Annotated in this window: 97 protein-coding genes, 1 pseudogene and 2 other annotated features (2 of these 100 cut by a window edge); of the genes and pseudogenes, 71 read left to right on the top strand and 27 right to left on the bottom strand. The window is 58.1% G+C overall.

The genetic code is table 11. The features are described 5' to 3' along the window. Together MJA45_RS24660 and MJA45_RS24655 are read left to right on the top strand one after the other, a co-directional pair. Positions 1-4 carry the final stretch of a phosphotransferase enzyme family protein gene (locus MJA45_RS24660; protein WP_315604549.1) on the top strand. It extends 926 nt beyond the left edge of the window, so the window shows 4 of its 930 coding nt (coding positions 927-930); its start codon lies off the left edge, out of view; its stop codon occupies positions 2-4. A gap of 27 nt (positions 5-31) precedes the next feature. After that, complete coding sequence (locus tag MJA45_RS24655) at positions 32-631, top strand: GNAT family N-acetyltransferase (protein WP_315604548.1); 600 nt, start codon at positions 32-34, stop codon at positions 629-631. Between the two features lie 12 nt (positions 632-643). Here the strand turns inward: MJA45_RS24655 and MJA45_RS24650 are convergent, their stop codons facing one another. Next, the gene (locus tag MJA45_RS24650) at positions 644-1456 is read right to left on the bottom strand and encodes a class I SAM-dependent methyltransferase (protein WP_315604547.1); all 813 of its coding nucleotides are present in this window, start codon (positions 1454-1456) and stop codon (positions 644-646) included. A 224-nt stretch (positions 1457-1680) separates the two neighbouring features. Next, positions 1681-2178, bottom strand: a complete 498-nt coding sequence (locus MJA45_RS24645) for a hypothetical protein (protein ID WP_315604546.1) — start codon at positions 2176-2178, stop codon at positions 1681-1683. Positions 2179-2432: 254 nt separating this feature from the next. On the opposite strand from MJA45_RS24645, the gene MJA45_RS24640 reads away from it, so the two are divergent. The 3 genes from MJA45_RS24640 to MJA45_RS24630 are packed head-to-tail and all read left to right on the top strand — an operon-like array spanning position 2433 to position 5510. Continuing rightward, positions 2433-3167 carry an SIS domain-containing protein gene (locus MJA45_RS24640; protein ID WP_315604545.1) on the top strand — a complete coding sequence of 245 codons (735 nt, stop codon included), beginning with the start codon at positions 2433-2435 and terminating at the stop codon, positions 3165-3167. Then, complete coding sequence (locus MJA45_RS24635; protein WP_315604544.1) at positions 3164-4129, top strand: N-acetylglucosamine kinase; 966 nt, start codon at positions 3164-3166, stop codon at positions 4127-4129. The genes MJA45_RS24640 and MJA45_RS24635 overlap by 4 nt, the downstream gene beginning before the upstream one ends. Further along, positions 4113-5510, top strand: coding sequence for a neutral/alkaline non-lysosomal ceramidase N-terminal domain-containing protein (locus MJA45_RS24630; protein ID WP_315604543.1), 1398 nt, complete (start codon positions 4113-4115; stop codon positions 5508-5510). Before MJA45_RS24635 ends, MJA45_RS24630 begins: the two co-directional genes overlap by 17 nt. Positions 5511-5674: 164 nt before the next feature. On the opposite strand, the gene MJA45_RS24625 is transcribed toward MJA45_RS24630, so the two are convergent. Then, on the bottom strand, positions 5675-6655 hold the full coding sequence (locus tag MJA45_RS24625; protein ID WP_315604542.1) for a zinc-binding dehydrogenase: 981 nt from the start codon (positions 6653-6655) through the stop codon (positions 5675-5677). Between the two features lie 207 nt (positions 6656-6862). On the opposite strand from MJA45_RS24625, the gene MJA45_RS24620 reads away from it, so the two are divergent. Beyond that, the gene (locus MJA45_RS24620) at positions 6863-8089 is read left to right on the top strand and encodes an MFS transporter (protein ID WP_315604541.1); all 1227 of its coding nucleotides are present in this window, start codon (positions 6863-6865) and stop codon (positions 8087-8089) included. Between the two features lie 334 nt (positions 8090-8423). Here the strand turns inward: MJA45_RS24620 and MJA45_RS24615 are convergent, their stop codons facing one another. Further along, positions 8424-9344: a S66 peptidase family protein gene (locus tag MJA45_RS24615; RefSeq protein ID WP_315604540.1), complete on the bottom strand. Its 921-nt coding sequence runs from the start codon at positions 9342-9344 to the stop codon at positions 8424-8426. Between the two features lie 513 nt (positions 9345-9857). Then, positions 9858-10718: an EcsC family protein gene (locus MJA45_RS24610; protein ID WP_315604539.1), complete on the bottom strand. Its 861-nt coding sequence runs from the start codon at positions 10716-10718 to the stop codon at positions 9858-9860. Between the two features lie 224 nt (positions 10719-10942). Between MJA45_RS24610 and MJA45_RS24605 the strand changes: the two genes are divergently transcribed. Together MJA45_RS24605 and MJA45_RS24600 are read left to right on the top strand one after the other, a co-directional pair. Then, entirely contained in the window at positions 10943-12376 is a 1434-nt protein-coding gene (locus tag MJA45_RS24605) for a sensor histidine kinase (protein WP_315604538.1), read from the top strand. Position 12377: 1 nt separating this feature from the next. Further along, positions 12378-13025, top strand: coding sequence for a response regulator transcription factor (locus MJA45_RS24600; protein WP_315604537.1), 648 nt, complete (start codon positions 12378-12380; stop codon positions 13023-13025). A 305-nt stretch (positions 13026-13330) separates the two neighbouring features. Here MJA45_RS24600 and MJA45_RS24595 read toward each other — a convergent pair whose 3' ends face one another. Continuing rightward, a complete protein-coding gene (locus MJA45_RS24595; RefSeq protein ID WP_315608098.1) occupies positions 13331-13753 on the bottom strand; it encodes an NUDIX hydrolase in 423 nt (140 codons plus the stop codon). Positions 13754-14006: 253 nt separating this feature from the next. Here MJA45_RS24595 and MJA45_RS24590 point away from each other — a divergent pair, with 253 nt between their 5' ends. The 14 genes from MJA45_RS24590 (at position 14007) to MJA45_RS24525 (ending at position 38822) form a co-directional block, all read left to right on the top strand. Further along, positions 14007-14948: an ABC transporter permease gene (locus tag MJA45_RS24590; protein WP_315604536.1), complete on the top strand. Its 942-nt coding sequence runs from the start codon at positions 14007-14009 to the stop codon at positions 14946-14948. Beyond that, a complete protein-coding gene (locus tag MJA45_RS24585; RefSeq protein ID WP_315604535.1) occupies positions 14942-15826 on the top strand; it encodes a carbohydrate ABC transporter permease in 885 nt (294 codons plus the stop codon). The genes MJA45_RS24590 and MJA45_RS24585 overlap by 7 nt, the downstream gene beginning before the upstream one ends. 42 nt (positions 15827-15868) lie before the next feature. Beyond that, on the top strand, positions 15869-17479 hold the full coding sequence (locus tag MJA45_RS24580) for a type 2 periplasmic-binding domain-containing protein (protein ID WP_315604534.1): 1611 nt from the start codon (positions 15869-15871) through the stop codon (positions 17477-17479). A 267-nt stretch (positions 17480-17746) separates the two neighbouring features. Continuing rightward, the gene (locus MJA45_RS24575; protein WP_315604533.1) at positions 17747-20188 is read left to right on the top strand and encodes a helix-turn-helix domain-containing protein; all 2442 of its coding nucleotides are present in this window, start codon (positions 17747-17749) and stop codon (positions 20186-20188) included. Positions 20189-20859: 671 nt separating this feature from the next. Continuing rightward, positions 20860-21885 (top strand): Gfo/Idh/MocA family protein, encoded by a 1026-nt coding sequence (locus MJA45_RS24570; RefSeq protein WP_315604532.1) that lies wholly within the window; start codon positions 20860-20862, stop codon positions 21883-21885. Beyond that, positions 21873-22859 carry a Gfo/Idh/MocA family protein gene (locus MJA45_RS24565; protein ID WP_315604531.1) on the top strand — a complete coding sequence of 329 codons (987 nt, stop codon included), beginning with the start codon at positions 21873-21875 and terminating at the stop codon, positions 22857-22859. Before MJA45_RS24570 ends, MJA45_RS24565 begins: the two co-directional genes overlap by 13 nt. A gap of 582 nt (positions 22860-23441) precedes the next feature. Further along, entirely contained in the window at positions 23442-25757 is a 2316-nt protein-coding gene (locus tag MJA45_RS24560; RefSeq protein WP_315604530.1) for a helix-turn-helix domain-containing protein, read from the top strand. Positions 25758-26010: 253 nt separating this feature from the next. Continuing rightward, complete coding sequence (locus MJA45_RS24555; RefSeq protein ID WP_407083173.1) at positions 26011-26886, top strand: ABC transporter permease; 876 nt, start codon at positions 26011-26013, stop codon at positions 26884-26886. 18 nt (positions 26887-26904) lie between these two features. Further along, positions 26905-27780 carry a carbohydrate ABC transporter permease gene (locus MJA45_RS24550; protein ID WP_315604528.1) on the top strand — a complete coding sequence of 292 codons (876 nt, stop codon included), beginning with the start codon at positions 26905-26907 and terminating at the stop codon, positions 27778-27780. A 117-nt stretch (positions 27781-27897) separates the two neighbouring features. Then, on the top strand, positions 27898-29529 hold the full coding sequence (locus MJA45_RS24545; protein WP_315604527.1) for an extracellular solute-binding protein: 1632 nt from the start codon (positions 27898-27900) through the stop codon (positions 29527-29529). Positions 29530-29543: 14 nt separating this feature from the next. Beyond that, a complete protein-coding gene (locus MJA45_RS24540) occupies positions 29544-31352 on the top strand; it encodes a hypothetical protein (protein ID WP_315604526.1) in 1809 nt (602 codons plus the stop codon). 11 nt (positions 31353-31363) lie between these two features. Then, the gene (bglB, locus tag MJA45_RS24535) at positions 31364-32449 is read left to right on the top strand and encodes a beta-galactosidase BglB (RefSeq protein ID WP_315608097.1); all 1086 of its coding nucleotides are present in this window, start codon (positions 31364-31366) and stop codon (positions 32447-32449) included. A gap of 39 nt (positions 32450-32488) precedes the next feature. Further along, positions 32489-33505 (top strand): SGNH/GDSL hydrolase family protein, encoded by a 1017-nt coding sequence (locus tag MJA45_RS24530; protein ID WP_315604525.1) that lies wholly within the window; start codon positions 32489-32491, stop codon positions 33503-33505. Between the two features lie 238 nt (positions 33506-33743). Next, entirely contained in the window at positions 33744-38822 is a 5079-nt protein-coding gene (locus MJA45_RS24525; RefSeq protein WP_315604524.1) for an Ig-like domain-containing protein, read from the top strand. 166 nt (positions 38823-38988) lie between these two features. Here MJA45_RS24525 and MJA45_RS24520 read toward each other — a convergent pair whose 3' ends face one another. Continuing rightward, entirely contained in the window at positions 38989-39600 is a 612-nt protein-coding gene (locus MJA45_RS24520; RefSeq protein WP_315604523.1) for an HD domain-containing protein, read from the bottom strand. Positions 39601-39846: 246 nt separating this feature from the next. Between MJA45_RS24520 and MJA45_RS24515 the strand changes: the two genes are divergently transcribed. Genes MJA45_RS24515 through MJA45_RS24505 form a run of 3 tightly spaced genes read left to right on the top strand, consistent with a single transcriptional unit; the run spans position 39847 to position 42153 of the window. After that, positions 39847-40257, top strand: a complete 411-nt coding sequence (locus tag MJA45_RS24515; RefSeq protein ID WP_315604522.1) for a thiol-disulfide oxidoreductase DCC family protein — start codon at positions 39847-39849, stop codon at positions 40255-40257. A gap of 26 nt (positions 40258-40283) precedes the next feature. Beyond that, positions 40284-41444 (top strand): DoxX-like family protein, encoded by a 1161-nt coding sequence (locus MJA45_RS24510; protein WP_315604521.1) that lies wholly within the window; start codon positions 40284-40286, stop codon positions 41442-41444. A gap of 28 nt (positions 41445-41472) precedes the next feature. Continuing rightward, on the top strand, positions 41473-42153 hold the full coding sequence (locus MJA45_RS24505; protein WP_315604520.1) for a DUF4166 domain-containing protein: 681 nt from the start codon (positions 41473-41475) through the stop codon (positions 42151-42153). Positions 42154-42273: 120 nt separating this feature from the next. On the opposite strand, the gene MJA45_RS24500 is transcribed toward MJA45_RS24505, so the two are convergent. Then, positions 42274-43020 carry a class I SAM-dependent methyltransferase gene (locus MJA45_RS24500; protein WP_315604519.1) on the bottom strand — a complete coding sequence of 249 codons (747 nt, stop codon included), beginning with the start codon at positions 43018-43020 and terminating at the stop codon, positions 42274-42276. A gap of 218 nt (positions 43021-43238) precedes the next feature. Here MJA45_RS24500 and mscL point away from each other — a divergent pair, with 218 nt between their 5' ends. The 8 genes from mscL to MJA45_RS24460 all read left to right on the top strand — a co-directional run bounded on the left by mscL (position 43239) and on the right by MJA45_RS24460 (position 51057). Next, positions 43239-43640: a large conductance mechanosensitive channel protein MscL gene (mscL, locus tag MJA45_RS24495; RefSeq protein WP_315604518.1), complete on the top strand. Its 402-nt coding sequence runs from the start codon at positions 43239-43241 to the stop codon at positions 43638-43640. Between the two features lie 195 nt (positions 43641-43835). Then, complete coding sequence (locus MJA45_RS24490; protein ID WP_315604517.1) at positions 43836-44645, top strand: polysaccharide deacetylase family protein; 810 nt, start codon at positions 43836-43838, stop codon at positions 44643-44645. A gap of 96 nt (positions 44646-44741) precedes the next feature. Further along, positions 44742-45014 (top strand): hypothetical protein, encoded by a 273-nt coding sequence (locus MJA45_RS24485; protein WP_315604516.1) that lies wholly within the window; start codon positions 44742-44744, stop codon positions 45012-45014. A gap of 70 nt (positions 45015-45084) precedes the next feature. Beyond that, positions 45085-45225, top strand: a complete 141-nt coding sequence (locus MJA45_RS24480; RefSeq protein ID WP_315604515.1) for a hypothetical protein — start codon at positions 45085-45087, stop codon at positions 45223-45225. A gap of 26 nt (positions 45226-45251) precedes the next feature. Further along, entirely contained in the window at positions 45252-45587 is a 336-nt protein-coding gene (locus MJA45_RS24475; RefSeq protein ID WP_315604514.1) for an HIT domain-containing protein, read from the top strand. 119 nt (positions 45588-45706) lie between these two features. Then, positions 45707-45959, top strand: a binding site (T-box leader). 200 nt (positions 45960-46159) lie between these two features. Further along, entirely contained in the window at positions 46160-48028 is a 1869-nt protein-coding gene (locus tag MJA45_RS24470; protein ID WP_315604513.1) for an arginine--tRNA ligase, read from the top strand. Between the two features lie 307 nt (positions 48029-48335). Then, positions 48336-48599: a binding site (T-box leader), on the top strand. Between the two features lie 206 nt (positions 48600-48805). Continuing rightward, a complete protein-coding gene (gene asd, locus MJA45_RS24465) occupies positions 48806-49891 on the top strand; it encodes an aspartate-semialdehyde dehydrogenase (protein WP_315604512.1) in 1086 nt (361 codons plus the stop codon). Positions 49892-50148: 257 nt separating this feature from the next. Continuing rightward, positions 50149-51057 carry a putative RNA methyltransferase gene (locus tag MJA45_RS24460; RefSeq protein ID WP_407083075.1) on the top strand — a complete coding sequence of 303 codons (909 nt, stop codon included), beginning with the start codon at positions 50149-50151 and terminating at the stop codon, positions 51055-51057. A gap of 135 nt (positions 51058-51192) precedes the next feature. On the opposite strand, the gene MJA45_RS24455 is transcribed toward MJA45_RS24460, so the two are convergent. Continuing rightward, positions 51193-51759 (bottom strand): diguanylate cyclase domain-containing protein, encoded by a 567-nt coding sequence (locus MJA45_RS24455; protein ID WP_315604510.1) that lies wholly within the window; start codon positions 51757-51759, stop codon positions 51193-51195. A gap of 112 nt (positions 51760-51871) precedes the next feature. On the opposite strand from MJA45_RS24455, the gene pyrE reads away from it, so the two are divergent. From pyrE to MJA45_RS24435, 4 genes are all read left to right on the top strand, one after another. After that, the gene (pyrE, locus tag MJA45_RS24450) at positions 51872-52405 is read left to right on the top strand and encodes an orotate phosphoribosyltransferase (RefSeq protein ID WP_315604509.1); all 534 of its coding nucleotides are present in this window, start codon (positions 51872-51874) and stop codon (positions 52403-52405) included. Further along, a complete protein-coding gene (locus tag MJA45_RS24445) occupies positions 52402-52794 on the top strand; it encodes a reverse transcriptase-like protein (RefSeq protein WP_315604508.1) in 393 nt (130 codons plus the stop codon). Before pyrE ends, MJA45_RS24445 begins: the two co-directional genes overlap by 4 nt. A 6-nt stretch (positions 52795-52800) precedes the next feature. Next, positions 52801-53337, top strand: coding sequence for an NUDIX hydrolase (locus tag MJA45_RS24440; RefSeq protein ID WP_315604507.1), 537 nt, complete (start codon positions 52801-52803; stop codon positions 53335-53337). Positions 53338-53878: 541 nt separating this feature from the next. Beyond that, positions 53879-55234, top strand: a complete 1356-nt coding sequence (locus MJA45_RS24435) for a sulfatase family protein (RefSeq protein ID WP_315604506.1) — start codon at positions 53879-53881, stop codon at positions 55232-55234. 159 nt (positions 55235-55393) lie between these two features. Here MJA45_RS24435 and MJA45_RS24430 read toward each other — a convergent pair whose 3' ends face one another. Then, on the bottom strand, positions 55394-57031 hold the full coding sequence (locus MJA45_RS24430) for a type 2 periplasmic-binding domain-containing protein (protein ID WP_315604505.1): 1638 nt from the start codon (positions 57029-57031) through the stop codon (positions 55394-55396). Positions 57032-57252: 221 nt separating this feature from the next. Here MJA45_RS24430 and MJA45_RS24425 point away from each other — a divergent pair, with 221 nt between their 5' ends. From MJA45_RS24425 to MJA45_RS24390, 8 genes are all read left to right on the top strand, one after another. Continuing rightward, positions 57253-58218 (top strand): ABC transporter permease, encoded by a 966-nt coding sequence (locus tag MJA45_RS24425; protein WP_315604504.1) that lies wholly within the window; start codon positions 57253-57255, stop codon positions 58216-58218. 12 nt (positions 58219-58230) lie between these two features. Then, positions 58231-59094 carry a carbohydrate ABC transporter permease gene (locus MJA45_RS24420; protein ID WP_315604503.1) on the top strand — a complete coding sequence of 288 codons (864 nt, stop codon included), beginning with the start codon at positions 58231-58233 and terminating at the stop codon, positions 59092-59094. A 103-nt stretch (positions 59095-59197) separates the two neighbouring features. After that, positions 59198-60718, top strand: coding sequence for a sulfatase family protein (locus MJA45_RS24415; RefSeq protein WP_315604502.1), 1521 nt, complete (start codon positions 59198-59200; stop codon positions 60716-60718). A gap of 38 nt (positions 60719-60756) precedes the next feature. Then, positions 60757-61224 (top strand): HAD family hydrolase, encoded by a 468-nt coding sequence (locus tag MJA45_RS24410; RefSeq protein WP_315604501.1) that lies wholly within the window; start codon positions 60757-60759, stop codon positions 61222-61224. A gap of 22 nt (positions 61225-61246) precedes the next feature. Beyond that, positions 61247-62662 (top strand): glycoside hydrolase family 27 protein, encoded by a 1416-nt coding sequence (locus MJA45_RS24405; RefSeq protein ID WP_315604500.1) that lies wholly within the window; start codon positions 61247-61249, stop codon positions 62660-62662. Continuing rightward, positions 62659-64020: a sulfatase family protein gene (locus MJA45_RS24400; protein ID WP_315604499.1), complete on the top strand. Its 1362-nt coding sequence runs from the start codon at positions 62659-62661 to the stop codon at positions 64018-64020. Before MJA45_RS24405 ends, MJA45_RS24400 begins: the two co-directional genes overlap by 4 nt. 34 nt (positions 64021-64054) lie before the next feature. After that, on the top strand, positions 64055-65434 hold the full coding sequence (locus tag MJA45_RS24395) for a sulfatase family protein (RefSeq protein WP_315604498.1): 1380 nt from the start codon (positions 64055-64057) through the stop codon (positions 65432-65434). Between the two features lie 57 nt (positions 65435-65491). After that, positions 65492-67003, top strand: a complete 1512-nt coding sequence (locus tag MJA45_RS24390; protein WP_315604497.1) for a sulfatase family protein — start codon at positions 65492-65494, stop codon at positions 67001-67003. Here the strand turns inward: MJA45_RS24390 and MJA45_RS24385 are convergent. Beyond that, on the bottom strand, positions 67000-69339 hold the full coding sequence (locus MJA45_RS24385; protein ID WP_315604496.1) for a helix-turn-helix domain-containing protein: 2340 nt from the start codon (positions 69337-69339) through the stop codon (positions 67000-67002). The two genes, MJA45_RS24390 and MJA45_RS24385, sit on opposite strands and share 4 nt — an antisense overlap. Positions 69340-69656: 317 nt before the next feature. Here MJA45_RS24385 and MJA45_RS24380 point away from each other — a divergent pair, with 317 nt between their 5' ends. Beyond that, on the top strand, positions 69657-72527 hold the full coding sequence (locus MJA45_RS24380; RefSeq protein ID WP_315604495.1) for a WD40/YVTN/BNR-like repeat-containing protein: 2871 nt from the start codon (positions 69657-69659) through the stop codon (positions 72525-72527). 246 nt (positions 72528-72773) lie between these two features. Here the strand turns inward: MJA45_RS24380 and MJA45_RS24375 are convergent, their stop codons facing one another. Beyond that, a complete protein-coding gene (locus MJA45_RS24375) occupies positions 72774-73760 on the bottom strand; it encodes a GNAT family N-acetyltransferase (protein WP_315604494.1) in 987 nt (328 codons plus the stop codon). 212 nt (positions 73761-73972) lie between these two features. On the opposite strand from MJA45_RS24375, the gene MJA45_RS24370 reads away from it, so the two are divergent. From MJA45_RS24370 to MJA45_RS24340, 7 genes are all read left to right on the top strand, one after another. Next, positions 73973-74482, top strand: coding sequence for a GyrI-like domain-containing protein (locus MJA45_RS24370; RefSeq protein WP_315604493.1), 510 nt, complete (start codon positions 73973-73975; stop codon positions 74480-74482). Positions 74483-74629: 147 nt separating this feature from the next. Next, positions 74630-75895, top strand: coding sequence for an FAD-binding protein (locus MJA45_RS24365; protein ID WP_315604492.1), 1266 nt, complete (start codon positions 74630-74632; stop codon positions 75893-75895). A gap of 163 nt (positions 75896-76058) precedes the next feature. After that, on the top strand, positions 76059-77093 hold the full coding sequence (locus MJA45_RS24360; RefSeq protein ID WP_407083172.1) for a DUF2332 domain-containing protein: 1035 nt from the start codon (positions 76059-76061) through the stop codon (positions 77091-77093). A gap of 65 nt (positions 77094-77158) precedes the next feature. Next, a complete protein-coding gene (locus MJA45_RS24355; protein WP_315604491.1) occupies positions 77159-78436 on the top strand; it encodes a GyrI-like domain-containing protein in 1278 nt (425 codons plus the stop codon). Between the two features lie 352 nt (positions 78437-78788). Further along, a complete protein-coding gene (locus tag MJA45_RS24350; protein WP_315604490.1) occupies positions 78789-79559 on the top strand; it encodes an SDR family NAD(P)-dependent oxidoreductase in 771 nt (256 codons plus the stop codon). Between the two features lie 181 nt (positions 79560-79740). Continuing rightward, on the top strand, positions 79741-80112 hold the full coding sequence (locus MJA45_RS24345; RefSeq protein ID WP_315604489.1) for a winged helix-turn-helix transcriptional regulator: 372 nt from the start codon (positions 79741-79743) through the stop codon (positions 80110-80112). Between the two features lie 108 nt (positions 80113-80220). Continuing rightward, positions 80221-80403 (top strand): hypothetical protein, encoded by a 183-nt coding sequence (locus tag MJA45_RS24340; protein WP_315604488.1) that lies wholly within the window; start codon positions 80221-80223, stop codon positions 80401-80403. Here MJA45_RS24340 and MJA45_RS24335 read toward each other — a convergent pair. Further along, a complete protein-coding gene (locus MJA45_RS24335; RefSeq protein WP_315604487.1) occupies positions 80393-81463 on the bottom strand; it encodes an SDR family oxidoreductase in 1071 nt (356 codons plus the stop codon). The genes MJA45_RS24340 and MJA45_RS24335 overlap by 11 nt on opposite strands. Before the next feature lie 202 nt (positions 81464-81665). Here MJA45_RS24335 and MJA45_RS24330 point away from each other — a divergent pair, with 202 nt between their 5' ends. Both MJA45_RS24330 and MJA45_RS24325 read left to right on the top strand, forming a co-directional pair. Beyond that, positions 81666-82742 (top strand): undecaprenyldiphospho-muramoylpentapeptide beta-N-acetylglucosaminyltransferase, encoded by a 1077-nt coding sequence (locus MJA45_RS24330; RefSeq protein WP_315604486.1) that lies wholly within the window; start codon positions 81666-81668, stop codon positions 82740-82742. Positions 82743-82802: 60 nt separating this feature from the next. Further along, positions 82803-84149: a serpin family protein gene (locus tag MJA45_RS24325; RefSeq protein WP_315604485.1), complete on the top strand. Its 1347-nt coding sequence runs from the start codon at positions 82803-82805 to the stop codon at positions 84147-84149. A 91-nt stretch (positions 84150-84240) separates the two neighbouring features. On the opposite strand, the gene MJA45_RS24320 is transcribed toward MJA45_RS24325, so the two are convergent. From MJA45_RS24320 to MJA45_RS24310, 3 genes are read right to left on the bottom strand one after another with little or no spacing between them, the layout of a single operon-like run. Further along, positions 84241-84777, bottom strand: a complete 537-nt coding sequence (locus MJA45_RS24320; RefSeq protein ID WP_315604484.1) for a chromate efflux transporter ChrA — start codon at positions 84775-84777, stop codon at positions 84241-84243. Continuing rightward, entirely contained in the window at positions 84774-85364 is a 591-nt protein-coding gene (locus tag MJA45_RS24315) for a chromate efflux transporter ChrB (protein ID WP_315604483.1), read from the bottom strand. Before MJA45_RS24315 ends, MJA45_RS24320 begins: the two co-directional genes overlap by 4 nt. A 24-nt stretch (positions 85365-85388) precedes the next feature. After that, positions 85389-85871, bottom strand: coding sequence for a chromate efflux transcriptional regulator ChrS (locus MJA45_RS24310; RefSeq protein WP_315604482.1), 483 nt, complete (start codon positions 85869-85871; stop codon positions 85389-85391). A 189-nt stretch (positions 85872-86060) separates the two neighbouring features. On the opposite strand from MJA45_RS24310, the gene MJA45_RS24305 reads away from it, so the two are divergent. The 3 genes from MJA45_RS24305 to aroC all read left to right on the top strand — a co-directional run bounded on the left by MJA45_RS24305 (position 86061) and on the right by aroC (position 88789). Beyond that, entirely contained in the window at positions 86061-86933 is an 873-nt protein-coding gene (locus MJA45_RS24305) for a phosphotransferase (RefSeq protein WP_315604481.1), read from the top strand. 230 nt (positions 86934-87163) lie between these two features. Then, a complete protein-coding gene (locus MJA45_RS24300) occupies positions 87164-87691 on the top strand; it encodes a hypothetical protein (RefSeq protein WP_315604480.1) in 528 nt (175 codons plus the stop codon). A 42-nt stretch (positions 87692-87733) separates the two neighbouring features. Further along, the gene (aroC, locus tag MJA45_RS24295; protein WP_315604479.1) at positions 87734-88789 is read left to right on the top strand and encodes a chorismate synthase; all 1056 of its coding nucleotides are present in this window, start codon (positions 87734-87736) and stop codon (positions 88787-88789) included. A 39-nt stretch (positions 88790-88828) separates the two neighbouring features. Here aroC and MJA45_RS24290 read toward each other — a convergent pair whose 3' ends face one another. From MJA45_RS24290 to MJA45_RS24275, 4 genes are all read right to left on the bottom strand, one after another. Continuing rightward, on the bottom strand, positions 88829-89668 hold the full coding sequence (locus MJA45_RS24290) for an AraC family transcriptional regulator (RefSeq protein ID WP_315604478.1): 840 nt from the start codon (positions 89666-89668) through the stop codon (positions 88829-88831). Positions 89669-89923: 255 nt separating this feature from the next. Beyond that, positions 89924-90703: a phytanoyl-CoA dioxygenase family protein gene (locus tag MJA45_RS24285; protein ID WP_315604477.1), complete on the bottom strand. Its 780-nt coding sequence runs from the start codon at positions 90701-90703 to the stop codon at positions 89924-89926. Positions 90704-90991: 288 nt separating this feature from the next. After that, a complete protein-coding gene (locus tag MJA45_RS24280; protein ID WP_315604476.1) occupies positions 90992-92452 on the bottom strand; it encodes an extracellular solute-binding protein in 1461 nt (486 codons plus the stop codon). 104 nt (positions 92453-92556) lie between these two features. After that, a complete protein-coding gene (locus MJA45_RS24275; protein WP_315604475.1) occupies positions 92557-93921 on the bottom strand; it encodes an aminotransferase-like domain-containing protein in 1365 nt (454 codons plus the stop codon). A 163-nt stretch (positions 93922-94084) separates the two neighbouring features. On the opposite strand from MJA45_RS24275, the gene blaOXA reads away from it, so the two are divergent. The 4 genes from blaOXA to MJA45_RS24255 all read left to right on the top strand — a co-directional run bounded on the left by blaOXA (position 94085) and on the right by MJA45_RS24255 (position 96736). After that, on the top strand, positions 94085-94885 hold the full coding sequence (gene blaOXA / locus MJA45_RS24270) for a class D beta-lactamase (protein ID WP_315604474.1): 801 nt from the start codon (positions 94085-94087) through the stop codon (positions 94883-94885). 121 nt (positions 94886-95006) lie between these two features. Beyond that, a complete protein-coding gene (locus MJA45_RS24265) occupies positions 95007-95441 on the top strand; it encodes a DoxX family protein (RefSeq protein ID WP_315604473.1) in 435 nt (144 codons plus the stop codon). Positions 95442-95623: 182 nt separating this feature from the next. Continuing rightward, entirely contained in the window at positions 95624-96061 is a 438-nt protein-coding gene (locus MJA45_RS24260) for a GNAT family N-acetyltransferase (RefSeq protein ID WP_315604472.1), read from the top strand. A 204-nt stretch (positions 96062-96265) separates the two neighbouring features. After that, positions 96266-96736 (top strand): NUDIX domain-containing protein, encoded by a 471-nt coding sequence (locus MJA45_RS24255; RefSeq protein ID WP_315604471.1) that lies wholly within the window; start codon positions 96266-96268, stop codon positions 96734-96736. Between the two features lie 116 nt (positions 96737-96852). Here MJA45_RS24255 and MJA45_RS24250 read toward each other — a convergent pair whose 3' ends face one another. From MJA45_RS24250 to MJA45_RS24240, 3 genes are all read right to left on the bottom strand, one after another. Next, entirely contained in the window at positions 96853-97350 is a 498-nt protein-coding gene (locus MJA45_RS24250; RefSeq protein ID WP_315604470.1) for a DinB family protein, read from the bottom strand. Positions 97351-97383: 33 nt separating this feature from the next. Next, on the bottom strand, positions 97384-98199 hold the full coding sequence (locus tag MJA45_RS24245) for an alpha/beta fold hydrolase (protein ID WP_315604469.1): 816 nt from the start codon (positions 98197-98199) through the stop codon (positions 97384-97386). 96 nt (positions 98200-98295) lie between these two features. Then, positions 98296-99534: a YbfB/YjiJ family MFS transporter gene (locus MJA45_RS24240; protein WP_315604468.1), complete on the bottom strand. Its 1239-nt coding sequence runs from the start codon at positions 99532-99534 to the stop codon at positions 98296-98298. A gap of 110 nt (positions 99535-99644) precedes the next feature. On the opposite strand from MJA45_RS24240, the gene MJA45_RS24235 reads away from it, so the two are divergent. The 3 genes from MJA45_RS24235 (at position 99645) to MJA45_RS24225 (ending at position 103762) form a co-directional block, all read left to right on the top strand. Next, positions 99645-100541, top strand: coding sequence for a LysR family transcriptional regulator (locus tag MJA45_RS24235; protein WP_315608095.1), 897 nt, complete (start codon positions 99645-99647; stop codon positions 100539-100541). A 404-nt stretch (positions 100542-100945) separates the two neighbouring features. After that, on the top strand, positions 100946-102472 hold the full coding sequence (locus tag MJA45_RS24230; protein ID WP_315604467.1) for a malate:quinone oxidoreductase: 1527 nt from the start codon (positions 100946-100948) through the stop codon (positions 102470-102472). Positions 102473-102739: 267 nt separating this feature from the next. After that, positions 102740-103762, top strand: a complete 1023-nt coding sequence (locus tag MJA45_RS24225; RefSeq protein WP_315604466.1) for an NAD(P)-dependent alcohol dehydrogenase — start codon at positions 102740-102742, stop codon at positions 103760-103762. A gap of 77 nt (positions 103763-103839) precedes the next feature. Here MJA45_RS24225 and MJA45_RS24220 read toward each other — a convergent pair whose 3' ends face one another. Further along, positions 103840-105402 (bottom strand): S8 family serine peptidase, encoded by a 1563-nt coding sequence (locus MJA45_RS24220; protein WP_315604465.1) that lies wholly within the window; start codon positions 105400-105402, stop codon positions 103840-103842. Between the two features lie 369 nt (positions 105403-105771). Between MJA45_RS24220 and MJA45_RS24215 the strand changes: the two genes are divergently transcribed. The 4 genes from MJA45_RS24215 to MJA45_RS24200 all read left to right on the top strand — a co-directional run bounded on the left by MJA45_RS24215 (position 105772) and on the right by MJA45_RS24200 (position 109625). Beyond that, positions 105772-106254: a GNAT family N-acetyltransferase gene (locus tag MJA45_RS24215; protein WP_315604464.1), complete on the top strand. Its 483-nt coding sequence runs from the start codon at positions 105772-105774 to the stop codon at positions 106252-106254. Positions 106255-106322: 68 nt separating this feature from the next. After that, positions 106323-106766, top strand: coding sequence for an NUDIX hydrolase (locus MJA45_RS24210; RefSeq protein WP_315604463.1), 444 nt, complete (start codon positions 106323-106325; stop codon positions 106764-106766). 701 nt (positions 106767-107467) lie between these two features. After that, complete coding sequence (locus MJA45_RS24205) at positions 107468-108412, top strand: phage baseplate protein (protein WP_315604462.1); 945 nt, start codon at positions 107468-107470, stop codon at positions 108410-108412. A 244-nt stretch (positions 108413-108656) separates the two neighbouring features. Beyond that, positions 108657-109625 carry a helveticin J family class III bacteriocin gene (locus tag MJA45_RS24200; protein WP_315604461.1) on the top strand — a complete coding sequence of 323 codons (969 nt, stop codon included), beginning with the start codon at positions 108657-108659 and terminating at the stop codon, positions 109623-109625. A 62-nt stretch (positions 109626-109687) separates the two neighbouring features. Here MJA45_RS24200 and MJA45_RS24195 read toward each other — a convergent pair whose 3' ends face one another. Further along, complete coding sequence (locus MJA45_RS24195; protein WP_315604460.1) at positions 109688-110278, bottom strand: TetR/AcrR family transcriptional regulator; 591 nt, start codon at positions 110276-110278, stop codon at positions 109688-109690. Positions 110279-110314: 36 nt separating this feature from the next. Next, a complete protein-coding gene (locus MJA45_RS24190) occupies positions 110315-111391 on the bottom strand; it encodes an alpha/beta fold hydrolase (RefSeq protein WP_315604459.1) in 1077 nt (358 codons plus the stop codon). Between the two features lie 231 nt (positions 111392-111622). On the opposite strand from MJA45_RS24190, the gene MJA45_RS24185 reads away from it, so the two are divergent. Then, positions 111623-111895, top strand: a complete 273-nt coding sequence (locus MJA45_RS24185; RefSeq protein WP_315604458.1) for an HAD family hydrolase — start codon at positions 111623-111625, stop codon at positions 111893-111895. An 11-nt stretch (positions 111896-111906) separates the two neighbouring features. Then, positions 111907-112302: pseudogene (locus MJA45_RS24180) on the top strand (HAD family hydrolase); the annotation flags it as partial. 141 nt (positions 112303-112443) lie between these two features. Here MJA45_RS24180 and MJA45_RS24175 read toward each other — a convergent pair. Further along, positions 112444-115343, bottom strand: partial view of a hypothetical protein gene (locus MJA45_RS24175; protein ID WP_315604456.1) — the 3' portion only. 271 nt of this gene lie beyond the right edge of the window; only the last 2900 of its 3171 coding nucleotides appear in the window; its start codon lies beyond the right edge, outside the window; its stop codon occupies positions 112444-112446.

Raw genomic sequence — 115343 nt, 5'->3', positions numbered from 1 at the left:
GTAGTTGATGAGAAAGAGGTGGGAGGATCGAGTGACAACGGAAAAACGGATTAGACCGCTTTTTCTTGTGTTTCCGCATAACCGTCTAAAGACACCGCTGCAGGTTCCGAGGCTAAGTGACGAGTATCAATTGAGAACCTATCAGAAGGGTGACGAAGTTAGTCTTGCTAAATTATTAGCGTATGAAGGATGGAAAAATGATGAGGAACATATTAATGAATTCTTAGATCATGTCATACCCGAGGGATTATTTTTCGTAGTTCATAAGGATACAGGCGAAGTTATAAGTACGGCATCGGCTCTTCATCATCCTTCATCACCCCATTGGCATTTTCCATTCGGTGGGGACATGGGTTATGTGATTACTTCACCAGAACACCGTGGCAAAGGAATGGGATACGCTGTTTCCGTTGCTGCTACCGTACGTCTACTTCAAGCTGGGTATAAAAATATCCGTGTAGTTACAAAGGATCACCGTCTATCTGCCATTAAAATTTATTTGAAAATTGGCTTTGTACCATTTCTCTATACAGAGGATAGTGAAGACCGCTGGAGTAAAATTTGCCGTAACCTGAATTGGTCTTTCACCCCGAAGGAATGGATTAAGCCAGATAAGCAGCGAGCTGATTAAGCTAACGAAGACCTACAGCTTTCTGGCTTTGATTACAAAAGTGACAGGAAGCATCTTAGCCTTTTTGGCAAAGTCGCTGTCAGCGTTTCGCGATTGCATAAGTTCCTCATCGGACTCCTCGATCATTTGCACAATCACAAATCCCGCTTTTGCCAACGCATTCACATAGGTGGATAGTTTCCGATCCGATAAGGTCAGCTCCCCTTCATCAAGAGATACCGAATGCCAAGATTCGTCGAAATAATTTTTTTTGAAAGCAAGCCCATTTTTTTCGGCCACAACACATTTGTGGATAGGGTGAGACCAACTGAAAATAAAGACGCCGTCTTTTTTAAGGTAAGAAGCGATCCGGCAAAAGGTCCCCTCCAAATCGGTGGTCCAGCCTATGGCATAAATCGAATAAACAAAGTCAAAATAATCCTCTGGTATGCCGCATTCTTCTTCCATGGGAGAACAGATCAAGTTTGCCGAAAGACCGCACGAGGACAAATGCTGCCTTGCCTTTTCGATTTGGTTTTCGGATAGATCCATGCCCCATAGTTCCGATGCGTGGCGTTCCCCTTGATACTGCAAGGATTGCCCGTTCCCACAGCCTATTTCCAGCAGCTTCTTCCCTGCGACATCGCCAAAAAGCCGGAACTTTTCTTCTGAGACATAGGCTCCGTAAAAAGGAAGCACGATGGCTCCTAAGAAGTCATTTCCTTTTGTGTTCCAATACAAGCTGTTTGTTTTATAGACGGCATCCTTGTCCATGTCGACCGGGCTGGCACAGCCCACCTCCCCAGCGCCTATAATGTTTGGTTTGTATACTGAATTCTTGTCCATGCCACGCCCTCCCCCAATATATATAACATGAGCCCAAGCGGTTATCCCGAGGTTCACGTTATCCCAATCACACATAACCTGCACACTCTGCGCCGAATCGCTAGGCATAGAGAAAAAGCTGGCCCCCTACCCATCGGGATAAGGACCAGCCTTATTTACGTTATAAGGTAATGAGTTCACTGTCCCGTGCTTGTTCCCGCTATCCGTTAGGTGTTAGGTGTTGATCAGCTGCCCCACTCGGCCAGCTGCCAAATGGGCGCTTGGGCGTTCCACGTATAGGTTTTTCCGTTGATGGTAACCCGTCCGTTGTTCACGACAAAGGTGTTGTCGTCCGTATAGGACATGTAGTTCGGGCCGGCATAGTAATAGTAGTAACCGGCGCTTTTATCGACCGTGATGCCGCCGCTTCGGCCGATATCCGACGTCATGTATTTCTTCACGCCGTACCAGCTGCCCGTGGAAGTGACATAGTTGCACACCTTCTTCGTGCTGCGGTTGATGTAGATCCGAAGGGTGGCATTAGCGTACTCTGAACTGCTCCAGTTTCTAAGAGCGTGCGAGTACAAATACGTATAGCCCGATCCGCAAACGGCTCCGGTGTTGTAAGCAGCGCTCGCTTGCGGGGCCCATCCGATTAGCGTGGTCAGACCGAGAGCAATCGCGGCCAGAGACAAAGTGAGCTTTCTTCTTATCCCTCGTAAGCTTGCAGTTGGTTTCGTCATCAATTTTCCTCCAGTCATGTTAGCAATGATAGTATGAGTACTCCAAATAACGGCCAGCCTGGCATGGGTCCTATTATAGCCAATAAGAGGGATATGTCAACTTTTGGCAGCCATTCCTTACCAATTTAACCTGATTGTAATATTCTGAAACAAGCCTGAAAAAAATGTCCGGTCCCGGTCAAGGATCATCCTGTGCCCGGTGCAGCCTGCTTATATAATGGAGGAAGACGTTGAAAAAGAGGAAGGGTGCAGGGATGGAAGCTTACTACCGGGCGGTTACGCAGGTGCTGGAGACGGTTCAGACGACCCAACAGGAAGCGATGGAAAAAGCCGCGGCGGCGTGCGCCAAGGCGATTGCCTCCAAGCGGGCGATTTATTTATTCGGGACGGGGCATTCCCACATGCTGGCGGAGGAGCCGTATTACCGGGCCGGCGGGCTTGTTCCCGTGATCCCGATTCTCGAAACGGGGCTCATGCTTCACGAGGGTGCGGTCAAAAGCACGAAGCTGGAAAGGCTGACCGGCTATGCGGCTATTTTATTGGAGCAGGCAGCAGTCGGAGACGGGGACGTGCTGTTCATCATTTCCAACTCGGGCATTAATGCCCTGCCTGTGGAAATGGCGGAGGAGGCAAGCAGGCGGGGGGCTGCCGTTATCGCCCTTACGTCCCTGGCGCATTCGCGGAATGCCGTCTCCCGTTCGGCGAGCGGTGCGAAGCTGTACGAGCTCGCGGATATCGTGCTGGACAACGGAGGGGTGCCGGGCGACGCGGCGGTGACGCTCGAAGGAATGGACGTGCCGATTGCGCCGACCTCCACCATCGCCGGGGCCTTCATCCTGAACTCCATCGTGGTTCTCACCTGCAAGCGGCTGCTCGAGGCGGGAATCGAGCCTCCCGTCTTCCGGAGCGCCAATGTGGCGGGAGGCAGCAGCCATAACGACCGGCTGATCGAAGAGCTGCGGCAGGCCGGCGCCCGGCTGCGCTTATGAAGCCGGCCCGTTACCTGCTCGGCATCGACGGAGGCGGAAGCCGGTCGGAAGCGGTGCTGCAGAGCCTGGACGCCGGGGAGGCGGTCGTGCTCCGCGGGGGGCCACTGAATGCCCACACCGATGGAGAGGCGAAGGCCCGCGGCCATTTGCTGGCGCTGCTCGAGCAGGCGGAGGAGCGGCTGGCCGAACGGGGCGGCGTGCTGGCAGCGGCTGCGGTAGCCGCCGCGTGCAACACCGGGCCGGATAAGGACGCCCACTGGTCCGTCGAGACGGCCCGCGAACGATTCCCGGATGCCCGGATTGCCGGGATGGAGGACACGGAGGCCGCTCTCGAAGGGGCTTTTGCCGGCGGGCCCGGCATCCTCGTGATCGCCGGCACCGGGTCGGCCGCGGCCGCCCGGACGGAGGAGGGCCGGCTCCTCTCCTGCGGAGGCTGGGGCCCCTGGTTCGGCGACGAGGGAAGCGGCTACTGGCTCGGCTGCGAAGCGCTTCGGGCGGCGGCGCGTGCCGCCGACGGCCGGGGGGAGCGAACCCGGCTGGAGGAGCTGCTGGCAGAGCGCCTGGGCCTGCCTTCCTTCGCCATGGAGGAAGCCGTTCGGCGGCTGTACGGAAGCTGGGGAAGGAAGGAGATCGCCTCGCTCACCCGGCAGGTGGCGGAAGCGGCCGCACAGGGAGACGCGGCGGCCCTCGCCCTGCTGGAGCAGGCGGCGGAGCATTTGGCCGAGCTGGCCCAAGCCCTTCATCGCGCCTCGGAGCGGAGCCTCACCCGCGTCTCTTATGTGGGCGGGGTGTTTGCGATCGGTGAGCCGGTCCTCGGTCCGTGGAGGTTGCGTCTGGAGCAGAGCGGGCTTACGGCGGCCCCGCCTCTTTTAACGCCGCCTCAAGGGGCGGTGGAGTATGCGCGTAAGCAGCTGCGGGGGGATCCGCGGGAAAGGAGAACGAACGATGCCAATACGCCTTAAGCTTGGCACAAGCAAAATAGACATTACCCCGTCGCATCCGGTACCCCTGGCGGGCTTCGCCGTTCGCAGCGGCCTCGGCCCCTATACTGGGGTATCTTATCCGCTGTATGCGCGGATTTATATGCTGGAGACGGAGGAGCAGCCGGAGCCGGTGGCCGGACCGGAAGAAACGCCCGAGCCGGGTGAGCGCATCCCTGAAAATGCGGGGATGCCAGAAAGAGTGGGAAACGCTGCGGAAGCCGGAAGGGCAGGCAGGGCAGCGGCCAGCCGGGCGGTGCTCATCTCCGCGGACTTGATCTGGTGGGGGAGCGACCGCGTCCCGGCTTTCAAAGAAGCGGTCCGCCGGCGCTTCGGCCTCGAGCCGGAGGCCGTTCTGCTTCATGGCACGCATACCCATTCCGGGCCTCAGACCAGCGCCTTGTTTACGTCGTATCTTGGAGTGCCGGACCCGGCTTATTTGGATGATCTTGAGGAACGGGTGCTGAAGGGGATCGGAGAGGCACTCGCCGGGCTGGAGCCCGTCCGGGTCGAGTCCGGAGCCGGGACGTCCTCTCTGGCCGTTAACCGGAGAGGACATCGCGTCCGTCCGCCGGAGCGGAGGGAAACGGACCGGGAGCTGTCCGTGATCCGGTTCGTCCGGGAGGACGGCTCTCCGAAAGGCATTCTGGTCCACTATGCCTGCCATCCCGTCATTACGGACGAGAATAAAGTATCCCCGGACTTTGTGGGAGTAGCAATGGGCGCGGTCGAAGAAAAGTACGGGAAAGACGTTGTATGCGGGTTCCTGCAGGGAACCTGCGGGGATATTAACCCGGGGCATGACATGACGGAGTACAGAGGCGGCCACGAGCTGGTGATGCAGGCTGGGCTATCGTTCGCCCGGGACATCGGGGAAGTGCTCGACGGGCCGATGGAGGTTCGGCGGGCCGTCCCCCTGAGGTGGCGGAGCCGGACGGTGCCGCTCGCTCTGGCCCCCCTGCCCGAAAAGGCCGTCCTGGAAAAAGGGAGATCCCTCCCCGGCGTCCATGGAGAGTGGCACCGTCTTCATTGGGAAAGGGAAGCGGAACGGAAGCCGGAGCTTCCCTTGGAGATGACGCTGCTCACCATAACGGACGGCTTCTCTCTCCTCGCGATGAACGCCGAGGTGGTCGTGGAGTATGGCCTCTACCTCAAGCGGCTCTCGGGAGGACGGGTGCTGCCGCTGCCTTACACGAACGGCATGTTCGGCTATGTCCCGACCGAGGCGATTCTGGCCGAAGGCGGCTACGAGGCGGACGAATCGACGATCTATTTCGCGATGCCGTCCGTCTTCTCTCCATCGGTAGAGGGGCGGCTTAAAGAGGAAATGGCCGGCCTGCTCGACCCATTTAGCGACAGGTGAAATAATTGGGCATGCAAAAGGCCGGTCCCCGTCATAGAAGCGGGAACCGGCCTTCTCGTGCCTGGCCGGCAGCGGGGCTGGGCGAGACGGCTTCCGTTGGCGCACGAAGCATGCTCCCTTAAGTCGGCCCTTAACCAGCGACGGTCCGAATGGCGGCTTATGGTTTATTTCAGCTTCGCCACCATCTTGCCTTTCACGTGCCGCACGGACAGGCGCTCCAGTGCGGCCGGAACCTCCTCAAGGGGAATGACTTCCTTCAGCATGGAGGAGAGGGCCCCCTTCTGGAGCATAGCCAGCATCTCGTCCCCTATAGCGGCCAGATCGGCCTGGTCGGCCCGGTCCCCATACGTGTAGGCCGCCGCAAGAGCGATTTCATGGTACGAGACGACCTTGGTAAAGCCCTTGATCTTCGTAAAATCCGGCGGGCCCGCTATGTACACGATATGGCCCATATAGGCGAGCATGTCCAGGGAATCGGTGGCGCTTTGCCGGCTCACGGCATCCACCACGGCATCGACGCCTCGCCCCTCGGTCAGCTCCAGCACCTTGGCCGCCACGTCTTCTCCGGCGTAGTCGATCACGTGATCGGCCCCGAGCGAGCGGACGTAGTCATGGTTAGCCGGGGAGGCGGTGGAGAAGACCGTTTTGCCGGCGTTCTTCGCCAACTGGACCCCGAAGCCGCCCACGCCTCCCGCACCGCCGTGCAGGAGAATGGTACGGACCCGGTCCATGGGCAGCTTGCGGAACAGGGCCTGGTAGGCCGTATAACCGGCCGTTGGCAGCGCGGCCGCATCTTCGAAGGAGATTCCTTCGGGAATGCGGGAGACCGCGTGGGCGAGAGCTGTCGTATATTCCGCATAGCCTCCCTTGCGGGTCAGGTCGCCGTGAACGACAACCCGATCGCCCTTTTGCCACCCGGTTACGCCCTCCCCGGTTTCGGCCACCACTCCCGCGGTGTCCAGGCCCAGAATATGAGGGTACGTCCAGTTGGGGTTTCCTCCGGTGGCCGTCTTGTAGTCGACGGGATTCAAGCCGACGGCATGCACCTGGATCAGAAGCTCGCCCGGGCCGGGCTCCGGCTTCGGCACTTCCCCTACGCGCATGTCTTTCCATAGGCCTTTGTCCTGCAGCAGCAACGCTTTCATCTTGTTTGCCTCCTTGTAGGGTTCATTAGGTTAGGTTATCCAGCGGGCCCCTGTCTTATCGGTCTCAAGAGCCGCAGCATGGCCGTGTCCAGCTGCAAGGGACGCTTGTCCATCCGCCGGAAAAAGTATTTTCCCCGGCGGGTCCAATTGGTGATACAATGACAGCGAATGCCCGCCATTATATTACCATCAGGAGAGAGATCCCGCTTGAAAATCAACCCCGCCGGCAAGCTTCGCCACATGGGTGCGACCGCATGGACGAATTTTCGCCTCGACGCCTTCAGCGCCGTTCTGTTCAGTGTCTTCAATGTCGTCTTCAACCAGTTTTACATCCCGATCGCTATCCGTCACGGGGCCAGCTCCTTCGAGGTGGGCCTGCTGTCGGCCGCCCCGGCCGTCGGGCTTCTGCTTTCCCCTTTTTGGGCCAGTCTTATGGAAGGAAGGGACCCCAAACCCTTCGTGATTTACCCGAACGTAGCGGGCCGTCTGCTTATTCTCCTGCCTCTTTTGTACGGCGAGCCTTGGGTTTTTGTGGGGACGGCTTTTCTGTTTCACCTTCTTATGGGGATTCAGGCGCCGGCTTATGCGGCTCTGGTGACCCGCATCTATCCCGCCGAGCTGCGGGGAAGGATTATGGGCAATGTCCGCGTGGCCATGGGCGTGCTAATGATTCCGCTGGCCTACGGAGTAGGACGCTGGATTGACCACGCGGGAGAAACCGGTCCTCTGCTGGCTGCCACGGTAACGGGACTGGTGTCGCTCGCCGTCTTCTCCCGGTTGCGGGAGATCGACACGACGCCCCGTGCGCTTCCCGCCTCGAGGGCCAAGTGGGGGGACCAGGTCAAGCTGCTTAAGGGGAATCCCGAGCTCGTCCTGTTCTTGACGGCGACTACCCTGACAGGCTTTGCCAATATGCTGGCGAGTCCCCTGTACCAAATCATCCAGGTCGATAAGCTCGATTTGACCAACGAGCAGATTGGGTACACCCGAATGGTTTATTTCGGGTGCCTGCTCTTCGCCTATTTGCTGATGGGATGGGTCATCGACCGCTACTCCCCGAAGACCGCCATTCTGTTCGGTCTTGCCGCGTACACGGTCGTCCCTTTCCTGTACGGCTGCTTCGGCACGTACGGGGCCGTCTTCGCCGGCATGGGGATGCAGGGCTTCGGCGACGCGATCTGGGACATCGGCTGCCTGGCCTATGTTTTCCGGCTTGCTCCAGGCCGGGAAGGGGTGGTGTTCGGGCTTCATCTGCTTCTGTTCGGCATCCGGGGGACGATCGGGCCGCTCATCAGCACCGGGCTGTCGGAGACGCTGCCGCTTTCGGTGCTCCTGTACGGGGCCTGCCTCTTTGCGCTCGCCGGGCTGGTTCTGCTCTTCGCGAGCGGCCGGAAGGCCAGGGGCCGTTCGCGAGGGCCTTCGCTTGGAGCGTAAGCGAGGGCGACCGTTGTGGCGGCGGCTCAGACTGCCCAGACGTCCGGGTGGCCCGGTTTTCGTACCGGTGGCGTCACGACATAGAAGACCATTGCGCCGCAATGGTCTTTTTCAGTACATCCGCATCCACAAGGACATCCTCGAAGCGATTCACCCATCGACACCCGCGCCTGGTCCTTAAAGACGGCGAAGCCGTTTATCCTTGTTCTGTGAAGTCTTCCCGCCCCGTCTCCCTTACCCGGCTGGTGCCTTAACCGTGAGCGTTGTTCTGCTTCTGTACTGATTTTGTGCGCCTAGACAGGCTTTCTCGCCAACAAAGCTGCCGGATAAGGCACTAGGTAATCGTGGTCTCGACGATGGTCAGCGTGTTCGCCTCGGTATTCAGGTTGACCCGGGCGCCGATCGGAATGGCCGCCTTGTAGACGCCGTGGGCGGAGGCGAGACCGGTCATGAGCGGTTTGCCGAGCGGAACGAGGAAGTCCTGAATGAGGTTCTCGTAGGTGGCCCCGTACGCGATTTGACAGGCTGTGCACTCGCCGATGACGATGCCCAGGCAGTCGTCGAATTTGCCGGCCAGCTGCAGATGCTTCATGTACCGGTAAACCGTGTTGATCGGCTCGTGGGTTTCCTCCAGCAGGAGGATTTTGCCCTTGGTGTCCGTTTCATAAGGCGTTCCGAGCGTCCCGATAAAAGAGGTCAGGTTACCCCCCACGATCGGACCGGTCACGTTACCGGGAACCCGGCTCACGAGAGGCATGTTCGGCGGGTTTACGATAGGGCGGGTCTCCGATACCACCGAGGTGGCGGCAAAAAACTGATTGTAATTATAAGCGGGGGTATTCGCCCGGAAATCGATCAGCAAGAGACTTTGCAGGGTAATCAGGTCCGCGTATTGAGCCAGGGCGTTAAGCAGGACGGTAATGTCGCTGTAGCCGGTGATGAGCTTGGGGTTCTGCCGGATAACGGAAAAATCCAGATAGGGCAGAATCCCGGACACGCCCACCCCGCCCCGGGAAGGAAGGATGAGCTTGACCTGGTCGTTCGTGAACATGCTCATCAGGTCGGACGCCCGCTGCTCCTCCGTTCCGGCCAAGTACCCGTTATTGGCATAAACATACTTTCCGAGCACCACCTGAAACCCCATTCCCCGCACGACGTCGAGGCCCGAGTTGATGATGTCGGGGGCAAGGGGAGAGCCCAGTGTGACAATTCCGATGGTGTCACCAGCCTGCAGCCTGGGTGGTTTTAGCGCCATTCCCGTTCCCCCTCCGTTTCTCCTAAACATCCTTTATCATTTATATGGTGAAAAAGGAGCCGTATGCCTTTGCGCCGCCCGGCCCTCCGGCAATCGGTGAGACCCACGCTTAAGAGGAGCAAAAAGGCTCCCCCATGAGTAAAGCTCCCCTTACAGCAACAGGTTTACCTGTCGACCGCAAGGGGAGCCTACCGAAGCACGAAGCCGGACGTGTTACCGGGGGACAGTCCTGCCTTCGTATGCTGGCTGCTGTGTCTAACGAATCGCCAACACCTTATATCGTCTAAAATGGGTCCTACGCAATTCTTACGAATCCTGGGCACCTTATTCGGCTCAAAAGGCGGCCCTTCGGCCCCAAAGGGAGCGAATAGCGATTTGACGATTCGTTAGATGGAGCGATCGGGCATAGGAGCGCGAATAAGCATCGTACGGTTCGTTAGCCGGCATGATGAGCATGGCGCAGCCTGTGTCGGCTACCCCAGTCATCATTCGCGGACTGTCGGCCCCATGCAGCTATTCCTCCGCCGTCGGGCTCTGCCCTTCACCCGCTTTCAGCTGCTGCGCTTCGCCCGCCTCCAGGCGCTGGAGAATGCGCCGCTTGCGGTAGAGCATGCGTCCGGTTTCGGCTACCTGCTGCAGGGCTTCCCGGTTGGAGTAAGCCCCGAAGATGGTGCCGGCCACCGGGACGAGCTGAAACATCTTCTTCATGCCGAAGCTGTCGCGGTACGCGTTGGCCACCTCCCGCCAGCCCTGCAGCTGGCTCATGACCTGCACCTGCTTGCTCTCGTTGTCGTAATCGCCGAGCTCGTCGAGGACGGCCTTCTTGCCGACGATGTCGGAGGAGGAGAACTGCAGGCACTTCACCATGAAGGTGCGCTCCCGTTCGTCCTTCGGGTCGAAGCCGTAGCAGAGGGCGAGCTCCTGCAGCATCTTGAGCGACAGCCCGAGCATGGCCGGGATGTCGACGGCGATGGTGAACAGCCCGCCGAAGCCGGTGGCCGCTCCTTGGACGGTTGCGATCTTCGTCCGGCTCTCCGACAGATCCTCCGCCGTCCGGTCCATCACCTCAAGGGGAAGCGTTTGGACTTGCTCCACGGTCCACTCCGCGCCTCCGTCGGCTCCGCCCGCTTCCTCGCGCAGCCTGGCGAGAATCTTCGTTTCCGAGACGAGGTAGTCGCCTCCGGTCTGAATGAATTGGCCCACTTCGTTTAGGGCCGTTCCCACCTTCTCCTGAATCCCTTTCGGGGTCCAGCGGTCCAGCAGGGCAAAGGGCAGTCGCCCCAGCTTCTCCCAGAACCACAGGTCCTTCTGGTCTTTCTCCCATTCTTGTATCCCAATAAGCTCTTGTTCGAGCTGTTCCCGGCTTTCGGTCATGAGGCCTCATCCTTTCGCTTTGCATCTTGTGCCTTATCCTTCATACGGGTTACAGGGCGCGAAGGATTCAAGGAAGGCGGAGCCGTTCCTTAATCTCATGAGTCGTGAGCCATTCCTCCTCTCTCATCCGGCGGATGAGCTCCAGCCAAGGTACCCCATTTCTCCAGCAAGCTTTTTTCCCACCTCGAAATCGCCTATACTTTGGGAAAAGGGGGGAGAAGCTCATGCTGTGGTATTTTGCCGGGTTGACGGCCGCTGCGCTGGTGCTGCTGTTCAACAACCCCCTCAGCCGGATCAACCGGTGGGCCGCAGGGTTTCTCGGGATTGCCGGACTCGGGGGCTTGGCCTTCGTCCTGAAGGACTGGGCGGCGAGCCCTTTTGGTCCAGGAGAAGCGGGCGATCCTTATGGAACCGCATCCGGCGAGGGGAATCTCCCTCTCCAAGCCATACGCACGGCCGCCTCGGCGCTGGAGCTGCTGAACCAGCTCGGAACCCCTTACGCGTGCGCGGTGTTCGCCGCGGTCTACTCCGGGCTGTTCTCCCGGCGCACCGAGAACCGGATGGCCGCCGGGCTGCTCCTTCCGGCGGGGCTGACGGCCGCCTTCACGGCCTACTCCCCGGAGCTTGTCATCCCCTATGGGCTGCTGCTCGCCTGGGCGGGTCCCGCGTACCTGTTCTCGTGCCTGGTGCTGTTCCTGGCTTACCGCAGGGAACGCCATCCGGGACGGCGCCGGAGCCGGCTCGTTACCTTTCTTATCATGGCGCCTACGCTTCTGCTTATTCTAGCGCTGATCAACATAGGGCGGACCCTCGACCCCGCCTTCGATTTCTTCCCGTGGATCTCGCTTGCCGTCGGCTATTCGTTCGCAGCCGCGGCCGTGTGCCTTTTTCTGTACGGGGTGCTCGGGGTGAAGCTGCGCTTCGTCCGCGATCCATGGGACAGCACGATGAAGGCGGTCGCGTCAGGGACGGCCATCGTCAACCATACGATCAAGAACGAGATCGCCAAAATCTCCCTGAGCACCGACAACCTGCAGCCGCTCGCCGGGCCGGAGGCGGAGGAAAGCCTCCGCATCATCCGGAGGTCGGCGGACCATATGCTCGCCATGGTGACGCGGATGCACGGCCAGATGCAGGAGACGGTGCTCGTGGAGGAGCCGTGCCGGCTCACCGGCCTGCTCGAGGAGGCGCTGGAGCCGTTCGGGCCGCTCTTCGGCGCCTGCGGCATCCGGGTGGAGCGCCGCTATCTGGCGGACGTGACCGTGTGCTGCGACCACGTGCATCTGCGGGAGGCGCTCGGCAACCTGCTGCGCAATGCCGCCGAAGCGATGAAAAAGGGCGGGGTGTTGACAGTGGAGCTGGAATGTACCCGCCGGTGGGTCCGCCTAACCATTCGGGATACCGGCCCGGGGATTCCCCGGGACGCTCTGCCATATGTCTTCGAGCCCTTCTACACGACGAAGGGGCAGGGGGAGAACTTCGGCCTCGGCCTCGCCTACAGCTATAACGTGATCCGCAAGAGCGGAGGCAGCCTGAAGCTGGATAGCCCTCCGGGAGGAGGCACGACGGCGGATATTCTCCTGCCGGCACGAAAGATCGTGAAGCCGGAAGAAGGGGTGGCGGACAAGGAGCGGGAGACGCCGGAGAGGGGGAGATAGCATGAGCCCGGACAAGATTAAAGTCTTTCTCGTAGAGGATGACCCCGACTGGGTATCGGCGGTATCGGCCTATCTGGGCCGCGAGGAGGACCTCGTGATCGTCGGAACGGCGGCTAACCGCGCCGAGGCGGTGAAAGGCGCGGAAGAGACGGATCCGGACGTGGTCCTCATGGACATCGACCTGCAGGGAGAAGGGAGGGACGGCATCTTCGCCGCTCTGGAGATTGCGGAGAAGGGACGGGCTAAGATCGTCATGCTGACCTCCCTCTCGGAGGAGCAGGTCATAACGGAGGCATTCACGGCCGGAGCCGTCAGCTATGTGCCGAAGGCGCATTACCGCGAGCTGCCGCAGACGATCCGCCAGGCCCACCGTCATTCGTATCCGATGGAGGTGCTGCTGAAGGAGCTGTCGCGGCTGAAGCGCGAGGAGCAGCTGCAAGGGCTGACGCCCGCGGAGCGGGAGGTTTTCGAGTTGATCGGGCAGGGCTACACCCAGGGGCAAATCGAGCGGAAGCTGTTCAAGTCCGAGAGCACGCTCAAGAACCAGGTGAACAAAATGCTGAAGAAGCTCGGAGTCCGAAGCTCCCGGGAAGCGGTGGAGAAGGTGCGGAGAAGAGGGCTTTGGCGCGGGGGAAAGGACAGGGAGTAATCCGGCTTGTCCCAGAATGGCTTGAAAATGCCCTGTCCTGTTTCAACCGGCCGCCGGTCAGGGTTATATATCTATGGATCCTGCAAAAATCCGCCTAAGGCGGATAACCATACAGGTGGAAATGAACCGGACGCCCAGGCGAGCCGGACATGAGCCGAAAAGAGAGCCCTGCTCTTTTTTCGGCTTTTTTCCGTACCGGGATAAACAGAGAGAGGAGAAAACCCGATTGCATATTTTTATTCTAAGTCTGTTTGTTGTCGGTCTGGTGGCTATTCTTTGGCGTTATTTCCTGCGGTGAAAGCCGCTCAAGGATAGTCGTTCTCGTCAAATTCCACCAGAAAAGGCGCTTCCTCCGCCAAGCAGCTCTCAATCCGCTGCCGGAGGTTTTTCCACGTCACTTTGGCAAGCCCCTCGTCCACCGGATAATACCCGACCTCCAGGCTTTCCTCGCTCGTTGTAAGCTTCCCTCCCGTCGGCCTTCCCATAAACAGAAAGATCGTGATGGTCTGGGTCACATTGTGGTAAACCCCGCAGAAGCGCGTCAGCTCGACGTCGATTCCCGTTTCTTCCTTCACCTCCCGGACGGCACCGGCTTGGATGGATTCTCCTTCCTCCACCCGCCCGCCCGGGCATTCCCATCCTCTCCGGGGACCCCGGATCAGCAGGAGCTTACCCTCAGCATTCCTCACCACCACCGTGGCGACTAGCAAATTTCTCGGTCCCGCCATGGCGTTCACCGGTCCTTTGTCGTGATGTCTTTTTTCCATATCTTACGCTTGGCAACCTTCTATACCATATGAAAATTCCTAGTATTCATGCGGGCTCGCGCCTTATCCGGGGAGCCGGATGTAAAAATAAGCATATGCCCGAAGAACCTGCCTATGGACGGTCCAACGCCTTCTGCTATACATTGGGGACAAGGGGCCCCTCCTCGACAACCTAACGGCAAAGAAGGTGTTACCCATCGGCAAAACCACGGCATTGGCGAACACTTCGACACGCAGCGTGCGCTACCTTCGGCGGGAAGCCGCCAAATCGTTACGGAGAAATTGGGACTTGTATCTTCTCATATCCCCGGTAGTCGCTTACTTTATTCTTTTTCATTATGTGCCCATGTACGGGGTGCAGATTGCGTTTAAGGATTTTCTGGCGTCGAAAGGCATAATGGGGAGTCACTGGGTCGGTCTGAAGCATTTTGAGCGCTTCTTCGATTCCTATCTGTTCTGGCGGGTCATTAAGAATACGCTCGGGATCGGCCTCTATGAACTCGCCGTCGGGTTTCCTGTTCCCATTCTGCTCGCTCTGATGATCCACGAGGTGCGGGGGAAATGGTTCAAGAAGACGATTCAGACGGTTACGTATGCCCCGCACTTTCTCTCTACCGTTGTTCTGGTGGGGATGCTGATCATTTTCCTGTCGCCGCGCAACGGGTTCGTGAACATGATCGTTCAGCTTTTTGGGTACCCCCCCATCTCGTTCTTGACCGAGCCGGCCTGGTTCAAAACGATTTACGTCTTCTCGGGCGTCTGGCAGCAGATGGGCTGGAGCTCGATCATTTACCTCGCCGCGCTGACCGGCATCGATCCGCAACTGCATGAGGCGGCCAAGGTCGACGGAGCCTCGCGTCTTCGGAGAATCTGGCACATCAACCTGCCCGGCATTCTCCCGACCATCACGATCCTGCTCATTCTGAACATCGGGTCGGTGCTGGCCGTCGGCTTCGAGAAGGTCTTCCTCATGCAGAACAGCCTGAACATGGACAGCTCGGACGTCATCTCGACCTACGTGTACCGGAGCGGGATTGTCGGCGCCCAATACAGCTTCTCGGCGGCCGTCGGCCTGTTCAATTCCGTCGTCAATTTCATCATGCTCGTCACCGTCAACCGGTTGGCGAAGAAAGCGGGGGGAACGAGCCTATGGTAAAAGACACCTTCGGAGACCGCGTGTTTGACGTCATCATTCACGTGGTGCTCGGACTCACTCTGCTGATCGTGCTGTATCCGCTTGTCTTCGTCGCCGTGGCTTCCATCAGCGATCCGGCGGCGGTGCTGGCGGGCGAGGTTTGGCTCTTCCCGAAAGGCTTTACGCTCATGGGGTATGAGAAGGTCTTCCAGAACGGCGAGATTCTGAACGGCTATGCGAACACGATCCTGTACACGGTGATCGGAACGCTGATCAACCTCGTAATGACGACGCTTGCGGCCTATCCGCTGGCGCGCCGGGATTTTTTTGGCCGGAATGGCTTTATGGCCCTGTTCGTCTTCACCATGTTCTTCAGCGGCGGCCTGATCCCCACCTACCTGCTCGTCAAAAATCTGGGTATGGTCAACACGATGTGGGCGCTCGTCATCCCGAACGCCGTCTCCGTCTGGAACATTATCATCATGCGGACCTTCTTCCAGCAGAACATTCCCCTTGAGGTACAGGAATCCGCCCAGATGGACGGCTGCTCCAACATCCAGATTCTTCTGCGGATGGTCCTGCCGCTTTCCCTGCCGATTCTCGCCGTCATGACCTTGTTCTACAGCGTCAGCCACTGGAACGCCTTCTTCAATGCGCTGATCTACTTGTCCGACCGGGGCAAATATCCGCTCCAGCTGATCCTTCGCGAAATCCTCATCCAGAACAACATGAACGACATGGTTCAGACCAATGAAGAATCGCTTGCCAAAAGTTTGATGCAGGCGGAATCCATCAAATACGCCGTCGTCATCATCGCGAATTTGCCTGTCCTTATGCTCTATCCATTCCTGCAGCGTTATTTCGTAAAAGGCCTCACCATCGGCGCCGTTAAGGGCTGATTATAGGAAGGAACGAAAAATCGATTAAAGGGGAGAATGGGAATGAACGGAAGAAAATGGTTGTCGGCTTCGCTAACCGGTGCGTTGGCGGTGAGTGTACTGGCAGGATGCAGCGGAAGCGGGGACAAGGAAAAGGCCAAGGGGGATGTGGCGGTCAAGACGGATGGCATGCCCATCGTTCCGGAGAAGGTCAACCTGAAAATGGTGGCCGGCAAGGCCCCGACCACGGCTCCCGACTGGAACAACGTCATGCTGTGGCAGGAATATGAGAAATTGACGAATGTCCATGTCGACTGGGAGATGGTTCCCTTCGACAGCCTGGCCGAGAAGAGAAACATCATGCTGACGGGAGGCGATTACCCGGACGCTTTGTTCACGGCCCAAATCCCGACCTCGGAGCTCGCCAAATACGGCTCGCAAGGGATTTTTATTAAGCTGAACGACCTGATTGACAAATATGCCCCGAACCTTAAGGCCCTCATGGCCAAATACCCGGAGGTGCGCAAGGGGCTGACCATGCCGGACGGCAATATCTATTCCTTCCCGACGATTTACGACCCCGAATTCACTTCCGTTCTGGCGGGAGGCAAGATGTGGATCAAGAAGGAATGGCTGCAGAAGCTCAACCTTCCGGAGCCGGCGACGACCGAGGAGTTCTACCAGACACTTAAGGCCATTAAGGAGAAGGACCCGAACGGGAACGGGCAGCCGGATGAGGTTGGTTATGCCAGTGTCGGCATCGGACCGCTGATCACCTACCTGAAGGGGGCGTGGGGACTTGGAAACCGCGGGGTGCGCCATGGCAATGTGGACATGGATCCTTCCTCCTCCGGTAAGCTGAGATTCATTCCGGCCGATCCCAAATACAAGGAAATGCTGCAGTACGTGCAGAAGTTATACAGCGAGGGGTTGATTGACAAGGACATCTTCACGGTGCAGGCCAACCAGTTCTATGCGACCGGGGCCAAGGGCGTGTACGGAACGATGGTCACTACCGGCCCTTATACGCTGATGAAGCAGGAGGGCTATTACGGGTTAGGCGCCTTGAAGGGGCCAGGCGGGGATCAGGTGTATTCGGCGGTCGGCTCGGCACTCGCCAATCCGGGAGCCTTCGTCATTACGGATCATAACAAGAACCCGGAAGCCACGGTCCGGTGGATGGATAACCTGTACAGCGAAGAAGGGAACAAAATGTTCTTCATGGGCTTCGAGGGCAAATCCTACGAGACGAAAAACGGGGAGTTCGAATATACGAAGGAGATTACCGATAATCCGAACGGCTTGACGTTCGAGCAGGCGCTGGTGAAATACGTGGTATGGCCGGGCGGCGGTTATCCGAACATCGTGCGGCAGAAATACTTCAAGGGCGCGGAGAGCCGTCCGGAGGCGGTGGAAGCGGCTTCCCGCTTCTCCAAGCAGTTCCCGAAGGAAATCTGGCCGATCTTCTCCTATACGCCGGAAGAGGACGAGAAGCGGGTGGCCATGGAGACCGACATCAACAGCTACGTGACGGAAATGCAGGCCAAGTTCATCACGGGCAAGGCGTCCTTCGCCGAGTGGGATAACTATATCGCCACGCTGAAGAAAATGAAGCTCGACGACTACATGAAAATTTACCAGGCCGCCTACGACCGGTACGCGAAGGAGAAATAAGAATGGGGGTTGAATAGGACAGGGACGGCTTCTAATGCCGGTAACCGTGAAGACGTGGAACCCTGCCCCTTATCCGGTGCTTTGCAGGTGCCTGATCCTGCGAAGGCGCAAGCGGGACATTAGAAAGGGTAACCCTCTGAGGATAAGTCGGTAAGGAAGCGGGGCCGGAGGGGAGCTTTCTTTCGGCCATGACAAGCATCGGGAGGCGTGCCGGGGAAAAGCCCTCGGCCCCTCGCAGCATCAGTAGGCGTGCCGGGGGAAGGGCCCTTGACGCATCACAAACATCGGGAGGCGTGCGGGAGGGGATGCCCGAAGCACAGCCGGCGGACAACGGGGGAGGCGGTTGACGTGGTAAAAGGCCCGAGGTTCTACACCTATCTGTTCTCGTATATCCTGCTCGTCGTCCTGCTGCTGGCGATCATCAGCGGGGTGGTGTACGCCAAGTTCTTCCATACCCTGCAAGCGGAAGTGGAGTCGTCCACTATCGCGAAGCTGAATCAGTTCAAGGACACGGTGGACTTGAGGATGCAGGAGATGAACCGCATGGCGGTGCAGATCGGGGGCAACCCGCTGCTGAAGCGGTACGCCGTGGCGGAAGGGAGCTACGGCTCCCTGCAGGCCATCGGCGAGCTTAAGCAGTACCTGTCGACCAACGCCTTCCTGTATGACCTTGTGCTGTATTTCAAGGATTCGGCTCATGCCAAGCTGTATGCCGCAAGCGGCACGTATGGCACGGATCTCTTCTTTCAAGATATTTACGGCTACCAGAATTGGAGCCGGGAGGAATTCGAGCGGACGGCCGGCCGGCTTACCGCCCCGGTCATGCGGCCAATGGAGCCCATGCTCTATAACCGGATACAGACGGAGCAGATGGCCACCTACCTGGTTCCGCTCCCCGCGAACGGGGAAACGGCGTACGGGGTGGTGATGTTCCTGATCAAGGAGAATGCCCTTAAGAGCCTCGCTTCCCATGTGCTGACGGATTACAACGGGCTGCTGTTTATTCTGGACGGTCAAGGAAACGTCATCTTTCAGGCGGCCAAGGGAGAATCCCAGGCCGCATCCCGGCATCTGCTGGATACGATCCAGAACCGGCCGGGGGACTGGACACTCGCCGATGCCGAGTATGACAAGCGCAGGTTTACCGTGGTCAAGGTGCCTTCCCAGAACGGGAACTGGTCCTATGTCACCGTGCTTCCCACGGCCCAGTTCATGAGCAAGGTGGACGAGGCGCGAAACCTGTACGCCTATGCGGTTGGAGCCGTGTTCGTCATCGGGGTGCTGATGGCCTTCCTTCTGTCGTTGAAGCACTACCGGCCCCTGGAGAAGCTGGTTCAGCTCGTTTCGGAAGGGGAGAAGCCCGAAGCGCCCAAGAAAGGACGTAAGGATGAGCTCGCCTACCTGTCCTTCGCCGTGGGCCAGATGGCCAAGGAGAAGGAGGGCCTGGCTAACCGGCTGAGGAGCCAGGCCCATGCGATCCGGGATCAAGCCCTGCTCCGCCTCGTTCAAGGGAAGGTCAAGACCCCCGAGGAATGGGAGGAGCTTAAGCTTTATGCGGATCTTCGCCTGAATAAGCCGCATTTTGCCGTTCTCCTGCTGCTCATCGACGACTACAAGCAGTTTCACAGCAGCAATTCGGACCGCATGCAGGAAGTCCTCAAGTACAGCCTGATCAAGGTGTTCGAGGAGCTGTCGTCCGAGGCTGGCACCGGCTTCGGGATGGAGCTCTTGGACGGGCGTGGGACGGTCTTTCTGCTCAACTTGAACGAAGGCTTCGGCGAGCTGGAGGTGGTTAAGGAGCTTGCCATGAAGGCCAAGGAGGTTTACAAGCAATATTTCCGCTTTAGCGTGACGGTGGGCATCGGCGGGATCTGCCAGGAGTATGCGGACATTCCCGCGCTTTATGTGAACGCTACCCACGCCGCCCGGCAGCGCTTCGTCAAGGGAAACGGCTGCGTGATCGCTTATGGGGAGGGAACAGGCCGATACGGGGAATGGTCGCTGCCGGTGGAAGGCATCGACCGGCTCGACAAGGCCATCAAACAGGGAGACAGCAGGGAAGCCGAAGCGGCGGTGGCCGATACGTTCCGGCACATTGTCGACCGGAACGTATCGCTGGAGGCCGCCGAATGCATCTGCTTCGACATCGTCAACAGCTTGACGAGAACGCTGACGGAGCTGGATGTGGAGATCGACGAGTCTCTCGGGGAAACGCTGGAGAGGCTGTTCGTTCCCCGCTTCGAGACGATCGAGGAGCTGGAGCAGATGGTAACGGACATATGCAGCAACGTCTGCCGGTACATCGCCGGCCAGAAGGAAAGCAAGAATCTGGTCATGCTAGACCGGATGAAGGATTATATTGCGGAGCATTACGCGGACCAGACGCTGAATCTGGACCGGATTGCCGGTCATTTCGGGCTGTCCTCCTCTTACGCGACCCGCTTCTTCAAGGACCAGACGGGGACGCCCCTTATGAAATACATTGACGAAATCCGGCTGAGCCGTACGAAGCAGCTGCTTCGGACCACCGACCTGCCGCTGAAGGAAGTCATGGCGGCGGCCGGGTATGTGGATTCCACGAACTATATCCGCAAATTCAAAAAAGCGGAGGGCGTCACCCCCATCCAATACCGCACGATCGTTCGGGCGGAGGAGGAAGGCCGGTCCCGGCCGCGGGTTCGGAGGGATGAGCCTGGCCGCGTCGGATGAGCTGCGTGGCGAGCTAACTAGACCGCCGTTTGCGGCAGGGCGGCTTATAGGGCCTTATCCGCAAAGGTGGGACCGCTTCCTAAACGATCCCTGCCAAGCAAACAGCCGGGGCGGAAGGAGCTATAGCTGGCCAGCGGCAGCTGAGATACCTTATCGGGCTGTTATCGCGTTGGGGAAAATCATTAGAGGAACAACGGTATCTTATTTTCGGCTAATAGTGCTCAAAAAGCCGATTATAGCGGAGTTACGCGGGAAATAAGAGATCTCAGTTCCTCTATGGTCAGCGCCTTCCTGGAAAAGACGCGAATAGCGAACTATAGTTCCGCTAATGATTGGCGCTCTGTAGGAGGTACCGCCCAGCCGCTAAGGATCGGCTGCTCTGCCGGAGGTACCGACTCAACCCCGAAGGATGTGAGCATGGCAAGGTACCTGCCTAGCCAGCTAAGGAAGCTCAGACAGCGGGGTCGTTTATCTCTCCGCTAAGGATCTGCGCACAGCGGGAGGAGCCTACTCTAACCCGCTAAGGATCGGCTTGTCTGCGAGAGACACCGCCCAGCCGAAGAATCGGCTGCACATCCGCAACACATGCTGCCGGATCCGCTTCCGGTTTAGATGAGAATCAGAGAAAACGGTAAGGCGCCGGCGAAGGCCGGAAACGAGGAAAGGGAGGGATGGAAGTGAAAGTAGCCATCGTAGGCTGCGGAGGTTTGGGACACGTGCATGGAGGGTCCTACGGCCGCATAGCCGGGATGCAGGTGGTCGGGGTTCACGACTTGGTGGAGGAAAGAGCGCGCAGCCTCGCGGACAAAACGGGGGCAGCCGTATACGATTCCTTCGATGCCATGCTGGAGGAATCGGGCTGTGAGCTCGTAAGCGTTACGGTGCCGAGCTATCTGCACAAGGAGTTTACCATCCGGGCCGCCGCGAAGGGCAAGCATGTCATTTGCGAGAAGCCGATCGCACTGAAGGTTCAGGATGCGGAGGACATGATCCGCGCGTGCCGGGAGCATAACGTCCGCCTGTTCATCGGGCATGTCGTCCGGTTCTTCCCGGACTATGTCCACATGAAGCGAAACGTGGAGAACGGGGCGCTCGGAACGATTGGGACGGCCCACGCCAAGAGGGCGGGGGGCCATCCCGCCGATGCCCGTCCGTGGTACGCGGACGAGAGCAAGAGCGGCGGCGTGGTGTGCGACCTGATGATCCACGACCTGGATTTCCTGCGCTGGACGCTGGGAGAGGTCCGTTCCGTGTACGGCCTAAGCCGAAAGGCGGAAGGGATCGAGTACGCTTCAGCGACTCTTGTGTTTGAGAGCGGAGCCGTCGCCAATGTGGAGGCGCATTGGGGATATCCCGGAGCTTTCTTCACGGCGGCGGAAATCGCCGGCTCTACTGGGGTTGTGAGAAGCGACAGCACGCAGGCGAAGTCGCTGCAGATCCGGCGGTTGGAAGCCGATTCTCCTGCCGGCGTGGTAGAGGTTCCCCAGAGCCCGGGCTTCGTCACTCCTTATACCCGGGAGCTTGAGCATTTTGTAGACTGTATCAAGAGCGCCTCCGAGCCGCTTGTCACGGCGCAGGACGCCGTGCTGGCGCTTGAGCTCGCCCTTGCGGTGCGAGAATCCGTGCGGACCGGTAAAGCGGTCAGCCTGCAAGAAACGAGACAGGAGAGACAGGAGGGATGGACATGCAGCAGCTGAAGATCGGAATGATTTCTTTTGCCCACGGCCATGCCAACAGCTATTTGCAGGCTCTGGTCTCTATTCCGGAAGTGAAGGTGGCCGGAATTGCCGACGAGAACCGGGACCGGGTCGCGAAGCAGACGGAGCACCACGGCATTCCGTACTATGCCGATTACCGGGAGCTGCTTAAGACCGATATCGAGGCGGTGGTGATCTGCTCCGAGAACGTTCATCACTTGGAGCATATTACCGAAGCCGCCCGTGCCGGCAAGCATGTCCTCTGCGAGAAGCCGCTCTGTCTATCGGTCCAGGAGATGGAAGAGGCCATCCGGGTCTGCTCGGAGAACGGCGTCCAACTGATGACTGCGTTCCCCTGCCGGTACCTGCCCGCGGTGGTGAGAGCGAAGGAAGCGGTGGACCGCGGGGACATCGGAGAGATCGTGGCCATCAAGGGCACCAACCGCGGGTCCATGCCGGGCCGCTGGTTTATCGAGCCCGGCCTGTCGGGTGGAGGCGCGCTGCTGGACCATACGGTCCACGTCATGGACCTCATGAACTGGTTTACCGGCTCCCGGGTTACCGAGGTTTATGCTTATGCGGCCACCCGGTTTCACGAGGACCTGGCGGTGGACGATACCGGCATGATCAGCGTCAAGTTCGAGAACGGGGTCTTCGGTGTACTCGATACAAGCTGGTCCCGCCCGAAGGCTTTCCCGACATGGGGCGATGTAACCATGGAGGTAATCGGCACGAAGGGTGTACTGTCCATCGATGGCTTCGCCCAGAGCAACGAGCTGTATAGTGATGAAATCGGCAAGGGAGTATGGGCGTACTGGGGGGATTCCATGGATCATTACATGGTCAAAGGGTTCGTGGAGGCGCTTCTGGAGGAGACTCCCGTGCCGATTACCGGCACCGACGGGCTCCGTTCCACAGAGGTCGCCCTGGCCGGCTATGAATCCGTGAGCAGAGGCCAGCCGGTTCCCCTGTGAATCCGGCCTGGCCCGCCGCCAGGCCGGCACCTTTACGGGTAAGGCTGGGTCCGTGCCAAGCCGGGACCTTTTCGCAGGTAAGGCCGCGCATGTTGCCAAGCCGGCCACCTTCTGCTGGTAAGGCCAGGTAAGTCGCCGAGCCGCTCTTTTTTGCAGATAAGGTCAGCCCCGTCGAGTCGGCACCCTTTTGCAGGTAAGGGCAGGTTTGCCATTACGCCGCCTTGCTCTCTAGGAGGGGGAGCCGACTTCCTCCCCTGCTCCAAGCTCGTCAAGCAAGGCCGTCCTTTCGCCGGTTCCGGCGGAGAGGACGGCCTTTTTGAGCTGTACGAAAGATAGAGGGGGTCTTGATTCGAACTTTTAGGTTAGCGAAAGACAGAGGGTGCCTTGATTCGAACCTTTTGGCTGTGCCAAAGATAAGAGGGTGCCCGATTTTCCCCCTTCATGGCCAGCTATCCTTCCGAAGAGGTCCAGACTCGAAAAAGGCGGGCGGCAGCGCCTTGTGGGGGGGCCGAATATTGTGCATGGAAGGAATGGTGTGTATTGACCATGCAGGGGAGGCTTTGATAGATTGAGGAAATCAAGATGGGGGAGCTGTGGCATCAAGCCCCCGCGGGGGGGATGGTTGTGAGCAAGCAGTGGTTCAAGCGCCTGTTGTTGTCTTATCTGCCGATTTTCTTCATCATCACGTCGCTGCTGCTTGCCATCTCGATTCTGGCGGTCAGCAGCCTCTCCCAGAGGGCGACGGAGGAAGCCAATATCGCTTCGGCGAAGCATGCGATGGCTCTTCTCGACAATTCCCTGAAGGCGGTCGATGACGCCATTCTAAAGGAAATCCAATCGAATCCGGTGCTCGGCCAATTCTTCTACCCGCCTTCCGGGGGGAATCCGTTTTATTCGGTTTACGAGCCTTCGACCCTGCTCCGCGATCTCATTACCGGAGTGCAGAGCATCCGCATCGACTCCATTTACCTTTACCGGCAGGCGGATCAAGTGGTGTTGACGTCGAATACGATTTTGCCGCTCGACAAGTTTGGGGACAAGGGGTTTATTCTCCGGCTTCTTTCGGAGGATTCCAAGGATACTTGGTCGAACGAACGGAGCTTCAAGGAATTCATTGACCAGGAGACCAGCTCCTCCGTCGTATCGCTTGTCCGGAAGGTTCCGCCGGTGGCGGGGGGACAGGGCTTGTTCGTCGTGAATATCCGGACAGTGGACGTCTCGCGGATGATCGAATCGATCATGAATTCGAGCTACAGCTATGCCGTTCTGAGCGACCGCAAGGGTACGCCGCTGTCGACGGCACAGCTGCAGGGCACGGCGGCTCCGGGCGAGCCTGAGGAGAAGGATGCCCATGCCGTTGTCGTCCGTTCGGATTATACCGGCTGGGAGATCCGGAGCGGGTTGACGCACGTCGGCCTGTTTAATTTCATTACCGGCTTCTCACAGCTGCTCATTGCGGTGGGGGCGCTCGCCATTCTGATCGGAATTGTGGCCATCGTCATCATCACCCGGCGCAATTACCGGCCGATCGAATCCGTTTTGTCGCGGCTGAGGAGCATTTCCTTGGAGAAAACCCAGGACCTTCTGCCGGCAGCCGGACGGGACGAGTTCAAATTCATCGAGGCGGCGCTTGACGATATGATGGAGCAATCCCTGCAGTTCCGGGAACGGCAGAAGGAAGACCTGATCTTCCGGAGGCAGTACTTCCTGGAAGAGTGGCTGGAAGGCAACCGGGCCATTTCCGGGGAGGAATGGCGGCGTGAAATGCAGCGGCTCGGGCTGAAGGAGACGTTCGTGCAGCTTCAAGCGGTGGTTATCGAGCTGGACAAATATGGCCAGTTTTGCCGGGAATACAACCACCGGGACCAATACCTGCTGAAGTTCGTTCTAAGCAGTGTCGTTCGGGAGATCGTGCCGGCGGAGCGGGCGGCGGTATGGGCCGAATGGCTCGACCCGAACCGTCTCACCATTCTGTACCAGTGGCACGAGCCGGTGGGAGCTTCTCCTTCGGAAGAGGGCAGTCCCGCCTGCCGGTACAGCGAGGCCCTCCTGGCCTGGGTGGCGGACAATCTCAAGTTTACCGTTACCATCGGAATAGGGCCGCCGGTCGATGGCATCGAGGGAGCACCCGATTCGTACGCGGGGGCGCGGGAAGCCGTCAAATACCGGTCGGTTCTCGGGATCAACCGGGTTATTGCCTATCACGAGATGGAAGGCTCTCCCCTAGGGGAAACTTACTCCCATTTGCCGCTGATCCGTTCGCTCGCCCAGTCGTTCCGGCTGGGGGACGAGCAGTGGCTGGCTCAATACGAGGCCTGGTTCGGGAGCATTCGGGACATGCTGTTCTCGCGTGAGGATCTGGTTAACCTGGTTAATTATCTGCTTTACCACCTGCAGCGCGAGATGATGGAGCTTCCTCCCGAATTCCAGGAGCTATGGTACAAGGGGGCCGCCGATCCGCTTCATGAGGTGCTCGAACAGTTCGATACGCTGGAGGAGCTGGAACGGGACATCCGCCGGATTCTCGCGGAGACGGGAGAGGCCATGAAGCGGATGCGCGAAAGCCGTTCGAGTCATTCCATTATCCGGGAGGTGCGGGCTTACATCGAGAAGCATTATGCGAATCCCGACCTTTCCCTTACCCACCTCAGCGAGGAGTTCCATATGAACCCGAAGTATGTCAGCCAGCTTTTTAAGGACGAGTTCGGGGTAAAATTCGTCGATTACCTGGCCCAGGTAAGAATCGAGCATGCCCGCCGCCAGCTCGCCCATTCCGACCTTCCGGTCCAGGACATCGGGCAGAGCGTGGGCTACCTCCACTCCTTCTCTTTCATCCGTGCCTTCAAGAAGGCGGTTGGCATGACGCCGGGGGACTACCGGAAGGAGAATCGAGGATAGGCGGAAAATGGTGGATCGGTCCGCCGACAGACGAAAGAGCCGCAGGCATGCGGCTCTTTCGTCTGTTTGTCCCCGCAGCCGGAAGGATGTGCATGGCCGGAATCATGTTCATTGATCTTGGCCCGGGAACGCGTTTACGCTTAAGGCACGAAAAGAGAACTTCACAAGGAGGCACGACATGCATACGGCTTATGTCCACAAGGCAGCGGCGGCCGGCGGGCGGGCGGCTCGGGAACGCCGCAAACGATTCAGGATGAACCTTCCACTCCTTATTCTGTTTGCCCCGATTGCCGCATTCTTTATTATTTTCAAGTACGCTCCGATGGCCGGTCTGGTCATCGCCTTCAAGAATTACACCTTCTATGACGGAATCTGGGGCAGCGAATGGGTGGGGCTTCACAATTTCGAGCAGCTGTTCTCCAACCCGCAGACGCTTTCCATTATCCGCAACACGGTCCTGCTCAGCTGCTTGAATATCGTTTTCGGCTTCCCCTTTCCGATTCTGCTCGCGATCCTGCTGAATGAAGTCCGCCGTCAATGGTTCAAGCGGCTTGTTCAGACGCTGGTCTACCTCCCGCATTTTCTGTCCTGGGTCATTGTCGGCGGCATGGTAGTGACTATCTTCTCGCAGGAAACCGGGATTGTGAATCATCTGGTCAAAGCTTGGCTCGGAGAGCCTTATCCGTTCCTGTACAAAGATGGGTCCTGGATCGCCATTTTCGTCGGTTCGGGGATCTGGAAAGGGGCCGGCTGGGGGGCGATTGTTTATCTGGCGGCCTTGACGACCATCGATCCCCATCTGTATGAGGCGGCGAGCCTGGACGGGGCGAGCAAGTGGAGGCAGATCTGGCACGTAACGTTACCCGGCATCAGCTCGACGATTGTCGTCATGTTCATCCTTACGCTCGGCCATGTCATGGAGGTGGGCTTCGACCACGTCTTCATGCTGCAGAATTCAGTCGTTTCCGGCATATCGGAAGTCATCAGCACCTACATTTACCGGGTGGGTCTGCAGGGAGCCCAGTTCAGCCTGACCACCGCCATGGGTTTGTTCGAATCGCTGATCGGGCTCGTTCTAGTCCTGACCGCCAACCGGATAGCCCGCAGGCTTGGCCAAAGCCTGTGGTAGAAGAGGAGGGAGATTCCAATGAAAGCTACTTGGGGAGAAAAAGTCTTTTACAGCGTCAATTATCTTCTGCTGGCCTTGGCCGCCTTAAGCTGCCTGCTTCCGATCGTGCATGTGGCGGCGGTTTCGTTAAGCGACAGCCATTCCGTAATGTCCGCTTCCGTCTCGCTCTGGCCGGTCGGCTGGACCCTCGAGTCCTACCGAACGCTCATTGAGGGAACCGGGATCGTCCGGGCCTTTAAGAACAATACCGTTCTGACCGTCGTGGGCGTCGTCCTCAGCATGGCGGCAACGGTGATGGCCGCCTATCCGCTGTCCCGGCCTTACTTCTACTGGAGAAGAAAGCTTACGCTCGCCGTGGTCTTTACGATGCTGTTCGGCGGAGGGCTCATTCCCACGTATCTGGTCATCAAGTCGCTCGGGCTGATCAATTCCTATGGGGCCATCTGGCTGCCCGGTCTTGTGAGCGCCTTCAACATGCTGGTCTTGAAAACGCACTTCGAAGGCCTGCCTTCGGAGATGGAGGAGGCCGCCCGTATGGACGGCTGCGGGGAATGGAGGCTGCTCGCCCAAGTCGTTCTGCCTTTGTCCCTTCCGGTTCTGGCGGCGCTTACTCTTTTCTATGCCGTCGGCTATTGGAACGCCTTCATGAACGTGCTCATCTATATCAACAGTCCCGAGAAGCACAACATGACCGTTCTCGTTCAGCAAATGGTGCAGAGCCAGTCCCTGCTCCAGGAGATCAATGGGATCCAGCAGGACGATATCAAGCAGATGACGCCCGAGGGCATCAAGACAGCCGGTATTCTGGTCATGATCGTCCCCATGCTGATTGTCTATCCGTTCCTGCAGAAATATTTTGTCAAAGGGGTGATGATCGGCGCGGTCAAAGGGTGACGCGGGAACTACGGTCCGATCCCGTTGGGCGGGAAGAGGCCCGAACACGTGCAGGAAAGGCCCGAACACGTGCAGAAAGACAGGTTCAACCAATCCACGAAAATGGGGGCAAGGTCCATGAAAACAAAATCAGGCGTTATGACGGTTACGGCGACCGTCCTGCTTACGGCTCTGGCGGCTGCGGGCTGTTCGACCGGCAAGGACGATCAGGTGAAGGGCGAGGGCAAGGATCCGGCCAAGAAGCCGGTCATTTCCCAGACGATTTACGACCGGGGAACGGTACCTCCCGAGGAAGGAACGATCGAGAAGAACCGCTGGACCGACTGGATCAACGAGAACGGACCGGCCACCGTCAAGTTTACCGCGATCCCGCGCTGGGAGTCGCAGGCAAAGCTAAATACCTTGTTCGCCTCGGGCAGCGCCCCCGATCTCATCTTCGAGTTCGATACCGGCTACCGCAACCAGCTGTACAACCAGAAGCAGCTCATGCCGCTTGACGACCTGATCGCCAAGCACAGCACGGTCTACAAGAAGCTGCTCGAAGAGAATCCCGTCCTCAAAAAAATAGGAACGAAGCCGGACGGCAAGCTGTACGAATTCGGACGCATCCTGGGGCTGTCCACTAACCACGTGCTGTACGTAAGACAGGATTGGCTGCAGAAGCTCGGCCTCGAGGTTCCGAAGACGACGGACGACCTGTACAAGGTCATCAAAGCCTTTACCGAGCAGGATCCGGACGGCAACGGCAAGAAGGACACGTACGGCTACAGCCTCAGCTTCGTTACCGGCATGGTGACCGACGCGATGTTCCAGAATGTCACCCGGGTGGTGGAGAACGGCACCCTGATTCATGACTGGGAGAGACTGAAGGCGGCAACGGAATTCAAGAAGAGGATGTATGACGAGGGCCTGATCGACAAAGATTTTCTGGCGGATAAGAACGGGGAGAAGGCGAAGCAGGACTTCATTAACGGCAAGCTCGGCTTCTACGGAGTAAACGGCGGCGGGGGAACCCCCGGCATGCAAATTTTGGAGGCCATGCGCAAGAACAACCCGGAGTCCAAAATGATCCCCATCGAGCTGCCCAAGGGCCCGTTCGGCCAGTTCAGCCCGGTCATCCAGAACCCGGTTCAGATGACGGCCGTCATCAACGCGACCGCGAAGGATCCCGCAGCCGTTGTCAAATACGTCGACTTCCTGGTTTCGGAAAGCACCCAGAAGACCCTCAGCAAAGGGCTGGAAGGCACCCATTGGAAGACGGGGGCGAACGGCTGCCCGGAAGTCATCGTGGACAAGGACCGGCAGAAGAAGGAGCTGAGCTGGACGGGGGATTTCCAGATGCTGAATTTCTCCGCTACGTGGGGCAAGTGCTCGAGCTATGCCAGCACGCTGGATCCGTCCAAGCCGCTGGAGAAGGAATTCCTGGAGATCATCGATATGGCGAAGAAGGCTTACCTCGATCCGGCCCGTCCCATCGCCGAGATTACAAGCGGCGAGCATATGCCGACCCTTCCGCAGGATCTGCAGCTGATCGTCACGAACGCGACCAAGACCATGACGGATACGATCAATAAGGCCATCGTCAGCGGAAGCTCCTACAAAGTGGATCAGGCTCTCGCGGACGCCAAGTCCACATGGGAGAAGTCGGGAGGCAAGCAGGTCGACGAGTGGTATACGAAATGGTACGCCGAGAACAAGGACAAAGCCTTCCTGAAGGAAGACATGTACAAAATGCCAAAAAGCCAGTAAGGAGAGAAGCTCGTATGAAGCAAACGGAGCAGCAAGTCCCCGCCGAGGCCTTTGACCGGTGGGCCCGGCAGGCGAGATGGAACAACGGGTTGATCACCTTGACCAAGCCCGGTCACACGAGGGAGGCATCCTCTTTCCCGGAGGTGCACCCGGGAAGGGAAACGGCCGCGTATTACGCGGCCGGCTTATTGTCCGGAAGAATGGGAGCCGAGGGCTCCGCCATGCTGCATCAGCTTTCCCTGCTGCAGGAAAAGGACAGGGCGTCCGAATTCTTCGGAGGGTTCCGCTGGTACCGGGAAGAGACGGCGATTCATGACACGAATGCGGCCTTCTTCATTATGAGCCCGCTTGTCCAAGCGGTCCTTCTTAATCCGGAGCAGGTGCCGGACGCCCACGGTCCCATCTTGAAAGGGATGATGGAGGGGGCCCGGGAATGGTTCGCCCGGGAATGCCGCGAGCCCAGCCTGTATTACCCCAATAAGATCATCAGCGACGGCGCTCTGCTGCTCGCTCTTGCCAAGCTGACGGCCCACGCGGAACGGTTCGAAGAAGGCACGGCCTTCTTCCGGAGATGGCTCGACTACACAAGACGGCGCGGCTGGGGATGGGGCGAGAACATGAGCCTGGGCTACCTGGGCATCATTCTCAGCTCCCTGCAGCTGGCGGCATACTGCCTGAAGGACGCCCATCAACCATTGGCGCAGGAACTGTACGCCGAGATCCGAGGGCTTCTCGAGCTGATCCGCTTCCATGACCGCCACGAATTCGTCCCGACCATCCGCAGCTATAACTTCCAGGGAGAGGTGGAGCGGCCCGGCGCCGCTTGGCAGATGGCCGGTTACGGGGAAGGGGATGCCCCGGCCCCGGAGCTCCCCGATCTGTGGATGGTGCCGGCGCTAGCCCTGTATGCGCGTCATACCGCCAAGGCGGTCGGCCTTCCGGAGAGGGCGGAGCAGCCGGTGCCGAGAATCCGGCGGGAACGGGTCATGGACGATGCCGAGGCGTATACGTGGATCGGCTCCCATGCCCGCCTGGGCAGCCTGAACCGGTTCCCGGTTCTCGCGGGCTGCTACCAGTGGCCAACCTGGGGACTCGGCTGGCAGTCGTTCCCCGCCAGCTTCAGCGTGGACGGCGAGCAGGTCGGCTATTTGCGGTGGACGGTCCGGGAGAAGGGGGCGACGCGAACCCATCCGGCTGAGTCGTATCCCCATGGTTACCTGAATCCAGCTTTGTTCGGGGACCCGCCTTATCCCGAGGTGGAGACACACTGCGCCCAGGAAGGAAATGCTCTATTGGCGGTCCGCAGCCTGACGGGCCTTCACAACCGGGCGGAGGAGATCACAGACGAATGGATCGTCCATCGCTTCCGTCACCACGTGGAGACGGTTGAGGTCAAGGGCGGAGATGGATCCCGGCACCGCTGGCTGTTGCTTCGTTACCCGGAGGTAACGGTGGCCCTGACGGCGCTTCAGGGTATCGTATCGAACGGGATGTCCGCCGCCGTGGCGGAAGGTGAACTCGAATGGGAGCAGGATGAGGCGGGCACCCTCCGAATCCGCCGGATTCTGTACCGGGGGGAGGAACGCCCGTTGGTACACGCCCGTCTGGAGAGCGCCTGGGCTCTCGTCATCCGGGAGCACGAGCTCTCCGGAGCCCCTGCCCCTGCGGAATGGCTGCAGGGCATCACGGTTCAAGACCGGTGGGAGCGGGACGGAGAGACGCCGCGAACCGATGACCAGCGAATCCGCCGGCTTGCCCTGCAAGGGGACGGAATTTCTTCCGTCCGGCTTGAGCTGGATCCACATCTAACGGGAAGGAGCTGACTATGGTGACCATGGCATCGCTCAATCGGGAAGAGCTTCTTCAACGGATCGACCGGGTGATCGACAAGATGAAGAACCTGTCCCCGGAAGAGATCGTCGAAACGTGCCCCATCGGGATTATTTCCATGGACAATTGGGAATGGCCGCAGGGGGTCGGCTTGTTCTCCCTGTTTCTGTATTACCGGGAAACGGGCGAGGAGGCCGTCCTGGCCTACCTGGAAGACTGGTTCGACCGCCGTCTGCAGGAGGGTGTTCCCCCTCTTAATGTCAATACGATCTGCCCTCTGCTCACGCTGACCTATCTGAACGAGCTCCGCCCGAAGGAGTCGTACCGGGGGCTTCTGGAACGGGGAGCGGCATTCGTTATGAAGGAAATGCCGCGGACGGAAGAAGGAGGATTGCAGCATATCGTTTCCGGCGGTTTGAACGAAGGGCAGCTGTGGGACGACACGCTGTACATGACGGTCTTGTTTCTGACTCGGTACGGCGTGCTTACGAATGATCCGGCCTGCGTGGACGAAAGTGTCCGTCAGTTTCTGGTTCATCTGAAATATTTAACCGACCCGGCAACGGGGCTGTTCTTTCACGGGTGGACGTTTCAGGAGGGCCATCATTTCGCGAAGGCGCTGTGGGGACGGGGAAATGCCTGGTATACCGCGGGGCTGGTGGATTATTTGGATATGATCGAGCCGCCCCCGGGGGTGAGCCTGTTCCTGTGCGGGTCGCTCGAACGGCAGGCGAAAGCCCTCCGGCCCCTTCAGGCGCCAAGCGGCCGCTGGCATACGCTTCTCGACGATCCCTCTTCGTACGAGGAAACCTCGGCCACGGCGGCTTTTGCCTACGGCCTGCTGAAGGCCATCCGCTGCGGCTATCTGAGCCGCGATTTTGAGCCCATGGCGTGGCGCGCTTTTCATGGTGTTCTCGACCAGATCGATCCCGACGGGACAGTACGAGGCGTCTCCTATGGAACGGGCATGGGAAGAACGCTGCAGGCTTATAAGGACATTCCCCTGTGCCCCATGCCTTACGGGCAGTCCATGGCTTTGCTTATGCTGGTAGAGGGGCTAAAGCACGACCTGGCGGAAGTCAGGCTGTAAGGGAGGTCCCATTCTCAGAAGAAAGGAGCAGGAAGCCGAATGCGGCATGACCACATCGAATTTCACAACACGGCCGAGCTCGAAGAAAGCCGCAGCTTTGGGGGAGTGAAGCTTTACCGGTTTCCACGAGAGGTCCGCCATGCGCTTGGCGACCGGGGGCGGTTTATCTCGGAAGAGGCGACGGGCTGCGAGCTCCGTTTCGTCACGGAGGCAGCCCATGTCCGCTTGACGCTTCTCCTGCCCGACCGGGCGGGGGAGGTGTACGTCTACCGGGGCGGCCTGCTGCACTCCACGCACGCTATGCCTGCCGGCATCCCGAAGACGCTGCATCTGGAGCGGCCCGTCCGTTTAGCGGGAATGGACCTGGAGAAGCTGACCGCCTGCGGCTTTGCGCCGGAGGTATGGAGGGTGGTGTTCGGACGGTCCGAGGGCGTATTCCTGGAATGGAACACGTTCGGAGAAGCCGTCCGGCCTCCGCAGGCAGGAGAAACCCCGGGGGTCCGCCTGCTCGCCTATGGATCCTCCATCACCCATGGACTGGGTACCTATCCCCTTACGTATATCGATCAGGCGGCCAGGCGGCTGAAGGCGGATCTCTTCAACAAAGGAATGAGCGGCTCCTGCCTTTGCGAGCCCGAGATGGCGGACTATCTCTCCCGATCCGAGGGCTGGGACGCCGCCCTGCTGGAGCTTGGCGTCAACATGAGGGACCATTTCCCCCCCGACGTCTTTGCGGAGCGGACGGACTATTTGCTGCGGAGGATGCTGGAGCGGCATCCGGATAAACCGTTCTTCCTGGTCACCGTTTATCCGAACTTCGCCACCTGGGCCGACAGTGAGGCCGGACGCAGGGAGAGGGAATATAACCGGATTCTGGCCGGGCACGTCAGCCGAATGGCTTCTCCGAATCTTCACCTGATCCCGGGGGATGAGATCCTCCAGGACTTGTCGGGCTTGTCCTGCGATATGATCCATCCCGGACCATACGGCCATATGCAGATGGGAGAGCAGCTGGCTATACGCATGCAGCCGGTATGGGAAGAACGGTTTGCCTGATAGCCGCGAGGCGGCGGCGGAGCGGTTTTCCCGGTAACGGGTAGAGAAGGCCGTTCCGCGCCATCCACCGCGCGGCCGTTGGCGAAAGGAGGGATATGGTTACAGACTACCACTTGAATCGCAAGGAAGATCAGAAGAGTGAGGAAGCCATTAAGGGGTCAAGCCGTACCGATTAAAGGAAAATGAGGTGAACTTGTTGAAAAATCATGCCTGCTTACGTTGGATAGTAAGCGCATTCATGGCAAGTGTTCTTTTGCTGGCGCAGCTGGTCCCGATGACCGCCCCCGTGGCGCGTGCCGAAACCGGGGATATCCTCACCGAGACGTTCGACGCCTATCCCACGGGCCAAAGCCCTCCCGGCTGGACGGTGCCTAAGCCCCCCGCCGCCGTTTCCCCCGCCCCTTCCCCGTATATCGTGAAAGCCACGGTGGAGGAGCTGTCCGGCACACCGGGCAAGGTTCTGGAAATGCAGAAGAACGGGAAGTCCACCGCTTCCTACAATATCAGCAAAGCAGTCGCCGGCACGACCTCCAAGCTGGCGATGTCTTACCGGGTCCGGGCGGAGCAGACCGATGCGGTGATTTATTTGCCGACGCCGCAGAGCGGAAGCACCTCGCTCTTGAAATTCAGCCTGAACAACGGCCAGTTCACTTACATGAAGAAGGGAACCACCTCCTGGACGCCGATCCAACCTTATACCGCCGGAATGTGGTATGAGGTCCGCCTGATGCTGGATACGGACCAGGACACTTTCAGCTTGTCCATTAACGGGGAACCGAAGGTATCCGGAGAGCCGATGGAAGCAGGCGGGAACGTTTCGTCCTTCTACCTGGGCATCTATAAGGACAGCATCGGAGCGGCCTTCTTCGATGAGTTCCGGATGAGCTCTTACAAGCCCGCCGTCTCAGTCCAGTTCGAGCAGCCCTCCTATGACATCGCCGCCGGCTCCGGCCTGGCGCTTCCCTTGATTTTCGACCCGGCCGATGCAACGGACCAGAGTGCCGTTTGGTCTTCGGACCAGCCCGGCATTGCGTCCGTCACCGGCAATGGACGGGTGACCGGGCTGGCACCGGGGCGAGCGACGATTACGGCCAAGCCGAACGAAGCCATTCCGTCCGCGAGCGTAACGGTGAATGTTTACGAGGTTCCGGTTAGCGGCATCTCGGTCATTCCGTCCTCAGCTAACGTCCCGGTCGGTTCGAGAACGCTGTTGAAGGCGGTGGTCACCCCCGACAATAGCACAGATACGACCGTGAAATGGGAAAGTGCCGATCCCTCGGTAGCAACAGTAGACGAATTCGGTGAAGTGACGGGCATCTATCCGGGAACGGCTGTGGTCTATGCCTCCACTCCCGACGGCAAGGTTCGCGGAGAAGCGGCGGTAACCGTGGTCAGCCGCGGCATCCAGCAGCAGCTTTACGTTTCGCCGGCGGGAGACGACTCCAATCCCGGGACCGAACAGGCCCCTTTCCGCACCGTGGCGAAGGCCCAGGAAGCAGTTAGAGCGCTGAGCGCTGCGATGAAGGGAGACATCGTCGTCAACCTGCGGGCGGGAACGTATACGCTGGACCGTGCCCTGACGTTCGGACCGGGGGACTCCGGCCGGAACGGATTTTTCGTCACTTACCGCAGCTACCCGGGCGAGAAAGCGGTGATCAGCGGCGGACAGACCATCCGGGGCTGGGAGCCCCATAACGAAGCCCGAACGGTGTATCAAGCCTATGTGGGGCATGACCTGCAGACGAGACAGCTCTTCGTGGATGGAGTCCGCGCCGTAAGGGCAAGAAGCGAATCCGGATTGACCAATCCGGTGAAGACGGCAGCCGGGTATACCTCGGACGATCCCGCTCTCGCCGGGTTCCGCAACGTCGAAGACCTCGAATTCGTCTTCGAGGATGCCTGGACCAACTCCCGGGCGGGCGTCCAATCCATAACGGCGGACAGCGGCAAGGCGCAGATTACGTTGGACCCCGAGGCCTGGACGGCCATTTCCAACCGGGGACAGACCTCCGCAACCATTCCCGTGTATTACGAGAACGCCTACGAGCTCCTCGATCAGCCGGGGGAATGGTATTACGACCGGACGGCCGGTATGCTTTACTACATGCCGCGCGCCTGGGAGAATCTGTCGACGGCATCCGTCGTAGCCCCTGTCCTCGAACGGCTGATGGACATTCAAGGCGCTTCGGTTGACGAGCCGGTCCGCAATCTGCAGTTCGAGGGCCTGGAATTCACTTATACGACCTGGATGAGGCCGAGCACGCCGGCCGGGCATTCCGACGCGCAGAACAATCATTTGCGCTATCCGGGTACCCGGGATACGCTGCCGGACGCGGCCATCATGCTTCAGCTGGCGAACACGGTGAATTTTGAGCGCAATACGTTCACCAAGCTTGGAATAACCGGGATCCGGATGGATAACGGGGTCCAGAACAGCTTGATCGAAGGCAATCATTTCTATGATATTTCGGGCGGCGCCGTTACCGTGGGCCAGCCTTACTCCAGCGATCCCGAGGTGTACCACCCCGCCGATCCGCGCAAGATCATGAAGAACAACGACGTCACCAACAACCTCATTCATGATATCGGGGCGGACTACAAATCGGCGTCGGCCATTTCGGCCGGGTTTCCGGTCGATATGGATATCCGGCACAATGAAATTTTCTCCATTCCCTACAGTGGCACGCATATCGGGTACGGCTGGGATGCGAAGTTCGATCCCGTCACCCGCAACGTTCATATCGAGGATAACCTGATCTATGACCTGCTCGGCAAGGGACTGAGAGACGGCGGAGCCGTTTACAGCCTCGGAACAACCGGAGCTTCCGTTCAGGACCCCAACGTCGTGTCGGGCAACTACATCCGCAACCAAATGAACGACAGTGCCGTGCTGTACGCCGACCAGGGCTCCGCGTTCTGGAAATACGAGCGTAACGTGATCGACTTGAAAAACACGCCGCCGTGGCACGGAGCCCAAAGGTGGGCCCAAGTATGGCTGCCGACCATTCACGATCAATTCTTCAACCAGAACTATACGACGCAGCCGTATTATGTTAACAACGGGACGAATGCCATCTTCGAGAATACGCATGTCGTGCCGGATGCGAATTGGCCGGAAGAAGCGCTTGCCGTCATCCGCAACTCGGGGCTTCAGACGCCCTTCCGCGATGTGGCGGAGGGAATCATTCCGCGGTTGTCCGCCGATCCGGTTAATCTCAAATCAGGGTCGGCCGAAACGATTTCCATCCACAGCCGGGGAGGCAAGGATGAGACGCTGGACCTGGGTGCAAGCCGGGTGTACTATGCTTCGCGCCAGCCGGAGATCGCCGCTGTGGATGGGCAGGGCCGCGTCACCGGAATCAGCCGGGGGAGCACCAAGGTGGACATCAGCATCCTGAACGGCACCATGCTGAGAACGGTCACCATCGACGTGTATGTAGACGATGAGCTGTCGGAGGTCCGGCTCGAAGGGGAGGCTACCCATGTCCGGTATGGGGCTCCGGGAGAGGAGAGGGAACTGAAGGCCCTGGGCCATACTCTTTTCGGCAATGAGGTTCCCCTGGACCGAACGGAATTCCTGTCTAGCAGCCCCGAGGTGGCCACGGTCACCGAGGATGGACGGCTTACCGCCCATCAAGCGGGTACGGCAGTCCTCACGATAAAAGGGGACTACGCCCATACCTCGGCTTCCGGTTATTACCTGTACAAGGTCGTGGATTCCGCCACGGCCGACGATTACAAGCTGCGATCCGAGATCGACCGGGAGGATTCCTGGGCCATTAACGGAACGGAGAGCGGAAGCATCCGGGCGGGAGCCGGCAGCCTGACCTTGGCTACGGCCGGAGGCTATGCCGTGCAGAAGGACCGGATGTTCCTGAACGAGATGCTCGATTTCAACATGACCATCAACGGCTCGGGCAGCTGGTACGCGCTTTCGCTCGGCAACCCGAGCTCCGAGGTGAACTACTCCAACGGAAACACCTACCTCGTCGTCATCTCCGGCAGCAGCATCGAGCTCCACCGGTTTAACAGCGGCAAGCGGACCGTCATTTACGGCAATCTGGCCGGGTATCCGAGCATCGGAGGGGACGCAATCCCGAATACGATGCTTCCTTACAACGAGACCCGCCGCGTGCAGGTGGGGACGTTCCGGCAGGAGAACGGGGTACGCCTTGTCATGAAGGTGGACGGAAAGGACGTCTTCGACTTTGTCGATACCGACAAGACGAATGCCCTGTCTGAGCCCGGGTACTTAGGCTTGATCGCGAGAACCGGAAGCATCACCTTAAGCCGGATGGACGACCAGGCACCGGCCGCTGCCGGGCTTTCCCTCGATGGCTTATCAGGCATCAAGGCGGGAGAAACCCGAACGGCCGTCGTGACGGCCGTCTATGAGGACGGAACGAACGGAACGCTGTCGTCGGGGGTAACCTTCGAAAGCAGCGATTCTAAGATCGCCGAGGTCAACGGGAAGGGAGAAGTAACGGCCCATCTTCCGGGGACGGCCGTCCTGACGGCACGGTATGGGGAAGCAAAAGGCTCCTATCCCCTGACCGTACCCGATTCGGTCGCGCCCGTCACCACCGCTGACTTGAGTCCGGCGGATCCGGATGGAGCGAACGGCTGGTACGTTCATCCGGTAACGCTCCGTCTCGGGGCATCCGATGAAGGCTCCGGCGTTGCGGACACCGTGTACAGTCCGGATGGAGGCGTGACCTGGCTCCGCTATACGGGAGCCCTTACCGTGGAGGCCGGGGGAGCGTACGACTGGAGGTTTCGGTCCACGGATCGATCCGGTAACGAAGAGGAAGTCCGGACGTTTGCCATCAAGCTGGACACAGCCGGGCCGGCTATCGAAGCTTCCGGGGTCGGGCCGGATGCCGTCTATGCCGACAGCACCGACCTGGCGCTTGGGCTTCACGTAACGGATTCCGTATCCGGAGTGGAGCCGGGGAAGACCTCCGTCCTGCTGGACGGGATGCCTTACGCCCCGGATTCTCGCATTCCGCTCTACCTGCTGGAGCTCGGAAGTCACACCCTTACGATCACGGCAGAGGATAGGGCGGGAAACCGGAGCATGCTGACCATCCGGTTCCAGACGGAAGCGAGCCAGGCCTCGCTTCAGGAGCTGGTCAACCGGTTCGCAGATGATCAAGCGATCGATAATGCCGGGATCAAGAAGAGCCTGCTCGCGAAGCTGGAGCAGAAGGATTGGCAGGGCTTTCGGAAGGAGGTTCAGGCCCAGAGCGGCAAGCATATTACCAAGGAAGCCGCGGATTATTTAAGCCGTGACGCGCTCGCTCTGCTGAACGGGTAAGGAAAGAGAGAAGGACACGCTCTGGTCGAACGGGAACCGGGATTCGGGAACCGTTTGGACCAGGCGTGTCCTTTTTTAATGCCGTCAATCACTTAGGCGGGAAACCACTCGCCATGTGAATAAAGAACGGTCGGAGCCTCCATCACCAGAAGAAGCAGCCCCGTGTTCAGTTTCCGGCGGCGGCCGGCTTGCCTTCCGGAAGATAGCCCTTTTCCACGGATTCCTCGATGAGCCGCTGGGCGTACGCCCAGAGAGCCTCGGAGCCCTCGGCAATGGACGCATTGCGGCTGAGGACCATCTCAGCCGTTATTCCGAATTTTTTCCATGTGTGCCCTTGGGTGTGGTAGTTGTGCAGCAGGGGTTGAAACCGGTCCAATGCCGCGGCAAAACGGGCCTCCGGCGTCACCCGCTCCTCGAACTCGTCCCACAGCCCGCGAAGCTCCTGCGCCTGATCGGAAGGCAGCATGCCGAACAGCCGGTCGGCCGCTTTCCGCTCCCGTTCCGCCTTGTCCAGGTGCCCCGTCACATCATAGGCGAAGGTGTCGCCGGCATCGATCTCCACCAGGTCATGGATGACCAGCATCCGCATGACGCGGAACCGGTCCACTTGCGCGTCGTTGGCATGCTCGGCAAGAACCATCGCCATCGCCGCCTGGTGCCAGGAATGCTCCGCGTCATTCTCATAGCGGGAATTGTCCATCAGACGGGCCCGCCGCACCACCTGCTTCAGTTTGTCGATCTCCACCACGAATTGAATTTGCTGCGCCAGCCGATCCATCTCCGGGTTCCTCCTCTGTGTTCTTTTTCTTCAGTATAGCATCTCCCTGCTCATCGGAGGGGAAACAGGAGGACAAGAAAGGGAACGAGAGAACGGGCCCAACCGTTCTCCGTTATTCCGGGGCCGTTTTGCCGCGGGGGTTCGGACAGGGTACTATAAAAGATAGAACTTAGAAAACCCCCGCCGGACGGGTACAATGAGGAAGAACAATCCATAAAGCGGTGGCGGAGGACAGGAGGAACGGCAATGGAGAAAACGGAGAAGGCCATTCTGCTGTATGACGGTGTATGCAACCTATGCAGCTTCGTGATCCGCTTCGTGATCCCTCGCGACCGGGCGGGGAAGTTCGTTTTTGCCTCCCTGCAGTCGGAGACGGGAAGGAGGCTGCTGCTTGGAAGCGGATTGGACCCGGATGCGCTGGACACCTTCGTGATGGTCCGGGGGGAGCGCACCTACATTAAGTCCTCGGCGGCCCTCCGCGTGCTGCATGAGCTCGGGGGCGTCTGGTCCCCGGCGCTTCTCTTCCTGGCCGTGCCGCGCCCCATCCGGGACTTCGTCTACGACCGGATCGCCCGCAACCGCTACCGCTGGTTCGGCCGGACGGACAGCTGCCTTGTGCCGACGCCCGATATCCGCGAGCGTTTTATCGATTCGTAACCTTTACAGCAAGGAGGCCGGGGCTTATGGCCAAGAGCAGACCGATTTATGTAGAAATCGACATTCGGGGCGGCATGGACCGCCTGTGGGACTATACCCAGAATCCCGAGAAGCACCGGGAATGGGACCTGCGGTTTACGGACATCCGGTACCTTCCGAAGGAAAAAGAGCACGAGCCCCAGCGGTTTCGGTACGAAACCCGCATCGGCTTCGGGCTGCGCATCCGCGGAGACGGGGAGACGACAGCCGTCGTCGAGGGTCCGGGCGGAGAGCGCACCTCCGCGCTCCGCTTCGGCTCGGGGCAGGCGTTGTCCCTTATCCGGGAGGGAGCGGGGTACTGGAAGTACATCCCGCTGGCTGATCCGGAGGGGGGACATTCCGATTCCGGCGGGAAGCGGGAGAGGCCGGCGGAGGGGAGTCCATCGGGAGGAACGAGAGGAACTTCGGTTGAGGCATCTGGGTCAGCGGAAGAAACCGCCCGAACACGAGCCGATGGGGATTCGGCTGCGAGTGCTTTCGAGGGGAGCGTCTCCCCGTTAGCCGCATCCGGAGGCCCTGCGGCTCCGGTCGGGCCGGTTCAGCCGGAACCATCCCACCAGTCGCAAGGTGTCGTCCGGTTCCTCACCCGCTACGACTACCGGACGAGGTTCGGTCTGCCTGGCCGGCTGGTGGACCGGCTGCTTTTCCGCCCGCTCATGGGCTGGGCCACCGCCTGGAGCTTCGACTGCCTCCGGCTGTGGATCGAGAGGGGAATCGCCCCGGCGGTGTCGCTGCAGAGAAGCCTCATCCATTACACAGCCGTCTTCCTGCTCACGTTCCTTTGGATTTACCACGGCCTGGTGCCGAAGCTGCTTTTCACCTATACGGGGGAACGGGAACTGTTGGGCGAGCTGGGAAGCGTCTTTGCCGGGAAGGAAACGGCGGTCCTCGCAGCCGTCGGGATCGGGGAGATCCTGTTCGGCCTACTTCACTGGAGGTTTCACCGGAGCCGGCTGCTGTATTACGCGGACCTCGCCGGGCTCGTCCTGCTTCTGATCGGTGCCGCGGTAAGCAGCCCGATGGTGCTCGCGGCCCCGTTCAATCCCGTCTCGCTCAACGTGTCGATGGCGGGGCTTGCCTTGATCGCCTTGTGGACGCGGAGGGACCTGCCCTCTGCCTCCCGCTGCCGGCGAAGCCCGGGCGGCTAACCGCCCCTTAGGAAGGAGGAGAAGGTTCATGCCATCCATATACGAGCAGGCGCTCGGCTCGGACTTCCGGCGGCTGCATCCGCAGATTCAGAAAAGATTCGGCCTGCACAGCGGAGCACATACCGCCTCGATCGGACGCGGTGTGATGGAGCGGATCTGGTATGCGAAGCGTTTTGCTTTTCCTTTCCTGTACCTGGGCACGACCCGGCACATTCTGTTCCCGGAAGGGGGGCGGAACATCCCGTTCACCATACAGAATTACGCGTACACGGATACGTTCGGCCGCGAAACGGTAACGTGGATCCGCACGTACCGGTTTCCGGGCCGGGTACGCCGGTTCGACGCGACGATGATCTACAGCCGGGAACGCGGCCGGATCGTGGATTACCTCGGTACGCACCAGCATCTGGCGGTGGACATCGAGATGGAAGCCACGCCGGAGGGCGGCCTCCGGCTCCGGTCGGGTGAGCAGCGCTTCTATGAGCGCTGGCTCGGCTTCCGGTTCCCGGACAGCCTGACGGGAACGGCCGACGTGTGCGAGTGGTACGACGAGAGGGAGGAGCGCTTCCGGATCGAGGTGAACGTGAGCAATGCGCGGTTCGGCAAGATTTTTGCTTATGAGGGCTGGTTTGAAGCGGAGTTCCCGGAGGTGAAAAGGGAGCGGATCCCGATCTGCTGCCTGCCGGTGCGGGAGGAGAGGCGGGAGTAGGGGGGCTGGACGGGAGTGACCGGAAGAGTTCCGGAAGAGCCCGAAAGAGCTTCGAAAGAGCTTCGAAAGAGTTTCGAAAAGCTCTGAGAAAGCTCCGGAAAAGTCCCGCGCGCTTCCCGCTTATTTCCGGGCAATAATAAGGAAGCGCTTCGAGTTGGTGCGAATGCCTTTGTCTGTCCGATGCTTCGCGATGAACTCGTCCAGAATGGCGTAATCTTGCTCCCGCTTTCCGAAGTCCGGGATGATGGGGGTGTTTTCCAGCAGGAAAAGAAGGTCCTCGCGGGCTCCATAATACTCCGTCGCGTCATAGTCGAAGGACTGAACCTCGGTAAAACCGGCCTCCTCCACTTCCCGGAGATACCTGTTCTTCAAGGTCCCGTCTTCCTCCGTTCCCCGCCCTCTTCCGAATACTTCCACAAGGTTGCGTTTATCTCCCTCGCTCACCTGCTGCGTGAGAAACCAGCCCCCCGGGGCCAGCACCCTCGCGGTTTCCCGGGCGGAGAAGGGCGCTTGGCGGCAGGATGCCACCTGGAAAAAGCCCGGCGGGAACTCAAGCCTGCCGGCGTCCATCTGCAGCAGGCGCACGTTGGGCTTGCCGGAGCGGGCCAGGTTCGCCTGGGCCGTTTCGATCATGCCGGGCGACCGGTCGATCCCCACCAGCAGCAGAGCCGCGTGGGCGAGGGCCAACAGCTTCTCGCCGCCTCCCGTACCGATATCGAGCAGGAGGTCGGACGGGCGGCACTTCCGGGCCACCTCCTCATAGAAGTCCCACCCTTCCCCTTCGGTCACGCAGGTGATTCGGCTGAAATCCCATCCGTTGGTCTTCCCGACCTCCTGATAGAAGCGGGCATCTTCTTTCTCGTTCATCCGTGCTCATCCCTTTCCAATGTTTACCTATCGTAAGATTCCCCCCAGTATAGGGGGAGAGGGTCTCGTTGACAAGGGAGAGTTTGGGTCCCGTAGGTCTTGAACCAGCCTCCCCTCCATCGGAAAAGGGATTTATCTTGCCTGCCTACCGGGAATGGAGTATTTTAGAAGAGGATTGTTTATCAGGCATCACTTATAACCAGGGAGGCATAACCGGGATGTGGAAAGAATTTAAGGCATTCGCCATGAAGGGCAATATCATGGATCTGGCCATTGGGGTTATCATCGGCGGCGCGTTCGGCAAAATCGTCACCTCGCTCGTCAACGACATTCTGACGCCGATTCTCGGACTGCTGCTGGGCGGGCTCGATTTCTCGGCCATGTCTTTTACCTACGGCGAAACTGTCATCAAATACGGGGCGTTCCTGCAGACGGTGATCGACTTCTTCATCGTGGCGTTCTCCATCTTCTTCGTGATCAAGGCCTTGAGCCGGTTCCGGCGCAAGGAAGATAAGAAAGAGGAGAAGCGCGAGGTGCCGGCGCCGTCCAACGAGGAGAGGCTGCTGTCTGAGATCCGCGATCTTCTTAAGCAGGAAAGGGAGCAGAGAGACACTCCTTAATTGCACATTTCAAAGGTAAAAGCGTTCGCCTAACGAGGGCCACGTCATTAAGATAAGATTAAACTTAATGACATGGCCCATCAGGGAACGCTTTTTTTGTTTGGCTGTACGGAGACATGGCGGGCGGTCGAGAATACATGATTTCCCAGCCGGGAAGCAAACTAAACCTCACTCTACCCGTGAGGAGGAAAGAAGATGAGAGCGTGGCTTCTGGGAATTGTCCTGCTGCTGGGAGGCGTAGTGGGGAGTCGGGTTCCGGCCCAAGCCGGCGGGGAAAAAGAGGCGGCACCGGCGTACCGCGAGCACGAGGCCCGGCAGTCCCTCCCTTCCGGAGATCCGGTGACTTCCGTGCCTATTCTGCTCTATCACCGGATTGCGGAGGATGCCGGAGATCCGCTGAAGGTGCCTCCCGCCCATTTTGCCGAAGAGATGGCTTTCCTGAAGGAGGAGGGCTACCATTCGCTTTCCTTTCGTGAGCTGGAGGAAGCGTGGAACGGCGGCCGCCCGCTGCCCCCGAAGCCGGTCATTCTGACGTTCGACGACGGCTATGAAGATAATTACAGCGCCGCTTACCCGGTCCTGAAGCAGACGGGCATGCGGGCTACCATATTTGCCGTAACCGGCAGCATCGGGAAGCCGGGTCGTCTTACCTGGGACCAGCTTCGCCGTATGGAGGCGTCCGGGTTCGTCGACACCCAGTCGCACACGGTGACGCATCCCGACCTGACCAAGCTTACCGGAGAAGAGAGGCTTCGGGAGCTGACCAGCTCCCGTGAAGCCATCCTGCGCCGCTTGGGTCATCCGGCCGACGTGCTGGCGTATCCCTACGGCTTCTATGACCGGCCGACCCTCAGGGCCTCCCGCCAAGCCGGCTACCGGCTGGCCGTTACAACAGAGCCCGGCCCAGCCTCTCCCGAACAGGGCCGGCTGGCGCTGCACCGGATCGTCATCACCGGGGACATGAGTCTGGATTCGTTCCAAGCGGCTCTCCAATCGCGGTCGTGAGGATTTCGGGCAGGGCCGATGGGGACCAAGGCCCGGTTCCCTTTTATCTTCATAAAATGCTATAATATGGATATTCCAGCAAGGAGGTCGATGATGATGATGCCTTCTTACAATCCTTATCAAGACAAAAGCCTTCACCTTACCATACGTTCCGGTCCCCCTCTTTCCCCTGAGGAAAGGACTCCATTCAACGATGTGATCCGGCATGCGGATATTGTATCGGGGTTTCGCCACCCCAAGCTTGGCAGCCAGCTCCCCTCATGGCTTCAAAGTCCTTACCGCGTGGTTGCCGCAGTATCCGTTCTCCTCTTTGCAGGAGGTCTGGTGTATGGCCTGATTCAGAATCTGGCGGACGCCGCGGGGAAGTAGCTAACTTGTTTGGACAGCCGGCTGCAGAGGAGCCGGTTTTTCTTTTGCTTGAGGAGCGGGAGGGTTTGCGGTGAGTGCGTTTTCCAAAATCGGATTTTTCCTGGTTGTCCTTTGGCTGATTTTTCTTCTATATGGCTTCACCGCCTATGATCCCATTGAAGATGATGCAAAACTGGCGTTAACTGTCTTTGTCATGGGGGCAGGTATTTGAAAAATCGATCATAGGAGAGATGGATCATGACCGAGGATTTTTATTGCGAAGAGGTATTGAGCGGCCGGACACCGGTCCGCAAGGTGCTGGAAACGCCGAATGTGCTGGCCTACCACCATACCCGGCCCTTCTATCCGGTTCATGTCGTCGTTATCCCGAAGAAGCACATCTCCTCTCTGCTTACCCTGGAGGAAGAGGACAACGAGCTGCTGCTGGAGCTGATGAATACAGTGAAAAAGGCAGCCGCTCAAGTAACGGAGGAGCACGGCGCCTGCCGGGTCATTACCAACCTGGGCCGTTACCAGGACTCCAAGCATCTCCACTTTCACGTGGTGTCCGGCGTGCCTTTGGTTAAGGACTGAGTGAGGAGCACCAACGGACGGGGCAGCACGGATGACCGTCATTAGCCTATTGGGCGGGCTTGACATTTCCCCTTGTTTCCGGTATGACTATAGAAATACGTTTCGCCCAATCGAATAACCGAACATGAATGAATGGGACAGTAGACCCTAACGAACAGGCCAAGCGAGCCGGGATTGGTGAAAGCCGGTACGTTGGTTGGGGTTGAAGCGGACCCAGGAGATGGTCGGCCGAACACGGCTCCCGGGCAAGATGGCGGAGCTCGACAGTAGGCCGGTCCGGTCAAGGACCGTTAAAGAAATCGAGTGGCGGGCTGCCAGGCAGCGCCGCACGTAGAGTGGTACCACGGGAAGCTATGAGCTCTCGTCTCTTTTTGGAGACGGGGGCTTTTTTGCGTATCCGGGAACATGGGGTGGACCATCGTTGTCATGCAGCGCTAAACATTGCGTGTGCCGGGAGCTGCACGCGATGCTAGGAATCCCGCTGGGGCCGGTCCACGCGTCCGTCGCCGAAGTCCCATCAACGGGAAAACCTCGCTTTACGCGGGCATTTTAAATCAAACGGAGGAGTAACCATGATTCATCAGTCATTGAGAGCCGCTCTGGAAGGGATCGCAGAGCAGCTATTGCAGGAGGCGGGGCAGGCGATGCCCTCGGATCTCGGCTTCGTCGTGGAGCATCCGGTAAGCGGGCAGCATGGGGAATACAGCACCAATCTGGCCATGAAGCTCGCCCGGCATTTAAAGAAAAACCCGATGCTCCTCGCGGAGGAAATCCGCACCCGGCTGGCCGCACAGGAGTTATTACAGCCGTGGGTTCAGCGGACCGAGGCCGCCGCGCCGGGCTTCGTGAACGTGTATATCCACTGGGAGCGGTGGATGGCGGCCTTCGAAGAGCCGCCTGCCGAAAAGCCGAATCACCGGAAGGTGCTCATCGAGCACACGTCGATCAACCCGAACAAAGCGGCGCATATCGGGCATCTGCGCAATTCCTGCATCGGGGATACGCTTGCCCGGATGCTGAGGAGCAAGGGGCACCTTGTCGAGGTGCACAATTACATCGACGACCTCGGCAACCAGCTTGCGGATACCGTGGTGGGGCTCCTGCAGACTTCGGTTCAAGGCGAGTACTCACGGTTCGGGGATTTTTGCTGGGACGTGTATGCGGACATCAACCGTCAATACCGCGAACAGCCCGAGTTGGAGCAGAAGAGAGCCCAGGTGCTGCACGAGCTGGAGGAAGGGGGCAACCGCACCGCCTGGCTGGGGCTTCTGACGGCGGAGCGGATCGTCCAGGACCATCTGGAGGATATGCGCGCGTTCGGTATTGATTACGATGTGCTGGTGTGGGAGAGCGCCATCGTACGGGAGGGGTTCTGGGAAGAGACCTTCCGGATGCTGCAAACCACGAGCCACTTCCGCCAAGAGACGGAGGGGAAGCTGGCCGGGTGCTGGGTGCTGAAGCCGAAGGAGGGCGAGGGCCCGTCTGCGGAGGAGAGCGAATTCCAGACGGATAAGGTCCTCGTCCGCTCGAACGGCATTCTCACCTACACGGCCAAGGATATTGCCTACCACCTATGGAAATTCGGGCTGCTGCCGAAAACGTTCCGCTACCGGCCGTTCGCGGAGGATGTTTGGTCCACGGACCGGCAGGGAGAGGAGCAGGATTTTGGCCGCGCGGAGGTGGTCGTCAACGTGATCGACCATCGCCAGGAGTATCCGCAGCAGATGGTGAAGCAAGCGCTGCAAGCGCTTGGCTACAGGGAGCAGGCCGGCGAGCTGCACCATGTCGGCTACGGAGTCGTCTCGTTAAGCCGGGCCACGGCACAGCTTCTCGGGGTGGACACGGCGGATGGCAAAGCCTCCTACCCCATGTCGGGCCGGCAGGGCATCGGCATCAAGGTGGCGGATCTCGTGGCCCGCATGGAGTCCGTCATTGACGCGAAACGGCCCCAGTCCGAAGGGCTCGACAGCCGGACGATCGCCGCCGCGGCGATCCGCTACTACCTGCTCAAGTTCCACCTGCAGACGGAGGTGGTGTTCGACCTGGAACAGGCCACGGAGGTGACCGGCAACACCGGGGTGTACCTGATGTACTCCTACGCGCGGGCCTGCTCGCTGTTGGACAAAGCGGGGCAGAATCTTCCTTCCCAAGGGGGGGAACTGCCTGCCGAAGGGCTTTCCCCAGAGGAGCACGCTCTCATGAAGCACCTGCTCTACTGGAGAGAGACGATGGAGCTGGCGGTGAAAGAGCTGTCCCCGAACCTCCTCTGCACGTACGCTTATGAGCTCGCCATGCTGTACAACCAATTTTATGGAGCCTGCCCGATCCTCAAGGCGGAGGAGAACGTGAAAAGGTTCCGCCTCTGGCTGACCGCCCAATACCGGGGCACGCTGTACGAAGTACTGAGTATTCTGGGTCTCCCGGCTCCTAGCCGGATGTAAGGGCGGCTGTTTTTGGAGGGAGCCAGAGGAGATGGCCGTCTAAGAGCGAGAGCTATAAAGTCGGATCTTCCAATGGGGCTTCCCCATTTCATGGCATCTAGCATAATTTTCCAGATCCTTTCAGGTAGTCTATTGGGAATGGTGCTTATGTTCCTGTATACCTCTCTTTATATGGAGTTCATTTGGGAAAAATAAGCTCCTGCAAGCAATCCCCCAAAATGGGCGCGGGAAGCGGCGGAAATCCAACGTTTTTTCCCGAAATGGTCTTTACCTGGAAGCCGTAATCTGATAATATAATCGCAACTATTTAAATGCGATGACGAGATGAGTAAACGAAAGCAAGGCTTTCCCAGAGAGCTCCGGCCGGTGAAAAGGAGCATAGCCCCCTTCGTTGAATAAAGCCTCTGAGCAGCTTACCGGAACCTCATGACGAGGGGGTGGTGAGCCAGGAGCTCCTGTTACAGAGCTAGGGTATATGCGCTGCGGGTCAGTGCCGTACTTGAAGAGGCGGATATGGCGACATATCGGCGAACCTGGGGTGGTACCACGAGCATACAATCTCGTCCCTGAGACCAATGATGTCTTGGGGGTGGGATTTTTTTATTCGGACGGAGACAGGCCGATCACAAGGTCTTATCCGTCAGCAGGTTATTGCCCGAAAAGCTGGCGGCTGGCGGTTGCGCGCTGCGGGCAAGAGGGAGATGGAACGGCCTGCTCGGCTGCAGCACTATACTAACAAGAGAAGCACCCATAGAAAGGGAAGGAAGGAATCTAACCATGACAGCTAAATTGAAGGTTGGGATTGTCGGAGGAACGGGAATGGTGGGCCAGCGGTTCGTGCAGCTGCTGGACCAGCATCCGTGGTTTGAAGTCACCGCGATTGCGGCAAGTGCCGGTTCGGCGGGCAAAACGTATGAGGAATCGGTGAAGAGCCGCTGGAAGCTGGCGACTCCTATTCCCGAAGCGGTTAAGGGCATCGTCGTTCAGGACGCTTCCAAGGTGGAAGAAGTGGCGTCGGGCGTGGATTTCGTGTTCTGCGCCGTCGACATGAAGAAGGAAGAGATCAAAGCGCTGGAGGAGGCCTATGCCCGGACGGGAACGCCGGTCGTCTCGAACAACTCCGCCCACCGATGGACGCCGGACGTTCCGATGGTGATTCCGGAGATCAACCCGGAGCACCTCGAGGTTATTGCCGCCCAGCGCAAGCGCCTTGGCACGTCGACGGGCTTTATCGCCGTTAAGCCGAACTGCTCCATCCAGAGCTATGTGCCGGCGCTGCACGCCCTGCTGGATTACAAGCCGACGCAGGTGGTGGCTTCGACGTACCAGGCGATCTCGGGAGCCGGGAAGAATTTTACTGATTGGCCCGACATGCTGGATAACGTCATTCCGTACATCGGAGGCGAAGAGGAAAAAAGCGAGCAGGAGCCGCTTCGCATCTGGGGAAGTGTCGACCAGGATGAGATTGTAAAAGCAAGCGCGCCGCACATCACAACGCAGTGCATCCGCGTTCCGGTAACGGACGGCCACTTAGCGACCGTCTTCGTTTCGTTCGAAAATAAGCCATCGAAGGACGAAATCCTCGCCCGCTGGAAGCAGTTCCAGGGACGGCCGCAGGAGCTCGGTCTGCCAAGCGCGCCAAAGCAGTTCATCACCTATTTCGAAGAAGAGAACCGGCCCCAAACGAAGCTCGACCGCGACATCGAGAACGGCATGGGGGTATCGGTGGGAAGGCTCCGCGAGGACTCCCTCTATGACTTCAAATTTGTTGGATTGTCGCACAACACGCTGCGCGGCGCGGCCGGCGGCGCGGTTCTGATCGCCGAGCTGCTGAAAGCGGAAGGCTACATTCAAGCGAAGTAAGTTAGATGCACGTCCTGCCCTGATCCGAAAACCGGCTGCTCCGCCCGCTTGTACGAGTGGGCGGGGCAGGGACGGTCGCAATTCCTTCGAAATGTGGTAGAATGGAGAAGCAAGAACCCCTATTTCGAAGGAGAGCTTGGACATGATCATCCAATTCATTCGGTTGAGACAAAGATAGGCACAGCCCGGTAATCGCCTCCCATTTTTATTTAAGATGCGGAGGGTTTATTCGACTGTGCCTTTTTCATTCTCAACTAATGAATGAATGGGGTGTTTTTGGCATGTCCACATCCGGAAAAAGGCTGGAAAGGCTAGCCCAAATCGACCGGAACAGCGGGATTTTCCGTTGCCCGCACTGTTTCGGGGCCATGCAGTTGGCCGAAAGTAGCTTACGCTGTGTCCGAGGGCACAGCTTTGATATCGCCCGGCAGGGCTATGTAAACTTCCTGTCGAAGCCCTCACCCGCCACGTATGACCACCGGTTGTTCGAGGCCCGAAGGAGAATGGCCCGTACCGGGCTGTTCCAGCCGCTCGAAACCATTCTCGGCCGCCTCATCCTGGAGGCTTCTTCCGGTCCGGACGAACCGGTGAAGGTGCTTGATGCTGGCTGCGGGGAGGGATCCCAGCTGGCGCGGATCCGGGAGGGGCTGAGTCGTAGCACAGCCCGGCCGGTCCTGACGGTCGGAATGGATCTGGCGAAGGAGGGCATCCGCCGGGCGGCGGGCGAATACCCGCAAAGCCTGTGGTGCGTGGCCGATCTGGCCAACGCTCCTTTGGCGGACGGGGCCTTTACCGTGCTGCTCAATGTTCTGTCCCCGGCCAACTATTCGGAGTTCCGCAGGATAACCGCCGCCGGAGGAAGGGTGATCAAGGTGCTGCCCGGTCAGGATTATCTGAAGGAGCTGAGGACCATTCTATACGAAGGCTCTCCCCGTCAGCAGTATTCGAACGAGCGGACGGCTGCCCTTTTTCGGGAGAATCTCAGGGAGACCCAGGTCCAGCAAGTTCGGTACCAGGTGAAGCTTGAGGAGGATTGGCTCGAGTCCTTGCTCCGCATGACCCCGCTGTCTTGGGGGATCAAGGAGGAGAGCTTGCATGAGGTTAAGCTGAGGGGAGTGCGGGAGATCACCATGGACTACGTAATTTTGACCGGCCGGAGCGAGTGAGAAGCAGGGAAACCATCTGCTGGTGAGGAATCAATAAGGATGAAAGCTGCCAGGCCTCTCGGGCTTGGCAGCTTTTTGTTTGGGGGGACGTCTCTTTCCCCAGTCCTCCTGACGGAAAGCGAAAGGTAGACTCTGCTATTGCTGATCGTACTTCCTCAACAGGTCGTTCAGCGCTTCCCGCAGCAGGACCGATTCTTTCTTATTCAGCTGCTCCGCCAGCGCTTTCAGCCGACGAACGGCCGTTGACGGGTAATAGCAGGATTTCATCACCATCTCTTCGTTTGGGGCCAAGGCCACCTGGTTCCGGCCCGTTTCCTTGGCGGTCACGAGAGCGGCGCTGGCTGCGCGGCTAAGCCCTTGTTCATTTTTGGCGTCACGCGGATACTGGGCCACTCCGATGGTAATGGTGACGGGCTTGTCTTCCGGCAGCTCAAACCGGTCCTGCGCCTGCTCGATTTGGGCCCGCAGCGTTTCCATCTTAAGAAAAGCCTGCTCGAGCGTCGCTTTCGGAAGAACAACCGCAAACTCGTCCCCCGATACGCGGTAGGCCTGCTTGTCCGACCATTCCTGCAGCAAAGCCGCTACCGTTTGGAGCACGCGGTCCCCGGCCTCGTTCCCCAGCTGCTGGTTAATCTCCATAAAATAATCGACATCCAGGTGGGCCAGTGCCACCGGCTCGTCTTTCTTGATCCATCCGTCCAATATATATAATTATTTGTATATAAAAAATTAGTGGGATGCCCCTCCCCGACCCCATATGGTAAAATCAAGAAGAATTTTATGGCGATCAGATAAATAGGGGGGCGGCGTTGGAATGGATAGAAAAAGGTTGGCTGCGGCGATTTACGGGACGGCTCATTTGGAGGGAAGCTTTGCCCTGCGTTCGGGCAAGGTATCCAGCGAGTATTTTGATAAATATTTGATGGAATCCGATCCTGTCCTGTTGGGTGCTGTTGCCGAGCAATTGGCGGAGCTGGTCCCGTCGGGGACTGAGGTGCTGGCCGGACTGGAGATGGGTGCGATCCCCGTTGCCACTGCTTTGTCCTTGAAGACGGGGATTCCGGCGGCGTTCGTCCGCAAGACGGCCAAGGAGTACGGAACCTGCAAGCTGGCGGAGGGTATAGAAATCCGAGGGAAGAAGGTCTGCATCATCGAGGACGTGGTGACGACCGGAGGACAGATTCTGCTCAGCGCCAAGGACCTGCAGGAAGCGGGGGCGGAGATCATCGGGGTTCTGTGCGTGATTGAGAGGGAGCAGCAGGGCCGGGACAATCTGGAGAACGCGGGATTCGCCTTCCGCTCTCTATACCGAATGGAAGAGCTGGTGGAAGCAAGCGGGGTCCGATGAAAGAGGTTTACTTCGACGGAGCGAGCGCCGGCAATCCGGGACCAAGCGGGGCGGGCGTCTATATCAAAAGCGGAGGAGAAGGCGAGCGCTTCTCCATTCCTCTCGGGAGCATGAGCAACCATGAGGCGGAATACCATGCGCTGCTTGAAGCCCTTCGAATCTGTCTGGCAAAAGGCTATAAGGCCGTCTCTTTCCGGACGGATTCGGAGCTGGTGAACCGGGCGGTGGAGAAGGAATATGTCCACAGTCCTTTGTACGCCCCGCTTTTACGGGAGGCACTGGCGCTCGCCGCTTCCTTTGATCTCTTCTTTTTGAAATGGATTCCGAGCAAAGAGAACCGGGTGGCCGACGAGCTGGCCAAGGCCGCTATTCGAAGGAATGAGGGTTGAATGGAGATGGGGGATTATAGGGAAGAACGCTGGCACCGGCATTTGGGTGTGTACGGAATCTGTATCCAAGAAGGCAAACTCCTCTTAATCCACAAAAAAGGCGGGCCCTATATCAACCGGTATGACCTGCCTGGCGGAACGGTAGAGCCGAATGAGCCCTTGGTAACCGCCCTTCATAGGGAAGTAAAAGAAGAAACAGGGTTAAAGATTAACGTCATTCGAAATCTCGGCGTACGGGATTATGTTACCCCCTATCCCTTGGAGAAACGCGGCACGACGCATATTCATCATATTGCCGTATTTTATGAGATGGACTATGTAAGCGGAGAACCGAGCTTTTGTACGGAAATGCATGACAATGATTCCGCCGGCCCCGAGTGGGTGGATCCGAACGGGGTAACCCAAGAGAATAGCTCTCCTTTGGTTTGGCAGGCCCTTGAATGGCTGAAGGACCGGAATCATAATCATTTGGAAGTGGCAAGGTTGGATGATTGGATGGTTATGGAGGCAAAAGAAGGGATAGACTGCGATGCAGGTAATTAGATTTATGTATAACCAATTCTTAAGGGAACCTTTGTGGGTTAAGGTTCTCGTTTCTTCCACTTTTCTGATTGCTATCCTATTCAGTAATACTTTTTTCGCGGATAAAGGTTATTACCAAAGCGTTGCTAAATTGGCTGCGGCTATTTTTTTCTCGGTATATGGCGTGAAATTCCGTAGAAATACTAAACTGTCTGTCATCTTTATGGCATTAGCCGTTATTTGTCTTTACCTGGCCTGGGACAAATTTGACCAAGTCCATCATTAAGCTATCGGGCAAGATAGCACCAAAAACCGCCTTTTCGCGAAGGCGGTTTTCTTATTGATGCGGCGTTTGGATCTCCGGATTCCAGGCGCCAATGGTATTCCAGTGCGGCTGATAGCTCAGCTCGTGATCAGCAGAATATTGGGACGCTTCAACGAGGGTTTGTTCCTTTCGGTTGATTTTGATACCTTCTTCCCTTTTTGCTATTGAGGAACGGCGGACCCGCTTATAAGCTGGAAACAAGCAGGATCTACAATGCATGAAGGATGAGGTGGACATATGCATCGCAACAGGAACCGACGTCCGAACATCGTCGTATTCTTTACCGACCAGCAGCGCTGGGACAGCATGGGGGCCTATGGCAATCCGCTCGGCTTGGCCCCGCATTTCGACCGGTTCGCAGGTCGCGGAACGCTCCTCGAGGCCGGGATCACGTGCCAGCCCATCTGCGGTCCCGCCCGGTCGGCCTTCCAGACCGGCATGTACCCGACCCGTACGGGCTGCCACCGCAATACGAGCCCGCTGCCCGCGGACGCCCGGACGCTAGCCCACGAATTCCGCGACGCCGGATACCGGACAGGGTATATCGGCAAGTGGCATCTCGCTTCAGCAAATCCCGTGCCGGCTGAGCAGAGGGGCGGCTACGAGTACTGGCTGGCGGCCAATGCCCCGGAGATAACCTCGGAGCCTTACGAAGCCGTGCTGCATGACAACGACAACCGCAAGGTCGCGCTGCCGGGCTACCGTCCCGACGCCTATACGGACGCGGCGATTCGGTACATTGACCGCCACCAGGAAGAGCCGTTCTTCCTGTTCGTGTCGTACCTGGAGCCGCATCAGCAGAACCGGTTGGATGACTTCACTCCGCCGGACGGCTACCGCGAGCCATACACGTCCCGCTGGACCCCTCCGGACCTAGCGGCGCTCAAGGGATCGGCTCCGCAGCAGCTCGGCGGCTATTGGGGGATGGTGAAACGGCTGGACGAATGCTTTGGACGGTTGCTCGACGCTCTGAAGAGCCTCGATCTACTCGACCATACAATCGTGCTGTTCACGTCCGACCACGGCTGCCACTTCAAGACGCGGAACCATCTGTACAAGCAATCGTGCCACGAGAGCTCTGTCCGCGTGCCGATGGCGTTCGCTGGACCCGGTTTTGACCGGGGAGGGCGCATCGCGGAACCCGTCAGCTTAATCGACCTACCGCCGACGCTGCTCGAAGCGGCCGGCCTCGAGGTGCCGGAACGGATGCAGGGTCGTTCGCTGCTTCCTCTGCTGGGGCGGGAAACGGCCGAATGGCCGGAGGAGGTTTTCATTCAGATCAGCACGACCCAAGTCGGAAGGGCGGTGCGCACCAAACGGTGGAAGTATGGCGTGGACGCGCCGGGCAAGCATCCCGAGAACGACGCCGGTTCGGACCGCTATGTCGAAGAGTTCCTGTACGACCTGCAGAGCGATCCGTATGAGCTGACGAATCTGATCGGCCTGGAGTCGCACCGCGAGGTGAGCGACGCCCTCCGCGAACGGCTGCTGAGGCGGATGGCCGAAGCGGGGGAGGCGGCTCCGCTGATCGACCCGGCGCCTCCTGTCCGTTCGGGACAGCGGTGGGTCCGGCCCGAGGAAGCGCTCATGTAGTGCCTTATTCGATAACTTTGTTGGCGAGTAATTGTACGCGCACGAAAATCAATAGGAAAGCATAACCTCATTTGCGTATAAGGAAGTAGCGGCGGACAGAGAAAGAGCCTTGCCCCAGATCCACTGGCTCGGGCAAGGCTCTTTTTTGAGTGGTACGGACTACTTTTTCTTCTTGTTTGCCTGGTACCAGTCGTTCGCTTCCTTCTCAAGCGTATCTCCTCCGGCTTTGCGCCATTTCTGCACAAATTCGTCGAAGTAGTCGATCGGCTTGTCGCCGGTAATGATGGAGATGTAGGTTTCGTCGCGCAGCTTGGACAGCTCCGCGTTGTACTTGGATTCGGAAGGCAGCGCGGTTTCCAGCTTGTTCGCCGAGCCGTTCTCCGTGAGTTTCGTTTCCTTCAGCCAATCCTGGTATGGTTCGAAATCCTTCTCCTTGAACTTGAGCGAGTTTAGGACGTTGGACACCGAATGCGCCCCGATTTTGGCCGCTTCCGCTGCGTCCTTGAACTTGCCGAGCGGGGTGACGAGCCCGGTCTTCGCATCAACCTCCCAGTTTCCCACTCCGTACAAGCCGTCCGCGTAATGCTCATAGGTCGAGAAGCTCATGTAATCGATCATCTGCAGGATCTTGGCCATTTTGTCGGGTTCCTTCTCCAACTGCTTGCCGAATGCGACGTAGGAGCCGAGTACCGTCTGCTGCTGGGTCATGACGCCCTTGCCGTTCGTTCCTTTGGGCGGCTGAAGCAGGACGAGCGCATCGGCGGCGGGCGCGTTCAGCTTGCGCAGCTCGGCCCGGTTCTTGCCCTCGGCGCCCCGGCCGGGGAACGCGGGGTTCCACTGGATGAACGCTCCCTGCGTCGTCACGCCGATTCGGCCTGAAGCAAAGGATTGCGTCAGGTTGACGGCCCCGCCCTTGTTCTCTCCGGTCACGAATTCCGGATCGAGGACACCGTCTTTGTACCATTTGCTGATCAGCTTCAGCGCATCCTTCATTTCGGGCTGGACGGCGGCGTTTACCAGCTTGCCGTCGCGCACCTGCCAGTTGTCCCGCTGGGCGGAACGGTCGACCGTCGTGACCGGCACATAGCCGAAGGCGCCATAGACAGGGAACAGCCCGGAGTCAGACAGCCCGTAGGTGTCCTTCTTCCCGTTGCCGTCGGGGTCCTCGTTCGCGAACTTGTAGATCATCGTCTCGAATTCCTGCAGCGTCTCGGGCGGCTTCGTGATGCCGACCTTCTTCAGCCAATCGCCGCGGACGACGATGGGATCGCGATACCGGCCGCGGATATTCAGGTTGTTGAAGCCGTAGATTTTTCCGTTCACCTTGCCGTAGTTGAACTGGTGATCGGGATCGGCGTCGATGTATTCCTTGTACAGATTCGGCGCATACGTCTTGATCATGTCCTCGGGGATGGCGGCCAGGATGTTCTGGTCGGCATATTTCTTGAAGCTCGCGTGGCTCTCCACGCGAATAACGTCGGGAACTTCACCGGAAGCAAGCTTGAGGGAGATGACTTCCTCGTAATTGCGTGCCTCGATATTCCATACGTTCAGGTCTACGTTGAACTTTTCGTTCCAGTACTTCACCATCGGAGCGTCTTTGTCGGTCGGCGCGAGCTGGTAAGCGGTCCAGTCGATGTGATACTTCTTCGAGTCATCCGGCTTGGATTTGTCCGGATCGGCAGCGGCGGGTTTGGTCGTGCTTGCGCTCGAGCCCCCGCCGGAGCATCCGACGACGGCTGCGCACAGCCCCGCGGCGGCCAGGACGGCCAGCGGCTGGAAAACGGCCTTTTTCATAGTCAACCTCCCTTTGTTTACTACTTTCACTCTATAAGGGAGGCGGAACGCCCACAATAACAATGATGTCGCATCGTATAAAAAAAGGCGGTTTCCCGCTTTTTCGTTCCATATTTATAATTTAGGCGATTCTTCTTATTGAGGGAGAACGCGCAGAGGGATAGTCTGAAGGCATGGATGCGGCTTCACGGAAGTCCAGCGACTGGCGAAGGAGGAAAGGCATGATCGCACGCACTAGGATCACACGCACAAGTACCAAAACGGCGCGCGCTCCGTTCCGACGAACGGGCACGCTGCGTAGCTACTGGAAGTACCGGAATTTGACCCTGATGCTTCTTCCAGGAATCGTGTATTATTTTGTGTTTCATTATGTTCCCATCTATGGGGTGATCATCGCGTTCAAGGATTATTCGTTCTCGGCAGGCATATGGGGAAGCCGCTGGGTGGGACTGGAGCACTTCCGGCTTTTGCTGTCGAGGGACAGTTTCTGGGAAGTGTTCCGGAACACCGTCGTCATCAATGGCCTCAAGCTGATCTTCGGCTTCCCCGCCCCGATCGTACTGGCGATTCTGCTGAACGAGGTGCGGACCGCGTTCTTCAAACGGTTCGTGCAAACGGTTTCGTATTTACCCCACTTTCTGTCCTGGGTCATTCTGTCCGGCATTCTGATCGAGTTCCTCTCCCCCTCCACCGGTCCGGTCAACATCATCCTGCAGGCGTTAGGCATGAAGCCGATTTATTTCCTCGCGGATGTCAACTGGTTCCGTTCCGTGCTGGTCACCTCGGACATCTGGAAGGACCTTGGCTGGGGCACGATCGTCTATCTTGCGGCGCTGACCGGCGTCTCGCCTGAGCTTCACGACGCGGCGAGGGTCGACGGCGCGAACCGCTATCACCGGATGCGTTACATTACGCTGCCTTCGCTTATTCCCGTCATCACAATCATGCTCATCTTCGCCGTTGGCAAGCTGGTCAACGATGATTTCGACCAGGTGTTCAACCTGTACAATCCTTCTGTTTACAGCGTAGGGGACGTAATCAGCACGTACACGTACCGCAGCGGCCTCGTACAGATGGAATACAGCTTCGCGACAGCGGTAGGGCTGTTCAAAAACGTGCTTGCGCTCGTTCTCGTGTTGTCTGCCAACGCGATCGCGAAACGAATCAACGAATACGGTTTGTGGTAGGAGGAAAAGCCCATGAAATCCCGGTCTTGGTCCGGCTTCGTTTTCGATACGGCGAATACACTGGTGCTGCTGGCGCTATGCGCCTCCACGCTGTACCCGTTCCTGTATCTGCTGTCGATTTCCTTAAGCCCGTCGGACATCTCGTTCACCCAGATTCACATCATCCCGCCAAAGTTCACGTGGGCGAACTATCATACAGTCCTTGGCAACGCCAGCATCTGGAGCGGGTTTACGATGTCGGCGCTGCGTACAGCGGTGGGAACGGTGTTGACGCTGACGGTGACGGTTCTAACGGCTTATGTGTTGTCGAAGCGGTACTACCCCCAGCGCAATCTGTGGACGATGTACATCGTGTTCACGATGTTCGTGCACGGCGGGCTCATCCCGAATTATCTGCTGGTCAAGTCTCTCGGCATGATCAACTCCGTGTCGGCGCTGTTGTTACCCCAGCTCATTCATACGTTCCAAATGATCATCGCCCGCAACTTCTTCCTGTCGCTGCCAGAGGAGGTGGAGGAATCGGCGAAGATCGACGGCGCCAACGATTTCGTCATTCTGTTCCGCATCGTGGTGCCCGTATCCATGCCGATCATCGCCACCCTCGGGCTGTGGACAGCGGTCTGGCACTGGAACGCCTGGTTCGACAGCATCATCTACATCACCGATGCGTCCAAGCAGGTGCTCCAGGTCGTGATGCGGCGCATTGCGCTTGAAGGAAAGGGCATCGACCTCCTGATGAAGGAGGATGTGCTGACCACCCCGGAGTCGATCAAAGCGGCTACGGTTATGGTTACCACGCTGCCGATCCTGCTCGTTTATCCGTTCGCCCAGAAATATTTCGTCAAAGGCGTCTTGGTCGGTTCACTGAAGGGCTGACCTGGGGCGGCGACAAGAATCTGTGAAGCACGAGAACAGGCTGGGCATATGACAGCCGTCGAAGCAAGACAACCGAACTTTACACAAAGGAGGTGGGCTCCCGATGCCGACAGCCGGCGATCGCCCGAACATCCTGCTGATCACAAGCGATCAGCAGCACTGGAATACGATCGGCGCCTTCAATCCCGAAATCCGCACGCCGAATCTGGACCGGCTCGTGCGCGAAGGAACGGTCTTCACGCGGGCCTACTGCCCGAATCCTCTCTGTACCCCGTCACGCGCCTCGATCGTTACCGGCCTGTACCCGAGCCAGCACGGCGCCTGGTCGCTCGGCACGAAGCTCCAGGAGGAAGTGCCGACGGTCGGGGATAGGCTGCAGAGCGAAGGTTACCGCACCGCCCTGATCGGCAAAGCGCATTTCCAGCCGCTCGCTTCTACGGAGGAATATCCCTCCATCGAGGCGTATCCGATCCTGCAGGACTTGACGTTCTGGCGGGACTTTCATGGGCCGTTTTACGGGTTTGAGCATGTGGAGCTCACCCGTAACCATACGAACGAAGCGCATGTGGGCCAGCACTATGTGCTGTGGCTCGAGGAGAACGGCTGCGCCAATTGGCGCGACTACTACCTGCCGCCCACCGGCACAATGGATCCCGCGATCCGTCACCGCTGGGACATTCCGGAACGCTGGCATTACAACACGTGGATCGAGGAGCGCACGAATGCTGCGCTGCAGCGGTACAAGGACGACGGGGAACCGTTCTTCCTCTGGTCGAGCTTCTTCGATCCGCATCCGAAGTATCTCGCGCCCGAACCTTGGTGCTCGATGTACGATCCGTCGAGCCTGAAGGCACCCGGTACGCGCGAAGGCGAGCATGGAGCGAATCCGCCTCACTTCGCCCTGACGCAGGAGGCGAAGCCGGATTTCTCGCCTTACAAGGAAAGCGGCTTCTTCTCGCCGGGTCTGCAGGCCCACGCGCAGACGGAGGAGCAGGTTCGCCGCAACATGGCGACGTATTACGGGATGGTCTCGTTCCTGGACCGGTCCGTCGGGCGGATTCTGGATAAGCTTGCGGAGCTCGGCTTGGCCGACAACACGATCGTCGTGTTCACGACGGACCACGGTCACCTATTCGGCCAGCACGGACTGACGGCCAAGGGCCCGTTTCACTACGAGGATCTGCTCAAGCTCCCGTTCCTCGTGCGCTATCCCGGGCATGTGCCCGCCGGCCGCCGGACGGACGCGCTGCAGTCGCTCGTCGATCTGGCACCGACCTTCCTCCGGCTGGCCGGCATTAACGTGCCCCGAACGATGGCCGGCACGGATCAAAGCGAGGTGTGGACCGGTCGTACGGAGCGGGTGCGAAATCACATCATTTGCGAGAACCGCCAGGAGCCGACTGCGATGTACGCCAAGACGTACGTTGAGGAGCGCTACAAGCTGACGGTGTATTACAACCGCCCGTACGGCGAGCTGTTCGATCTGCGGGAGGACCCGGGGGAGTTCCGCAATTTGTGGAACGACCCGGCGTCCCAGGGAGTGAGGCTGGAGCTGATGCAGCGGCTTGTTTGGGCGGAGATGGGCAAGGAGCCGCTGTGGATGCCGCGCATTGCGGGAGCTTAGCGGCAACGATCAAGTAGAAGGAGACGATGCGGAATATGATGACGGTTACGATACCCGGAAGAGGACAACTGGATCTCTACCATCTTGTGCTTGATTTCAACGGCACCTTCGCGCTGGACGGGAAGCTGCTGCCCGATGTCGCGGAGCGGCTTCAATCGCTGTCACGCCATTTGGAGATCTTCGTCATCACGGCGGATACGAATGGGACCGTTCGCCGCGAGTGCGGGCATTTGCCCGTGACGCTCACGATAGCGGAAGCGGCCAATCAGGCAGAACGTAAGGAAGCGTTCGTGCGCGGCCTGTCGCCTCAGGGAACGGTCGTCGTCGGCAATGGCGCTAACGACGCCCGGATGTTCACCGCGGCCGATCTGGCGTTCGCCGTCGTCGGCGGTGAGGGCTGCTTTACGCAGACGCTGCTGCAGAGCGACATTGCGGTACAAAAGGCGACCGATGCATTCGATCTGCTGCTTAAGCACAATCGGCTAATCGCCACGCTGCGCAAATGATGCGGGAAGGGGAGGAGCGTAAGTGACCTTCGAGCAAGAGGCGAAAAGCGCCTATCAAGTTCAATCTGCGAAGGGCATCCACCGGCTGACGCCGAAGCCGCCTCTTGGCTGGAACAGCTACGACGCATACGGCTGTGCGGCCTCCGCGGAGACGCTTGCAGCGAATCTGGAGGCGATGGCGGTCCGGCTGAAACCGTTCGGCTACGAGTACTTCGTCGTGGATAACGGCTGGTTCGGGGAATACGACATCCCCGAGGGAAGGCGGTATCCGGTCGTGAAGCACGCGGCCGACGTGCATATCGACGGATATGGGCGGTATCAGCCGTCGCGCTGTTATTTTCCGAATGGGCTGCGGCCGCTGATCGACCGGGCCCACGAGCTGGGGTTCCGATTCGGTATACATCTCATGCGGGGCATCCCGCGTAAGGCCGTTGCGCTGGATCTGCCGGTCCTCGGCACGCCGTACCGGGCGGCCGAGATCGCAGACACGGCCAGCACATGCGTCTGGTGCCATTACAATTACGGCGTGAACATGGACCATCCGGGGGGCCAGGCGTTCTACAACTCACTGGTCAATCAGTTTGCCGAATGGGGTGTCGATTTCATCAAAGCCGACGACATTACCGGCTACCCCCGGGAGATCGAAGCACTCGCCGGGGCGATCGCTCAATGCGGGCGTGATATGGCGCTCAGCCTGTCGCCGGGAGGGCAGACCAACAAGGAGCGAATGCCTGTGTACGTACAGGCGAATATGCTGCGGACGACGACGGATATATGGGACAACCGGAACGACTTGGACAAAGCGTTCGCCGCCTGGGAGACGTATAACGACGTCCGGGTGGAGGGCTTCTGGCCCGATCTTGACATGATTCCCTTTGGCCACTTGATGTTGTGGAACCCGCGCGAACCGGGTGCCGCCAAAACCGACGACGACAACCTCGAGCTGAGCGGCAAAGGACATGAGCGGATGAGCGGCTTGAGCCGGAACCAGAAACGGACGTTTATTACGGTCCGGGCGCTGGCCGCGTCCCCGCTGTTCATGGGCGGCGACCTGCCTACCTCGGATGAGGAGGCGTTCGAGCTGATCACGAACCGCGAGATGCTCGCCTGCAACCAGAACGGCGTAATGGGCCGTCTGGTTCACCGCGGGGATGGAATCGACGTCTGGATGACGCCGTCGGCGTCCGAGCCGGGAGCCGGTTGGATCGGAGTGTTCAATCGGACGGAGGAAGACCGGCGGGTGGGCCTCTCGCGGAGCGAGCTGGGCTTGGAGGCGGGGGCCGCGTACACGTTCGGCAGCGTATGGACGCACACGGAGCCATGGAGCGACGACGGTTTCCAGCTCGATGCGGCGATCGGTCCGGACGGGGTGCTGTTCCTCGCTTACCGGATGGCGGAAGGCCTCCCGACGCAGCCAAGGGAGGAGGAACGCACATGACGCAGGCGAAACGTAACGGCAAACCCAACGTGATTGTCTTCTTCACCGACCAGCAGCGCTGGGACACCACGGGGGCGCACGGCAATCCGATGGGCTTGACGCCGAATTTCGACCGGATGGCCGCAAGAGGCACCCATCTGGCTCATTCGTTTACCTGCCAGCCGGTGTGCGGTCCGGCTCGCTCGGCCCTACAGACTGGTCTGTACCCGACGACGACCGGCTGCTACCGCAACAACATCCCGCTCCCGCCGGATTCGCGGACGCTCGCTCACGAATTCCGGGATGCCGGGTACCGGACGGGTTACATCGGCAAATGGCATCTGGCTGCGGAGGAGCCGGTAAGCGAGCCGAAGCGGGGAGGGTACGAATACTGGCTGGCGGCCAACTCGCTGGAAAAAAGCTCGGACGCCTACGACACCGTCGTCTACAACAACGACAGTCGGAGGATCAAGCTTCCGGGTTACCGGGTGGACGCCTTGACCGACGCGGCGATCCGCTATATCGACGAGCGGAAGGAAGACGCGTTCTTCCTGTTCATCTCCTATCTGGAGCCGCACCACCAGAACCACTTGGACGATTACCCTCCGCCGGACGGCTACCGGGAACTGTTCACGGGCGGTTGGGTCCCGCCGGATCTGGCGTCGCTAAGTGGAACGGCTCACCAGCACCTGGGCGGCTACTACGGTATGGTGAAGCGGATCGACGAGGCGCTCGGCCGGCTGCTGGACGCGCTGAAGAGCCTGAAGCTGGACCGGAACACGATCGTGCTGTTCACGTCCGATCACGGCTGCCATTTCAAAACGCGCAACAAGGAGTACAAGCGCTCGGCCCACGAGAGCTCGATCCGCATCCCGACCGCGGTTTGCGGACCGGGCTTCGAAGGGGGCGGTCAGGTCCGCGAGCTAGTGTCGCTGATCGATCTCCCGCCGACGCTGCTCGACGCGGCGGGGATCGATATTCCGGCCATCATGCAGGGGCGTTCCGTGATGCCGTTGCTACGCGGAAGGAAGGACCCCGGGTGGCCGGACGACGTGTTCGTCCAATTCAGTGAGGACCATGTGGGACGGGCGGTGCGGACGCAGCGCTGGAAGTATTCGGTAGTAGACCGGACCCCGGATTCCGGTAAGCAGCCAGGATCTCTCCGCTATGAGGATGAGTGCCTGTACGACCTGCAGGCGGACCCGTACGAGCTGACCAACCTGGTGGGTTTGAGCTCGCACCGCGAAGTCGTGCGGATCATGAGGGAACGTCTGAACCGCCGTCTGGTCGCAGCCGGGGAGTCCGCCGCCGAATTCGTGTCGGCCTCGGAGCGTCCGGGCGGACAGCGTCGGGTGGCCGCGGAGGAGCTGGACCTGTGACGCACCAAGGAGATAGGAGAGGAGCAAACGGCCTATGAGCAATATAATCATTTTGATGTCCGACGAGCATAATCCTTTCATTTCGTCGGTATACGGGCACCCGTCCGTGCGAACGCCGAATATGGAGCGGCTGGCCCGGATGGGCACCGTTTACGCCAGCGCGTACAGCCCTTCGCCGCTGTGCATGCCGGCCCGGTCGGCCTTCATGTCAGGCCGCAGGGTACACGAGCTGGAGACTTACTCGAACTGCCGGATTCACGTTAAGGGCGGGCATCCGTCCTACGGCTCCGTCCTAAGGGAGCAGGGCATCTACACGGCCCACATCGGCAAAGCAGACGTGTATGACCCCGGAGAGGCACTCGGCTTTTCCGAGATGCGCCTGAACAAGAACCGCAAGAAGCAGGGCGACCTGAATTTCCGCCGCCGGCCCTTGGCGGTTCGCCAGGGCGCGGCCGCCCGCGCCATGAACTTCGGCGTCCGAGCGGACGCTTTCGACGGTGACAATGCCGTCATTGAGGATGCGCTTCTGTGGCTGGATGAGAAGGCCCCGACATTGGATGTTCCCTGGAGTATGACGGTGAACATCCTGAACCCCCATTTTCCGCAGTGGAACACGGAGGAATTATGGAACCTATACGAGGACGGAGCCGACGGAGCGGCATACCCGCCGTCCGAGCGTAATGGCGAGTCCGCTGGGCACCCGTATGCACGGGACCTGCGGGAGCATTTCCAGACGGAGGCGTTCACCGAGGAGCAGATCCGCGGGCTGCGGCGGGGGTATTTGGGCAATGTCACGTATGTGGACCGCCAGCTGGGCCGGCTGCTCGACAAGCTGGAGGAGACCGGCCTCGCGGCGAACACGAATCTGATCTACGTCTCCGATCACGGGGACATGCAGGGCAAATTCGGCATGTGGTGGAAATGCTCGCTCTACGAGCCGTCCGCGCGCGTGCCCTGCATCGCGGCCGGACCGGATTTTGCGAGTGGCGCGGTCGTCCGCACGCCGGTCGACCTGCACGACGTGCAGGCCGCTATCTTCCGCTCGGTGGGCGCCGCACGCCCCGAGGATTGGGTCGGCCGTCCGCTGCAGGACATCGAAGCGGACGATCCGGACCGCGTGGTCTTCGCGGAATACCACGGACACGGCACGCGGTCGGGCGCCTACATGATTCGCAAAGAGGCCTGGAAGCTCCTGTACTACATGGAAGGGCCGCATCAGTTGTTCAACCTGGAGTGTGATCCGGAGGAGCTCGTGAACCTGTGGGACCGGGAATCTGCCAAAGCGGCGGAGCTGGAAGCCGAGCTGCGGCGCATCTGTTCGCCGGAGGAGGAGAACGACAAGGCCCACCGGTTTCAGGAGGAGCAGCTGCGAGAGATCGAAACGGCGCCGCTCCCGAATGCCTCGGCGGACTAAGCTGCCGATAGGGAGGGCGATCCAACGAACGGAGCAACCGTACAGGAGGGGAATATCGTGACGCAACCATCCGAGGCCGGCTCTGTCAGCCGGCCGAACATTCTGATCTTCATGACGGATCAGCAGCAGGCGCAGGTCGTGCAGCCCGGCCATCCATGCAGGCTGCCTCATGTGCGTCGTCTCGCTGCCGAAGGCCTCTCGTTCAGCCGGGTGTATCCGCCGATGGCGCACTGCAGCCCCGCGCGGGCCAGCTTCATGACTGGCCTGTATCCTTCGCAGCATGGGATCCACAATAACGTCTCGAACGAGCAGGCGATCGGGCGCAGCCTTAAGCCTGGAACCGAGACTTTCTCGGAGAAGCTGAAGGACGCCGGCTACGGCCTGTTTTTCACGGGCAAATGGCACGTCTCTGGCACGGAGAACCCGAGGGACCGCGGATGGGAGGAGCTCAGTGTCAAAGCCGGGACGGACGTTTACATGGGCGTCCGCCGGGAGACGTGGCCGACGCTTGCGCCCGTCCTGCGAGAGGAGGCGGGGCGCGGGCGGCATAGGGGGGAGATCGTCCGCCCGGGCTGGGGGAATGTGCAGCTGTACGGAACCTCACCGCTCACTTACGAGCAGACCGAGGATTACCAGGTCGTGCGGCGCGGCATCGAACAGCTGGAGGAGCTGCAGGGCGGCGACCGCCCCTGGTGCCTGTACATCGGCACGACGGGTCCGCACGATCCGTTCATCGTGCCGGAGCCGTACGCCAGCCTGTACGATCCGAAGCAGATTGCGCTCCCGCCGAATTATCGCGATTCATTGAAGGATAAACCCGGTCTATACCGAAGAATGCGCCGGAATTTCGACCAGCTGGACGAGTCGGAGGTTCGCGAATCGATCGCGCATTACTGGGGTTATTGCACCATGATGGACGACATGCTTGGGGAAGTGCTGGAGACGCTGGAGCGCTGCGGGATGCAGGACAACACGCTCGTGCTGTTCCTCTCCGACCATGGGGAGCATGCGGGCGCGCACGGTCTGTACGCCAAGGGGCTCAGCCATTTCGAGGAAGGCTACCGGGTGCCCTGCGTCATGCGCTGGCCCGGGGGGATGGCGCATCCCGGCCGCAGCGAGGACGCCTTCGTGTCCTTGGCCGACTTGGCGCCGACGCTGCTTGAAGCGGCGGGAGTCGAGCCGCTCTCCCGCTGCGCCGGGCGGAGCCTGCTGCCGTTCCTTGCGAACGGGAAGCCGGCCGGCTGGCGGACGTCCATGTATACGCAGTGCGACGGGGTCGAGGTCTACCATACGAGCCGGATGGTCCGCACGGACCGGTACAAATTCGTCTATCACCCGACGGACATCGACGAGCTGTACGATCTGCACGCCGATCCCTATGAGCTGACCAATCTAGCGGAGCTGGAAGCGCTGGAGCCGGTGAAGCGGGACATGTACCGGCTGATGTGGGAGAATGCGTTCCGTTATGAAGATACGATCTTCAACAAATATTTGACGGTGGCCACAGCGGATTACGGTCCGCTGGACGCGATCGTTAACGAACGGCCGTCGCAGGTCCAGGCGGATTAGATCCCGTTCTCGCGGGGGAGGCTTTCCGCCTGCATCAGGTAGGCGTGGCGGAAGGCTTTCGGCGTCATGCCGAACGTTTCCTTGAATTTCTTGATGAAATAGGCGGGAGAGTGGAAGCCGACCTCCTCGGCAATCTGTTCGATGGTTTGACTGCCCGAGACGATCAGGTCTCGGGCTTTTCGCATGCGCTCCTCGGTTACGTAATCCACGAAGCTCATGGACGTCTCTTCTTTGAACAATTTGCCGAGGTAACGGGGGCTCAGCTGCACTTGATCAGCCAGCAGATTCAGGGACAGGTCCTCCTCCAGATGCTGGACGATGTACGCTTTGACCCGCGCGATGATCTCCGTATGCCGGTTCGCTCCCCGCTCCTCCAGGTAGCGGAAGGCAGCGGCTGCGGCCTGCTCGAACCACCGGACGAACTGATCCGCCGTGAACAGCTCGGCGAATGCCGCCTGGCTTTCGGGGCTCAGCACGTCGCTCGAAGAGCAGTGCATGTCCTTGACATACCGGTGGAAGATGGCTATGGCCTCCCGTGTCCACGCAAGGCACGCCTCCGCGGAGAAGGGGCCTTCCCGGCTGGCGGTGGCGAATTCGTCCAGGACCGACCGGACGTCGGACTGACTGGCGCTTCGCAGCGCCTTGTCGAGCCGGACGGCCCAATCCCCGGGAAGCGCCTCGCCGCAGGCTTCGCGCTGCAGGAGGGCTTCCGGCGTGAGCAGGTCCGCCTCGGGCAGGAAGTACCCGTATCTCATGAGCTCTTCGGCCTGCTGGCGGGAACGCTGCAGCTCAAGCGGCGAAGCCACCCATCCTCCGATCGAGATGGACGGATTCGCCGTGAAGTTGTCGCAGGCATATTCGGCAATCTGACGCAGCGAAGAATACAGGCTTGCGTTGTTGGGCGCCGCCGCCCCTGCCGCCGCCCAAATCCCGATCCCGCTGCCCGGCGCTTCAATGGCGAGCCACAGGGACTGGGCGCCGCTCAGCCTCTCCATTTCCTTGATTAGGTTGTACGTGACAAATTGGCGATTTTCCACGCTGAGCCGCCGGAACTCACGGGAATCCAGCTTGATCAGGACGGCGGTAAACCACATTCCTTCCATATTCAGCTGGAGAAGCTTCAGCCGCTCCTCCAGCTCTGCGGCATCGGCGATCGTTCCTTGGAGCAGACTGGACACCAGGTTGTATTGAATCAGCGGCCGGCTGACGTCCAGCGTCGATTCCAGCTCGGTTACTTTAACGGACAGATTGTCGATAACATGATCGAGGACGGCGTATTCGTTGTGAAGGGCGGAGCCCGGCGTTTGCGGTGTTTCGCCGAAGAGCGAACGAGTCTTCTCCAGTACTCTCCGCAAGGGGTTGTACATCCGGAAGGTGAACATATAAGCGGCTGCAAGGCCGAGAAAAACCGCTCCAAGCGTCACGAGAACCAGCACGCGCTGCATGTTCTGCAGCCCTTTATAGAATGTGTCGACGGCGGTAATGTTGAGAAGCTTCCAGCCGTTGGAGCTCAGGGTGGTGTAAGACACCATCGTTTTGACCCCATCCAGGGCATGAAGGAAATGCCCGTGATCCGCAGCGCTCTCCATCACCTGCCCGATCAGCTTGACGTCAGGCGCGGACGCATCTTGGGAATCGGTCACCCGTTCGCCGGTCGAATCAATCACGATGACGGCTCCGGGGGTATTGCGCGAGGAATCCTGCAGCACGGTGTACAGCGCCCCGGGCTTCAGATGGATGGCGATCAGGCCTTTGTTTTCGTTGCCGGGCAGGTTGAACGGGTACGACCCGATGAACAGCGTATCGGCTTCATCCGCACCCGCCGGAAGCTCCCGCACCCATTGGGCGCTTCGGTTCGTGCCGGGCGCCGGCTTCCACCACCGCTCCAGTGGGACAGGATCGTCCGGACGGAGGAACGTGACGCCGCTCGTGGAGGACAAGGTCATCCGGTTTCGGCGGAAGAACACTTCGATCGATTGCACCAGATCGGCGTTCGTCTTCACCACACTTTGCAGCACACGCTGCGCTTCACTGATTTTGGCCTGATTCCCCAGATAAGGCTCGTCGAAGAGGAACAGGATCGGATCACTGTTGCTGCTGCGGTTCGTGACGATGCCCGTATACAGATTTTCCGTCTTGAGGAATACGGTTTCATCGGTGATTTTGCGCTGGTAATCGAGCAGCTGCTCCGCCACCTTGGTGACTTCGTCGTTGTAGCGGGAGGTGTAGTAGAAATAGAACGAGGCGCCTACGGTGAACGTGGTGGCCAGCACAAGGAGGCTGTACGAGATGATGAGTTTGTAGAATACTGTGTTCAGCCGGCTGGCGAGCTTCATGGCGTATCCCTCCCGAAAGCGTTTCCTTATCCTTATTATGGCAAAAAAAATGGCGGACCGGCAACCGAAATCTGGCCGTTTCACGCGCCGGAGAATGTTAATTTTGTCTTAACGTTTAAAAAACAAAACAAAGCCGCTTTGTTATAGGAAATGCGCTTTTTTGTATAGAGATCGGGGGTCAATCCGTTTACATTGAAAGCGGGGGAGGTGATCGGCGGCAGTGCCGAACCGCCGCTCGAAGAGCGGAGCTTCTGCAGGATGTGAACGAATAGGATACCAGGTCCAGACTCCGAATCTATCAACCACAGGAGGTAATCATGTTAATCCAATTTACTGCGAAGCTTGGAAAAGCCGGAAAGATACTGCTCGTCTCCCTGACGGCATGCGCAGGTTTCAGCTTTTCGTCTCTGGCGGACGCCAATTCGTTCGGACCGAGCGGGCTGGACGGCTCCGGCTGGCAGAGTGTCGTTGTGGTCGACCCGACCAACGCCAATCTGCTGATCGACGGAGCGGACGTTTCCGGCATTCACAAGACAACCGACAAGGGTGTGAACTGGACGCCCTCCAACAACGGTTTTACCGAGAAGAACCAGATCCAGATCGCTTCGCTCGCCTGGTCCCAGACGGACGGCAGCAAGGTGTACGCCGCCACCGGCAGATTCGGCCAGAACGGCGGCCTCTACGTCTCGAGCGACAAGGGCGATTCGTGGACGCTGCTGTCCAATATCCCGCAGTTCGCAGGCGGCAACACCGACCCGGCGGACAGCTTGTACAGCCCGCATCCCCGCTCCACCGGCAATCTGATCGCGCTCGATGAAGCGAACGGCTACCTGTATGTGGCGACCTACAAGCAGGGGGTCATGCGTTACACCATTTCCACCAACACGTGGGCCACGATCGGCCTTGTGGGCAAATACCTCCGGACGATCGCAATCGACCCAAACGACAAGAACACTCTCTACACCTCGGCTTCTAAGGACGGGGTTTACAAAACGACGACGGCGCGGACTTCCGCGAATGTGACGAGCGGAAACGGCTCCTTCTCCAAGCTTACGAACGGACCGGCGGACATCGAGGAAATGAAATTCATCGGAAGCAATCTCTACGCGGCCGGTCAGGACGGTACCAATGGCAAAGTCTATAAAGTCACAAGCGGCGGAAGCACCTGGACCAGCTTGCTCACCACGCCATGGTCGGGTTCCGACCAGACGACTTACATGTCCGTTGATGGGGTTGCGGGTACGAACGACACGATTTATGTGGGCGCCTGGCAGGGGCAGAAGAATACCTCCGGGCAGAGAGAGAGCGTGCTGAAATCCATAGACAGCGGCGCCACGTGGACTTCCATTTCCACGACTCCCTCCGGACGCATCAATTACACGATGGGCGGACCGACGGGCGACACTTGGTACCTGTCCACCTTCTCCCCCCGCTCGATGATGAGCGGCAACACGTACGGCGCCGCCTACATCACCGTCAATCCGTCCAACAGCGACGAGATCTTCGTATCCGGACGATCCGGCGTATGGAAGGGCACCAAGGCGGCGGACGGCAAATACGACTGGTACCCGCTTGTGCACAATATGAACGTGACCTTCAACCGGTCGATCGCCGCGGACAAGAACAGCGTGGGTCATGTCTACTGGCCCGCGACCGACTGGGGATTCCTGTACTCCAAAGATCGGACGGCCCACGTGAACGGGAATGTGACAGGTCTCGGCACGAAGGATGGGAACGAAATTTTCCTCGATTATTCGACCTCCCCCGGGACGGTTTACCTGTCTCAAAGCGACGCGAACAAAATCTTTTCCAATCCGGACCCGGCCGCCGGGACGGCTTGGACGGACGAAGGCATCGATACGGCGGCCGGATCGCTTGCCGGCTACGTGGCGGGCGTCGCGGTCAAGAACTACAACAAGCGCACCGCCGGCGACAGTTTCATCCGCACCTCAGCAAGCAGCTGGGGGACAGCTGAGGCTGGCGGAGCCTGGACGAACGCGGGCGGAGCCGCAACCGACTTCAGCGTAAGCGGCGGCGTAGGCAAGATTCTGGTGAATTCGACCGCGAACCGTTACTCCCGCTTGAACAGCAGCACCGCTATTCAGGACACAGCCGGACTCGTTTCCTTGTCTTGGGACGGCGTGCCGACGGCAGGCGACGTCTTCGGCGCTCCGTTCGCGCGAATGAGCAACGGCATCAAGGACTATTACAGCTTCCGGCTACGGAACGACTCAACCGGTGCCGTGTTGATTCAGGCGCAAAAGACCGTCAACAACGTTACGGTATCGCTCGGAACCGAGCTCTCTGTTGCGGCTTCCTATACGGCGGGAGCCAAATATTGGATGCGATATGAAGTGAAGGGTACGAACCCTGTAGTCCTGAACGTACGGGTTTGGAAAGACGGCACCGAGGAGCCGACGACCTGGACCTATACGTATTCCGACTCGGCAACGGACCGCATCGCCATCGCGGGCAAGAACGGACTGCGAGCGGGGGCGAACGGAAGCTACGCGAATTCCATTGCGTATTCCTTCGACAACTACGGGGTTGACGAGATCGCGAGCGGCGGCAAAATCGTGCTCGGCGCCATCCAGAACGGAGGCCTGTGGAAGAAATCCGGCACCTCCTGGAGCAAGGTGATCAGCGAAACGGCGGCGCTCTACGACCAGCAGACCAATTCGGCTGTCTTCTCCTGGCCGAGCGGCTCGAACACCGTATACATGTTTGACAGGGAGACGGGGGTATGGCGGTCGAACGACAACGGCGGAACGTGGACGCACATCTGGACGATCAACAGCGAGACGGACATGACGGGTTACGTCGCCGCCGATCCCACCTCGCCGGGCACCCTATACGTCTCTTACCTCGACAATCTGTACCGGCTGGACAATGCGGATACGAATTCGGTCGACGGAGGGACGCTGACTCCCGTGCAGTTGACCGCCACTCCGCTTCTCGCGGGACCGATCACGACGGACGCGAACGGCGTGCTCTACGTAACGAGCCGGTCGGCCGGCACGACCCAGGCGCGGATTTACCGCTCGACAGACAAAGGCACAACGCTGACTGATATTTCGGATGCCTACTACCGGGCCAACGTCAGTTTCCCGTACAAAATCGATATCGGTCCCGACGGCTATATCTATATCAGCATGAACGGGACCGGTATTCAGGTCGGACAGCCCTAAGGCGGCTGCGGCCGCGAAGTAAATGGGGCGGATGAACACAAATGGCTGTCCCCAACGTCATCCTAGATGACAGGGGACACTTCGTTAACGGGGCAAGATAGCTCAAAAAACCGCCTTTTCATATAAGGCGGTTTTTTTATGGTCAACTATCAACATAAGGCCACGGGCATGAGGAGCCAAACGCCGTACTCGGTGAGCTGTGCAGGTCGCCATTATCGGAACGGTCATTTAGCGCTGAAGGACGGGTTACCCGTTTAGCTCGCGCACCATTTTGTACAGCCCCTTCTCCGCCCGGAAGCCCAGCAGATCCCGGTTGATGCGCAGCATGGGGGCGTTCATGGAGTCGTTGTGCGTGCGCAAATACGGAGCGCCGAACGAGCGAGCCGTCCGAATGGCGAGCAGCTTAAGGGCGAGCGCGATCCGGCGTCCCCGGTAGTCGGGGAGCACCCCAGTGAATTCGTGGTACATGGCTCCTGTCTGCTCTATATGCACCAGCGTGACGACGCCGATGTAGCGTTCGCCGTCCTTGGCGATGTGCATCCATTCGGGACGGCATCCGGTCTGGTCCAGGCTCCATTTTTTCCATTCCTCGAACCAAGGGTATCCCCCGGAATGACCGGGAATATCGAAGTTCGTCACCTTGTACAGCTCGTACAGCTTCCGTTCGTTCTCTTCTCCGGGCTCCTCCGCGAGCGTCACGAAGGAGATGCCGCTTTGCTTGACACGGTCTATCGTCTCCCGCAGCGCTCCTTCATCAAAAGAGGTCAGGTCGAGCACCGATTCAAACGTATGGCGTTCTCTCTTGTAGTCTCTTCTCTCCGCATAGGCCAGAGATTCGAGATCCGATTCCCGCAAATAGTCTATAAAGCGCGAAGCCCGGACCTCGGACGCCCACCGGTGGACGGTCTCATACAGCGCGGTACCCGCTCCTTTTCCCCGATGGTCCGGATGAACGACGATCGTGTGCTGCAGGGTTCCCGGTTCCGTCCAGGGAGCCCGCCAAGCGGTGGCATAGCCGATCACTTGTCCCGTCTCGTCTTCGGCCACCCACTTCGGGCGGTCCCAGCCCATCAGCCGGCCCTCCTCGTAATGCAGCTTCCCCGGAGGGATCTTCTCCTCATCCTCGCGCAGCCGGTCCGCCGTAGTCGGCTCCGCCCAGATCAAGTTTACCAAAGGCGCAACCGCCGCATAATCGTCCGGCTGCCGCATTTTTCGGATGGTATAGGCTTTCATTTTGGCACATCCCAGCCTCTCTTTGTGGTTCTGAGCCTATTATCGCATACCCGGCCGGGCGTCCTAGAGGAGAGTCTGGTTATAGAGAAAGATTTCCCGTTTGTAATACTTTACAAGCGAACATATATTCGGTATTCTAGGTATGGAATCTTTTGTAAAACGGATCCTTGAAACGAAACCGGCATGGATCCTTTTTAAGGAGGCAAAGGAGTATGCAGGAGACCATTACCGTCGGATTGACGGAAATTCAGCCGTTCCGGGCGCTGGCGGTGCGGACCCCGATGACACCGGACAAGAGCGGAACCCGAAAAGCGTGGAGCGAGCTGACGGCCCGGATTCCGCTGGACGATTCTCGTCTATCCGCTGGTCCGTCGGTTTATGTTTTTATCCCCCAGGAACAGTGGAGCGGGTCGGTCGACACCCTGTGGGTCGGCATCGCCGTGGACGAATTCGGTGATGTGCCGGAGGGGGTAGAAAGGCTGGAGATCGGCGGGGGCTGGTGTGTAACCGCGGAAGTGTATGGGGACGAGGAGCATATGTGGCGCGTATATGATGCTGTCTTCGCCTGGCTCCGGGATTCGAAGGAGTATGAGCTGGATACCCGGGCGGGGGTGCTCGGCCTGGAGACGGTTCCGCTTGAGCCGGTTAATGCGCTGACGGTTCCTTATGAGGCGGTTCGCACGTTTCGCTTTACGATTCTTTATCCGGTGCGCAAGCGGTAAGAGACGAAAGACCTCTCAGCCCTTTTGGCTGGACGAGACTGGAGTCTTTCCGGTATCATCCGTTTTAATAGTGCTTTGCGCTATCCTAAACTTTTGGCCGGGAAAAGCACTCTTTCCTACATACGGCCGCGATAAGGAGACCAGGATATGCCTGACAATCGTAATTGGGCCGGCAACTACCGGTACAGCGCCTCGGAAATTATGGTTCCCGATAAGGCGGAGCAGGTTCAGGAGATCGTCGCCCGCAGCAGGCGGATTAAAGCTCTTGGAACGCGGCACTCGTTCAACGGGATCGCCGATTCCGAGAGCCTTCTCTCCCTAGAAAAGCTTAACCGGGTAAAAAACCTGGACCGGGAACGTAATCTCGTCACGGTGGAGGGCGGGATCCGGTATGGGGACCTGTGCCGGTATCTTCACCAGAACGGGTATGCGCTTCCCAATCTGGCTTCCCTTCCGCATATCACGGTGGCGGGAGCTTGCGCAACGGCTACCCACGGTTCCGGAAACCGGAATGGGAATTTGGCGACGGCCGTCCGGGCCATGAAGATCGTTCGGGCCGATGGGGAAGAGGTCATGTACACCCGAGAGCAGCCGGACGGAGGCTTTGCCGGGGCGGTGGTAAACCTGGGGGGACTCGGGATCGTCACGGAACTGACCCTGGAGGTTAGTCCGACCTTTGACATGAGCCAGGTCCTTTACGAAGGGCTGTCTCTCGATAGGTTGGAAACCCATTTGGAGGAGATTTTCGGATACGCTTACAGCGTCAGCCTCTTTACGGACTGGAGGGACTCCAGCTTCCATCAGGTGTGGATCAAGCGGAAGCACGCCGATGCCGAAGAATTTGGGAAGCCGGGGCCGGAGTTTTACGGTGCGAGGTTAGCCACCGAGACCCTTCATCCCTTGCCGGGATGCCCGGCCGAGAATTGCAGCGAGCAGCTGGGGATTCCGGGACCGTGGCATGAGCGGATGCCTCACTTCCGCATGGAGTTTACTCCAAGCGTCGGAGATGAGCTGCAGAGCGAGTTCTTCGTTCCCCGGGCGCAGGCTTATGAGGCTCTATGCGCTGTGAACCGGCTGCGGGAGCAGATCGCGCCTCTTCTGCACGCTAGCGAGATCCGGACCATAGCCGCCGACGACCTGTGGATGAGCCCCTGCTACAAGCAGGACTCAGCGGGGATTCATTTTACCTGGAAGCCGGACAGCAAGGGAGTCGAGGGAGTGCTTCCGCTTATCGAGGAGGCTTTGGCTCCGTTCGGAGCCCGCCCGCATTGGGGCAAGCTGTTCACCATGTCCCCGGCCCGGCTGCAGCCTCTTTACGAGAAGCTTCCTGATTTTAGAAAGCTCCTACGGGAGAATGACCCAGAGGGCAAGTTCCGCAATGCCTATCTGAACGAGTACATAGGAGCCCTTTAGGTTTTGGGAAAACAGGGAGGGAAGACTTTCCTTATGATTAGTCGTTAACCGTTTTTCTCTAATGGATGCTGATAAATAATTTATATCGACTGATCAAATGTTTAAAGTTTCCTTTATTGAAACCACCGCTTACAATGAGGGTATCTCAGTTGGCGGAGGGATGATCGTGGATATGGCCAAAGCGGCGAAAACGTTTAGAGCTTTTACCGAGGAATGCAAAGGGTCTAGCCGATTATACGAACGGCTTTCTGCGGCGGTCGCCGGCGATCCGGAAATGCTGGCATTGGCTTCTCATGCCCGGCCGGGACAGCCGGTCCCGAACCTTCTTTTTGCTGCTGCTCATTACCTGCTCCTGCAGGGAAAGGACCGGTGCGGGCTGGCGGGGTTCTACCGCACGCTTACGGATCAGCCGGGGGAGCCCGGGGAGGCTTATCCGTTCTTTCGGAGGTTTTGCCTGGAGAATGCCGGCGAGATCCTTCCTCTCCTGCAAACGAAGCTGGTCCAGACCAATGAGGTAAGGCGGTGCGCTTATTTGTACCCGGCCTTCTGCTGGGCCTATGCCCGATTTGGGAAGCCCCTTGCTTTGCTGGAGCTCGGGACCAGCGCCGGCTTGCAGCTGCTTTGGGATGAGTACGGGTACGATTATGGCGGGGGAGCGGTATATGGGAAAGCAGGTTCTGCCATGCTTCTGAAGTCGGACATTCGGGGGAAGCGGCCAAATTGTCTCCTTATCAACCCTCCTCCCGTAAAAGCAAGAATCGGAGTCGATCTGCATGTTAATGATCTTCGCGACCCGGAGGACAGACTCTGGTTAAGCGCCTTAATCTGGCCGGAGCATACCGAGCGGCTGGAGCACCTGAAGCGGGGAGCCAGCCTTCTTAACGAGCACCCCGTTGACCTCCGCGAAGGCCATGCGATGCGGCTTCTGCCGGAGCTGGCGGCGGGAATGCCGGACGACGCCGTTCTATGCGTGTTCCATACCCATGTGGCGAATCAGTTTAGTGCAGGGGATAAGGCGGAGCTGAGGGAGCACCTTCGCATGATCGGGAAAAGAAGAAGTCTCGTCCATCTGTACAACAACATGGAGGATGGTCGGCTGCACCTGGATTATTATCTGGACGGGAAAGAGTACCGGAATATCATGGCGGAGACGGATGGCCACGGACGCTGGTTCCACTGGCTTCTGGAGGAGGAATAGTAACAAGATTCGTTTAAGCAGGTAAACAAGCAACGGCATTAAACAAGAGAAGGAGATGATTCGGCTTGACGCAGGCAGCAGGAATCGTTCGCACTCAAGTGATGTGGAAGGAGGGATTTCAAGCGGTAGGCCAAAAAGTCCGCTTCGATCCCTCCGAACCGGTTCCGCCTTCGCAGAATGAGATTTCCCGGCTGTGGCCGCGCTTCAGCGAACGGGTGGGGGAAATCCCTCATTATGCCGGCGGAACCTATGGATTGAACCTCTTCGGTCCGGACGACACGCCGGGAGGCCCCTTCGATTACATGGCGGCGGTTGGTGTATCCCGATTAGGGAAGGTCCCGGAAGGGATGGATTCCGTATCGTTACCTGGCGCGCTGTACGCCGTGATTACCCGGCAGGGGGTGATCGATGACATCCGGGTGGCCTATCGGTACTTCTATGACGAGTGGCTGCCGCAGTCCGGGTATGTGCGGGCGGATGGGGCGGATTTGGAGTACTACGATGACCGGTATAAGGGCAATTTTGACCCGGAATCGGTCATGGAGCTATGGATTCCGGTCCGGCGGGCATTGGAAGCTCCGCTGGAGAACCGCGTGGCAAGCGTCTTCGTTCATGTGACGGACCTTCGCCGCTCGGCCGAATGGTACAGCCGGCTGCTGGGGCTCCCTTTACTGGAGGAGCGTTTGAACGGCGGGCCGGTGTACTGGTTCGAGCTGCCGGGAACGCATCTCATCCTCGACTCCAACTCGGCCAACCGGCAAAATCCGGATTGGCGGGAGGAGATGAAGCCGCGTTTTATGCTCCCGGCTAGGGACATTGATGAGGCATACCGCTATGTAAGCGAGATGGCAGAGCCGTTCTCCCGGCCGGAGCGGCACGGCAGCATGGCGTATTTCAACTTCCGGGACCCGGAAGGTAATGCTCTCATGGCTTGCTGGAGTGCTAACCCGGCCGGCAACGAGTCGGCCGTCATCGGAAGCAGTCCGATTCAAGCCCGGATCGGCGGGGTGTTCGGGGATGTGAAAGACATGCCTTCCGCCGCCCGCTGGTATGCCGGCCTGTTCGGGTTACCGGCGGAAGAGAGGACGGACTATCCGTCCGTCCATTCCGTACCTGTCACCCGCGGAGCGGTGCTGCTGCTGGACCAGAACCGGTTTTTGCAGGGCCGGGAGGATCCCGAATTGTTCTACTTCGATACGGTTGACTTCGAAGCCGCACTGGCTTACGTTCGGGAGAACGGGTTTGAGCTGGCGGGCGAGCCGAACCATTTTGCGGATTTATCGGAAATGGCGCTGCTCGATCCGGACGGGAACCGCCTTTTGGTTTGCCAGATGAAGAAGTAACGGCCGATAGGCCAATGATGGCGGCCTTGGGTAAGAGAACACGAGGGTGGAGTAAATAGATCTTAACGAGATTCATTGGCGCCAAAACCTACGTCGGCGTTACTCAGACTAGAATCAGGGAGACCAGACCAGACCAGACTAGACAGGCAGCGGCTATTCTCCATCCCCATGTGCCGAATCAATTGGGGATGGGGGCGGTGCATAAGGAAGGCCGGACGTTGTCCGGCTTTTTCGCCGTAACGGAAAGATCCACCGGGAAGCAGCGGGAATGGCTCTCCGTTGTGTTCCATGGTCGCCTTTCCTGATCGGACCGTTTACGCTACAGTGGAGATACCATAAAGGAGGGACTACGATGTCAACCATTTACATCTTAACCGGAGCCTCCCGGGGGCTGGGCGAGGCTCTTGCCCTGCGTCTGTTGAGCCCGGGGAACGTGCTCCTCTGCCTGGCCCGCACGCGCAGCACGGTGCTGGACCGGGAAGCGGAGGCGGCCGGCGTCGCCTTGGAGTGGATCAAGGCGGACCTCGCCGAGCTGGCAGCCGGCGATGGGGTGGAAGCGCTGCTGAAGCCGGGCTTGGAGCGGGCCGGCTTCAGCAGCGCCTCCAGGCTGCGGCTCGTGAACAACGCCGGCGTGCTGGAGCCGATCGGGCCAGCCCAGGCGAACGATCCGGAAGCCGTCGCCCGCCACATCGCCGTGAACCTGACCGCGCCGCTGCTGCTCACGGGGGCCTTCCTTCGCCTGACCGAGCAGCTGGCGGCGGACAAGCGCATCCTGCAGATCTCCTCCGGCGCGGCACGCAAGCCCTATGCCGGCTGGAGCACCTACGGCGCGGCCAAGGCGGGGCTCGACCATCATGCCCGCTGCGTGAAGCTGGAGCAAGAAGGAATGCCGCATGGAGCGAGGATCGCCTCCGTCGCCCCCGGTGTCATCGACACCTCCATGCAGGCGCAGATCCGCGGGACCGAAGAGGAGCTGTTCCCAAGCCGCTCCCGTTTCGTTCAGCTTCACGAAACCGGAGGCTTGCTGAGCCCGGATACCGCAGCGGAGCAGCTGCTTGCTCTGCTGGAGGACCCCCGCTTTGGGGAGGAACCGGTAATGGATATCCGGGATTGGGAGCGTTAACGAGCTGAATCCAAAGGTAGGGAAAAGGCGGGGTTCTTTAACGGGCAATCCCTATGAAGCTTGACCCTCTTCTCGAGCAATAAGTCGGAAACGGCGGATGCCGGCCAGAGGAGGGATGCCTGAAACCCGTCTTGCGCTCCCGGCCTCCAGGAAGTATCGTGTAAAGCAGGAGGCGATTTTTATGCACGTCCCGAATCCAGACAAAAGGTACAACACTGCGGTAGAAGCCGCTTTAGAAGTAATCGGCGGCAAGTGGAAGCCGGTTCTGCTGTTCCATCTCACCTTCGGCAAGAAGCGCAACGGGGAACTGATGGGCCTTGTGCCGGCTGTTACGCAGAAGGTGCTGACCCAGCAGCTGAGGGAACTGGAGGAGGATGGAATCGTCAGGCGCATATCGTACAATCAGGTTCCGCCTAAGGTGGAATACGAGCTGACGGAATACGGCTGGAGTCTTAAAGAAATTCTTCATCTTCTTTGCCGCTGGGGGGACATGCACGTGGAGCGTGTATATGGTGACAAAGCCCGTATCCTTAACAGCACCGACAACCCTTGATGCCTTCATCGGCAAGCCACGCGTGACCCAATGCGGCACGGCGCACCTAGCAGGCATACGTTCCACAGTTCACAGGGGTTAAAGCCGCCCGTTTGCTGTGATCTCGTCGTGCGTAAGTGGCGCCACGCGGTTTCGGGCGGGGAGCTGCACGCGGCACAAAATAACGGCAGCCATACCGATGAAAACAGCCCGGCTCCCCATGGGGCCGGGCTGGTCGTGCAGCATTTGCGGCTCCCGAAAACGTTCCGATTCGCGGGCTATGGACGGACGGCGAACGGCTTTAAGGGATAATCTTGTTCCGGCGAAAATCCTCAAAGAGGCGAAGGAACATCTCCTCCGTGTTCACGTACTCATGGAATCCCAGCTGCCGGGCTTTGGAACCGTCCGACAGGAAGTCATAATCCCACGAGAACACGAAATCTCCGAAACCCCAAGACGCAACGTCGCGGTACGAGGTAGGCCGAAGACCGTACTTTTCCACCATGGTATTCCAGAGCTCTTCCTTGTCGGCCATGGCTTCCTCCAGAGAGTAAGGCAGCGGAGACGCGGTTTCCAGGTCGAAGGCTTGGGCCAGCTTCGGCCAGAGTTCCTCCCAACGGAACAGATCGCCGTTCGTGATGTTGAACGCCTGGTTCGCGCAGCGCTCCTCCGTTGCCGCCCAAACCGTCGCCTTGGCCAGCAGATCGGCATCCGTCATCTCCAAGAGCGAACGGAATGCCCCCTGCTTGCCAGGGAAGCGGAGCGGAAGCCCAAGCTCCTTCGAAATGGAGGCATAGACGGCGAGCACCATGGCCAGGTTCATCGGGTTGCCGAGGGCAAACCCGCACACGACGGAAGGACGGAGGGCCGACCAGGTCCAAGTCTTCCCCTTCTGGCTCTCCTCCAGGAAGCGCTGCTGGGCGGTGTTAAACTCCGGGGGCAGAATGGGCGGGTCGGATTCCCGGGCCGGGGTTTTGAAGGGGCCAAGATGGGCCCCATATACTTTGTACCCCTGCATCAAGCTGATGTGCCGGAGCCCCGGAGCCGCCGCTTCTACCGCTTGAACCACATTCATGAGCATCTTGAGATTCGGAGGAACAAGCTCGGCCCAGGTCGGCCGGTCCTGGTAGGCGGCGTAGAACACGTGGGTGACCTCCGTCAGGCCCGCCAGCTTCTCTCGGGTATCCGACTCGTCTAGAAGATCCGCTTCCACATAACGGATTCGGCTGCCGGCTGGCCCCCCGAGGCGGGAAACACCGATGACCGTCCAATCCGGAAGCCCCTCCAGGTAGCGCACCAGATTCCCGCCGATGACCCCGCTTGCCCCGATCACGAGCGCCGTTTTGTCCGTGCGATGATTTACCGAATTCATACATATCCACTCCCCTAACATAGAGTTTATGAAGCCTCTTTGTTATTCTGCCGCAATGGAATCCAGCCGGGAAGTACGCACTTTCAGGTCATATAGGCACCTGGAGGTAAGGCAGGCTTATTACAACGGGGAAAGCTTGTTCAGCCTGGTGAACATCGGCTTGAGAACCCAGATAAATGTTTTCTAAAGAAAAGGAGAACCCATGCCTAAAATCATTTTCACCGGAGGAGGCTCCGCGGGCCATGTGACGGTCAATCTTTCGTTGATCCCCTGCTTCCGCCAGGAAGGCTGGTCCGTGGAATACATAGGCTCGGAGAACGGAATCGAGAAGGAGCTCATCACCGCTCTGGGGGATGTTCCTTATTCCGGTATTTCGACCGGGAAGCTCAGGAGGTACTTCTCCTGGCAGAACCTGAAGGATCCTTTCCGCGCCGGCCGCGGGGTTCTGCAGGCCTACTCCCTTATCCGCAGGAGCAAGCCCGACGTGCTCTTCTCCAAAGGCGGCTTCGTCTCGGTTCCCGTCGTCATCGGAGCCTGGCTGAACCGGGTGCCGGTCGTGATCCACGAATCCGACGTGACCCCGGGGCTCGCCAACCGGCTGGCCATTCCGCTTGCCCAAACGGTCTGCACGACGTTTCCCGAGACGAATTCCCACCTGCCTGCCGGCAAAGCCCATTATGTGGGCCCCCTTGTCCGTCCGGATTTGAAGGAAGGTAAGGCCGAGCGGGGGAGGAGCTTTTGCGGATTCAACCGGGTAAAGCCCGTTCTGCTCATCATGGGAGGGAGCCTCGGCTCTCACAAAATCAATGAAACCGTCCGCTCCTGCCTCCCAGAGCTGCTTGCCCGTTTTCAAGTCGTTCATCTATGCGGCAAAGGACAAGGTAAGCCCGCCCCCTCTGCTCCTGCAGAAGGTTACCGGCCGTTCGACTACCTCAAGGAGGAGCTCGCCGATGTGCTGGCCATGACGGATGTGGTGGTGACCCGGGCGGGAGCGAACGTTCTTTTTGAAATGCGGGCGCTCAAGAAACCCATGCTTCTGATCCCTCTTTCCAAGGAGCAGAGCCGGGGGGATCAGCTGCTCAACGCGGCCTCGTTCCGGGCCTCGGGCTATGCGGAGGTGCTGCAGGAGGAGAACCTGACTCCCGAGGCTTTGGTCCGGGAAGTGACGAAGCTGTACGAGAACCGGACGAAGTTCAAGCTCCGTATGGCCGAGGGGGACAATGGAGATGCCCTGAGGACTCTTGTGGCCATTATCCATGAGACGGCGGGCGTGAGCTGAAACCTTAAGCGGACTTCTCCCGTCTAGAAGATATAGAGGCCGTAAAAGGGGGAACCGATCATGACCAGACCAAGCTCCGTCCCTAATCCGCAAAAGAAGTTCCGTTTCCTAGTGTACCTGTCGGGCCTGTCCCGCCTGCGCCAGCGAGGCACGCCGGCCGCCAAGCTGCCGGGTAAGGCAGGGCCGGCTCTGCTGACCGCATGCCTGGTGCTGCTGACTGCCTGCGGGATGAAGGGAGAGGGCATTTCCATGGAAAAAAGAGCCCAAGCCGCTGCCGCACTGGATCCGGCCGTCGTGAAGGCCCAGAATGCTTTTGGCTTGAAGCTTCACCGGCAGCTCGTTCAAGAGGATAAGGAGAAGAACGTCTTCCTCTCGCCGGTCAGCGTCTCCATGGCGCTCGCCATGACCTACAACGGAAGCGCCGGGGAAACCCGGGAGGCGATGAGCCGGACCCTGGGCTGGGAAGGGTGGAAGCCGGAACAGGTCAACGGAGGCAACCGGACGATGAAGGAGCTGCTGGAGAAGAGCGGCAAAGGGATCCAGCTGAACATCGCGAATTCCGTGTGGACGAAGAAGGGGCTGACCTTCTCCAAGAGCTTCCTGCAGACCAACCGCGAGTATTACGATGCCTACGTCAAAGAGCTGGACTTCAGCAAAGCCGACGCTGCCCCGACGATCAACCGCTGGGTCAAGGACAAGACGAACGGAAAGATCCCGGTCATCGTAGACGGGTTGAGTCCGCAGGATAGGATGGTGCTGATCAACGCCATCTATTTCAAAGGGACTTGGAAGGACGAGTTCTCCCCGTCCCGGACGAAGGAAGAGAGCTTTCGGCTTCCGGGCGGCTCCACGGTGAACGTGCCGATGATGGCCCGGTCGGGGAGCTACGAATACTTGGAAGAAACGGGGTTCCAGGCCATCCGTCTTCCGTACGGCGAAGGGCAGATGGATATGCTCGTGATCCTTCCGGGGGAAGGCTCCTCCTTGGAGGCCCTGCATGAGAAGCTGTGGTCGGATGCGTCTCCATGGCAAAAAACGTTCGAGACCAGCCGGGGGGAAATCCGGCTTCCCCGCTTCAAGCTGGAACTCGACCGCAAGCTGAACGACTCCTTGACCGCATTGGGCATGGGAGTGGCTTTTGATCCCCGCAAAGCTGAATTCACGGAGTTGGGGGAAGGCTCCAAGGGCCTCTACATCAGCCAAGTGAAGCACAAGACGTATCTCAAGGTGGACGAACAGGGAACGGAGGCTGCCGCGGTCACGTCGGTCATGAAGGCGGGGTCGGCGCCCCCACCAAACACGCCGTTCACGATGGTTGTGAACCGTCCGTTCTTCCTCGCCATTGAGGACCGGCAGACCGGAGCCTGGCTCTTCACCGGCTCCGTGTATCATCCGGAGGAGAAATAGGGCGGAGACCTGGTCGAGTCTTGCCCAAGGCGCAGGCCCGGTAACTTGGATGGGCGGCAAAATTCATGCGAATGGTCAATAGAGACCAGGCTTACAGGCGGATGAACAGCCCCCCATATAGAAAAGCCCCGGCAATGACGAAAGCCGGATGAACCTTCCGGCGCAGCATGAGCCAGTAGGCCGCCGCGGCCAGAAGGGCAAAGTGAACAATCCCGATCTGCGCCAGGGATTCCCGGGAGCTCTGCCAGGTCACCTGGATCATCATCACGGCTATGACCGGCTGCACGAAGAGGGTCATGCCCTTCACGACGGGGGACTGCCGATATTTCTGCAGCAGCTTAATCAGCAGAATAAGGGCGGCCGCCGAAGGGAGCACGGTGGCCGCCAGCGCGGCAACCGCCCCCGTCCAGCCGGAGACCTGGAAACCGGTATAAGCGGCGATCTTCGTGGCGATCGGGCCCGGCAGCGAGTTGGCGAGCGCGAGCATGTTCGAGAACTCGGTGGCCGTCAGCCATTGGTAGTGGGGCACAATCTCCTGGTACATCAGGGGAATGGAGGAGGGCCCGCCGCCATACCCGAACACGTTGGACAGGAAAAATCCGAGCAGCAGCCGGAGGATATCCATCATGAGTCACTTCCTCCTTCCGCCGGCCGCTTCCTGGCCCGCCATTTGTCCATCACCTTATGGTGAACCGAGCCGTACAGGAGAAAAAGCACAATCACGGCCGCCGGATGAACCTGGATGACGGCCAGCAGGAGCAGGGCGACGATTCCCCAGGCAAGCGCGGCGTAAAGGCCGAGCCCTTTGGCCGCCTTCTCCCCGAATTCATACGCCATCTGGCCCAGCATGACGGCGACGACGGGAACCGCGGCGGCAATCATCCCCGACACGACGGGGGAGGATTGGAAGAACGAGATAAACGAGTACAGAATGACCATGGCCGCGCAGGTCGGCAGAATATGGGCGATCACGCCGAGTGCCGCGCCCGCTGTGCCCCTCAGCCGGTAGCCCATATAAGCGGCCAGCTTGGTGGCGATGGGGCCGGGCAGGGCGTTGGCGATCGCCAGCACCTCGGCGAATTCTTCGTTCGTCATCCACTGGTAGCGGGTCACGGCTTCATGGCGGAAGAGCGGGACGGTCGAGGGTCCGCCGCCGAAGCCGAGGACGCCGGTGCGGACCATGGCCGCGGTTAAGGCTGGGTAAGAGTCATTCATGCTGGCATCCTTTCCGGGCATGGGTTAGAGCCTCATGCCCATACGGCTTTTGTACCGCTTGATCAGCACCTGGCAGTCCACGCTTGTGATGCCTTCGAGCCGGTAAAGCTTGTTCTGCAGGAAGCTTTCCATCTCCTTGTGGCTCACGAACAGGCCGTGCATGTGCAGCTTGCTGGGACCCGACATATGGTAAAGGCTTGTGACCTCTGGCTCCTCTGCCAGCAGCTCGGCCGCCTGCATGAGGAATTTGGGCTCGACCTCCACGTTGAAGAACGCCGAAACGGCAATGCCCATCTTTTCGGGGTTCACGATACAGGCGAACCGTTCGATGGTGCCGTTCTCCATCAGCGCCTGGATGCGCGTCTGCACGGCGACCCTAGAGAGGCCGACTTCCTTGGCCAGATCCGTATAGGAAGCCCGGCCGTTCTGGTTCAGCAGGCTGATGAGCCGGCGGTCGATCTCATCGATCGGCGGTTCCGGATGATCGGGGGAAAAAGGATGTTCCATGAGCGTATCCTCCTGTGCCAATTACCAATTGGTAAGGGAATGGGAACAATAACTTGCAATATGTCATACTATACGGGGTTTTGCTTGCTATTTCAATTAAAGGAAAGCTTCTTCCTTTCGGGGGTTAATGATTTAGCGGGTGAATGGTTTACTTGTAGGGGAGCATTTGCTACGGAAAGGAGCCACGCCATGAAAGCGCCATTCGAACCCGACTCCGTGCTTCAGGAGCTTCAAGCCAAGGGCATTTTGCCCTGGAACGCCGAGCTCGCCGGCAGGCGGAGCGGGACGACGGAAGGGCATGTGTACCTCGTGACATCCGGTAAAAAGCCGGGGTATGTCATCAAAACGGATGACCCGGTTTCCGCTGCGCTGGCCGAGCGGTTTCTGCGAAGCTATGCCGGCAGTTCACTTTTGCCTGCGTTTCTGTATGCCGCACCGGATAAAGCCTATTATGTCTATTCTTATACTCCCGGGACGACTTATTCGGGCAGGGGGTACAAGCGGACCTGGCTTACAATGCTCACCAAGGGCCTTCTCAACCACTACCGGAGGCTGGACGATACCGATCGCTGGGGGTATTGGGCGACGGAGCCGTGCGGGACCTGGCAGGAGTATTTGGAACGCGGGATCGACTATGCCCGGGAAACGATCCGGGACCACCTGACCTCGGAGGATTACCTCCTTATGAAGGTTTTTGCGGCCAAGCCGCCGAAAGGCGGGGGACCGGAGAAGTTTTTGCTGCATGGGGACTGCGGGGTTCATAATTTTGTTTTTCAGGATGAGGCGTTAGCGGGTGTGATCGATCCCTGCCCGGCGGCAGGCCCGGTGCTTTACGATTTCCTGTATGCCTTCTGCTCGTCTCCGGATGACTTGAGCCGGGAGACCCTTCTTGCGGCCGCTGCGGAATTAGAACAGGAGAAGCCGGAGGAGGCGGAGCTTGTCGAACAAATGATGATTCAGCTTTATTGCCGGATCGGCACTTGCCTGAGGCACCATCCCCAGGACCTGCCGCTTTATCTGGAGGCGTGGACCTATTGGAAGGCAGCCGTCGCGGGCGTATGAGAAAGCCGCGGCAGGCGGCCTTTTTCCTTTTCGCGGCCATCCCGAAGCGGCCCTCCCCCTCGGCCGGCAGTGCCAATCCCATTGGAAAAGCGGGCCGTATCTCCGGTTGACCCGGCTTCCTGTGCGCTTCCTTATTCGCGGCCACCCGGCCATCCTGCTGGTTAATCCGCCCATTCCAGGGCAAACTACCCGGACCATCAAGTTCGGGCAACCAAAGGAGGATGGCAGAAATGAAAAAGATAGCATGCTTGCTGGCACTTACCATGCTGTGCGCGGGCTTACCCGTGAAGACGGTGAAAGCGGATGGAGGAGCGGAGGTGTTTGATATCCGCGAGGGCGGGGTGGTGCAGATGTTGGTTGATTCGGCCGCGCTGCAGGAGGAGGCAGCCCTGTGGCTTTCCGCGATCAGCGGACCGGCCGGTGGGCTGGGCTTCGAGCCGAAGGAGGGCATCGGCGTCAAAATCGTGCTCGCTCCGCCCCGTCAGGTGAATACCCGCTGGATCCAAGGGACGGTGACGGAGGCGGTGCTTTTTGTCAGTCCGTCCCCCGCTTATCCCCCTACGGTCTTGCTCCTGACCAAGGAGAACCGGATGGCGGCCGTGCACGTGAAGCATAACCTGAAGCCGTTCCTCGTCAAGCACGGTCTGTATAAGCCGGAATACAACCTGACCGCGCCTCCCCCCGCAGCCGCCGCCGCTTGGTATAGAACCATTCTATATCACAGTGGAAAAGATACGATTTCCTTCCCTTCTCCTTAGGCTCTATTCTAAGAAGAAAGCCCAGAGAGGGAGAGATGAAAGATGGCGGGAAGCACATTTGGGGAAAGGCTGAAGGTGACGACCTTCGGAGAATCCCATGGAACGGCGGTTGGGGTGATTGTGGATGGGGTGACGCCCGGTGTGGAGCTGGACGAGTCCTATCTGCAGGTACAGATGGACCGGAGGAAGCCCGGGCAATCGTCGGTGACCACGCCGAGGAAAGAAGAGGACAAGGTGACCGTCCTGTCCGGCCTGTACGAAGGACGGACAACCGGCACTCCGCTCTGCCTGCTGATCGGTAACCGGGACAGCCGGCCTTCGGCGTATAACGACATTCAGGAGGCCTTTCGTCCAGGACATGCGGATTATTCCTATATGGCAAAATACGGCTTGCGGGATCACCGGGGCGGCGGGCGGTCCTCGGGAAGAGAGACGGCGGCCCGGGTGGCCGCCGGAGCGGTCGCCCGCAAGCTTCTGGAGGCGCGGGGCGTCTCCATCACCGCCTACACGGTGGAGGCTGCGGGCATCCGCTGCGTACGGTTCGTGGAGAGCGCCATAGAAGCCAACCCGGTCCGCGCTTGCGACCCGGAGGCCGCCATTCGGATGGCGGAGCGGATCGAAGCGATCGCGGCCCAAGGGGACAGCTGCGGCGGGGTGGTGGAATGCCGCATCCGGGGAGCGGCTCCGGGACTGGGGGAGCCCGTCTTTGATAAGCTGGATGCGGAGCTTGCCAAGGCCATGCTTTCCATCGGAGCGGTCAAGGGGATCGAATTTGGGGAAGGCTTCGCCGCGGCGGGGATGCTCGGAAGCGAGCACAACGACCCGATGAACGCCCAAGGATTCCTGAGCAACCATTCCGGCGGCATTCTGGGCGGGATCAGCACGGGAGAGGAGATTCTATTTCGCGTAGCCGTCAAGCCGACCTCGTCCATCTCCGTTCCCCAGCCAACGGTCGGGACCGATGGACAGGAGCGGGTGATCCAGACCAGGGGGCGGCACGACCCCTGCATCTGCCCGCGGATCGTGCCTGTGGTGGAAGCGATGGCCTGCCTGGTGCTCGAGGATCACTACAAGCGTCAGGCGGCTTTGAGAGCGTAATCCGGACTGTCCGCTGATCAAGCCACACGGCGGTCCGGTTCAACTCATCCAGTCGCGATACCGCCGCCGAAAATCTACAGCTGAGCTGTTGACCACTCTTCTGAAGAGGCGGCTAAAATAGTTTGCATCTTCATAGCCAAGGCTGTAAGCAATATCGGATATGCGCTCGTTCGTCTCCCGAAGGCGGCGCTTCGCTTGATCGATCTTCAGCCGTTGAACGAATGACAACGGAGCAAGCCCCGTTTCACGCACAAACAATTTGCGCAGATGGGACTCGCTGACACCCGCCAATTCGGCCAGCTCGGTTAAGCTCGGTTGACGGGCGGGATTCCGAATCAGGTATTCTATCACGGACCGGATTCTGGGGTCGGTGCACGTGACGAGAGGCGTAGAACCGTCCAGATCGTCGCTATGACTTTGGTCGAGAAGAATGCCCATCATTCTCAATAAATCGGCCTGCAGCAACAGCGCTTGTCCCGCCGTTGGCGATTCGTAGGTTCTCAACATCCGATTGAATAGTGTCACAAGCTCCGAGCTGTTCAGCATCGGCTTAACGGGCACATGCAGGAGCAGCGCCCAACTGCGTTGGCTAAGGAAAGAAATGTCCGCCTCGAGGTTTACACTGACGACCACCGCCGTCGTCGACAAGGTGCGGCTAGATAGGATCGAGCCGCCGGGAATGACCAGGATATCGCCAGCTTCGCCGATATACGGATGCCCATCAACGCTCAGATGGCAGCACCCTTCCGAGATGTACCAGAGCACGGTGGGCTCAAGCTTTCGCTGGGATATCTTCCATGCGGAATCAAGCCGATATTGGTTAATATGCAAGAAACGAACACGAAGCGCATCGGTCAACAACTGGGCAGAAGGATGCATGAAGGCTCTCACCTGCCTTGATCGCTTGCCTGGCGGCATAATTTAAGCTCCCTATGGAGAATTCAACAAGGGCCGGTCCAACTCCTTTAGAGCAATGACCGCATAACGATTGTTTCTCCCTGCCCGTTCATAACGAGGCGGACCCGGCGCTTACGATCGATAATGCATCCCTAATTCATGGCCGTCGTCCACCAACGTTCGTTCCCCTAGATGACAAGGAATGGCTCGCCTTTCGCAGGACAGGGATTTTGCCGCTCAACGTTCGGGAACGGTTCCCCGAATCGAATTGTTGTATCGATAATCGTCACGTCCACTTACCAGAAATGTCTTGATTCGTTCCGTGTCCCCACCCCATTCGTCTAACTTGAAACGCACCTCGGGAGTCGTATAACGGACAGAGAACGCTACACGCGGAATATTCGAACGGTTGTCCCCCGACCCGTGAAATATCGCCTCGTTGAAAAATACGATTTGGCCAGGGGACATTTCCATCTCAATCGCTTTTGATTCATCCACTTGCTCCAAGGACAGACCTTGCCCGAACGTACTTCTGGCATCCCCCACCGCCACATGCTCCACTAGGGAACGATGCGTCCCTGGGATCAGCTTCAGGCAGCCATTCTCCTTGATCGAGAAGCCCAGCGTCACCCAAGCGGTTGCGTTGATGGCCGGCTCCATTGGCCAGTAGTTGATATCCTGATGCCAGGGAATGAACCTCTCATTGCCAGGCTCCTTATACCAAAAATGCATCGCCCACAGCACCAGGTTATCTCCCAACAGGTGCTTCATGGCAGCAACGATGCCGGGATGCGTGGCCAGCTCGTACGCCCACACGTACCGGTGATGCCACGCCGATAAGTTCATGTCCGTCGGCTTGGGCTCGAAGCGGGACTGGCCTAACGTGGTGAAGAACTGCTGATAGGCCGAGTCCGCCTCCTCTAAACTTAGTCCTTGTACAGGTCCGCAAAAACCTTGCTCGGCATACTCTGCTTGTGAGAACGGTTTGCCTTTGGTGATCATGGAAGGTTCCCCCAATTAATCAGAAATGTGTTACAGCTTTATTCTAATCTTCGGTATAAGCGGACAACAGCAGGCAAACCAATCATCTCTAGCACAAATTGATCATCTTGCTTCCTCTCCGGGAGGCAAAGGCGTAAGTCTGGAGGTCGGGTGGCTTTCGTTCGTCCACAGCTTGCTCACAAAGGCGGCAATCAACCAACTATACAAAATGGTGGCGCAGGGATAGCCTCCCTGCGCCACCATTTTTGGATTCCATACCAACTTTTACACAATGGGGTTGTTCACAAAGGTATTTGAAACTTACTATTGGGACAGCCCCTTGCTGTCATTCCCGGGCGGCTGGTCCTTCAGCAGCCGGTTTAGTTTCGCTTCGATGCGCTGGCAGGCCTCCCGGGGGCTCTCCATGCTGGCCCACAGGAGGGTCAGCTCATCAGCGAGGAGCAGGATCTCCCGCTGCCGGAGCTGAAGGCTGTGCAGCGGACGGGCATAGGGAAGCACCTCGAGGAACCGTTGGTAATGCTCGGGATGGATGGCGGGATCGAGCAGCGAGTCATCCTCTGCTACGCTCCGCAGAGCGGGAATGGTGCAGCCGTACTGCTTGAGCAGCGTCTGCGCCTCAACGGAGGTCATGTAATCGACCAGCTTGCGGGCGGCCTTCCCGTGCTCGCTGCGGCTGTTGACCGCAAGGCCGCCGCCCAGGAGCAAGGTGGCTTCCCGGCTCCGTTTCGTCACCGGAAGCACGTCCCACTCGATCGAATGCTCCCGGAACTCATTCATGAAGTAGTAAGTGGTCAGAATCATCGCGACCCGTTCTTTCTTGAACAGGCTTTCGGCCAAGTGAGAGCTTCCGTGCGAATAGATCGGGGAGACGGAATGCTTGTACATCAGCGAGGTGCAGAATTCCAGCGCCTCGATGTTTTCCTTACGGGATAAGGTGCTCCGGCTCCGGTCGTCCGTCATGAACTGCCCGCCGTTCTGAAGCAGGAAGACGGGCCAACGGTTCGGGGAGGACGAGAAGCAGAAGCCATACTGCTCGATGATCCCGTCATCGTTGAGGTCTCGGGTGCACTGCTTGGCGGCGTGCAGAAGCTCCTCCCACGTCTCGAGACGGGTGTCTTCGGGGAGGCCGCACTCCCGGAAGAGCGCGCGGTTGTAGCAGATCATCACCGGCGAGAAGATGAACGGTGCCGCCAGCGTCCGGTCCCCATGGGCAAAAATCTCAAAGACCGGCGGGTAGCTGGTCCCGTCCGGGCTCAGATGGCCAGGCACGTAGCCGCTCACATAATCGGACCGGCCGGAATCGATCCAGTCCCGTACGTGCGTGTCGGACATCATGAAGACGTCCGGCCCCCGCCCCTGCTCCATGAGGCGGATCAGCGTCGAGGTGTAGCCTTCGACCGGCAGGAGAATGAGCTCCACCCGGACAAAGGGGTGCTGCTTCTCGAACCGTTCCAGAATCCGCCGCACGATGTCAATCTCGTACGAGGGGGAGAACCAGGCGAGCCTTAGCGTAACCGTGGCCTGTGCGGCTTCGGGAATGGTGACCCGGTTTCCTTTTCCCGCTATTTTCTCAATCAGGCCTTCGTCCACCAGCTCGGCCAGTGCCTTCCTCAGCGAGACGCGGCTGATGTTGTATTTGGCGCTCAAGGTATTCTCGGGCAGAATGAACTCCCCGGGAGCCAGTTCCCCGCTTATGATTTCCTCCCGCAATTCCTGGAGAAACCGGCTGTACCGTTCTTGAAAGGTATTTCGTTTACGCAGCAAGGTGTACCGCCCCTATATCAAATCACTTTACCGGGAGTATAGCATAAAACGCCAAGCCCCATCCAGGCACGGCCTGCTTCCAAGGTCAAGCGCGGCCGGCGGCTTCAGATAAACCGCACCCGGGTGCGGCTGCCAAGGAGCTCTCGGATGCCTTCCGCGATTCGGTGGATTCCCTCCTCGATCCGGGCCTCTTCCACTTGAGACACGCTGAGCCGGAGCAAATTATCCCGGGCCCACTCGGGAAGAAACATTTTACGCGCGTTGTCCACAAGGACGTTCTTCGGTTTCAGGTACTCGATCAGCTGCGAGGCTTGGAGGGGAGAAGGAAGCCCGATGGTGGAATAGAAGCCGGACAGAGCGCCCGAAAAGGACGCCGAGGCCGGAAGATGCTTACGGCAAGCTTCCTGCAGCAGGAGGGCTTTGCGGCGGTACAGGCTTCTCATTCTCTGAATGTGGGCGGCGAATAAGCCGTTTCGAAGGTAGATTTCAAGCGCTCCCTGGGTCAGCACGGGAGAGTGCAGATCGGACGCGAACTTGGCGGCTTCGAAAGGCCCCAGAAGGAAATCCGGGAGCACCGCCAAGCCGAGCCGGATGCCGGGAAGCATGACCTTGGAGAAGCTCTTCGTATAGATCACTCGTCCCGACGGTTCATAGGCGAACATGGGATCCTGCTTGGCGTCGGAATCCAAGTCCCCCATATAGTCATCCTCAATTAGATACACATCATGCTTCTCCGCAAGCTCCACGATTCTCCGTTTCTCCGCATTGGTATAGCTGTAGCCGGTCGGGTTGTGGAACCTCGAGACGGTATAGAACAGCTTGATGTCCTCGTCGCGAAAAAGGCGCTCCAGACGGTCCAGGTCAAGGCCCGCCCCCGTGATTTCGATCCCGTGGACCGGCACTCCCTGCTGCCGCAGCGATTCGACCATGGCGGGATGAGTAGGCTGCTCGACGCAGATGCCTCTGCGTCCGTTGGGAAAAGGAAGCGAGACGAGCAGATGAAGCGCCTGCTGGGAGCCGGAAACGACCGCAAGGCGGGAGGGAGGGGCGAACACCTGAAGATCGCGCAAATGGCGGGCCAGCTCGGTCCGAAGCGAAGGCAGGCCGAGCGTGTCGGAATACGTAAACATGTCCTCCCGGTAGGTCTCAATGGCCTGGTTGAGGCAGTGCTGGAACTCCCGGTAGGGGATAACCGCCTTGTCCGGTCCGGCGGATAAGAAATCGATGACGTCATTTGTCCCGGTTCCGGTCCGCCGCTCCATAGGGGCTTCCACGACGTAATAGCCGCTTTTGGCAACGGAATAGACGAGGTGTTTCTTCTCCAGCTCCTCATACGCCTTGAGAACGGTGTTGCGGCTGCACGCCAATTGGTCGGAGAGGGACCGGATGGATGGCAGCCGGCCCCCCGGCTTAAGGCGGCCTTTGTCGATCTGTTCCTCAATGTCTTGAATGATTCGGGTGTAGAGCATGGGAGGGCCTCCTTTCCTCTGTACGGGTACAGATCATGAATATGAGCATAGTCTTGCGGCAAGCGGACCCCTATACTCTACCTTACCAGATGCATTTGGGGAAAGGGTTGCCGCTCGCGGCCGTCGGCAACGGAGGTAAGATAAACCGGAGGTGTGCCATAATATGAAAAACGGTAAGCTGCTGCTCACGTTGATTCTGGCTGTCGTTCTGTCGGGATCGGCTCTAAATTTAATGCCGAAAGCGGATGCGCACAACGTTATCACGGAGCTTCCCCTGGAAGACAGCTTTGGCGGAGTGCCGGGTACGATGGTTCTTAAGAATCTCAAGACGGACAAGCAGTACGTCTACAATGGGGAGAGAAGCCGGGAACGCTTTACCCCGGAGTCCAGCTTTAAGGTGCCGAATGCCTTGATCGGCTTGGAGGAGAAGGCGGTGGCCGACGAATACGAGGTCAAGCGCTGGGATGGGGTCGTCCGGGAATTCGAGGCGTGGAACCGGGATCATACGCTCGCGTCGGGCATGAGGCATTCGGTGATCTGGTACTACCAGGCGATGGCACGGGATATTGGAGCGGAGCGGATGCAGCGTAACCTGGACCGGATCGGATACGGGAACCGGGACATCAGCGGGGGAATCGACCGTTTCTGGCTGAACAGCTCACTGAAGATTTCCGCCCAAGAGCAGGAGGCATTCGTTGAGAAGCTGGTGGAGGAAGAGCTTCCCTTCCAGGAGCAGACAATGAAGACAGTCAAGCGGATCCTAATCGACGAAGAGAAGGACGCTTATACGCTGCACGGCAAAACGGGAACACGCTTGTCGGATATGGGGCTCGGCTGGTATGTGGGTTACGTCGAAACGGAGAAGGCCACGTGGGTGTTCGCCACGAACATCGACGGAAGCGGGTCAAAAGCCCGGCAGCTGACAAAGGAAGCTCTTTTGAAGCTGGGGATCATCCCGGAATAAAAAAATTTTTTTACGGTTTGTCGATAAGCCATTCTCCTGTTCGTTGTATAAGTGAAGGCGGCTTTCGGGGCTACCAGACCGGGACCGCCATTACCCAACCGAAACCAGGAGGATGAATAAGATGAGTACGATGATGATCAGAGAACGGAAAGAACAAAGGCTTCCAACAGGCGGTATATCCAAAGGGCGGCTGTGGACGGCGCGGATTATGAGCGGGATCGGGATTCTGTTCATGCTGATGGACGGAATCGGCAAGCTCACGGCCCCGGCCCCCGTGGTGGAAGCGACGCTCGCCCTTGGCTTTGCGGAGCGGCATATGGTGGTGATGGGCGTGCTGGGCCTGCTTTCCACGCTGCTGTATGCCATTCCCCGGACCTCCTTCTTGGGAGGACTGCTCTTGACGGGCTATTTGGGGGGAGCGATAGCGGCTCAGGTGAGGGTGGATGCTCCGCTGTTCTCTAGTATCCTTTTCTCGGTTTACCTGGCTCTGCTGTTCTGGGGGGCTCTGTGGCTGCGGGATGAAAGGGTGAGGAACCTTTTCGCTCCGAGACGTTAAATAGGACACCGGAACGTGTCCCCGTTTGCGTGAAGGCACTCGCTCTTTTGGTAGAGCGGGTGCTTTTTGTGATGGAGAAAGCAGGAATGTTATGCTATAACGATTTTCTCCAAGCCTAAACCTTGGCAGGAATGGTAAGCTGGATTTACTATCCCTTGCTGCGGGAAAAGGAGAGAGACGCAATGGAGCTGTCGATTACAAACGAGGTCAATCCAGACGAAAAATCTTATGTGGTAAACCAATTGATTCGGTTTAATTCCAAGCATTTTCCTGATGAGTGGAAAGAGAAATATGAGGCCATTCACCTGTTGTTGAAGGATAAGGAGCAGAAGCTTTACGGCGGGCTGACGGGGGCGGTGTGCTTGAACTGGCTGGAGGTGAAGTATCTTTTTGTGGACGATGCGGTCCGCAAGAAGGGATACGGAAAAAAGCTGCTCGCGGCCGCGGAACAAATCGCGAGAGACCGAAAGTGTGAGTTTATGAAGCTGGATACCTTAAGCTTTCAGGCTTTGGATTTCTACCTCCAGCAAGGCTATGAAGTGTATGGCACTTTGCCCAATGCAGGCGGGCACACACATTATTACTTGAAAAAGGACTTGGTCCCGGTTAAACTTACATAAGATTTTCCAAGTGAGGATGGCCGCTATGCAAATGGTAAAGCTATGTTCCCTTCATCATCACAAAAGGCGTTAGCACACTCCCCAGCAAAAAAAACGGGGTGGGCTGACGCTTTTCGCGCTTCCCGCCCTGCGTTAAGCACGCGCAGGACCTCGGGTCCGGCGCGTTTTTTATTATTCAAGCAAAAATATAAGGAGGAGAGAGCTGTGGCCATTCTAACCGATGCTGCGGGCAATGTTTTTCTGGAATTTATAACAATCGAAGAGGACCGGATCGGGACCGTCCCGCTCGATGCCCCCTTAACCCATGCACTGATTGCGGTAAAATGCCGGGGCACTTACCTGCTCCTGTTCAACAAGTGGAGAAGCTGTTGGGAATTGCCGGGTGGAGTGATCGAACCGGGCGAGACGCCGAGGCAATGTGTCCTTCGGGAGCTGCAGGAGGAAACGAATCAAGCCGTGGGAGAGGTGGAGTTCAAGGGCTTGATGAAACTCCGGCTTCAGCCCGGCTATCATGGCCCTTTGAGGGTGGAGTATGGGGCTTTGTTTGCGGGCCAATTGGAGCATCTGGAGGAATTTATCGAGAACGAGGAAGCCAACGCGATTGTTCTATGGGACGGCTGCTCCGAGATCGGAAGGATAGCCGAAATCGATAAGAAACTGCTGGAGTTTGCTTGACCTTAGGGGAGATTACGGTAAAAAACACAGCGGCGGACCAGGACGCGGCTATAAAGCCCTGGAACGGCCGCTGCTGCATCTTTCCGTTAGGCGGAACACCCGCAAATGAGGTCCACTCAAAGCGGTGGTGTCGCTCCCAGTTTCGCCCAACCTTCCTTGGAAGGACCGTATACCGCAGGTATAGGCAGCCCCGCTTGGCGCATCAGGACGGTGATCTGTCCCCGATGATGAACGATGTGTTTGATCAGTCCCAAGAAGATCGTCGCGTTGGATTCCCTTCTTCCAAACGCATTCTGGACTTGCTTCAACGAATCGTCCGTCCACTGCTCTTGAAGAGCATGGACTACATCCGAGCTTACCGCCTCAAAAGTCTTCGCGATCTCATTGGCGGAGGGCACGTCGTTCGGATGGGGCACTTTGTTTACCGTGACCCCGAATTCCGTTAAATAATCCGGAATATTCGTGACAAAATGCCAGGCGATCCGGCCCAGCGTACGTCCCTCCGGATAGACCTCCTGCAGGAGAGCGGGATCGGTCAATCCGTCCAACACCTTCTGGGTCAGGACGGCCTCTTTTTCCCATTCGGTAAGCCAATCCTCTACGGTTACGTACATCTTCTCATCCTCTTTTCCGGTTATCGTTTTGCTTCACGCTGGGTTGGTAAGAAAATCGCTTACCACCTGAAAATACCCGTCGGGATCATCGGCGTGGACACCGTGACCACAATGTTCGAACACGATAAGCTTGGTATTAGGTCTTCTTTCTTCCATACGTCTCGCCTGCTCCGTATCCAGTAGGAAGCTTTTTCCCCCGTGAATCAGCAGGATCGGGCAGCTCGAACCCAGCCAATCCTCCCACCACTCCCCGTTTGATAGAGGAACGGATACCCGCAGGCCCGACAGATCCGTCCGGAATCCCCAACCGAGCTCATCCTCAAACACGCTCTCCGCAAAATAATCAATAGCCCGGAGCCCTGCTCCGGCCAGCGATTCCCGCAGCTCCTTCAGGGAAGCGGATCGGAAAGGAAGCTTGTCGGCAAAGGAGAAATCGGCCTTGATTTCCGCTCCAATATCCTCGACAATAATGGATTTCACCAGCTGGGGATAACGGGCCGCGAATTGATAAGCATTCAACCCGCCCAAAGAATGCCCCAGGATCGTGACCGGTTGTCCCCCGAGCTCCGAATGAATGAGGTTCAGGATATCCTTCACGTAATCCTCCCTTGCATATTCCATACCGGGAGGATGCTCGCTCCAACCGTGTCCGCGTTGATCCAGGGAAATAACCCGCCAATCTTGGAAGCGCGCGGCCAGCTCCGAGAAGGATCTCGCATTGGCCATATAGCCATGCAGCATAACAAGCACGCGTTCGCTGTCTCCGCCCGTATCCAGGTAGGAAAGTCGAAGATTCCCCGATTGAAAGTATTTCCTTGTGACCGTAATGTTAGGGCCGGAATTCCTCATCCTTTTTCTCTCCCCTGCGTAATAATCTTTAGTCTCTTACAGAACCATCTTACTCGTTAATGGTGACAGCTATTGTCATCGTTAAGATAAATTGTTTCAGGCTTTGATAGGCAAATGACGGATCTCCCGCTTTCGCTGCTGTTGTCCAAATACACCAGCCAGCGCGGCGGCTATCGCCAGGAAGATGGCGCTGGACGCGACGCCGAACGGCAAGCCGTACCGTTCGACCACCGCTCCTCCAACGAGGGGGCCGATTATCTGCCCGATGGCAAAAAAAGCCGTCGTTAAGCTGAGGCATGCCGCGTAAGCGCCTGGAGGGACATGACGCCGAAGAAGGGCGGTCGTCATAAGCGGAGGGGTAAGGAAGGAGGCCAACCCAATGGTAACCGCGCCTAAAGCGGTAATGACCACATTATGGGTGGTTACGCCCATCGCGCCGATGGTCCCCAAGGCTAGACCGGAAGCAAGCGTATAGCCGCTCGGCCATCGGTCGATCGCCTTTCCTCCGATCCAGCCGTTAAATAAACCCGCCAGCCCTAGACTAGACCAGATCAAGCCGGCGTAGAGAGAGGGAATGCCTTTGCTTACCAGATAAGGGATCAAATACGTAAAATAGATAATGTACCCCCAGCCGAAGAAGAAGTAAGAACCGGTTAAGAACAAGAGCTTCTTCGGACTCAACAGGAGTCGGTACACGTTCTCCCGTTCTGGCTCACGTGGATTTGATTCCGCCCGCGAGGGTGCTTTGACGGAACTCCGCTTTTTGGTGGCGAACTCGAACCCACATGCGGCCATTATTCCGAATACGCCCATGGCTATCCAGGCATACCGCCACCCCTGCAAATGGGAAGGATCAATGGTGAGAGGGGCGAATAAACCCGTCACTAGAATGCCGGCTGATCCGCCCAGCCATATGAGACCCGATGCCGCTCCTCGTTCCGCCGGCCGGACGGCATCCAGGGCAAGGGACAGGACCAATACGGTAGCGACGGCGGATAACAAGCCAATGACGAAACGCCACAGCCCGAGTGAAGGGAAATGATCACTGAAAGCCGAGCCGATCATAGCCAGCCCGAGCATAAAGCAGCTCAGCCGGTTAATGACGTGCTTACGGTCCGGGAACCGCGAGATCAAAGGGGACAGACACAAGGTACCGGCCAAATAACCGATAAAGTTGACCGTACCCAACATCCCCAGCTGTCCGTAACTTCCTCCGATCTCCCTCTGGATTCCAGGCAAAAACATGCCGTAGGAGAGCCGGGAAAACCCAAGAATGACGACAAACAAAAGCGATGCCCATATAGTGACACGGTTTAATGCGGATTTTGTCTCCATAGCCCCAACTTTCCTTAAAATCATTTGTTGCCCTTAGTGTAAATTCCGGAGATAATTTTGTAAAATTGAATAATATGAATAAATGATTCATAAATAATGAACAAAAGGTGATGACGATGGACCTTCGAGCTTTAAAGACCTTCGAGGCTTGCGTTCGTCTCGGTCATTTTCTGAAAGCGGCCGAGGAACTCCAATATGCCCCCTCTACGGTAACCCTTCAGATCCAGCGTCTCGAAGCTGACTTGGGCGTTTCCTTATTCGTACGCGACGGCAAACGCGTGATTGTAACCGAAGCCGGCCGATGGCTTCATCGAGAGGCTTTGGTTCTGCTGAAATCCATCGGTTCCATCAGGCAGACCGTCTCGGATATCGGGGCGGGGGATAAAGGCACGGTTCGCTTTGGCTCTATCGAGCCCGTTGCAAGCCAGCGGCTGGCGTCCGTTATAGCGGACTTTTGCAGGAATCGACCGAATGTGGAGTTAACCATGGAAATAGGCGGCAGCCGCTCGATCGCGGAGAGGGTACGGACCGGAGAACTGGACTTCGGCGTATGCTCGACTCCTTCGGCGAACTACCGGCTGGAGTTTGAGCCATTGCTCGAAGAAAGACTAGGGGTCATGCTGAACGTGAATCACCCGTTAGCTGAGAGGGCCAGCATCGCGGTGAGTGATCTCGCGGGGCTAACCGTTCTCGTCAAAGAGCCGACTTGCATCTATCGGGAAATATGGGAAAGGACGGTGGGGACAATCGAACCCACTCCATTCTCCTGCATAGAGGTGGGGAGTTTCTTTGTGATTCAACAAATGATTCAAGAAGAGTTCGGCGTCGGGATTGTGCCCCTGTACCAGGGTCTGGAGCAGTCGGGCTCCTTGGTCATCCGTCCTTTTGCCGATAGGAATCCGGTTGTTACGATAGGGTTTGCTTATAAAGATAAAACCTTCTTAGGTAAGGCAGCATTAAGACTAATGAATGCCATTAAAAGTTTTCCGGAGAGCCTGCCTCTATGAAAGGCCGTGATCTTGTTTTAGAGCATTGTTGTCCCGAGCGATGCGCTAAACATGCAAACGCAGAGGGAGTCTGGTAAAATAAGGGGAGGGAATCCAAGCCTTCATCTTTAGCTGCTCGAGGGGAGAGTCTTTTGGCAGTGGAGTGGGTTCCTGGTGCTTTTGGAGGAAATGCTCGCGTATTACCAGCTTTTGATAGCCAATAACTATCATATATATAGTAAATAAATATTAAAATCTATACGCAAAAGTGGTACACTAGAGGTTAGGGTTATATTTGTTTAGGTGGATCATTGATCTCCATCCAGAAAAGGTTTGTGACTAGGCTGCCCCTGGCTTGCTGCAGCGTTTGAATCAGGAGCGCCTGCATCCTTTCTATAAATCTTAGGGCATAAGGACGGTTCAAAATGAGCAACAGACAAACAACAACAGACGTGATCTTGATTGGTGCCGGCGTCATGAGCGCGACTTTAGGCTCCCTGCTTAAAGAGCTGGCACCGGAATGGAAAATCAAAGTGTTTGAGAAGCTCGCTAAAGCCGGAGAAGAAAGCTCCAACGAATGGAACAATGCGGGTACGGGCCATGCGGCCCTGTGCGAGCTTAACTATACATCCGAGAAACCGGACGGATCTATAGATATCAGCAAAGCGATAACGATTAACGAGCAGTTTCAGCTTTCCCGCCAGTTCTGGTCTTATCTGGTCGAAAGCAAGCTGATTCACAATCCACAGGATTTCATCCGGCCCCTCCCTCACATGAGTATGGTCCAAGGGGAAGCCGACGTGAAGTTCTTGAGAAAACGGTTTGAGGCGCTGGCCGCCAATCCTCTGTTTCAAGGAATGGAATATTCGGAGGACCCCGAGAAGCTGAAGGAATGGATTCCCCTCATCATGGAAGGCCGCACCTCGAACGAACCGATCGCCGCCACCAAAATTGATTCCGGGACGGATGTCAATTTTGGTGCTTTGACACGTATGCTGTTCGAGCACCTGGAGAATAGCGGCGTGGCCCTTCATTACAAGCACAGTGTGAAAGATATTACGCGCGGCCGCGACGGCTTGTGGGAACTGAAAGTGAAGAACCTCGACAGCGGCCAAACCGAGATCCATGCGGCCAAATTCGTCTTCATCGGCGGCGGGGGCGGAAGTCTGCCTCTTCTTCAGAAGACAGGCATTCCGGAGTCCAAGCATATTGGAGGCTTCCCGGTCAGCGGCCTGTTCATGGTATGCAACAACCCGGACGTGATCGAGAAGCATCACGCCAAGGTTTACGGCAAAGCCAAGGTAGGCGCCCCTCCTATGTCGGTTCCGCATCTGGACACGCGGTATATCGATAACAAAAAGTCCTTGCTATTCGGACCATTTGCCGGGTTCTCGCCTAAGTTCCTGAAGACCGGCTCGTATTTCGACCTGATCGGCTCCGTCAAGCCGGACAACCTTCTGACGATGCTGGCCGCCGGCATGAAAGAGATGGCCTTGACCAAGTACCTGATCCAGCAAGTGCTGCTCTCGAATGAGAAGCGGATGGAAGAACTGCGCGAGTTCATTCCGAACGCCAAGAGCGAAGACTGGGAAATTGTCGTAGCGGGTCAGCGTGTGCAGGTTATCAAGGATACGGAAGTGGGCGGCAAAGGAACCCTTCAGTTCGGCACGGAGGTGGTAAGTGCCGCGGACGGCTCGGTCGCGGCCTTGCTTGGTGCTTCTCCAGGGGCTTCTACCGCGGTTCACGTTATGTTCGAGGTGCTGCAGAAGTGCTTCCCGCAGTACAAGAAGGAATGGGAGCCGAAGCTGCAGGAAATGGTTCCTTCCTATGGCCTGTCGCTGTTGAAGAACCCGGAGCTGCTCCACGACATCCAGGCCGCGACCTCGCGGACGCTGGGGCTCGTCGAGGAAAGCTCCACGCAGCGCGTCACCCGCCGGAGTGCCTCTTTCTAACCTACTGGCAACCGATCCCGAAACCACTCATATAGTTAGCCTCCGAAACAGCTGCCCCGGCAGCTGTTTTTCTTATGTAGTTTGGGAAGGAACGGCCTAAATCATTCTCCCCTTTCTCGAGCGCTGCTACCGGTTCGATTCGGAGCCATCCGTATGCGGCCCGGCCTTCACAGCCTGGTGGCGTCGGCGCGTAAGCCATAGAAGCGAAACCTAACCCAGGTATACAACGTTTATAAACCTACGATGAGAGGAAGGAGGGGGTCGACGATGAGGACAGAGACAAAGGCTCCCGAACATTGGGGGAACCCAGGAGTTCGCACGATGCGGGCGCTGGTCTATGAAAATTACGGAACGCCGGATGTTCTCCGAATTAAAGAGGTAGACGTCCCTACACCTAAGGACCACGAGGTGCTGATTGCGGTGCATGCCGCATCGGTGAACTCCTGGGATTGGGATCTCCTGCGCGGTAAACCGTACATAAACCGGCTGGGAGGACTTCGTAAGCCCCGTTACCGCATCTTGGGGGCAGACGTCGCGGGACGGGTAGTCGACGTAGGCTCCGCCGTTAGTCGTTTTCAACTGGGGGACGAAGTATTCGGAGACCTTTCTGGTTGTGGATGGGGCGGATTTGCGGAATATGTATGCGCACATGAGGAGGCCTTGACGCCAAAACCGAATGGAGTAAGCTTCGAGCAAGCGGCGGCTATTCCCCAGGCAGCCGTTCTGGCCTTACAGGGATTACGGGATAAAGGAAAGCTTAAGAAGGGACAACGGGTTCTGATTAATGGCGCGGGGGGCGGTGTCGGAACATTCGGGATCCAATATGCCCGTTTGCTTGGAGTAGAAGTGACCGGTGTGGATAACGCCGAGAAAAGGGATATGCTGCTTTCCCTCGGAGCGGAGCATGTTTGGGATTATACGAAGGAAGACTTCACCAATAGTGGACAGCAATACGACCTGATTCTCGATGTCGTCGGTAATCGGTCTGTTTTCGCGCTGAAACGCGCGCTTAAGCCGGGAGGCACGTATGTCATGGTCGGCGGCTCTCTCCTTCGTATCTTGCAGACCTTGTTGGCGGCACCGCTGGCCGCTTGGCTGGAAAAGAAGAAAGTATCGGTGCTCGTCCATAAACCGAACCATGCCGATCAGTTGGTCTGGAAGACGCTTGTCGAAGCCGGCAAGATCACGCCCGTCCTGGATCGGAGGTATTCCTTAAGTGAGGCTGCCCATGCGCTTCGGTATTTCGGAGAAGGCCGCGCGAAAGGAAAGATCGTCGTCTTTATGGATTAACCGAGGTTTAGGCGAAAAGAAAAGAACTCATGGTGAGCAGGAAGGAAGACTCCTGTCATCGTGAGTTCTTTAGCGATTTATGGGGTAACGGCTAACTTCACCGCGGCATCGGCTTGGACGAGACCGTATCCGTAGCTGGAATCCCATCCGGTCTTACCCAGGTCTTTAGATGACTTCTGCAGAAGGGAACGGATTTGATCGTTGGTCAGCTTCGGATTGGCGGACCAGGCAAGGGCGGCTACCGCCGAGACATGCGGTGTGGCCATCGAAGTTCCCTCGTAATAGCTGTAATCCCATTGGGAAACCGTGACATTCCCGGTACCGAGACCGGAGGCCCGAATCGAATTCCCACTGTTATAAGAGACGGAAACGGCGGGTATCCAAGCTGCGGCGCTTCCCAAGGTAAAGCTGCCCGGATCATCGGTGCTTGCCGTGTCATTGTTGACGATGATGGCGGCCGATGCTCCCTGGTTCATGACATTCTGAATCTTTTCGGAGAAGGCGTTGCTCCCCCGGTTGATCAAGGCGATCCACGCTCCGGTCTGCGGCTTTCCGCTGCACGAGGCTGCCGTGTCGGCCAAGCCGCATTCGACCAGAGGACCTGTTACATTGCCGTAAGCCGAGTATTCAAGCCCGATGCTTTTGTAGCCGGTTTCGGTTCCGTTCTGCCCTTCTTTGACCGAACTGCGGATGCCCGTTCCCCGTGGTACGCTCGATAGGGTTCCGACACCCGGCGCTACCAGTTCCTGCTCCCTGCCGTAATTGGAGAATCCGGCAAGCTGCAGGCCGCTGTCGACGGCTCCTACGGCTGCTACGGAACTGTAATGAGCGGGGTAGCCGACCCGGCCTCCGTCGTTACCGCTTGCGGCGATGCTTAGCATCCCGTTTTGATAAGCCTGATCAAAAGCCTTTTCCTCCGTTCGGGAGCCTCGGTCACTTCCTAACGAGAGGTTGGCTACATTCGCCCCATTTTGCTGGCACCAATTCAGGCCATTGATAATTCCGCTGGTGGTTCCACTGCCATCGTCACCCAGCACTCTAGCTACATAGAGGTCGACTCCGGGTGCCACTCCAATCCGGCTTCCGCTGCTGCTGGTCTGGCCGGCAATGGTTCCCGCAACGTGGGTGCCGTGCCCGAATCCGTCGGTGGCGTCCCGATGACCGTCGTTGACGAAGTTTTGACTTCCCTTTATAACCGAAACGCCGCCGCGGGTGAATTCAGGGTGGCTGTAATCGATTCCCGTATCGAGTACGCATACCTTGATCGATTGTCCCGTTGCGTTCAGGTTCCAGGCTTCGGCGGCGTTAACGGCCTGCAAGCCCCAAGTATATTCCCCATCCGTATAAGAGGTTCCCGTGCTGCTGGCGTAGACAGGGCGGTCTTCTTCCACATAGCTGACACGGGGATTGTTCTCCAGCCCTTTGGCGGCTGCCGCCGAGGCTACAATCCGAACGGCGCCCAGCTTGTCCCATTGCTCTTTCAGCTCAATACCCGGGGCGGCCAGAGCTTTTGGGGAAACGCCGGGGGTGAGGCCTACCAGATAGGAATGCTTTTCCGCTGGTGCTGCTGTTACGAGATTGCCGGCGAGCAGGAGGAGGACCAAAGCAGATCCGGTTACCCGCGATAAAAACGTTTTCATTTTCAAATGACTTGTCTCCTTTCGGCACATGGAATAGTCTTGATGAAAGAGGAAACGGTGCGACGGAGAATCTAGCTAGTGCCTTATCCGGTAACTTTGTTGGCGAGAAAACCTCTATATGCGCGCGAAAATCAATAGGGAAGCAGAACTTCTTTTGCGGATAAGGTACTAGTAAATCGATTTTAAATGACCCTGTCCTCTTTTCCATGGGGACAAGTATCGAAAAAGGGAGGTTCTCCCGGCCCATTTTGGAACGGAAGAGGAAGGGGAAGGGTTTGGCAAGAGGAATTGTCACCAAATCTATGACTGTTTTACCGACACGTATCGGGAATTACGGGAACGGAGATTTTTGAGGACATAGGAGGAAAGATGGATTTTTCGATTAACCTATATGAAAGACCTGCTAGATCGGGTCACCCGGTCGTACATAAAATAACGACGTTGATTCACTCCTTGACTGGAGAGTGGTTTACAGAGGATGTTGGGCAGGACGCCTGCAAGGATCTGATGTTTCAAAATGTGCTTTGCGCGGAGAGGGATGGACACCTTGCCGCTTTTCTCATGTTTACGAGCACGGAAGGCACCATCGCCATATCTTTGATGGCTGTTGATCCTGCGTTCCATCGCAAGGGATTTGGGTCCAGCTTGCTGCTCTATTTGTTCGAGCATGTTAGGCAGATGGGTTTTACGAGAATCGTTGCCTTAACGGTACCGCCTCGCGTGAAGCCAGCCTATCAGCGGACGGTGGATTTTTATGAGAGACACGGGTTTAGCAGGGGAAAGGAATATACCGAGCTCTGGCTGAGTGGAGCCCTTCAGTTGGTGAAAAATCTGGAGCCTGAAGGGGGATAGGGTGTAGAGAGGGCAACAGTCTAAGGAGGAAGGAAGTCAGGTAAGAAACTAAAGAGGAGACTATGTCGATGAACCCATCCGGAACTGTATTGGTTGCAAGTGTATCCATTCTTCAAGACGATAAGGTCCTCATCCTGCAAGAAAACAAACCCGAGGTTCGCAACCAATGGAATTTTCCCGGTGGATGTTTGGAGCCAGGGGAGGATATTCGGGCTGCCGCACTAAGAGAAGTAGAGGAGGAAACCGGTTATCTAGTCGAACTGATGGGAACGACCGGCGTTTACTCGTTTATTAGCAGCACGAATCATCATGTCGTGATGTTTCATTTTATCGGTAAGATTACAGGGGGTTCTCTCCAATTGGAAGAGGGAATGATCCGTGACAGCCAGTGGGTTACGCTGTCGGAGCTGTTGATTCCGGGCCGGTACGAGCTTCGGGGAGAGGCTGTTATTAGGCAGATCGCGGAGAACCTCTTGGCTGGAACGGCTTATCCCTTGTCTTTGTTTAATTAGTGGCCATTCCAATTTCAATAAGAGCGGTGACTAACAATGATAAAGATCCGAGAGTTTACCCCAAGGGATTTGGACGAGGTAACCGGGCTGATGGCGGACCTGGGTCATGCTTCCTCCAAGGAACAGATGGAAAAAAGACTGAAGGCGGAGCAATGGTCCTCACCAGCGGCAGCAGACCGGAACGGGAACATGCACACCGATTCTATAAACAGTCAGATTACACGGTCACCGGGTTTCGCTTTTCGAAAAGACTCTAGTGCGCGCAATGGTCTAATCCTTCGTCAGAAAGCGTAAAGTTAAACCGTTTATAGAAGTGTTAGTAGAAACAGCTGGAAGGAGGGGAGAGTGGTAGTCAAATTATCCAATTACTTGTTTATGGGATCGATGCTGCTTTTGATCCTGACCTGCTTATTAAATGGGCTGGGACGCAGAGGATTCACCAATCATGACTTGAGGAATCCAACGGCCGGCAGTATAACGGATTTGCAACTGGAACATGATCATAAGAAAATCATCGAGCATCAAATGTCATTCGCAGGTCGAATGCTAAGGTCCTGCCTGTTTTGGATTTCGGTTGGGGGGATAGCGGTTTCGATCGTCATTACGTTATGAGCTCGTGGATTAAGACTAAGGAGCAAAGGGTAAGGATAATTATTCCAATCATAATGGAGGGACATATGTTGCCAAACCGGAAATTGAAAATGCTTACATCGTTTGTTATCGCCATTCTTCTGTTCGGTATGTCGGTCATGCCCGTCTTTGCCGCTTCGCCTGCCAAAACGGTAAACGCTTCCGCTCACCTGGCCTATAATCTCAAAGGGCTTAAGCATAATGCGGCCGTCCAGAAAGCCTACATTGCTTCCACTTATGTTTACGTAACCCAGCGGTCCGGAGGAACGTGCTATCTTTCCCGATTGCGGATTAACGGAAACGACGCGAACTATGTGGATGAAATGAAGGTTACCAACACCGGCCATTGCCAGACCTTGGATATGTATACCTACAAGGATACCAACTATTTCTATTTCAGTTCCAAAGCGGATCCCTCCACCGATTATAATTGGTCGCTCCAGGTAGCCAGACTTAAGTACTCGCCCGGCGCGACGGTGGATTATACGGATCTTCACCGGTTCACCTATATGAATTACGCGAATAAATCCGGCACAAGATTAGGGGAGACGTATCGGGTAGATGGAGGCGGCAACAGCCTCTATACCATTTTCCGTGTCCAAACGAAAGAGGGAACGGTCACTTGGTCCATTTATGATACGGTAGCCTTGAACCGGCTGCTGGACAGCAACGAACAGGTAAGACTGGACAGTGCCGCGGCAAAGAGCGCCTGCATCACCAGCTTTACGCAGTCTGGCAGCAATATCATCCGGCCCAATGGTTCCTTCCAAGGTCTGGATATGCTCGATAAGACGGAAATCTATACGTCTGGCGGAGCGGAAGGGCAGACCCCTAAGATCGCCAAGATGTCGAACAGCGGTGCCTACAAGACCCTTGTGAAGATAACCAATGTCGGAACCCACGAAATTGAAGGGGTTCAAACCAAGAATGGCAAAGTGTATTTCACGATCGTGACCGACCCGGTCAACAAGCAGAACACCCAGAAAATTTATTACGTAGCGGATAGTATCTTTTAATCCCTGGTTCATCCTAACGGGGCTCAATAGAAATAATACCACTACAGGCTGCCGGTTAAAGCTCGGCGGCCTTTACCGCATGAACCGAAATTTTAACGAGACCCCCGTTAGAAAATAACGATCCGGCACGTTGAATGTAACGAGGATTCCATTAAGGAGGTGGTCCTAGCCGGTAGAATCATGGAGCTTATGGAACGAAGCATGAAATTCAGGGGTATCAGTCCAACCATATGGAGGGATCCGCATGTTACCAAAACGGAAACGGAAAATGCTTACATCCTTTATTCTCACCGTTCTTCTGCTCGGTATGTCGGTCATGCCCGCATTTGCCGCTACGCCTGCCAAAACGGTAAGCGCTTCCGCCACCTTGGCCTACAATCTTAAAGGGCTTAAGCATAACGTGGCTGTCCAGAAGGCTTACATAGCTTCCACTTATGTTTACGTAACCCAGCGTTCCGGAGGAACGTGCTATCTATCCCGGCTGCTTATTAACGGAACGGACGCTACATACGTGGATGAAATGACCGTTACCAACTCCGGCCACTGCCAAACGCTGGATATGTACACCTACAACAATATCAACTACTTCTATTTCAGCTCCAAAGCGGACCCTACCACGACGTACAACTGGTCGCTCCAGGTAGCCCGGCTTCAATACTCTCCCGGCACGACGGTGGATTATTCCGATCTTCACCGCTTCACCTATATGAATTATGCGAATGAGACCGGAACAAGATTAGGAGAGACCTACCGGGTGGATGGGGGCGGCAACAGCCTCTACACCATTTTCCGCGTCCAAACGAAAGAGGGAACGGTCACATGGTCCATTTACGATACGGTGGCCCTGAACCAGCTGCTGGACAGCACCGACCAGGTAAGATTGGACAGTGCGGCGGCGGCCAGTGCCTGCATCACGAGCTTTACCCAGTCCGGCAGCGATATCGTCCGGCCGAACGGTTCCTTCCAAGGCCTGGATATGCTGGATAAAACGGAAATTTATACGTCCGGCGGCGCGGAAGGAGATACCCCGCAGATCGCCAGGATGTCCAACACCGGAGCCTACCAGACGCTCGTGAAGATAACCAATGTGGGAACCCACGAAATCGAAGGGGTCCAAACGAAGAATGGCAATGTGTATTTCACGATCGTGACCGACCCGGTCAATAAGCAGAATACCCAGAAGATTTATTACGTTTCGGATAGTATTTTTTAATAGCTTCTTCCGACCGGGTGTCATAAGGCGATAAAAGAACCGCATGCGATTGCGGTTCTTTTTTATTTGGTCAGCATTCGCAGGAGGACGTCCACGTCCGGGAACCCATATTCCTCGTCCCCTTGTTCCTGCAGGATGAGACTGTTGACAACGGAGAAGTACCAGCAAAGCAGCTGCCGGGGATCCCCCGCTGCGAATTGGCCGGTCTCCTGGCCCTGCACGACGAGGGGCAGGAGACGATCGATCATCGAATCGACGGAATAGTGTTCGAGGATTTGAGCAAGCTCCGGCTGGAGACCGTTCGACTTTCGCGCTTGGAGAACGAGCATGAAGGCGAATTTGTTCTCTTCGTCCAGCATATTCCGAGTCAGCGCCTTAATCTGCTCGTAGGGGGTCCCGGGCAGCTGGCGGCTGTCGTCGATTTCGCTCTCTGCGGCTTCCATCAGCTCTTGGACGATCGTCGTGAAGAGCCTGTCTTTGGATTCGAAGTAGCGGTAAATGAGGCCCTCGCTAATGCCCGCGGCCGAAGCGATCATGCTCGTCTTCGTGCGGAGGAATCCGTGACGGGCAAAAACCTTCAGCGCCGCTTGCTTGATCTGTCGGGTGCGTTCGTCACGGATTTGATCCAATTGCTGTTTGGTTAAAGGAGACATGGACTCAAGCTCCGTTCTTGGATAATGTTGCTCCCATTATATCACATGCGGGATCGGGCAAGCCCCCGTTAGCGGCGGTCCGGACGTCTGGATCACAGGGAGGACGCGATGGAGCAACAGCTCGAGAAACGGTTCGGGGCGGGCAAAACAGGCGAGATGCCCGGCATTCGGAACGAGGGCGAATTCCTTGTGAGGCGCCTCGATGTCCTCGAAAAAGCTTTGCGCTGTCTCAACCGGCGTAACCCAATCGGTATCGCCCTGGAAGATAAAATACGGGAGCTCGTACCGGGTTCCGAGCTTGCGGGCGTCAAACGAGATCAATTCGTCATAAAGCTGCTCGAGCGAGTAGTTCATTCCTTTGAAATAATCGAGAATGTCCCGGAAGGAATGGATCGGCGAAGCCAGCATAGAAGGCAGGATGAGATCCATGATCATGTTGGGAGCGGGCGTGATGACTTTGACCATCCAGCGATTCTTGCGGTCGAACTCCTCCAGGCTCCACAGGGAAGGGTCGGGCCCGATTTGCTCGAAGAGCCGGATGCCTTTGACGCAGCGGGCCTTGCGGAGCCCCTCCAAATTCAGCCGGTACGACAGCCGGTGACCTTCGATGCCGACGTTCTGGTCCGTCCCCACATAGGCATGGAACAGCTCTGGCCGGCGTTTGGCCATCTGCATCCCGATGACGCTCCCCACCGAGCTGCCGAGAAGAATCAATTTGTCCTGCTGAAGCGCGTTAAGCAAGTATTGTGCCACTTCGATCCCATCCTGCACGAGCCGATCGAAGGAGATCGCCCCGGTGCCCTCCCTGCCGTGCTTTCCAAAAGTTTTGCCCGCTCCGCGCTGGTCCCACTGCACGATCGTAAAATGCTTCTCCCACGAGCGAAGCAAGGGGCTGAAGATGGAATAAGAGGAGGCCGGACCCCCGTGGATGAGGAGGAGAATGGGATTGCGGCGATCTTCCCCGCGTATCGAGATCCATTGTTCGATGCCTCCGATTAAGACATACCGGTTCTCCGCGATTCCGTCCGGTGAGGTCAAACGAAGCGTGCGGGCGTTTTTACGCTGATTGAACGTCCTCATCAAGAGATCCGGCAAGACATTGGTTTTGCTCATAATTCCTCTCCTTATTGTTTCAGTGTTTTTTTAATGAGTGAATTATTCACTCAAAAATAGAATATGCCTGAACCCATTTATTGTCAATCCTATTTTTTGAAACCGACTTTTGGGAAAAGCAAGCTATCATGACCGGCGGGGGCCTCTTGGCCTCCCGGTGTCTTCCCCAAAAAGGGAGTCCTACGCTTTCGTCGAATTTATAGAGAAAAGATTTTTAACCCGGGAGGGCATATGATTTTCTTTGATCTGGATGGAACGTTACTGGATTTTAAAGGGGCGGAGTTTCGGGGTGTTCAGGCCTTTCATCTGGAGCATGGTTCTAATCTTGGCTTGACCGTGGATCTGATGGAGTTCTATCAAGAGTGGTGTCAGATCGGGAAGAAGCATTATATCCGGTTCTTACAAGGAGAACTGACCTTCCGCCAGCAGCAAATCGAACGCATAAAGAATTGGCTGAAGGGCTTGAGGATGAGGCAGCGGCGGAGTATTTTCAGTGATATGTAAGGAGCTTCGAGACCCATTGGAAACCGTTTGACGATGTCATTCCGTGCCTGGAAGCCTTGAAAGGAAACCGGCTTGGGGTTATAACCAACGGGGATCGGACCCAGCAGCGGCAGAAGCTTGACCGGATGGGGATCGCGGATTATTTTGAAATCGTGGTCGCCTCCGGGGACGTCGGATATTCGAAGCCCCATCCCCGAATTTTCGAGGGGGCCGCGGAGCTCGCCGGACGTAAACTTAAAGAGCTTACCTACATTGGAGACGATTATGATTCCGACATCGAACCTTGTGAAGCTCTTAAGATACGAGGTGTATGGTTAAACAGAGGGAAGGAAGGTAAGGACAAATCTTTTCCACGAATGATCTCGACTTTGCATGAGTTAAAGGGTCATTTGCAGACCACGGTCTGACATCAACAGACTGCCGGGGAAGGCAGCCCTAATCGAAAAAATAAGGCAGCGCCGGGAACACCAGCGCCGCCTTTTGTTGTTGGTCCTTGTTTAGAAATATAGCCTTGTTCCAGGGTCCTAACCAAACGGATTACCGCTTGGTCACGGATTACCTGGAGCGGAACGGGGCATCCAAGGAGACAGGCTGACCAGCTCACCGTCCCGGAATGCTTTCAGCTGGATGCGATCTGCGTTCGAATCCACATCCTTGGGCTTGAAGGAGAAGTCGTACTCGGGAGCATCGGAAGCGCCAGGGTCCGTTTTGTCGACGGAGACCGTCTCCGTCGCGATCAAGCCGTTCGGGCCGTGGAGCTCGACTTTGACGACATGGCCCTTTTGCAGGGTGTCGAAGCTCAGCATGCCCTTCACGTGACCGCCGGGGTTAAACATCAAGCCGGAAAACCGGTTCGGATAGACACGGACGGAAACCGGATCGGAGGTGACCGTACGGCCGTCCAGTGTGATCTGAGCACGAATCTCCACTGTTCCGGCAGAGTTCGCATGAAGCTGCTGCTTGCCATCCACGGAGGCCACTTCCGGATTGCTAGACACGTACGAGACGGCCGCTCCGTTCCAAGCCGCTTTTTGGCCGTTCACGAGCCAGACCTCGGAGGAGAGCGCAGTGTTCTCACCGGCATACAGCTGTGAATTCGCAGCCTGGATGGTGGCATGGTCAATCTTTACCGGGATTTTGTACAGCTTGGAGCCGACCGTGTAGTAAATGCTGCCATCCGGACCGAGCGTCATCAGGTTAACGGTGCCGGAAACCATCTGCTTCGTCCGGAGGTCGGAAGGATCGACGGCAAAAAGCTGGCGGCCGATGGTCGTGTACAGCAGGCCGTCCGGCCCCCAGTGCAGGTAATAAGGCCGGTATTTGCTCGTATTGAATGGCGACTGGGTGACGATCTTGCTCTTGACGACCTGCAGGGTGTCCGGATTCATAGCGAACAAGACGGCGTTGTAATGGCTGACGGATCCGTCCGCTTTGTTTATTGTTTCATCCGCAATTCCCCACAGCAGCCCGTCGGGGCCGATCGACAGCTCTCCAATGACATTGAGCTTGCCGGTAACGCCCGGAATGCTCGGCACAAACGGAGTGGTCGACAGCTGCTTGGTGGCCGTATCGAAGACGAACATTTTCGCTTCCGTCTCGGTAGGTTCGATTCCAAGACCCCCCAGGCGGGAGGTGCCGCCGTACACCTTGCCGTTGTGGTAAGCCAAGCCGAACAAGCTTTGGTTCGGAACGAGATTGCGGAAGGTTTCCGTCTGGATGCTTACGCCTCCCGATCCGTCTGCGGCCGGCTGCTCCTTGAGAATCGTCAGGGCGCCGCCCAGCTTGCCGTAGGTCGGGAACGTCCCGATGAACAGCTGCCCGTCGCCGCTCGTCATCGTGAAGGGCCGGTCCTGCTCGTCCTCCAGATCGGCCGCCAGGCCCGGATTGCCGGTGACGAGCTCTGAAGCATTCAACGGCTTGGTCATATCCAGCCGGTACATTTTGGCGCCGGTGTACGTGCCGAAGTAGACGATGTCATTCAGGAAGCCGATGCCTTCCGGTTGATGGAAGCCCTGGTTGTTATAAATAAAAGAGCCGCTCTTCGTGTCATAGATGCTCATGCCGCGCTGGTAGCCGCCGGTATACACATAGTCTCCGTGGGCAGCCAGCGAATTCGTACTGGCAGGAGAAGGCGGGACCTGAGCCAGATGCTCTTCATACTGATTGGAAACCGGGTCGTACAGGAACGATTCGCCAAAGGCGGCCATGCCAGCAAGTACCTGCTTGCCGGCAAACTTACCGGAAGTCGGGGTGATCCAGGCGTGGGCCTTGACGGCCGTATCGTCCGGAAGCTCCGGAATGCCTTCTACCTTGGCAATCGTGTCGGTTGCCAGATTGTAAGAATACAGGTCCCCTTGAAGCTTGTAGTAAACCAGATCCGAATTATAAGGAGAGGGCGGAGATACCTTGGTTTGGAAATCGATCGTTCGGATAAAGACGCCGGTCGCTTCGTCGAGCACATGAAGCTTGGAGCCTCCGTAGACGAGCAGCTTGCCGCCGTAGATGTTGATTTCGGACAGCGTGCCGGAGGTGCCGGATACGCCCGGGATGGGGATATCCGTAATCTCGCCGGTGCTCCGGTCGTACCGGACCACGTAAGACGTAGTGCCAATGCCGACGTATACGTACTTGTCGGTGACACCCAGGCCGCGTGCGTACTGCTGGCCTTCTTTCATAACACCCATGTCACGGAAGGTGGCGGTGGCAATGTCGTATTCGAACACCCGGCCCAGATTGACATTGGAATAGGTGGAGCCGTACAGCTTGCCGTCCGAGCTGGCTTTCAGGTCAAATACTTGCTTGTTGGAGGGGTTCTGCCCCAGCGCTTCAATACGACGCTCATTGACCAGGTAGCGGTAAAGCTCGCCATTGGAGCAGAAATAAAGGTTCCCATCCGCTGCCTTGGTGAGTCCCCATACCGTATCGGAAGAAGGCAGGTCTTGAGAGAAAAGCTTCTCCCCGGTAACGGCATCCACCACATGAAAGGCCACAGGCGAGCCGACGGTGGTGACATACTGTTCATTGCGTCCCTCCGGGCCAGTCCCATAAGCAGCTGCTTGGGACAAGGCTATCTTCACCGCATCTCCCAACAGAACAGGTGCGTCATACGGCAAATCCAGGGGAGCAACTTCCGTCACCTTCTTGTGCTCCAGCCGGACATCGTCGATGTAAGCGGCAGTTCCGGTGCCCGAGCCGCCCATATAAAACGAAAGCTCGGCGAACTCAGCCCCCTCCGGAGCCTTGCCTTCTATCGTCATCGTCTGCCACCCGTTCCCCGACGATTGGATGCTGATAAGCTGGGTGTTAGCGCTGCCCGCCAAATCCGTATTGCTGCCGCTCTTCTTGAAGCGCAAGTAGCCCCTGACGCTCTTCGCTTCCACAAAGACTTTGGCGGTCATCCGGTACGTCTGGCCGGCCACTATGGGAACGCGATCACTGAAGACGTCGA

Origin of the sequence: Paenibacillus aurantius (genome assembly GCF_032268605.1) — a bacterium.
Taxonomy (GTDB): Bacteria; Bacillota; Bacilli; order Paenibacillales; family NBRC-103111; genus Paenibacillus_AO; species Paenibacillus_AO aurantius.
This window is presented reverse-complemented; position numbering and strand designations above follow the sequence as displayed.

Bases quoted from the DNA above. Each gene is read 5' to 3' on its own strand.
- MJA45_RS24650 (WP_315604547.1), bottom strand. From the start codon at position 1,456: ATGGACAAGAATTCAGTATACAAACCAAACATTATAGGCGCTGGGGAG.
- MJA45_RS24645 (WP_315604546.1), bottom strand. From the start codon at position 2,178: ATGACGAAACCAACTGCAAGCTTACGAGGGATAAGAAGAAAGCTCACT.
- MJA45_RS24640 (WP_315604545.1), top strand. From the start codon at position 2,433: ATGGAAGCTTACTACCGGGCGGTTACGCAGGTGCTGGAGACGGTTCAG.
- MJA45_RS24635 (WP_315604544.1), top strand. From the start codon at position 3,164: ATGAAGCCGGCCCGTTACCTGCTCGGCATCGACGGAGGCGGAAGCCGG.
- MJA45_RS24630 (WP_315604543.1), top strand. From the start codon at position 4,113: ATGCCAATACGCCTTAAGCTTGGCACAAGCAAAATAGACATTACCCCG.
- MJA45_RS24625 (WP_315604542.1), bottom strand. From the start codon at position 6,655: ATGAAAGCGTTGCTGCTGCAGGACAAAGGCCTATGGAAAGACATGCGC.
- MJA45_RS24615 (WP_315604540.1), bottom strand. From the start codon at position 9,344: ATGGCGCTAAAACCACCCAGGCTGCAGGCTGGTGACACCATCGGAATT.
- MJA45_RS24610 (WP_315604539.1), bottom strand. From the start codon at position 10,718: ATGACCGAAAGCCGGGAACAGCTCGAACAAGAGCTTATTGGGATACAA.
- MJA45_RS24605 (WP_315604538.1), top strand. From the start codon at position 10,943: ATGCTGTGGTATTTTGCCGGGTTGACGGCCGCTGCGCTGGTGCTGCTG.
- MJA45_RS24600 (WP_315604537.1), top strand. From the start codon at position 12,378: ATGAGCCCGGACAAGATTAAAGTCTTTCTCGTAGAGGATGACCCCGAC.
- MJA45_RS24595 (WP_315608098.1), bottom strand. From the start codon at position 13,753: ATGGCGGGACCGAGAAATTTGCTAGTCGCCACGGTGGTGGTGAGGAAT.
- MJA45_RS24585 (WP_315604535.1), top strand. From the start codon at position 14,942: ATGGTAAAAGACACCTTCGGAGACCGCGTGTTTGACGTCATCATTCAC.
- MJA45_RS24580 (WP_315604534.1), top strand. From the start codon at position 15,869: ATGAACGGAAGAAAATGGTTGTCGGCTTCGCTAACCGGTGCGTTGGCG.
- MJA45_RS24570 (WP_315604532.1), top strand. From the start codon at position 20,860: ATGGAAGTGAAAGTAGCCATCGTAGGCTGCGGAGGTTTGGGACACGTG.
- MJA45_RS24565 (WP_315604531.1), top strand. From the start codon at position 21,873: ATGCAGCAGCTGAAGATCGGAATGATTTCTTTTGCCCACGGCCATGCC.
- MJA45_RS24560 (WP_315604530.1), top strand. From the start codon at position 23,442: ATGGGGGAGCTGTGGCATCAAGCCCCCGCGGGGGGGATGGTTGTGAGC.
- MJA45_RS24555 (WP_407083173.1), top strand. From the start codon at position 26,011: ATGAACCTTCCACTCCTTATTCTGTTTGCCCCGATTGCCGCATTCTTT.
- MJA45_RS24550 (WP_315604528.1), top strand. From the start codon at position 26,905: ATGAAAGCTACTTGGGGAGAAAAAGTCTTTTACAGCGTCAATTATCTT.
- MJA45_RS24545 (WP_315604527.1), top strand. From the start codon at position 27,898: ATGAAAACAAAATCAGGCGTTATGACGGTTACGGCGACCGTCCTGCTT.
- MJA45_RS24540 (WP_315604526.1), top strand. From the start codon at position 29,544: ATGAAGCAAACGGAGCAGCAAGTCCCCGCCGAGGCCTTTGACCGGTGG.
- bglB (WP_315608097.1), top strand. From the start codon at position 31,364: ATGGCATCGCTCAATCGGGAAGAGCTTCTTCAACGGATCGACCGGGTG.
- MJA45_RS24530 (WP_315604525.1), top strand. From the start codon at position 32,489: ATGCGGCATGACCACATCGAATTTCACAACACGGCCGAGCTCGAAGAA.
- MJA45_RS24525 (WP_315604524.1), top strand. From the start codon at position 33,744: ATGGCAAGTGTTCTTTTGCTGGCGCAGCTGGTCCCGATGACCGCCCCC.
- MJA45_RS24520 (WP_315604523.1), bottom strand. From the start codon at position 39,600: ATGGATCGGCTGGCGCAGCAAATTCAATTCGTGGTGGAGATCGACAAA.
- MJA45_RS24515 (WP_315604522.1), top strand. From the start codon at position 39,847: ATGGAGAAAACGGAGAAGGCCATTCTGCTGTATGACGGTGTATGCAAC.
- MJA45_RS24510 (WP_315604521.1), top strand. From the start codon at position 40,284: ATGGCCAAGAGCAGACCGATTTATGTAGAAATCGACATTCGGGGCGGC.
- MJA45_RS24505 (WP_315604520.1), top strand. From the start codon at position 41,473: ATGCCATCCATATACGAGCAGGCGCTCGGCTCGGACTTCCGGCGGCTG.
- MJA45_RS24500 (WP_315604519.1), bottom strand. From the start codon at position 43,020: ATGAACGAGAAAGAAGATGCCCGCTTCTATCAGGAGGTCGGGAAGACC.
- mscL (WP_315604518.1), top strand. From the start codon at position 43,239: ATGTGGAAAGAATTTAAGGCATTCGCCATGAAGGGCAATATCATGGAT.
- MJA45_RS24490 (WP_315604517.1), top strand. From the start codon at position 43,836: ATGAGAGCGTGGCTTCTGGGAATTGTCCTGCTGCTGGGAGGCGTAGTG.
- MJA45_RS24485 (WP_315604516.1), top strand. From the start codon at position 44,742: ATGATGCCTTCTTACAATCCTTATCAAGACAAAAGCCTTCACCTTACC.
- MJA45_RS24475 (WP_315604514.1), top strand. From the start codon at position 45,252: ATGACCGAGGATTTTTATTGCGAAGAGGTATTGAGCGGCCGGACACCG.
- MJA45_RS24470 (WP_315604513.1), top strand. From the start codon at position 46,160: ATGATTCATCAGTCATTGAGAGCCGCTCTGGAAGGGATCGCAGAGCAG.
- asd (WP_315604512.1), top strand. From the start codon at position 48,806: ATGACAGCTAAATTGAAGGTTGGGATTGTCGGAGGAACGGGAATGGTG.
- MJA45_RS24460 (WP_407083075.1), top strand. From the start codon at position 50,149: ATGAATGAATGGGGTGTTTTTGGCATGTCCACATCCGGAAAAAGGCTG.
- pyrE (WP_315604509.1), top strand. From the start codon at position 51,872: ATGGATAGAAAAAGGTTGGCTGCGGCGATTTACGGGACGGCTCATTTG.
- MJA45_RS24445 (WP_315604508.1), top strand. From the start codon at position 52,402: ATGAAAGAGGTTTACTTCGACGGAGCGAGCGCCGGCAATCCGGGACCA.
- MJA45_RS24440 (WP_315604507.1), top strand. From the start codon at position 52,801: ATGGGGGATTATAGGGAAGAACGCTGGCACCGGCATTTGGGTGTGTAC.
- MJA45_RS24435 (WP_315604506.1), top strand. From the start codon at position 53,879: ATGCATCGCAACAGGAACCGACGTCCGAACATCGTCGTATTCTTTACC.
- MJA45_RS24430 (WP_315604505.1), bottom strand. From the start codon at position 57,031: ATGAAAAAGGCCGTTTTCCAGCCGCTGGCCGTCCTGGCCGCCGCGGGG.
- MJA45_RS24425 (WP_315604504.1), top strand. From the start codon at position 57,253: ATGATCGCACGCACTAGGATCACACGCACAAGTACCAAAACGGCGCGC.
- MJA45_RS24420 (WP_315604503.1), top strand. From the start codon at position 58,231: ATGAAATCCCGGTCTTGGTCCGGCTTCGTTTTCGATACGGCGAATACA.
- MJA45_RS24415 (WP_315604502.1), top strand. From the start codon at position 59,198: ATGCCGACAGCCGGCGATCGCCCGAACATCCTGCTGATCACAAGCGAT.
- MJA45_RS24410 (WP_315604501.1), top strand. From the start codon at position 60,757: ATGACGGTTACGATACCCGGAAGAGGACAACTGGATCTCTACCATCTT.
- MJA45_RS24400 (WP_315604499.1), top strand. From the start codon at position 62,659: ATGACGCAGGCGAAACGTAACGGCAAACCCAACGTGATTGTCTTCTTC.
- MJA45_RS24395 (WP_315604498.1), top strand. From the start codon at position 64,055: ATGAGCAATATAATCATTTTGATGTCCGACGAGCATAATCCTTTCATT.
- MJA45_RS24385 (WP_315604496.1), bottom strand. From the start codon at position 69,339: ATGAAGCTCGCCAGCCGGCTGAACACAGTATTCTACAAACTCATCATC.
- MJA45_RS24380 (WP_315604495.1), top strand. From the start codon at position 69,657: ATGTTAATCCAATTTACTGCGAAGCTTGGAAAAGCCGGAAAGATACTG.
- MJA45_RS24375 (WP_315604494.1), bottom strand. From the start codon at position 73,760: ATGAAAGCCTATACCATCCGAAAAATGCGGCAGCCGGACGATTATGCG.
- MJA45_RS24370 (WP_315604493.1), top strand. From the start codon at position 73,973: ATGCAGGAGACCATTACCGTCGGATTGACGGAAATTCAGCCGTTCCGG.
- MJA45_RS24365 (WP_315604492.1), top strand. From the start codon at position 74,630: ATGCCTGACAATCGTAATTGGGCCGGCAACTACCGGTACAGCGCCTCG.
- MJA45_RS24350 (WP_315604490.1), top strand. From the start codon at position 78,789: ATGTCAACCATTTACATCTTAACCGGAGCCTCCCGGGGGCTGGGCGAG.
- MJA45_RS24345 (WP_315604489.1), top strand. From the start codon at position 79,741: ATGCACGTCCCGAATCCAGACAAAAGGTACAACACTGCGGTAGAAGCC.
- MJA45_RS24335 (WP_315604487.1), bottom strand. From the start codon at position 81,463: ATGAATTCGGTAAATCATCGCACGGACAAAACGGCGCTCGTGATCGGG.
- MJA45_RS24330 (WP_315604486.1), top strand. From the start codon at position 81,666: ATGCCTAAAATCATTTTCACCGGAGGAGGCTCCGCGGGCCATGTGACG.
- MJA45_RS24325 (WP_315604485.1), top strand. From the start codon at position 82,803: ATGACCAGACCAAGCTCCGTCCCTAATCCGCAAAAGAAGTTCCGTTTC.
- MJA45_RS24320 (WP_315604484.1), bottom strand. From the start codon at position 84,777: ATGATGGATATCCTCCGGCTGCTGCTCGGATTTTTCCTGTCCAACGTG.
- MJA45_RS24315 (WP_315604483.1), bottom strand. From the start codon at position 85,364: ATGAATGACTCTTACCCAGCCTTAACCGCGGCCATGGTCCGCACCGGC.
- MJA45_RS24310 (WP_315604482.1), bottom strand. From the start codon at position 85,871: ATGGAACATCCTTTTTCCCCCGATCATCCGGAACCGCCGATCGATGAG.
- MJA45_RS24305 (WP_315604481.1), top strand. From the start codon at position 86,061: ATGAAAGCGCCATTCGAACCCGACTCCGTGCTTCAGGAGCTTCAAGCC.
- MJA45_RS24300 (WP_315604480.1), top strand. From the start codon at position 87,164: ATGAAAAAGATAGCATGCTTGCTGGCACTTACCATGCTGTGCGCGGGC.
- aroC (WP_315604479.1), top strand. From the start codon at position 87,734: ATGGCGGGAAGCACATTTGGGGAAAGGCTGAAGGTGACGACCTTCGGA.
- MJA45_RS24290 (WP_315604478.1), bottom strand. From the start codon at position 89,668: ATGCATCCTTCTGCCCAGTTGTTGACCGATGCGCTTCGTGTTCGTTTC.
- MJA45_RS24275 (WP_315604475.1), bottom strand. From the start codon at position 93,921: ATGCTCTACACCCGAATCATTCAAGACATTGAGGAACAGATCGACAAA.
- blaOXA (WP_315604474.1), top strand. From the start codon at position 94,085: ATGAAAAACGGTAAGCTGCTGCTCACGTTGATTCTGGCTGTCGTTCTG.
- MJA45_RS24265 (WP_315604473.1), top strand. From the start codon at position 95,007: ATGAGTACGATGATGATCAGAGAACGGAAAGAACAAAGGCTTCCAACA.
- MJA45_RS24260 (WP_315604472.1), top strand. From the start codon at position 95,624: ATGGAGCTGTCGATTACAAACGAGGTCAATCCAGACGAAAAATCTTAT.
- MJA45_RS24250 (WP_315604470.1), bottom strand. From the start codon at position 97,350: ATGTACGTAACCGTAGAGGATTGGCTTACCGAATGGGAAAAAGAGGCC.
- MJA45_RS24245 (WP_315604469.1), bottom strand. From the start codon at position 98,199: ATGAGGAATTCCGGCCCTAACATTACGGTCACAAGGAAATACTTTCAA.
- MJA45_RS24240 (WP_315604468.1), bottom strand. From the start codon at position 99,534: ATGGAGACAAAATCCGCATTAAACCGTGTCACTATATGGGCATCGCTT.
- MJA45_RS24235 (WP_315608095.1), top strand. From the start codon at position 99,645: ATGACGATGGACCTTCGAGCTTTAAAGACCTTCGAGGCTTGCGTTCGT.
- MJA45_RS24230 (WP_315604467.1), top strand. From the start codon at position 100,946: ATGAGCAACAGACAAACAACAACAGACGTGATCTTGATTGGTGCCGGC.
- MJA45_RS24225 (WP_315604466.1), top strand. From the start codon at position 102,740: ATGAGGACAGAGACAAAGGCTCCCGAACATTGGGGGAACCCAGGAGTT.
- MJA45_RS24220 (WP_315604465.1), bottom strand. From the start codon at position 105,402: ATGAAAACGTTTTTATCGCGGGTAACCGGATCTGCTTTGGTCCTCCTC.
- MJA45_RS24215 (WP_315604464.1), top strand. From the start codon at position 105,772: ATGGATTTTTCGATTAACCTATATGAAAGACCTGCTAGATCGGGTCAC.
- MJA45_RS24210 (WP_315604463.1), top strand. From the start codon at position 106,323: ATGAACCCATCCGGAACTGTATTGGTTGCAAGTGTATCCATTCTTCAA.
- MJA45_RS24205 (WP_315604462.1), top strand. From the start codon at position 107,468: ATGCTTACATCGTTTGTTATCGCCATTCTTCTGTTCGGTATGTCGGTC.
- MJA45_RS24200 (WP_315604461.1), top strand. From the start codon at position 108,657: ATGTTACCAAAACGGAAACGGAAAATGCTTACATCCTTTATTCTCACC.
- MJA45_RS24195 (WP_315604460.1), bottom strand. From the start codon at position 110,278: ATGTCTCCTTTAACCAAACAGCAATTGGATCAAATCCGTGACGAACGC.
- MJA45_RS24190 (WP_315604459.1), bottom strand. From the start codon at position 111,391: ATGAGCAAAACCAATGTCTTGCCGGATCTCTTGATGAGGACGTTCAAT.
- MJA45_RS24185 (WP_315604458.1), top strand. From the start codon at position 111,623: ATGATTTTCTTTGATCTGGATGGAACGTTACTGGATTTTAAAGGGGCG.